Annotated in this window: 88 protein-coding genes and 3 tRNA genes (2 of these 91 only partly in view); 41 read left to right on the forward strand and 50 right to left on the reverse strand. The window is 62.1% G+C overall.

Going from position 1 to position 115,343, the window contains the following annotated elements:
* A protein-coding gene (locus M1P90_RS12710; RefSeq protein WP_483703026.1) for a cation-translocating P-type ATPase crosses the window boundary here: on the reverse strand, positions 1–1,128 show its start. The gene continues 1,716 nt to the left of window position 1, outside the view; the window shows 1,128 of its 2,844 coding nt (coding positions 1–1,128); its start codon is at positions 1,126–1,128; its stop codon lies beyond the left edge, outside the window.
* A 326-nt stretch (positions 1,129–1,454) separates the two neighbouring features.
* On the opposite strand from M1P90_RS12710, the gene M1P90_RS12715 reads away from it, so the two are divergent.
* Complete coding sequence (locus tag M1P90_RS12715) at positions 1,455–4,334, forward strand: ATP-binding protein (protein ID WP_483703027.1); 2,880 nt, start codon at positions 1,455–1,457, stop codon at positions 4,332–4,334.
* A gap of 241 nt (positions 4,335–4,575) precedes the next feature.
* On the opposite strand, the gene M1P90_RS12720 is transcribed toward M1P90_RS12715, so the two are convergent.
* From M1P90_RS12720 to M1P90_RS12740, 5 genes are all read right to left on the reverse strand, one after another.
* Entirely contained in the window at positions 4,576–5,535 is a 960-nt protein-coding gene (locus tag M1P90_RS12720) for a c-type cytochrome (RefSeq protein WP_483703028.1), read from the reverse strand.
* 156 nt (positions 5,536–5,691) lie between these two features.
* Positions 5,692–6,153, reverse strand: a complete 462-nt coding sequence (locus M1P90_RS12725) for a hypothetical protein (protein ID WP_483703029.1) — start codon at positions 6,151–6,153, stop codon at positions 5,692–5,694.
* A 162-nt stretch (positions 6,154–6,315) separates the two neighbouring features.
* Complete coding sequence (locus M1P90_RS12730; protein ID WP_483703030.1) at positions 6,316–7,650, reverse strand: hypothetical protein; 1,335 nt, start codon at positions 7,648–7,650, stop codon at positions 6,316–6,318.
* 177 nt (positions 7,651–7,827) lie between these two features.
* Positions 7,828–9,282, reverse strand: coding sequence for a hypothetical protein (locus M1P90_RS12735; RefSeq protein WP_483703031.1), 1,455 nt, complete (start codon positions 9,280–9,282; stop codon positions 7,828–7,830).
* Positions 9,283–9,376: 94 nt separating this feature from the next.
* On the reverse strand, positions 9,377–10,810 hold the full coding sequence (locus M1P90_RS12740) for a phytoene desaturase family protein (RefSeq protein ID WP_483703032.1): 1,434 nt from the start codon (positions 10,808–10,810) through the stop codon (positions 9,377–9,379).
* 96 nt (positions 10,811–10,906) lie between these two features.
* On the opposite strand from M1P90_RS12740, the gene M1P90_RS12745 reads away from it, so the two are divergent.
* The gene (locus M1P90_RS12745) at positions 10,907–11,422 is read left to right on the forward strand and encodes a transposase (RefSeq protein WP_483703033.1); all 516 of its coding nucleotides are present in this window, start codon (positions 10,907–10,909) and stop codon (positions 11,420–11,422) included.
* Positions 11,423–11,594: 172 nt separating this feature from the next.
* Here the strand turns inward: M1P90_RS12745 and M1P90_RS12750 are convergent, their stop codons facing one another.
* Genes M1P90_RS12750 through M1P90_RS12770 form a run of 5 tightly spaced genes read right to left on the reverse strand, consistent with a single transcriptional unit; the run spans position 11,595 to position 15,077 of the window.
* Positions 11,595–11,942: a hypothetical protein gene (locus M1P90_RS12750; RefSeq protein WP_483703034.1), complete on the reverse strand. Its 348-nt coding sequence runs from the start codon at positions 11,940–11,942 to the stop codon at positions 11,595–11,597.
* A gap of 6 nt (positions 11,943–11,948) precedes the next feature.
* Entirely contained in the window at positions 11,949–12,704 is a 756-nt protein-coding gene (locus M1P90_RS12755; RefSeq protein ID WP_483703035.1) for a DUF1990 family protein, read from the reverse strand.
* A gap of 36 nt (positions 12,705–12,740) precedes the next feature.
* The gene (locus M1P90_RS12760) at positions 12,741–13,100 is read right to left on the reverse strand and encodes an STAS domain-containing protein (protein ID WP_483703036.1); all 360 of its coding nucleotides are present in this window, start codon (positions 13,098–13,100) and stop codon (positions 12,741–12,743) included.
* A gap of 26 nt (positions 13,101–13,126) precedes the next feature.
* Complete coding sequence (locus M1P90_RS12765) at positions 13,127–13,483, reverse strand: STAS domain-containing protein (protein WP_483703037.1); 357 nt, start codon at positions 13,481–13,483, stop codon at positions 13,127–13,129.
* Entirely contained in the window at positions 13,464–15,077 is a 1,614-nt protein-coding gene (locus M1P90_RS12770) for an ATP-binding SpoIIE family protein phosphatase (protein WP_483703038.1), read from the reverse strand. Before M1P90_RS12770 ends, M1P90_RS12765 begins: the two co-directional genes overlap by 20 nt.
* A gap of 398 nt (positions 15,078–15,475) precedes the next feature.
* On the opposite strand from M1P90_RS12770, the gene M1P90_RS12775 reads away from it, so the two are divergent.
* Positions 15,476–17,032: an FAD-dependent oxidoreductase gene (locus M1P90_RS12775; RefSeq protein ID WP_483703039.1), complete on the forward strand. Its 1,557-nt coding sequence runs from the start codon at positions 15,476–15,478 to the stop codon at positions 17,030–17,032.
* Between the two features lie 379 nt (positions 17,033–17,411).
* Here M1P90_RS12775 and M1P90_RS12780 read toward each other — a convergent pair whose 3' ends face one another.
* The 7 genes from M1P90_RS12780 to M1P90_RS12810 all read right to left on the reverse strand — a co-directional run bounded on the left by M1P90_RS12780 (position 17,412) and on the right by M1P90_RS12810 (position 25,674).
* A complete protein-coding gene (locus M1P90_RS12780) occupies positions 17,412–17,975 on the reverse strand; it encodes an anthranilate synthase component II (protein ID WP_483703040.1) in 564 nt (187 codons plus the stop codon).
* Between the two features lie 10 nt (positions 17,976–17,985).
* Positions 17,986–19,107: an endo-1,4-beta-xylanase gene (locus M1P90_RS12785; protein ID WP_483703041.1), complete on the reverse strand. Its 1,122-nt coding sequence runs from the start codon at positions 19,105–19,107 to the stop codon at positions 17,986–17,988.
* Positions 19,108–19,189: 82 nt separating this feature from the next.
* Positions 19,190–19,666: a Cys-tRNA(Pro) deacylase gene (gene ybaK, locus M1P90_RS12790; protein WP_483703042.1), complete on the reverse strand. Its 477-nt coding sequence runs from the start codon at positions 19,664–19,666 to the stop codon at positions 19,190–19,192.
* 212 nt (positions 19,667–19,878) lie between these two features.
* Positions 19,879–21,978: a prolyl oligopeptidase family serine peptidase gene (locus M1P90_RS12795; RefSeq protein WP_483703043.1), complete on the reverse strand. Its 2,100-nt coding sequence runs from the start codon at positions 21,976–21,978 to the stop codon at positions 19,879–19,881.
* A gap of 114 nt (positions 21,979–22,092) precedes the next feature.
* Complete coding sequence (trpE, locus tag M1P90_RS12800; protein WP_483703044.1) at positions 22,093–23,586, reverse strand: anthranilate synthase component I; 1,494 nt, start codon at positions 23,584–23,586, stop codon at positions 22,093–22,095.
* 80 nt (positions 23,587–23,666) lie between these two features.
* Positions 23,667–24,674 carry a tryptophan--tRNA ligase gene (gene trpS, locus M1P90_RS12805; RefSeq protein ID WP_483703045.1) on the reverse strand — a complete coding sequence of 336 codons (1,008 nt, stop codon included), beginning with the start codon at positions 24,672–24,674 and terminating at the stop codon, positions 23,667–23,669.
* Positions 24,675–24,795: 121 nt separating this feature from the next.
* Complete coding sequence (locus tag M1P90_RS12810; RefSeq protein WP_483703046.1) at positions 24,796–25,674, reverse strand: nucleoside hydrolase; 879 nt, start codon at positions 25,672–25,674, stop codon at positions 24,796–24,798.
* Between the two features lie 201 nt (positions 25,675–25,875).
* Here M1P90_RS12810 and M1P90_RS12815 point away from each other — a divergent pair, with 201 nt between their 5' ends.
* Positions 25,876–27,090, forward strand: coding sequence for an IS701 family transposase (locus tag M1P90_RS12815; protein WP_483696970.1), 1,215 nt, complete (start codon positions 25,876–25,878; stop codon positions 27,088–27,090).
* Here M1P90_RS12815 and M1P90_RS12820 read toward each other — a convergent pair.
* A complete protein-coding gene (locus tag M1P90_RS12820) occupies positions 27,065–27,502 on the reverse strand; it encodes a tautomerase family protein (RefSeq protein ID WP_483703047.1) in 438 nt (145 codons plus the stop codon). The two genes, M1P90_RS12815 and M1P90_RS12820, sit on opposite strands and share 26 nt — an antisense overlap.
* A 107-nt stretch (positions 27,503–27,609) precedes the next feature.
* Complete coding sequence (locus M1P90_RS12825) at positions 27,610–28,968, reverse strand: TrpB-like pyridoxal phosphate-dependent enzyme (RefSeq protein ID WP_483703048.1); 1,359 nt, start codon at positions 28,966–28,968, stop codon at positions 27,610–27,612.
* Positions 28,969–29,784: 816 nt separating this feature from the next.
* On the opposite strand from M1P90_RS12825, the gene M1P90_RS12830 reads away from it, so the two are divergent.
* The 3 genes from M1P90_RS12830 to M1P90_RS12840 all read left to right on the forward strand — a co-directional run bounded on the left by M1P90_RS12830 (position 29,785) and on the right by M1P90_RS12840 (position 35,240).
* A complete protein-coding gene (locus tag M1P90_RS12830) occupies positions 29,785–32,556 on the forward strand; it encodes a beta propeller repeat protein (RefSeq protein WP_483703049.1) in 2,772 nt (923 codons plus the stop codon).
* A gap of 530 nt (positions 32,557–33,086) precedes the next feature.
* Entirely contained in the window at positions 33,087–34,037 is a 951-nt protein-coding gene (locus M1P90_RS12835; protein WP_483703050.1) for an alpha/beta hydrolase, read from the forward strand.
* A gap of 75 nt (positions 34,038–34,112) precedes the next feature.
* Entirely contained in the window at positions 34,113–35,240 is a 1,128-nt protein-coding gene (locus M1P90_RS12840) for a diaminopropionate ammonia-lyase (RefSeq protein ID WP_483703051.1), read from the forward strand.
* A gap of 235 nt (positions 35,241–35,475) precedes the next feature.
* Here M1P90_RS12840 and M1P90_RS12845 read toward each other — a convergent pair whose 3' ends face one another.
* Positions 35,476–37,707 carry a glycosyltransferase family 39 protein gene (locus tag M1P90_RS12845; protein WP_483703052.1) on the reverse strand — a complete coding sequence of 744 codons (2,232 nt, stop codon included), beginning with the start codon at positions 37,705–37,707 and terminating at the stop codon, positions 35,476–35,478.
* Between the two features lie 85 nt (positions 37,708–37,792).
* Here M1P90_RS12845 and treS point away from each other — a divergent pair, with 85 nt between their 5' ends.
* Together treS and M1P90_RS12855 are read left to right on the forward strand one after the other, a co-directional pair.
* On the forward strand, positions 37,793–39,436 hold the full coding sequence (gene treS / locus M1P90_RS12850; protein ID WP_483703053.1) for a maltose alpha-D-glucosyltransferase: 1,644 nt from the start codon (positions 37,793–37,795) through the stop codon (positions 39,434–39,436).
* 68 nt (positions 39,437–39,504) lie between these two features.
* Positions 39,505–40,554 carry a glycosyltransferase family 87 protein gene (locus tag M1P90_RS12855; RefSeq protein WP_483703054.1) on the forward strand — a complete coding sequence of 350 codons (1,050 nt, stop codon included), beginning with the start codon at positions 39,505–39,507 and terminating at the stop codon, positions 40,552–40,554.
* A gap of 143 nt (positions 40,555–40,697) precedes the next feature.
* Here the strand turns inward: M1P90_RS12855 and M1P90_RS12860 are convergent, their stop codons facing one another.
* The 9 genes from M1P90_RS12860 to M1P90_RS12900 form a co-directional block, all read right to left on the reverse strand.
* Positions 40,698–41,969 (reverse strand): glycosyltransferase family 87 protein, encoded by a 1,272-nt coding sequence (locus tag M1P90_RS12860; RefSeq protein ID WP_483703055.1) that lies wholly within the window; start codon positions 41,967–41,969, stop codon positions 40,698–40,700.
* 27 nt (positions 41,970–41,996) lie between these two features.
* On the reverse strand, positions 41,997–42,974 hold the full coding sequence (locus M1P90_RS12865) for a glycosyltransferase 87 family protein (RefSeq protein ID WP_483703056.1): 978 nt from the start codon (positions 42,972–42,974) through the stop codon (positions 41,997–41,999).
* Position 42,975: 1 nt separating this feature from the next.
* On the reverse strand, positions 42,976–44,280 hold the full coding sequence (locus tag M1P90_RS12870; RefSeq protein ID WP_483703057.1) for a glycosyltransferase family 87 protein: 1,305 nt from the start codon (positions 44,278–44,280) through the stop codon (positions 42,976–42,978).
* An 18-nt stretch (positions 44,281–44,298) separates the two neighbouring features.
* Positions 44,299–45,558, reverse strand: coding sequence for a glycosyltransferase family 39 protein (locus M1P90_RS12875; RefSeq protein ID WP_483703058.1), 1,260 nt, complete (start codon positions 45,556–45,558; stop codon positions 44,299–44,301).
* 62 nt (positions 45,559–45,620) lie between these two features.
* Positions 45,621–47,099 (reverse strand): glycosyltransferase family 39 protein, encoded by a 1,479-nt coding sequence (locus M1P90_RS12880; protein ID WP_483703059.1) that lies wholly within the window; start codon positions 47,097–47,099, stop codon positions 45,621–45,623.
* 46 nt (positions 47,100–47,145) lie between these two features.
* Complete coding sequence (locus M1P90_RS12885; RefSeq protein ID WP_483703060.1) at positions 47,146–48,672, reverse strand: ArnT family glycosyltransferase; 1,527 nt, start codon at positions 48,670–48,672, stop codon at positions 47,146–47,148.
* On the reverse strand, positions 48,665–49,651 hold the full coding sequence (locus M1P90_RS12890) for a lysylphosphatidylglycerol synthase transmembrane domain-containing protein (protein ID WP_483703061.1): 987 nt from the start codon (positions 49,649–49,651) through the stop codon (positions 48,665–48,667). The genes M1P90_RS12885 and M1P90_RS12890 overlap by 8 nt, the downstream gene beginning before the upstream one ends.
* A complete protein-coding gene (locus M1P90_RS12895; RefSeq protein WP_483703062.1) occupies positions 49,648–50,445 on the reverse strand; it encodes a class I SAM-dependent methyltransferase in 798 nt (265 codons plus the stop codon). The genes M1P90_RS12890 and M1P90_RS12895 overlap by 4 nt, the downstream gene beginning before the upstream one ends.
* Positions 50,446–50,466: 21 nt before the next feature.
* A complete protein-coding gene (locus M1P90_RS12900) occupies positions 50,467–51,177 on the reverse strand; it encodes a class I SAM-dependent methyltransferase (RefSeq protein ID WP_483703063.1) in 711 nt (236 codons plus the stop codon).
* A 110-nt stretch (positions 51,178–51,287) separates the two neighbouring features.
* Here M1P90_RS12900 and M1P90_RS12905 point away from each other — a divergent pair, with 110 nt between their 5' ends.
* On the forward strand, positions 51,288–52,502 hold the full coding sequence (locus M1P90_RS12905; protein WP_483696970.1) for an IS701 family transposase: 1,215 nt from the start codon (positions 51,288–51,290) through the stop codon (positions 52,500–52,502).
* Between the two features lie 59 nt (positions 52,503–52,561).
* Here the strand turns inward: M1P90_RS12905 and M1P90_RS12910 are convergent, their stop codons facing one another.
* The 4 genes from M1P90_RS12910 to M1P90_RS12925 form a co-directional block, all read right to left on the reverse strand.
* Entirely contained in the window at positions 52,562–53,719 is a 1,158-nt protein-coding gene (locus tag M1P90_RS12910; RefSeq protein ID WP_483703064.1) for a glycosyltransferase, read from the reverse strand.
* A gap of 15 nt (positions 53,720–53,734) precedes the next feature.
* Complete coding sequence (locus tag M1P90_RS12915) at positions 53,735–54,850, reverse strand: glycosyltransferase family 2 protein (protein ID WP_483703065.1); 1,116 nt, start codon at positions 54,848–54,850, stop codon at positions 53,735–53,737.
* A 297-nt stretch (positions 54,851–55,147) separates the two neighbouring features.
* A complete protein-coding gene (locus M1P90_RS12920) occupies positions 55,148–56,326 on the reverse strand; it encodes a glycosyltransferase family 4 protein (protein WP_483703066.1) in 1,179 nt (392 codons plus the stop codon).
* A 357-nt stretch (positions 56,327–56,683) separates the two neighbouring features.
* Entirely contained in the window at positions 56,684–58,120 is a 1,437-nt protein-coding gene (locus tag M1P90_RS12925; RefSeq protein ID WP_483703067.1) for a hypothetical protein, read from the reverse strand.
* A gap of 274 nt (positions 58,121–58,394) precedes the next feature.
* Here M1P90_RS12925 and M1P90_RS12930 point away from each other — a divergent pair, with 274 nt between their 5' ends.
* The 5 genes from M1P90_RS12930 (at position 58,395) to M1P90_RS12950 (ending at position 72,623) form a co-directional block, all read left to right on the forward strand.
* Complete coding sequence (locus M1P90_RS12930) at positions 58,395–59,042, forward strand: V4R domain-containing protein (RefSeq protein ID WP_483703068.1); 648 nt, start codon at positions 58,395–58,397, stop codon at positions 59,040–59,042.
* Between the two features lie 189 nt (positions 59,043–59,231).
* Positions 59,232–60,629, forward strand: a complete 1,398-nt coding sequence (locus tag M1P90_RS12935; protein ID WP_483703069.1) for a DapH/DapD/GlmU-related protein — start codon at positions 59,232–59,234, stop codon at positions 60,627–60,629.
* Positions 60,630–60,641: 12 nt separating this feature from the next.
* Complete coding sequence (locus M1P90_RS12940; protein ID WP_483703070.1) at positions 60,642–61,598, forward strand: response regulator; 957 nt, start codon at positions 60,642–60,644, stop codon at positions 61,596–61,598.
* A 176-nt stretch (positions 61,599–61,774) separates the two neighbouring features.
* On the forward strand, positions 61,775–71,779 hold the full coding sequence (locus M1P90_RS12945) for a GAF domain-containing protein (RefSeq protein WP_483703071.1): 10,005 nt from the start codon (positions 61,775–61,777) through the stop codon (positions 71,777–71,779).
* Positions 71,780–71,786: 7 nt separating this feature from the next.
* The gene (locus M1P90_RS12950; RefSeq protein WP_483703072.1) at positions 71,787–72,623 is read left to right on the forward strand and encodes an alpha/beta fold hydrolase; all 837 of its coding nucleotides are present in this window, start codon (positions 71,787–71,789) and stop codon (positions 72,621–72,623) included.
* 78 nt (positions 72,624–72,701) lie between these two features.
* Here the strand turns inward: M1P90_RS12950 and M1P90_RS12955 are convergent, their stop codons facing one another.
* The 3 genes from M1P90_RS12955 to M1P90_RS12965 all read right to left on the reverse strand — a co-directional run bounded on the left by M1P90_RS12955 (position 72,702) and on the right by M1P90_RS12965 (position 76,664).
* The gene (locus M1P90_RS12955) at positions 72,702–73,649 is read right to left on the reverse strand and encodes an ABC transporter permease (protein ID WP_483703073.1); all 948 of its coding nucleotides are present in this window, start codon (positions 73,647–73,649) and stop codon (positions 72,702–72,704) included.
* 11 nt (positions 73,650–73,660) lie between these two features.
* On the reverse strand, positions 73,661–74,740 hold the full coding sequence (locus M1P90_RS12960) for an ABC transporter permease (RefSeq protein WP_483703074.1): 1,080 nt from the start codon (positions 74,738–74,740) through the stop codon (positions 73,661–73,663).
* An 82-nt stretch (positions 74,741–74,822) separates the two neighbouring features.
* Entirely contained in the window at positions 74,823–76,664 is a 1,842-nt protein-coding gene (locus M1P90_RS12965) for an ABC transporter substrate-binding protein (protein WP_483703075.1), read from the reverse strand.
* 443 nt (positions 76,665–77,107) lie between these two features.
* Between M1P90_RS12965 and M1P90_RS12970 the strand changes: the two genes are divergently transcribed.
* From M1P90_RS12970 to M1P90_RS12990, 5 genes are all read left to right on the forward strand, one after another.
* Positions 77,108–78,088 (forward strand): zinc-dependent alcohol dehydrogenase family protein, encoded by a 981-nt coding sequence (locus tag M1P90_RS12970; RefSeq protein WP_483703076.1) that lies wholly within the window; start codon positions 77,108–77,110, stop codon positions 78,086–78,088.
* A 21-nt stretch (positions 78,089–78,109) separates the two neighbouring features.
* Positions 78,110–79,060: an ADP-ribosylglycohydrolase family protein gene (locus tag M1P90_RS12975; RefSeq protein WP_483703077.1), complete on the forward strand. Its 951-nt coding sequence runs from the start codon at positions 78,110–78,112 to the stop codon at positions 79,058–79,060.
* A 379-nt stretch (positions 79,061–79,439) separates the two neighbouring features.
* The gene (locus tag M1P90_RS12980; protein WP_483703078.1) at positions 79,440–80,117 is read left to right on the forward strand and encodes a hypothetical protein; all 678 of its coding nucleotides are present in this window, start codon (positions 79,440–79,442) and stop codon (positions 80,115–80,117) included.
* Between the two features lie 95 nt (positions 80,118–80,212).
* A complete protein-coding gene (locus tag M1P90_RS12985; protein WP_483703079.1) occupies positions 80,213–80,719 on the forward strand; it encodes a GNAT family N-acetyltransferase in 507 nt (168 codons plus the stop codon).
* A gap of 247 nt (positions 80,720–80,966) precedes the next feature.
* A complete protein-coding gene (locus M1P90_RS12990; protein ID WP_483703080.1) occupies positions 80,967–81,620 on the forward strand; it encodes a DUF4389 domain-containing protein in 654 nt (217 codons plus the stop codon).
* Between the two features lie 89 nt (positions 81,621–81,709).
* On the opposite strand, the gene M1P90_RS12995 is transcribed toward M1P90_RS12990, so the two are convergent.
* The 3 genes from M1P90_RS12995 to M1P90_RS13005 form a co-directional block, all read right to left on the reverse strand.
* Positions 81,710–81,783: transfer RNA gene (locus tag M1P90_RS12995), tRNA-Gln, on the reverse strand.
* Positions 81,784–81,822: 39 nt separating this feature from the next.
* Positions 81,823–81,909 (reverse strand) — tRNA-Leu (locus M1P90_RS13000).
* A 98-nt stretch (positions 81,910–82,007) separates the two neighbouring features.
* Positions 82,008–83,996: a hypothetical protein gene (locus M1P90_RS13005; RefSeq protein ID WP_483703081.1), complete on the reverse strand. Its 1,989-nt coding sequence runs from the start codon at positions 83,994–83,996 to the stop codon at positions 82,008–82,010.
* 528 nt (positions 83,997–84,524) lie between these two features.
* Here M1P90_RS13005 and M1P90_RS13010 point away from each other — a divergent pair.
* The 5 genes from M1P90_RS13010 to lon all read left to right on the forward strand — a co-directional run bounded on the left by M1P90_RS13010 (position 84,525) and on the right by lon (position 89,657).
* The gene (locus M1P90_RS13010; RefSeq protein ID WP_483703082.1) at positions 84,525–84,779 is read left to right on the forward strand and encodes a hypothetical protein; all 255 of its coding nucleotides are present in this window, start codon (positions 84,525–84,527) and stop codon (positions 84,777–84,779) included.
* A 223-nt stretch (positions 84,780–85,002) separates the two neighbouring features.
* On the forward strand, positions 85,003–85,371 hold the full coding sequence (locus M1P90_RS13015; protein ID WP_483703083.1) for a hypothetical protein: 369 nt from the start codon (positions 85,003–85,005) through the stop codon (positions 85,369–85,371).
* Positions 85,372–85,521: 150 nt separating this feature from the next.
* Positions 85,522–86,112: an RNA polymerase sigma factor gene (locus M1P90_RS13020; protein ID WP_483703084.1), complete on the forward strand. Its 591-nt coding sequence runs from the start codon at positions 85,522–85,524 to the stop codon at positions 86,110–86,112.
* Positions 86,113–86,219: 107 nt separating this feature from the next.
* Complete coding sequence (locus tag M1P90_RS13025) at positions 86,220–86,975, forward strand: anti-sigma factor (protein ID WP_483703085.1); 756 nt, start codon at positions 86,220–86,222, stop codon at positions 86,973–86,975.
* A gap of 150 nt (positions 86,976–87,125) precedes the next feature.
* On the forward strand, positions 87,126–89,657 hold the full coding sequence (lon, locus tag M1P90_RS13030; protein ID WP_483703086.1) for an endopeptidase La: 2,532 nt from the start codon (positions 87,126–87,128) through the stop codon (positions 89,655–89,657).
* A 124-nt stretch (positions 89,658–89,781) separates the two neighbouring features.
* On the opposite strand, the gene M1P90_RS13035 is transcribed toward lon, so the two are convergent.
* Positions 89,782–90,435, reverse strand: a complete 654-nt coding sequence (locus M1P90_RS13035; RefSeq protein WP_483703087.1) for an SH3 domain-containing protein — start codon at positions 90,433–90,435, stop codon at positions 89,782–89,784.
* 73 nt (positions 90,436–90,508) lie between these two features.
* A complete protein-coding gene (locus tag M1P90_RS13040) occupies positions 90,509–91,480 on the reverse strand; it encodes a GDP-mannose 4,6-dehydratase (protein WP_483703088.1) in 972 nt (323 codons plus the stop codon).
* A 224-nt stretch (positions 91,481–91,704) separates the two neighbouring features.
* Between M1P90_RS13040 and M1P90_RS13045 the strand changes: the two genes are divergently transcribed.
* The 6 genes from M1P90_RS13045 (at position 91,705) to M1P90_RS13070 (ending at position 97,380) form a co-directional block, all read left to right on the forward strand.
* The gene (locus M1P90_RS13045) at positions 91,705–93,687 is read left to right on the forward strand and encodes a beta-alanine-activating enzyme beta-propeller domain-containing protein (protein WP_483703089.1); all 1,983 of its coding nucleotides are present in this window, start codon (positions 91,705–91,707) and stop codon (positions 93,685–93,687) included.
* A gap of 170 nt (positions 93,688–93,857) precedes the next feature.
* Positions 93,858–95,054: a PP2C family protein-serine/threonine phosphatase gene (locus M1P90_RS13050; protein WP_483703090.1), complete on the forward strand. Its 1,197-nt coding sequence runs from the start codon at positions 93,858–93,860 to the stop codon at positions 95,052–95,054.
* 37 nt (positions 95,055–95,091) lie between these two features.
* Positions 95,092–96,369, forward strand: a complete 1,278-nt coding sequence (locus M1P90_RS13055; RefSeq protein WP_483703091.1) for a vWA domain-containing protein — start codon at positions 95,092–95,094, stop codon at positions 96,367–96,369.
* Between the two features lie 29 nt (positions 96,370–96,398).
* Positions 96,399–96,911, forward strand: coding sequence for an FHA domain-containing protein (locus M1P90_RS13060; protein ID WP_483703092.1), 513 nt, complete (start codon positions 96,399–96,401; stop codon positions 96,909–96,911).
* 30 nt (positions 96,912–96,941) lie between these two features.
* A complete protein-coding gene (locus M1P90_RS13065; RefSeq protein ID WP_483703093.1) occupies positions 96,942–97,187 on the forward strand; it encodes a hypothetical protein in 246 nt (81 codons plus the stop codon).
* Between the two features lie 99 nt (positions 97,188–97,286).
* Positions 97,287–97,380 (forward strand) — tRNA-Sec (locus M1P90_RS13070).
* 449 nt (positions 97,381–97,829) lie between these two features.
* Here the strand turns inward: M1P90_RS13070 and M1P90_RS13075 are convergent.
* Positions 97,830–98,000: a hypothetical protein gene (locus M1P90_RS13075; RefSeq protein WP_483703094.1), complete on the reverse strand. Its 171-nt coding sequence runs from the start codon at positions 97,998–98,000 to the stop codon at positions 97,830–97,832.
* Positions 98,001–98,052: 52 nt separating this feature from the next.
* Between M1P90_RS13075 and M1P90_RS13080 the strand changes: the two genes are divergently transcribed.
* The 9 genes from M1P90_RS13080 to M1P90_RS13120 all read left to right on the forward strand — a co-directional run bounded on the left by M1P90_RS13080 (position 98,053) and on the right by M1P90_RS13120 (position 103,679).
* On the forward strand, positions 98,053–98,895 hold the full coding sequence (locus tag M1P90_RS13080; RefSeq protein ID WP_483703095.1) for an alpha/beta hydrolase: 843 nt from the start codon (positions 98,053–98,055) through the stop codon (positions 98,893–98,895).
* Between the two features lie 176 nt (positions 98,896–99,071).
* On the forward strand, positions 99,072–99,851 hold the full coding sequence (locus M1P90_RS13085) for a hypothetical protein (protein ID WP_483703096.1): 780 nt from the start codon (positions 99,072–99,074) through the stop codon (positions 99,849–99,851).
* 262 nt (positions 99,852–100,113) lie between these two features.
* Entirely contained in the window at positions 100,114–100,629 is a 516-nt protein-coding gene (locus M1P90_RS13090; RefSeq protein WP_483703097.1) for a DinB family protein, read from the forward strand.
* Between the two features lie 405 nt (positions 100,630–101,034).
* A complete protein-coding gene (locus M1P90_RS13095; protein ID WP_483703098.1) occupies positions 101,035–101,358 on the forward strand; it encodes a hypothetical protein in 324 nt (107 codons plus the stop codon).
* A gap of 225 nt (positions 101,359–101,583) precedes the next feature.
* Positions 101,584–102,000 (forward strand): cupin domain-containing protein, encoded by a 417-nt coding sequence (locus M1P90_RS13100; protein WP_483703099.1) that lies wholly within the window; start codon positions 101,584–101,586, stop codon positions 101,998–102,000.
* 251 nt (positions 102,001–102,251) lie between these two features.
* On the forward strand, positions 102,252–102,743 hold the full coding sequence (locus M1P90_RS13105) for a P-loop nucleotide/nucleoside kinase family protein (RefSeq protein WP_483703100.1): 492 nt from the start codon (positions 102,252–102,254) through the stop codon (positions 102,741–102,743).
* A gap of 3 nt (positions 102,744–102,746) precedes the next feature.
* Positions 102,747–102,875 carry a hypothetical protein gene (locus M1P90_RS13110; RefSeq protein ID WP_483703101.1) on the forward strand — a complete coding sequence of 43 codons (129 nt, stop codon included), beginning with the start codon at positions 102,747–102,749 and terminating at the stop codon, positions 102,873–102,875.
* A 123-nt stretch (positions 102,876–102,998) separates the two neighbouring features.
* Positions 102,999–103,277 (forward strand): hypothetical protein, encoded by a 279-nt coding sequence (locus M1P90_RS13115; protein WP_483703102.1) that lies wholly within the window; start codon positions 102,999–103,001, stop codon positions 103,275–103,277.
* Between the two features lie 243 nt (positions 103,278–103,520).
* Positions 103,521–103,679 (forward strand): hypothetical protein, encoded by a 159-nt coding sequence (locus M1P90_RS13120; protein WP_483703103.1) that lies wholly within the window; start codon positions 103,521–103,523, stop codon positions 103,677–103,679.
* 146 nt (positions 103,680–103,825) lie between these two features.
* Here the strand turns inward: M1P90_RS13120 and M1P90_RS13125 are convergent, their stop codons facing one another.
* The 7 genes from M1P90_RS13125 to M1P90_RS13155 all read right to left on the reverse strand — a co-directional run bounded on the left by M1P90_RS13125 (position 103,826) and on the right by M1P90_RS13155 (position 113,547).
* Positions 103,826–104,692 (reverse strand): hypothetical protein, encoded by an 867-nt coding sequence (locus M1P90_RS13125; protein ID WP_483703104.1) that lies wholly within the window; start codon positions 104,690–104,692, stop codon positions 103,826–103,828.
* A 5-nt stretch (positions 104,693–104,697) separates the two neighbouring features.
* Positions 104,698–105,297: a DUF4386 domain-containing protein gene (locus tag M1P90_RS13130; protein WP_483703105.1), complete on the reverse strand. Its 600-nt coding sequence runs from the start codon at positions 105,295–105,297 to the stop codon at positions 104,698–104,700.
* A 51-nt stretch (positions 105,298–105,348) separates the two neighbouring features.
* The gene (locus M1P90_RS13135; protein ID WP_483703106.1) at positions 105,349–106,356 is read right to left on the reverse strand and encodes an alpha/beta hydrolase; all 1,008 of its coding nucleotides are present in this window, start codon (positions 106,354–106,356) and stop codon (positions 105,349–105,351) included.
* A 25-nt stretch (positions 106,357–106,381) separates the two neighbouring features.
* A complete protein-coding gene (locus M1P90_RS13140; RefSeq protein ID WP_483703107.1) occupies positions 106,382–107,095 on the reverse strand; it encodes a GNAT family N-acetyltransferase in 714 nt (237 codons plus the stop codon).
* Positions 107,096–107,338: 243 nt separating this feature from the next.
* Positions 107,339–108,751, reverse strand: coding sequence for a DJ-1/PfpI family protein (locus M1P90_RS13145; protein WP_483703108.1), 1,413 nt, complete (start codon positions 108,749–108,751; stop codon positions 107,339–107,341).
* Between the two features lie 290 nt (positions 108,752–109,041).
* Positions 109,042–112,188, reverse strand: a complete 3,147-nt coding sequence (locus M1P90_RS13150; protein WP_483703109.1) for a winged helix-turn-helix domain-containing protein — start codon at positions 112,186–112,188, stop codon at positions 109,042–109,044.
* Positions 112,189–112,686: 498 nt separating this feature from the next.
* A complete protein-coding gene (locus tag M1P90_RS13155) occupies positions 112,687–113,547 on the reverse strand; it encodes an aldo/keto reductase (protein WP_483703110.1) in 861 nt (286 codons plus the stop codon).
* 298 nt (positions 113,548–113,845) lie between these two features.
* Between M1P90_RS13155 and M1P90_RS13160 the strand changes: the two genes are divergently transcribed.
* Positions 113,846–115,343, forward strand: partial view of a PAS domain S-box protein gene (locus M1P90_RS13160; RefSeq protein ID WP_483703111.1) — the 5' portion only. 3,737 nt of this gene lie beyond the right edge of the window; the window shows 1,498 of its 5,235 coding nt (coding positions 1–1,498); it begins with the start codon at positions 113,846–113,848; the stop codon falls past the right edge of the window.

The following is a 115,343-nucleotide window of genomic DNA, read 5'->3' on the forward strand; positions in this document are numbered from 1 at the left end:
CGGGTCGTAGCCAATGCCGGTGAAATCGACCCGCCCGCCAGCGGTGGCAACCGTGCGCACCGTCATTTCATTTTTCGTCAGCGTGCCAGTTTTGTCCGAGCAGATCACGGTGGTCGAGCCAAGCGTTTCCACAGCAGCCAGCTTGCGCACGATCACATTGCGCCCGGCCATGCGCTGCATGCCCAGCGACAGCACAATTGTGGTGATGGTGGTCAGCCCTTCGGGAACCGCCGCCACCGCCAGCGACACCGCCAGCAGCAGAACATCGACCGCCTCGGAGAGGGTGCGCACTTCGTCTACCAGCAGGATGGTCGCGCTCATCACCACGGCGATGGCGATCACCACAATGCCCAGCAGCCGGCCGACGCGCGCCAGCTCGCGCTGCAAGGGTGTGCTTTCGTCCTCGGCCTGCTGGAGCGCGCCAGCAATTTTGCCCAGCTCGGTGGCCGCGCCGGTGGCCGTGACAATCGCGCGCCCACGCCCGGCCGCCACAGCGGTGCCGCTAAACAGCATGTCGGTCTGGTCGCCCAGGCCAGCTTCTTCTTCCAGCGCTTCGGTGTGCTTGGAAACGGCGCTGCTCTCGCCCGTCAGCGACGACTCGGCCACGCGCAGGGCAATCGCTTCCAGCACGCGCCCATCGGCGGCGATGGTGTCGCCTTCTTCGATCAGCAGCACATCGCCAGGAACGATCTCGGCGGTGGGCACCAGGCGCGGCTGGCCGTCGCGCAGTACGTGCGCGTTGGGCGCGGCCAGCGCCTGAAGCGCCGCAACCGCATGCTCGGCGCGCTGCTCCTGCACATAGCCCAGCACGCCATTCAGGATCACAATCGCCAGGATCGTGATCGACTCGTAGGGCAGGCTTTCGTCGCGCTCGATCAGCCACGCGACAAACGAGATCACGGTGGCGACCAGCAGCAAGATGGTCAGTGGATCTTGAAATTGCGCCAGAAAGCGCCGCCACGCCGGCACGGGCGGCACCGTCGGCAGCTCGTTGCGGCCCGAACGGGCCAGGCGCGCCTGCGCCTCGGCGGCGCTGAGCCCGCGCGCGGCATCGCCGCCCAGCGCAGCAACAACAGCGTCAGCCGGCTGGCGATAGGCTGGCGCGTCCCCAACAGGAATCTCCGGCATAGCTCCCCCTTCCACAGCCGCTCGGCAAGCCGGCACCACGGCCGGCGGGCAGCGCAAGCAGCGCCATATCCTACCACGCTCGGGAACACAGGGTTACGTCAAAGCCCAAGATCATCTACAGATTACACAGATTACGCAGATATGGAATCTCTAATCTGCGCAATCTGTGTAATCTGTGGATGGATTGCTGCGCTTCTGTGCTATGATCGCGCCACCCAGCAGCGTGCGTCCCTGGAATGGCGACTGGCGGATTTTCGTAACGTTTCGCGGACGATGGCGCGCTACACTTGCGAGCAGTGCCGTTTCAGTTGGCAAAGGGTGAGTCTGTGACCGACGTACAGCTCTTTCTGCTTGGCGCGCCCGGCATTGAGCGCAATGGCGCGCGCCCCGAACTCGACACCCGCAAGGCGCTGGCGCTGCTGGCCTACCTCGTGCTTGGCGGCCAGCCGCAGCGCCGCGACACATTGGCCGCGCTGCTGTGGCCCGACTACGATCAGGCGCGCGCGCGGGGTGCATTGCGGCGCACGCTTTCGGTGCTGAACAAGGCGCTGGGCGCAGCCGCGCTCGACGCCGACCGCGAAACGGTTGGCGGGCCGGCGCTCCAGGCGCTTTGGGCCGATGTAGTGGAGTTCGAGCGTCTGGCTGCCACACCCGCGCCCGCCACCACAGCCGCCTGCGGGGCCGCAATCGAAACGCTGACGCGCGCGGTCGGGCTGTATCGCGGCGACTTCATGGCCGGCTTCTCGCTGCGCGACAGCCCCGAGTTTGACGACTGGCAGGCATTTCAGGCCGAGCGCCTGCGCCGCGTGCTGGCCGCCGCGCTGGAGCGGCTGATGAGCTGCCACGCGCTGCTGGGCAATTTCGCGCCCGCGCTAGAATGTGCGCGCCAGTGGCTCGCGCTCGACCCGCTGCGCGAAGAAGCGCACCGCCAGCTCATGCGCCTGTGCGCCTGGTCGGGCCAGCGCGCCGCCGCCATCCAGCAGTACCGCGATTGCGTGCGCGTGCTCGATCAGGAGCTGGGCGTGCCGCCGCTGGCCGAAACCACCGAGCTGTACCAGGAAATTCGTGAGAACCGCCTGCCGCCCGCGCCAACTGCTGCGCCACCGCCGCCCGCCGCAAGCCCCGCGCAAGCGCCCGCGCCCATAGCCGCGCCAGCCGCACCATTGGTTGGGCGCGATGCTGAGTGGGCCGCGCTGCTCCGCGCCTATGCCGCTGCCCACGAGCGCGGCCAAATGATTGCGCTGGAAGGCGAGGCCGGCATTGGCAAAACGCGCCTGGCCGACGAACTATTGCGCCACGCACGCGAGCGCGGCGCGCAAACCCTGGCCGGGCGCTGCTACGAAGGCGAGGCCACGCTGGCGTATGGCCCGTTTGTCGACGCCATGCGCGCCGCGCTGCACAAGCCAGAAAGCACGGCGCGTCTTGCAGCGGTGCCAACACAGTGGCTGAGCGAGCTGGCGCACCTGCTGCCCGAGCTGGCTGCCATGCGCCCCGAACTGCCGCCGCCCGCCCCGCTCGACGCGGCCGGCGCGCAAAGCCGCCTGTTCGAAGCGGTTGGGCAGGTGCTGCTGGCGCTGTGCGGCGGGCCAGAGCCGGGCATCCTGTTGCTCGACGACCTGCAATGGGCCGATGCGGCCTCGCTCGACCTGCTGGCCTACCTGGCCCGCCGCCTGCGCGATCAGCCGCTGTGCCTGCTGCTGGCCTGGCGCAGCGACGAAACACCACCCGAGCATCGCGCGCGGGCGATTGCGGCCGAAAGCCACCGTGCCGGTGCGGCAACAACACTCCTGCTTCCGCGCCTGGGTTCGGATGCGGTTGACGCGCTGGTGCGACACGCCGGTCAGGGCCGGCTGAGCCATCAATTATTTCAGGAAACCGAAGGGCTGCCGTTTTTCGTGGTGGAATACCTGGCTGCGCTCGCCAACGCCGGGGATGCCGCGCCGGCCGACTGGGCCGTGCCGCGTGGCGTGCGCGACCTGCTGCATGCCCGGCTGGCTGCCATTAGCGAAACGGGCGTGCAGGTGCTGGCGACCGCAGCCGTGATCGGTCGCTCGTTCGACTACGACACCGTGCACGCGGCCAGCGGGCGCGATGAAGAAGAAACGATTGCCGCACTGGAGCACTTGCTGGCGCGCGGCCTGATCCACGAGCTGCCCGCCGAGCTGCCGAGCTACGATTTCTACCACGAAAAATTGCGCGCGCTGGTGTATGGCGAGATCACGCTGGCGCGCCGCCGCCTGCTGCACCGCCGCGTCGCCGCCGCGCTCGAAAGCCGCGCCCGCAGCGCCGCCGAGCGCGACGCGCTGGCCGGGCGGCTGGCCCAGCACTACCAGCTCGCCGGCCAGCATGCCGAAGCCGCCGAGCAATTTGCGCGTGCTGGCGAGCACGCCCGGCGTGTGTATGCCAACGCCGATGCGCTGGCGCATTTCGCGGCGGCGCTGGCGCTGGGCCACCCGCAGCCGGGCGCGCTGCACGAAGCCAGCGGCGACATGCACACCCTGCTGGGCGAGTATCGCGCGGCGCTGCGCAGCTACGAGGCCGCCGCCGCGCTCCACACACCTGCCGCGCCCGCCCGCATCGAGCGCAAGCTGGCCGATCTGTTTCATCGCCAGGGCGAGTGGGAGCAGGCCGAAAGCCACCTGCAGGCGGCACTGGCGGCGCTGCCCAATACGGGGGCCGATGGCGAGCGCGCGCGCCTGTATGCCGCGTGGAGCCTGAATGCCCACCGCAGCGGCGATTCCGCGCGCGCGGGCGAGCTGGCCGCCACTGCCCTACGCGAAGCCGAGCGCGCCGCCGAAGCCCGCGCCCTGATCGAGGCGCATAACATCCTGGGCATTCTGGCCAGCCACGCCGCCGATCTCGACGCGGCGCGCGCGCACCTGGGGCGCAGCCTGGCCCTGGCCGAGCAGCTTGGCGACGATGGCGGGCGCGCGGCGGCGCTCAACAACCTCGCCCTGGCCGAGCGTGCCGCCGGCGCGACCGAGCGCGCGCTGGCGCTGGCCGAACGCGCCACCGCGATCTACCAGGCCCAGGGCGACCGCCACCGCGAGGCGGCGCTGCGCAACACCCTGGCCGACCTGCTCTACGACGCCGGGCAATCCGACGCGGCGATGGCGCAGCTCAAACAGGCCGTGACGATCTTCGCCCAGATCGGCGCGAATGCCGGCGCGATGCAGCCCGAGATTTGGAAGCTGGTGGAGTGGTGAGAGCGGGGATGGGGGATAGAAGGGAAATTTTATTGCTTTGCATTACGCTCTAAACTAAAGCGTCGTGCGTAGTGCGTACGATTCAGCGAAGAATACTTCAGAGCGCCCAATCTCCTGACTCCTGCGAAGCCCACCCCTGTTCAAATAGCCACAAAGACTCGAAGGTCGCAGGGTTAGCTAATAGGTCTTTGCGCCTTCGAGTCTTTGTGGCAATTGTTCGGAACGTTTTATGTGAAGACGTTTACTTCGCCGGCAGCGTCTTCAGGTAAGCAAAAATCGCGCGCAGGTCGTCATCGCTGGCGAAGCCGCTGATTGCCTTCCAGGGCATGGCGTCGCTCAGCGGTACGTTATTCGGGCGGACGCCGGTGCGGATCGTGTTCATGAACTCGGCTTCGCTCCAGCGCTGCGCCACGCCGGTAATATCCGGGCCGGCGGGCGGGCCATTCGGGTTGGGAATGCCGCCGGCCAGGGTTGGGCCGTGGCAGTCGCGGCAGCCGCCAATGGTGTACACGAGGTATTTCCCATATTCCGCAGTTGGGCCGGCCGGCGGCGCGACAACCGGGCTAGTCACTGGTTCCTGCGCGCTCAGAAACGCGCCATTGCTCATGGTCACGAGCAGCGCGCCCATGAGGTTGATCTTGGTTGGCGGCGTGGCTGGCGCGGCCGGCTGCGAGCGCAGGTACGCCACCAGTGCCTGCACATCCTCGTCGCTCAGCCCACGAAACGTCATCGACGGCATAATCAGCAGCGAGCGGCCATCTTTATGAATGCCCTCGCGAATCGCACGAATGATCTCGCCGTCGCTCCAGTCCTTCAGCTCGCCGCCCGGTGTGAGATTAGCCGCGTAGAGCGTGCCCACGGGCGGGCCATCGGTGGCGAAATCCTGGCCGGCGAGCGGGAGCTGACCGCCTGTTGCATGGCAGTCTACGCAAATATTCGCCAGCTTCTCGCCGCGCGCAATCTGCTCGGGCGAACCGGCCACTTTCACATTCTGCACCGGGTTAGTGTGCGTACGATTCAGCATTGCAAAGCCATTCAGGGCCGCCCCTGTCACCACTGCCACCGCCAGCGTCAGCAGGCCGGCAACGATCGTCCCCACCCACTTCACAATGCCATTGCGGGCGCGCCATGCCCGCCAGGTGAGGAAGCCGAAGAGCAAGAGCAAGAGAATTAAAACCCCAACACCAACGAAATCAAACACGCTGCGCTCCTTTCCCAAAACGGGTGTGCTTTCTCCCAGCTTGTGCGAACTACGGGCGAACCAAATCGCTGCGCGCCTGCCTTCAAAAAACGGAGCAGCGCGTGAACTCGGCATACGATCAGACGAACAAAGCATTGGCAGGGTTACGAAAGCGTGCTAACTGCTGCGCAGGCGCTCGCTTACCGCGCCTAACACCGCGCCATAAAGCAGGTGCGCAAGGGCAAAGTGCAGGGTGGGAATTTCCGCCAGCGCCGTGCCACCAGCAGGCAGCACCACCAGCTTCGCCACGATCAGCAGCAGCATGCCATACAGCGCGCCAGCAAGCCAGCCAGGCACGGCCACGCGCCGCACACGCCCGAACGCCCACCACAGCGCGCCAAAGCCAATACCGTACACGGCTGCCACCGCCAGGTGCGTGAGCGTTCCGCCAAGCAGCGTTTCCTGCCCGCCTGGGCTGAACAGACGCAACACGCCGCCAGCACTTTGACCCACTGCAATGCCCCAAACCACCAAGTACACTGCCATCGCCGCGCCGCCGGCCAGGCCGCCAAACAGGCCATCCAGCACCAAATCCGAAAGTTTCCGCTCGCTGGCTGCCAGCAGTTTGCCTTCAAGCATTGCCGTCTCGCTTTCTATACGTCTGCCGGGCGCGCTGCCCGGGCTGCATTGCTTGTGAAAACAATAGCAGGCCAGCGTCCAGAAAGCGTTACGGAGGCTCGTGCGCGTCTACACATGTTGCGACTAATTGGGGAGCTTTGGAGATACATAGAGAAGCGGGCTTTACTGCTTTTCGGAGGGGGCTTTGCGCAGCCACACGCCCGCAAACTCGGGCTGCACCGTCGTGTCCACCACGCGCAGCAGCTCATCGGTCAGGCGCGCGAGGTCAGTCTCGTCGCGGGCGGTCAGGGCGAATTGCGCCAGCACCTGCTGGGCGTTATATTTCCGGCGGTAGAAGCGCCGGTCGATCAGGTTCTGAATGCGCCGCCGCAGTGGGAAGAACAGCGCCGCAATCACCAGCGTCGAGGCAACTGTCGCCACCTGCGACTGATCAGCCTGCGGGATGACGAGCGTAAGAAGTGCCTGGCCGAGCAGAATGCAGCCCACGTACACCAGGCCCAGCGTGATCGTCAGCACCGAATACACCAGCGTGCGCCGGATAATTACCTCGATATCGAACAATCGGTAGCGTGTGATCGCAATGCCCAGACAGACCGGCAGCGTGAACGTTCTCAGAATGTCAAGCGGCAGACTCAGCGCAATCGGGTGGTCGGCGATGATCGTGCTGAATTCCGGCACCGAATTTATCGCGATCCACCCAAGAATGTTAACGCTGAAGCCGGCCAGACCCAGGCCAAGCCATGCTGTCTGGGCGCGCACAACCGGGTCGCGCACGCGCAACACCGTATACACTGTAGCGACAATAAACGCAATTAACACCAGTGCCGCATACAAACCCAACTGGGCCAGGTAAATCAAGAAATTTCCAAACGCAAAAGACGCAAGTGTGGCGGCGAATGCCAGCCCAAAAACCAATATTGGGACAAGACGCGGCCAGCGCGACACCGGCCAGATCGGGCGAGGAAAGCTCAGCACCAGCAGCAGCAAAGGCGCAACCAGCAGCCAGCCGTAGAAGCTCCCAGGCAGATTACCGGGGAACCAAGCCAATGGAGAAGAAACAAAATTGTTGCCGCTCATTGTGCTTTCCACCGGCCAGAAGACCAGATCATGAATTGCAATCGACGCAAACGCCACAAGCAGCAATTGTGCGGCGCGGCTGCCCGGTCGCAGCCAGAAGATCACTGCGGTGCACAACAAAAGCACGAGATCGTTTGTGTAGTACTTTAGCTCGAACCAGAATGCTCGGGCAACCTGATCGACGCTCCAGTCGTGCAACGGCACAGCGAGATCCAGCGTTTGGCCGGCGCGCACGACACGGTACTGTACGACGCCGCCGTCGACCCAGCCGGCTGGAGGCAGCGTTTTGACCACCTGAGTTGGGTCGCCGACGGCTGATCGGCCCGCAAACTGTTCGATTGTGTCGCCAACGCGCAGTGGTGTATGCCAGTCGCCGACGCAGCCCTGAACCGTTGGAGTCGCGACGCTGGTTGTGTCCATCAAGCAGCCATCGTTTGGAATCGTGAGTTGTGCCGCTGTGCCGGCGAGACAGAGAATTAAAAACACTACAATGGTGCTGAGCGTAACCCAGCTTCCGCGATCAAAGCGACGTTCATTCTGTTGTTCGTTGGTCAAGACTGAAGGCTGCATGGATGTCTCTTTTTCTGTAAGTGAACGCTATCGCGTGTCGCGTTCCGGTTTGCGCAGCCACACGCTCACAAACTCAGGCTGCACGGTTTCGTTCACCACGCGCCCAAGTTCAGCCGTTAATGCCTGAAGGTCGGTTTCGTCGCGCGCGGCGAGGGCGAATTGAGCCAGTACCTGCTGGGCGTTGTATTTCCTGCGGTAGAAACGCCGGTCGATCAGGTTCTGAATGCGCCGGCGCAATGGGAAGAACAGCGCCGCAATCACCAGCGTCGAGGCAACTGTCGCCGGCTCGGAATTGCCCGTCAGACGGGTGGCGAGCGCCTGCCCGAGCAGAATGCAGCCGACGTAGATCAAGCCAAGCAGAAGCGTCAGAATTGAGTAGACCAGCGTGCGCCGGATGATGATGTCGATGTCGAACAGCCGGTAGCGCAGGATGGCAATCGACAGACAGACGATAAACACCGGGAATGAGAGGTTCGAAAGGAATGCTGTCAGATAAATCGCCCAGATAAACTGCGATTCTGGAGTCAGCACAACTGTCAGCAAGACGAATGGCACAAATAATAGGATCGCCCCGATCAGGCCGCCAAGCATCCAGCGCAGTTGTGTACGGCTTACAACATCACGTTGGGTGAACGCGGAGTGAATGGTGGAAAGCAGCGAGAGCAGAAAAAATCCGCCTGTCAGGCCATAGCCAATCTGTGGCAGCCAGCCAAATATCGCGACGAGTAACCAGAAAATTGTGTAGGGAAGCGCCAGGAGCCAGGGCGCGCGCCGCAGCACATTCTTTGGGCGCGGAAAGGTGAGCGATAGCGTAAAAAAAGTTGGTCCGATGAAGAAACCGAAGATCCAGTAGTTCAGCAAGGCAGTTAACCACCAGATCGAGCTTGTCTGCGTTGTTGGTCCATCCGGAATAAAGCCCAGGCTGATATTATTGGCAAGAAAGGCAGAACCAAGCAGCAAGAGCGCACGCGCTGCCAGCTCGTAGGGGCGTTTGAGCAGCACAAACAGGCCGATGCTAAACATGAGCAGCGCGCTCACGACGTTGCTGATGGCACTGAAATCGCGGAAGGTGTAGGCTACGATGCTTGCGAGTGTCCAATGCTTCAGCGGCACGGCAAGGTCGGCAGCCTGCCCATCACGCAGCACTGTGTAGCGAACAATCTGCCCGGCCTGCCAGCCATCTGATACCGCCGGCACGACCATGGTTTGCAGTTGGTCAATGTTCATGCCAGCAATATTGGTTAGCCGATCGCCCGCCTGAATTGGCGAGGGCGGGCCAAGCAGATTGGTGGTGAAAATCAGGACGTTAGCTTGGTAATCGTCGGTGGTCGTACCCTGGCTGTAGTTCCAGCCTTCGGTGGGCAGCAACACGCGATAGATCACCTGCGCAATATCCAGGCAGATCAGGGCCGCCACAAACAGCAGGATGAGCCACGCACCACGCGGCAGCTGGCGCTCGCTTATCGCCTCGGCGCTTCTCATTCCTGGCTCGCTTTCCATTCTCTTGGCCATATCTGGCAAACTCATTCTGCACTATTCATACACGGCAAGCGTCCGCCAATCGTTACGAAGCACGTTACGGGTCGTCGTGCAGCACGGTTTGCGCGGCATAGTATCCACACAGTCCGTGCACGCCCCCGCCCGGCGGCGTAGACGACGAGCAGATGTAGACGCCCTTCGCGGCGCTTCGGTAGGGTGTGAAACTCCATGTTGGGCGGGTGTAAAGCTGCCAGAAATCCTGCACACCGCCGTTGATGTCGCCGCCGATGTAGTTGGCGTTGTGCGCCTCCATTGCCGCCGGGTTCATCGTGCTGCGCGCCAGAATGCGGTCGCGAAAGCCCGGTGCGAAGCGCTCGATCTGCCGCTCGATCCGCTCGGTCATATCGCAGTTCGAGCCGTGCGGCACATGGCAGTAGGCCCAGGCGGTATGTTTGCCCGCCGGGGCGCGTGTGGCGTCGAACAGGCTTTGCTGTGCCAGAAGAACATATGGCCGCCCGGCGTGTCGACCCTGCCAGGCGCCTCGCTCCGACTCCGCAATTTCGGGCAGCGTCCCGCCGAGGTGTACCGTCGCGGCGCGGGAGCACTCGGGCGCGCGCCAGGGGATCGGCCCGTCCAGCGCCCAATCGAGCTTGAACACGCCGGGGCCATAGCGGTAGCGGCCCAGCGCGCGCCGATACGAGGCTGGCAGCCGTTCCCCCGCGATTCGCACAATCTGGCGCGGCGTCAGGTCGAACAGCACGGCGCGGCTTGGCGGGAGCTGCGCCAGCGTCTCGACGCGCTCGCCTGTCACGATCTCGCCGCCCAGCGCGCGCAGGTAGCCCGCCAGCGCGTCGGCAATGCGCTGCGAGCCGCCGCGTGGGATGGGCCAGCCAAATGTGTGGCCCAGGCTCGCCAGCACCAGCCCGGCGGCGGCGCTCGGTGCGCGCTCCAGCGGCAAAATCGAATGCGCGGCCATTCCCGCAAAAAGCGCCCGCGCCCGCTCGCCACGGAAGCACACCTCGGCCAGGGCGCGCGCCGGCCAGACCGCCCGCAGCCCAAAATGCGCCAGCGCCAGGGGGTGGCGTGGCAGCCGCAGCGGCGCGTGCGTCGTGGTCGCGATGCGCTCCCAGTTGCGTGCAACTGGCGCCATCAGCCGCCAATAAGCCTCGGCATCGGGCCCGAGCGTCGCGCCAGTCGCGCGCACTGAGCGTTCAAGACTAGCGGCGTTACCGTCATCGAACGGGTGTGCCAGCGGCGCGGGCGGGTGAATCCATTCGAGGCCGTGTTCGTGAAGTGGCAGGCTCTGAAAAAAAGGCGAGCCAACGCCCAGCGGGTGCACTGCCGAGCAAATGTCGTGGACGAAGCCGGGCAGCGTCAGCTCAGCCGAGCGCGTGCCGCCGCCGACACCTGGCTCGGCTTCCAGCACCAGCACCGAGCGGCCGGCCCGCGCCAGTGTAATTGCGGCGGCCAGACCGTTCGGCCCCGCCCCAACAACGACGGCATCGTAGTGAGTTTGCGAACGTGATGTCATTCGAGCCAGTCTATGTGCAACGGTATCGCCCTGCTCGCATCATTGTTTGCCCACCTGCGGTCAAGACCATACGAAGCCTGTTCAATTGGAGCCTGCATGCCCTACGATCCAAGCCGCCACCATCGGCGCTCCATCCGCCTGCCCGGCTACGACTACACGCAGGCCGGCGCATATTTTGTGACCATCTGCGTGCAACATCGCCAGCATTTGCTCGCCACCATCGGCGCGGACGGGCACACACTCTCGCCACTTGGGCAGATTGTGGCGCGCTGCTGGCTTGCGCTGCCGCGACATTTTCCCGCACTCACGCTCGACGCCTGGGTGATCATGCCCGACCATATGCACGGCATTCTCATCGTACACGATGCGCCCGCCGAGCGCGTACCTGTCCCCGCGAATGGCGATTGGCCGAATGGCACGCGGCGCGGCTCGCTGAACGCCATTATGCAGAACTTCAAATCCGTTTCCACACGCAAAGTCAACGCGGCACGGCACACCCCCGGCGCGTCGCTCTGGCAGCGCGATTACTACGAGCGCATCATCCGCGACGACCGCGCGTTCCAGCGCATCCAGCGGTACATCGAGGAAAACCCAGCGCGGTGGCGGTGGTAGCCCATCGGCGTGCATACCACGGTGACACGGATACGTCGTCGGCGAGACATCGCCGGGTCGTCGGCACACGTAGGGGCGAAGCATTTGCCCACATCGATCGAGGCCACTCCGATCAAGAACGATGTATCGTAAATCGGCGCTGCTCCGATCTTCGGGTGCAAATGCTTCGCCCTTACTTACACCACGTCGTGTCGCACACCATGTCGCCACGTCCCACACCACGTCGCCACGTCCCACACCACGCCGCCGCGCCCACACCACGCCGCCGCGCCACGCCACACCGCATCGCCACACCACGCCACACCACGCCGCCACGCCACACCACGTCGCCACGCCACACCACGTCGCCACGCCACACCACGCCGCCACGTCCACACCACGTCGCCACGTCCCACACCACGTCGCCCCGCCCACCCACGTCGCCACACCCGACCCCACGTCGCCGCGCCCACACCCCACGCCGCATCACCGCCCGACCGCGTTGCGCACCCAGCGCAGCGGCGCCGCCGCGCCACACCACGCCGCATCACCGCCCGACCGCGTTGCGCACCCAGCGCAGCGGTGCCGCCATGGTATAGAGCATCGAGCGCATGGCCGCGTTGTGCCAGATATTGCCGGCCTGCCGCCATTGCAGGGTCGTGTCGACACAGGTTTTGCTCAGGCTCACATCCTGCGCGCAGGCGAAGTGCGCCGCCAGCGATTGCAGCACGTGCGTCCAGATTTTTTCCTGCTCGCGCGAGCCAATCACGCGGAATGCCAGCTCGTACATGGGATCATTGGCGCGCGCCATGCTCTGCACCTGCGCGACGATTGTGTCGTCAGCCTCATCATCCTGAAAGGCGCTAAACGTCACCCAGCCCGACTCGGGGTGGCCCTGCGGCGTCATCAGCGTAAACGACTCGTCGTCGGCATACAGCACCATCACGCCCGTGCCGACAGGCAAACCTTGCAGTGAGGCGTTGATCAGCACCACTTCGCCCGGCGCAACGCCCGCCACCGAGGGGTAGAAGCGGTTCTGCGGCGGCTGAAACTCGGGAAAGCGCTCCTTCCACACGCGGACAACGTCGGTGGGTGTCAGCCCTTCGCCATGGAGCCGCACCTGGTAGGTTTTCTGCCAGAGCGCGCCAAAGCCCTGGAGCGGCCCAACCACGCGCCGCCCTTCGACATTCAGGTTCATCGCGCCAGCCGGCACCGTGCCGATAGTCAGCGTCTCAACGCGCCCGGCCCAGTTGGCGGCATCGCGCGGCTGGCTGGCCTGGGGTTCTTGTTCTTGCTCGGTCATATTCGCCTCGCTCTGTGCTACAGGTGGGGAAACAGTTTACAGTGCGCGCGCGGCCGTCAGCGCCGCCGCCTCGCCATCATACACGCCAATCGCCTCGTTCAGGCGCGTCAGCTCGAAAATATGCCGGTAGTGATCGCTCAGACCAAACACCATCAGTTTCTGGCCCTGTCGGTTCGCGCGGATCAGCGTGGTGACGAGCAGGCCGATGCCGCTACTGTTCATATATTCCAGCCCGCTGAAGTTCAGCAGCACCGCGCGCACGCCTGCGCCACTGGCCTGGTTGTATGCCTCATTCAGCACCTTCTCGGCAAAAGCCGTTACTTCGCCCTGAATGTCGATAATGCTCACGGTGCCGCCGGCCTTGCGAACGTTCATGGTGACATTGGCTTGTGGCATGATGATGCTCCTTGGTCGCTGTGTGGTTAGGCGGCTGTTGCACCCGCCAGGGCGGCCGTCTCATCGGAAAAAATTGCCATGAAATCCGCGAGGCGCGTGATCTGAAAAATCTCGACGTAGTGCTCGCTCAGCCCGCAGACCGTCAGGCGGCGGCGAGCCGCGCGCGCTTTCGCCAGCAAGCCGACGATCAGCGCAATGCCGGTGCTGTTGATATAGTCGACATCGGCGAAGTTCAGCAGCACCAGCGCGGGGTTGCTCGCTTCGGCCAGGGCATAGGCGTCGTTCAGCGCGGCGCTGCCGAATGCGTTGATCTCGCCATGCAGGTCGATCACGATCGCGCCCGGCACTGCGCGCACCTGCGCCTCAAGCGGTTTGTTTGGCATCGTCCTTTCCCTCCAGATGCAGTATGAGTTCAATAGCGTGGTGCTGCTCGTCGCTGCGCACATTCATTTCGTCAACCATGCTTTTGATCAGGAACAAGCCCCAGCCGCGCGGCGATTGATCGCCATCCAGCTTGGCGTAGATGTCGGGTGTTTCTGCCGCCGCAATTGGCGCGCCCCCGCCATTGTCAATAATATCGACCGCCAGGCGCGTGGCCGAAACGCGCGCGCAGAGATGCACCATCTGCGCGGGGTCGTTGTGGTTGCCGTGCTCGATCGCGTTCATGGTTGCCTCGGCCACGGCAGTTTTGAGCCGTTCGAGCCGCCGTGCGGGCAGGTTCAGCGCACTCACCGCGTCGCCAACCTGCTCCATCGCCAGGCGCTCGTTGCCCGGCTCGCTCGGCAGGTCCCACTCGGCCAGCGTGCGCCATTCGGTCGCGGTGGCGGGCTGCGCAGGCTGCATATCGCGCTCCAGCAGCACCATGGTTATGTCGTCTTCCTGCTCCCAGCCTGCGCCAGTGAATTGCGCCAACTCGTCGAGCAGCATCTCGACCAAGCCTTCGCTGCCGCGCGCGTTTCCAAGCAACTGCTGCAGCCGCCCAAAGCTGAACATATCGCGCGCGGGGTTGTGCGCCTCGACCAGGCCATCGCTGTAGAACAGCACGCCTTCGCCCGGCGCGAGGATCATTTCCTTTTCTTCGTAGTTCATTCCCGGCATCAGGCCCAGCGGCATGCCACGCGCGCGCAGCTCGTCCACACCCTGCGGGCCGTGGCGGTAGGGCAGGTCGTGGCCGGCGTTGGCAAAGCGCAGCAGCCCGCTCGCCGGGTCGAGAATGGCGTACAGGCAGGTGACAAACATGTTTGGCGGGATCTCGTCGCAGAGCACGTCATTCACGCGCTCCAGCACCGCGCCGGGCGATTCGAGCCGGCCCGCGGCGGCGCGCAGCATGCTGCGGGTGGTTGCCATCACCAGCGCCGCTGGCACGCCTTTGTCGGTCACATCGCCAATCACCAGGCCTAGTTGCCCGCTCGGCAGCTCAATAAAGTCGTAGAAATCGCCGCCAACCTCGCGGGCGGGCTGGTAGTAGCGTTCGAGGTGCCAGCCCTGAATCACCGGCACTTCTTTGGGCAGCAGCGTCTGCTGTACCAGCTGCGCCACGCGCAGTTCCTGGGCAATGCGCTCACGCTCGCGCGCTTCAAGCTGCTGCTGGCGCACCAGCTGCGCCACGCGCACGGCTGGCGCGGCCTGCACCGCCAGCGTATTCAGCAGCGCGCGGTCATCCGACGAATATTCCTGCTGGCTCAGGCGCGGCCCCAGGCTGATCAGGCCGATCAGCTCGCCTTGCCCAAGCAGCGGCACCACCACCTGCACGCCGGCTGCGCGCATCGCCTCCAGCGCCGGCGATTCTAGCCGCAGCCGCGCCAGCTCGGCAGCACCCGGCACGCTCAGGAAGTAGGCGATTAGCGGGTCGTTGGGCGCGATCTCAATTGCCGGCACCACCTTGAGTTGCACCGACACGGGCGCGGGTTCAACAGCCGTTTGTGGCTCGGCAACACGCCGCGTGGCGCGCCGGAAATACTGGAGCAGAGTGGTCATACGCTTCTCACAATCACTTCACGGCGGGAGTGTAACGCGCAATCGTCCGGGTATCGTTACGAAAAACGTTACGGGCGGCAAAAGCGAAAGAATTTGTTTACTGTTTGATGGTGCGGTGGGGGTAGTATAGCAAATTGGTGCAAGGTCGCGATTCGCTTTTGGCACGGCGTAGCCGTACCTTTCCAGAAGGATTTTCGTGAGCAATAGGTGGCGCTGAAACGACGCTGGGCCGGCAAATGTGTGAAATAATGGAGCGACGTGCAGAAGTATTTGGCCACAGAGAACACGGAACACACTGAGGTTGGAGATCTCTGCTCAGTGACCTCTGTGCGCTCTGTGGCGCGATCGTTTTGCTTTCAGCTCCAGGAAATCAAGGGCAGCAGGAGGAAAAAAGAGCCATGACCCTTTACTACTACCGGCCCGGCAGCGCGCCAGCCGCAACCCAAACGCTCGCCGCCGATCTGTGCGTGTATGGCGCGACGGCTGCGGGCGTTGCTGCCGCCGTGGCGGCTACGCGGCTGGGCCGCACGGCGGTGCTGATCGAGCACGGCGGGGCGGTGGGCGGCATAACGGCGGGCGGCCTGAGCATGACCGACATTGGCAACAAGCGCGCAATCGGCGGGCTGTCGCGCGAGTTCTACCGCCGCTGTGGCGCGCACTACGGCGAAGCCGAAGAATGGCGCTTCGAGCCGCACGTTGCCAGCGCCGTGCTGGCCGAATTGCTGGCCGAGGCGGGCGTGCCGGTGCGCACGCGCCAGCCGCTTGCCAGCGTCGCGATGGACGGCCAGCGCATCACGAGCATCACCACCGAGGGCGGGCTGACGGTGCAGGCGCGCATCTTCCTCGACACGAGCTACGAAGGCGACCTGCTGGCGCGCGCCGGGGTTTCCTACACCGTCGGGCGCGAATCGAACGCGCAGTATGGCGAAACGCTGAACGGTGTGCAAATTCACCCGACCCACCAGTTCGACCTGCCCATCGACCCCTACATCACGCCCGGCGACCCGAGCAGCGGCTTGCTGCCCGGCATCGAGGCCGCGCCCGCCGAGCCACCCGGCACCGGCGACCATCGCGTGCAGGCGTACAACTTCCGGCTGTGCCTCACGCGCGCGCCGGGTAATCGCATCCCCTTCGCGCAGCCCGCCGCCTACGACCGCCGCGAATACGAGCTGCTGGCGCGCTATTTTGCCGCCGGCTGGGGCGCAGAGGTGTTTCGCAAGTTCGACCCGATCCGAGGCGAGAAGGTGGATATGAACAACCACGGCGGCCTCTCGTCAGATTTCATTGGCCGCAACTACGCCTACCCGGAAGCTGGCTACGCCGAGCGCGAGCGCATCTTCCAGGCGCACGTGAGCTACCAGCAGGGCTATATGTGGTTCATGGCGAACGACCCGGCGGTGCCGCCCGCGATCCGCGAGCGCTGGGCCGAATGGGGGCTGGCGGCCGACGAATTCACCGCGACGGGCGGCTGGCCGCACCAGCTGTATGTGCGCGAGGCGCGGCGCATGCTTGGCGATTATGTTATGACCGAGCACGACTGCCGGGGCGCGACGGCGGCGGATGACGTGGTGGGGCTGGCGGCCTACACCATGGATTCGCACAACTGCCGGCGCTTTGTGCGCGACGGCCGCGTGTGGAACGAGGGCGATGTGCAGGTGGCCGGCTTCCCGCCCTACCCGATCAGCTACCGCGCGATTGTGCCACGGCGCGGCGAGTGCGAAAATCTGCTGGTGCCGGTGTGCCTTTCGTCCTCGCACATCGCCTACGGCTCGATCCGCATGGAGCCGGTCTTTATGATCCTCGGGCAATCGGCTGCGGCGGCGGCGAACCTCGCCATTGCCAAAGGCTGCGCCGTGCAGGATGTTCCCTACCGCCAGCTGCGCGAGCAATTGCAGCGCGACGGGCAGGTGCTGAGCTGGGATAATCTGGCGGGCGAGCTGGGCGAAGTGGTGTGAGTGTTTCGGACGACGGACAACGGACGACTGACCACGTCTAGGGTGGTGTGCATAAGACGCGCACCCTTCGATACGCGCTTCGCGCACTCAGGATGCGCATACACATTACATCTACGTCGTCAGTGGTTGTCGATGGTCGCCTTCGTCTAGGGCCATGTCGAAGTCCAAATTTCATCCACAGGTGACGCAGATTACGCAGATGAGAGACCACATATCTGTGTAATCTGCGCAATCTGTGGATCGATCACGTTCTCACTCCAACGTCGACTTGCCCCAGCGCCTTCATCGGCGGTCGGTCGGTGGGAATTAGGGAAGAACGTGACCATTGCAATCGCCAAGCCCTATTCCCTATCCCCCACCCCCTGCGCTGAAAGCGCAATTAGTTCGCCAGAAAGTTGCGCAGCAGCTGCTTGCCCGCGTCGGTCATGATCGATTCGGGGTGGAACTGCACGCCCTCGACCGGCAGGTCACGGTGGCGCAGGCCCATAATCAGCCCGTCGTCCGTCCAGGCGGTGATTTCCAGGCACTCGGGCAGGTCGTCGCGGCGCACAATCAGCGAGTGGTAGCGCGTGGCCTGAAAGGGCGCCGGCAGGTCGCGAAACACGCCCGCGCCCTCGTGATGGATCTGCGAGAGCTTGCCGTGCATCACCTGTGGGGCGCGCACCACCACGCCGCCGTAGGCCGCGCCAATCGACTGGTGGCCCAGGCACACGCCCAGGATCGGGAAGCGTTCGCCCAGCTCGCGGATGATCGGCACGCTGATGCCGGCTTCGTTGGGCGTGCACGGCCCCGGCGAAATAACGATCTTTTCGGGCGCAAGCGCGGCCACTTCGCGCACAGTCAGCTCGTCGTTGCGCTTTACCAGCACGTCCGCGCCCAGCTCGCTCAGGTACTGATACAGGTTATAGGTGAACGAGTCGTAGTTATCGAGCAGGAGGATCATTGGCGTTTCCTTACTTTGCTGCGGCCCGCAGCGTGTCTTTCAGCATGTCGTAGGCCGGCTTGGGCTTGTACTGGTCGTCGAACAGGAGCGCCGCGCCAAAGCCGGGGAAGAAATCGGGCACCCACGAGTGCTTGTCGGTGAAGCCCCAGGTGGTGAACTCGGTGCAGTTGGGCGCGGCCAGGCACACCTGCAGAATTTCGCGGTAGGCGCGGGCCTGGCGCTTGAGCGCGGCAGTATCGGGCGGGATGGGCTGGCGCACATCCATCTCGGAAATATGCACCAGCAGGCCCAGGTCGCCCAGGCGACGAATGTTCTCGGCAACTTGCTTGGCGTCGGGCGGGCCAGCCAGCGTAATATGCATCTGCAAGCCCACGCCATCGATCGGCACGCCGCGCTGCTTGAGGTCGCGCACCATATTGTAGATCGCGTCGGACTTGGCGTTCATTTCTTCGCCGTTGTAGTCGTTGTAGAACAGCTTGACGTCGGGATCGGCGGCGCGTGCCAGCCGAAACGCCTTTTCAATATAATCGGGGCCGACCAGCCGCCGCCACACGCTGTCGCGCGGGCGGGCGTTGTCGTCAATCGCCTCGTTCACCACATCCCACTCGGCAATGCGTCCCTTGTAGCGCCCAACCACGGCGGCGATATGCTCTGTCATGGCTTTTTCGGCGTCGGCGGGCGTGAGCTTGGGGTCTTCGATGAAGGGCGGCAACTGCTGGTGCCAGAGCAGCGTGTGGCCGTGCACGCGCATGCCGTGGTCTTCGGCGAACTTCACCAGCGCGTCGGCCGGCCCCCAGTCGTAGTAGCCGGGAATGGGGTGGATCAGGCCGAACTTCATGACGTTCTCGGGCGTGACCTGATTGAAGCTTGCGCCGAGCACGCGCGCATACTCGGGCTCGGCGGCCAGCGCGTCGGTGTTGACGGCCGCGCCGACATAGAACTTGCGCGCCGTCGCGATGTCGCGCAGCTCGGCATTGGGGCCGAGCGTAGGAACCGCTGTTGGCGGCACTGCCGTGGGCGGCGCGGCGGTGGGTGGCACTGCCGTAGGCACGGCGGCGGGCGCACCCGCGCAGGCGGCCAGTGCGATGAGCATCAGCAGGCTCCAGGCGATCAGGGCGGTGTGTCGTCTCATCGTGCTTTCTTTCAAGGCGTTTGCCGGCTATGCCACAAAGACTCGAAGACTCAAAGGTCGAAAAGAAATTTTCAACTGGGTGCTACCGTGCAATATTCGCCAGGGTCGCGCCGGTCACGCCGATCAGGTCGGCCGGGGCGAGCAGGATTTCCAGCCCGCGCTGCCCGCCGCTCACGCCAATGATCGGCCACAGCTCGGCGGTTTCGTCCAGAAACACCGGGAAGGGCTTCTTCAAGGCCAGCGGCGTGACTGCACCGCGCATGTAGCCGGTCAGGTCGAGCACTTCTTTCAGCGGCACCATTTCGACGCGCTTGTTGCCGGATGCCTCGCCCAGCGCGCGCAGATCGAGCTCGGTGCCGGCCGGCAGGCACGCAATCACTGGCCCGGTGCGGTCGCCCCGCGTGATCAGGGTTTTGAACACAGTTTCGGGCGCCATGCCCAGCTTGCCAGCCGCGCGCTCGGCGCTCAGGTCGCTTTCGTCAATGGAATATTCGCGCAGCTCGTAGGCGATGCCTGCCCGGTCGAGCGTGCGCACGGCGTTGGTTTTGATGTTGGGCATATGGTTGGGTGCGCTGCCGCGCTTTTTTATTTTCAAAACCAGGCAATTGCCTTTTAGCCTGCGGCAGCAAGGAATCGCCTTATTTTTTGTGTGCCAATTTTGGCGCTCCGCGCCAAAATTGGCACACCTCCATCGTAAAGTACCGTGCTGTCGCCTGCGCGCAGAAACTGCTCACACCAAAAGAATTGTGGAGCAAGCTGCGCTCGCGCTATTTACTGCGCCAGCGCGACCTCGGGGGCAACATAGGTCATGCCAAGCTGGTCGAACAGGAAGGTGTAGACGTCGGTTTCTTCGACGATCTGCTCGTTCAGGCTGGTGCCCATGCCGTGGCCGGCGTTCGCGCTGGTGCGCAGCAGAATGGGCCGCGCCGAGCTTGTGGCGGCTTGCAGGCGGGCGGTCATTTTGCGCGAGTGGGCCGGGTTGACGCGCCCGTCGTGGTCGCCGGTTGTGAACAGCACTGCCGGGTAGGCCGTGCCGTCGACAACGTGATGGTAGGGCGAGTAGGCATGGAGCGCCGCGAACTGCGCCGGGTCGGCCACTGTGCCGAACTCGGTGATATTGAACGCGCCGTTCGGGTCGAGCTCGACGCGCAGCATGTCGTGGATGCCGACCGCCGCGACAACTGCGCGAAACAGCTCGGGCCGCTGCGTGAGCGCCGCGCCCATCAGCAGGCCGCCGTTGCTGCCGCCCATGATCGCCAGCCGCTCGGGGTTGGTGTAGCCCGCCGTAACGAGGTGCTCAGCGCAGGCCAGGAAATCGTCGAAGACGGTTTGCTTGCGCGTGAGGTTGCCGGCCAGGTGCCAGGCGTCGCCGTACTCGCCGCCGCCGCGCAGGTTCGCCACCGCAAACACGCCCCCCTGCTCCAGCCACACGCTCAGCCCCTGGTCGAAGAAGGGCGCGAGGCAGACGCCATAGCCGCCGTAGGCGTACAGCAGCGCGGGGTTGCTGCCGTCGAGGGCGACGCCGGCGCGGTGCAGCACGTTGATCGGTATGCGCGTGCCGTCGCGCCCGGTGGCGAAAATGCGCGAAACCAGCGTATCGCTGAAGTCGGCGGGCGAGTGCGTGCGCAGCGCGGTTGGCGCGGGCTCTTCTTCTTGTGGGTCGAAGCGATACCAGGCCGGCGGCGCGACAAAAGTGTTGCTGCGGTAGAGAATCGTGTCGCCGTCGAGCGCCAGCACCTGCCCCACCGCCGAGATGGGCGCGAGCGGCAGCCGGCCCTGGTCGCCGCCGTTGCTGCCAATCACGCGCACCGCCGAAGGCCCGCCGGCCATCTCGGTCAGGTAGATGCGCGTGGCGGCCGGCGTCACGCCGACGATGGCGGTTTCGCTTTCGGGCACGAGCGTTTCGGCCTCGGCCAGCACCGGCGCGGCGAGTGGCACGCGCAGCAGTGCGCCGTTGGGTGTATCGCGGAACGCCAGCAGCAACAGCGAATCGGCGGCGAAATGCGCCTGCTTGACGCCGTCGGCGAACTGTGTCACCTGCGTCCACTCGCCTTCGGGGCCGCGCAGGAAGTGCGCAAACTCGCCGCCATCGCCGTTCGCCACCTGCACCAGCAGAAACTGGCCGTCGTCGCTGGTTTGCAGCTCGACCTCGGCGATGCGCGGGAAATCCGCCCCAATCACATACACATCGTCGGCGGTGGGCGTGCCAAGCTGGTGGAAGTAGACCTGCTGGTAGAAGTGCTGGTCTTCGGCGGGGCGCTCCCCGGGCTGCGGGTAGCGCGTGTAGTACAGGCCACTCGCGTCGGCGTTCCAGGCCACGCTGCCGCCGCCGGTCGGGTAGGTCACACGCGGGATGCGGTCGCCAAGCTCACGGCCCGTCGCGACCTCGTAGATGCCGAGCGTGCCGTCTTCGCTGCCGTTGAGGGAAAGCGACACCGCCACCAGCCGGCCGTCGAGCGAGGGCTGGTAGAAATCGATGGTGGTTGCGCCGCTCGGGTCGAGCACGTTCGGGTCGAGGACGACATGCTCGTTCTCGGGCGCGTCGGGCGAATCGAGCCGCACCAGCAGCGGCTGGGCCTTGGGCGGCTGGCGCTTCACGGCGAACAGCTTGCCGGCGCAGCTTTTCAGGCCGATATAATCGGGCGAGGCCTGCGTAAAAATCTGCTGCATGCGCCCGAGCAGCGGCTCGCGCGCCGGGCTCTGGTCGAGAATGCTGCGGGTCAGGCGGTTTTGCGCCGCCGTCCACGCCTGCACCGCCGGGTCGTCAAAGGTTTCTAGCCAGCGGTAGTCTTCGCTCACGACCACGCCGTGGTAGGTATCGCTCACCGGGCGCTGCGGCGCGTCGGGGTAGGCGGGGCGTTTCTCAGTCATCTCGACCTCCTCTGAAGTACGCTTTTCTTTTTACCACGAAGGCACGAAGACACGAAGGGATGTGCTGCTGGTCTTCGCTCCGTGGTGGCAAACGCTCGGCGCAGTTCTGCAAAGCTAGAGCGTTTCGGCCTCTTCAATTGCTCGCAAGAGCGCGGCGGCCTTATTATAGCTCTCATTGAACTCGGATGTCGGGTTGCTGTCCGCTACCACGCCGCCGCCGGCCTGCACATATGCCACGCCATCCTTCACAATCATCGTGCGCAAGGCGATGCAGGTGTCGAGGTCGCCATTAAAGCCCACGTGCCCAACCGCGCCAGCGTAGATGCCGCGCTGCTGGCCTTCCAGCTCGGCAATCACCTCCATCGCGCGGATCTTGGGCGCGCCGCTGACCGTGCCGGCCGGGAAGCATGCCCGCAGCGCGTCGAGCGCGCTCATGTCGGGGCGCAGCCGCCCGGTGACATGACTCACCAAATGCATCACGTGGCTGAACTTCTCGACGAACATAAAGTCCGGCACGCTCACCGTTCCCGGCTGCGACACGCGGCCAATGTCGTTGCGGCCCAGGTCGACCAGCATGAGGTGCTCGGCGCGCTCTTTCTCGTCGGCCAGCAGCTCCTCAGCCAGCGCGCGATCCTCGGCCTCGTCGGCGCCACGCCAGCGCGTGCCCGCAATCGGGTGCGTCGTCACCAGGCCATCTTCCACGCGCACCAGCAGCTCGGGCGACGCGCCAACCAGCTCGCAGTCGGGTGTGCGCAGGTAGAACATGTACGGCGAAGGGTTGATGGTGCGCAGTGCGCGATAAATCGTGAACGAGTCGGCGGTGACGGGGCGGCTGAAACGCTGCGACGGCACCACCTGAAAGATGTCGCCCGCCGCGATATATTCCTTGGCCGCCAGCACGCGCCGCTCGTACTCGGCCTGCGAGACGTTGGAGCGTGGGGAATGGGCGTCGGAGGAAGGAGCTGCCTGCGCGGCTGCGCCCTTACGAGCGCCATCGGCCGGCAGCGGCTTCGCCAATCGCTCGATTAGCGCCGCGATCTTGGCGCAGGCACGCGCGTACTCGGCTTCGAGGTCGTCGGCGTCGAGGTGCACGTGCGCGATCACCTTGATCTTGTGCTTGAGATGATCAAAGGCCAGCAGCGTATCGACAAACTGCCACATGCCTTCGGGGATGGTGTAGGCGCGCTCCTCGGGCACGGGCAGGCGCTCAAAGCGCGCCACAGTCTCGTAGCTCATGTAGCCGACCGCGCCGCCAACAAAGCGCGGCAGGTCGGGCAGGCGCACCGGGCGGTATTCGCGCAGGTGCGAACCCAGCACCACCAGCGGGTCGGTGTAGGGCAGCGTTTGCTTGTAGCCGCCCTGCACGGCCTGCGCCAGCCCATCGGCGAAACGCAGCGTCATATAGGGCTCGGCACCAATGAACGAGTAGCGCGCCACGTGCTGCCCGCCCTCAACCGACTCGAGCAGAAAGCTCCACGGCCCGCGCGCGACCTTCAGAAACGCCGACACCGGCGTCTCCAGATCGGCCAGAATTTCACCATAGATCGGGCACAAATTGCCCTGGTCGCGCAGCGCGCGCACCTCATCGAGCGATGGACGTATTTGCATAGCGATCTCCAATTTACGATTGACGATTGACGATTTACGAAGCCGAGCCTAATCGTAAATCGCTAATCGTAAATCCAAAATCAAATGAACTTCAGGCCCATCGCATCTTTGACCATGCGCAAGGTTTCGTCGGCTTCGTGGCGGGCGCGCTCGCTGCCGGCAGTCAGCACCTCTTCGACGATGCGCGGGTTCTGCTCAAGCTCGGCGCGGCGCTGGCGAATTGGCTCAAGGAAGTTGTTGATCGCCGTGGCCAGCTTGCGCTTCACTTCCACGTCGCCAACCTTGCCGAGCCGGTAGCGATCTTTCAGGTCGTTCACTTCCTCGACATTCGGGTTGAAGGCGTCGTGGTAGATGAATACCGGGTTGCCCTCGACGCGGCCAGGGATGTCGGCCCGCACGCGGTTCGGGTCGGTGAACATGCCGCGCACCTTCTGCTCGACGGTTTTGGCGTCGTCGCTCAGGTAGATCGCGTTGTCAAGGCTTTTCGACATCTTGGCCTGCCCGTCGATGCCCACCAGCGTCGGCACCTCACCGATCAGCGTGTCGGGCTCGGGCAGCGTGTCGCCGTACAGGCCGTTGAAGCGGCGGGCGATCTCGCGCGTCACCTCCAGGTGCGAGGCCTGATCCTTGCCCACTGGCACAAGGTTGGCGCGCACGCACAGAATGTCGGCGGCCTGCAGCACCGGGTAGGACAGCAGACCCATCGAGGGCTGCTCGATCTCCAGGTCGTGCATCACTTCTTTCAGCGTTGGCACGCGCTGCAGGCGCGGCACCGTCACCAGCATCGAGAAAATGAGCTGCAACTCGGCGATCTGCGGCACCAGCGACTGCAAGAGGTAGGTGCTGCGGTTCGGGTCGATGCCAACGCTCAGGTTGTCGAGCACGACGGCGCGAATGTTTTCGGCGGTGTGGCGCAGGCGCTCCAGCTCGGTGCGCGTGGTGAGCATGTGCAGGTCGGCTACGAGGAAAAAGCAGTCGTAGTTATCCTGCAGCTTCACGCGGTTCGCCAGTGTGCCGACGTAGTGGCCCAGGTGCAGCCGCCCGGTTGGGCGGTCGCCCGTCAGAATGCGTTTTTTATTGTTTGTCATTGGGGTTTTCTCCTGTATATTCGATTGTGTATATCTAGCCTGATACGCACTACGCGCTACGCTCTTGCGTTACGGTGCATGTTGCGTAGTTCGTAGAATCTTACCAATCCGTTCAAAAATCCTACTGAAACACGCCAAAAAAGTGCTTCAGAAAGCGCTCGCGGTCGACCGAAAGCGCGACCTGATGCGAGTGCGCGGTGCCGGCCCGCCAGTGCGTGCGCCCGCGCTGTGGCGCATCTTCCAGCTCAAGATCAACCTCGCCCGGCTCGAACGTGCAGATCTGATCGTCAAAAATCGTCGTTGCCGCCAGCGGGTCGTGGAAGGTCAGGATTTTCGCGTGCTGGAACCAGACCTCGGCGAAATCGAGCACGGGCAGCAGCAGCGGGTGCTGGAATGACTGCCGCACCTCGCCCGCGTCCATTGTCACCTGGCAGGTCACATCCAGCCCAATCGAGCGGTGGCCGTTCACAGCGGCGCGGTAGACAATCGCGGCGGCGTGTGGGTCGCACAGCGCGTTCCACTCCAGCGGGCCAACGTTCGGCAACTGCTCGGTGAACACGCCACACATCAGCACAAGCTGCTTGAGCAAGCTCGGAATCTCCGGGTCGCTGGCGAACAGCAGCGCAATATTCGTCAGCGGGCCAATCGCCAGCAGCGAAATTTCGCCCGGGTTTGCGCGAATGGTCTGCCGCAGAAACTCAATCGCCTGCCCACGCGGGAAGTCGGTTTCGTGCGGCCAGCGGCTCAGCGCGGCGGCCTGTGGCGCGCGCGGCTGGCGCGGCTCGATCAGCAGCGGCAGCTCCGCGCCGGGGTAAATCGGCACCTCGCGCCCGGCAACTTTGCACTGCGCGCTGGCCATGCTGGCCCGCAGATTGGCCTCGCCCGTCACCGTTGTGATGCCCAGCAGCTCACACTCGGGCTGGGCCAGCAGGTAGGCAAGACACACCGCGTCGTCAATATCGGAGCCAATATCAGTATCGAGTAAGATCTTCGCTGGCATCATCGCCTCCATCGCTTCGAGAACCGAGAAGGGCGTATGCAATACGCCCAAACGCACACGCACTGGCGTATCGCACACGCACTGGCGTATCGCATACGCCAAAATTCGATCACACTTCAACCTGGACTTTTGCAGATTTGCGGCAACAAGCTTCTGAGCATATGATCAGGCGAGCGTTGGTCTACCAGTTGGGAGGCACAGGTGCCAGCAATTGTCGCGATACCACAGGTGGTCGAGGAACTGCTGGTCCAGTTCGCCGACCTGTTTCCAAATGAGCCTTCACGCCGCCACTTTGCCGAATACCTGACCGGGCTGTTTGTAGCGGAGCACAAGACCGTGAGCGGTATCACGCGAGAGTTTGCCGCCCCACCCGACCAATCCACTCTCAATCGATGGTTGACTGAAGCGCCCTGGGATGTCCAGCGCATCAACGCGCACCGGCTCGAATGGCTTCAACAGGACGCTGCAACGCGCTATCGTCACGACGGCGTTATCGCGATCGATAACACTTTGATAGATCATGACGGCAAACTGATAGAGGATGTCGGCTATTTCTGGGACCATGCCGACAAACGCCACCTGATCGCCCACGATTACCTGTTTGCCAACTACGTCAACCCGAGTGGGAAGCATTATCCGCTCGATTTCCGGCGCTTCCGCAAGCGCGAGCAGTGCGACGACGAGCGCCCGTTCAAGAATCACACCGACCTCGCTAAGGAACTGATCGATTGGGTTGTCGCTGAGGACATACCGGGCGACTTCACCTTCGACAGTTACTTCACCAACGCGCCAATTATGAACACCCTCCACGCCAAAGGTCGCAGCTACATCGGTGATTTGAAAGCCAACCGAGTGATTGTAGTCAGCGGGAAGCAGACCAGCGTGACTGAGTGGGTCAAAACGCTCACGCCGCTTGTTCGCACCAAGTTTACGGTCGGCGGTCACACGCAATGGTACTTCACCAAGTCCGTTCGTCTGCCCAATGTCAACCACCCAGTGCGTATTCTGGTGTTGTGGTCAGAAGCAGAAGCTGCGACGCCACGCAAGATCCTGATCAGCAACCGAACCCAGTGGGAAGCTCATCGCATTTTGAAGGTCTACAAAAAGCGCTGGACAGGGACGGAGACCTTTCATCGGGACGGGAAGCAGCATTTGGGCATGGGCGAGTGTCAGCTCAGGGACGGGATGGGCCAGACCAGGCACATGCACCTCGTCGTCCTGGCGTACACGGCTCTGATGCGCCAATTGAAGCATGATCGTGCCTTCGAATGGGCTCACACACGCCTGATGACCATTGGCGAGTCCTGTCGCACCATCGCTCGCGAGACCTTGGGCAAAACGCTTGCTTGGGCCATCGAACAATCGCACCAAGGCATGACTCTGTCCGATATCAAGCTCCGTTTGGCTTTACCCTGAGCTTTCGCCTATTTCTGCAAAACCTTAGTTCAACCTTGTAGTTCAGCGCCATTTCGTCGCCAAGCTGGCCACGAATGCCCCAGTTGTGGCGCGGCGTTTCGAAAATTGTGATCTCAACATCATTTGGCGCGATCTGTAATTCCTGCTCGAATTTTGCAAAAATCAGGCGAATCAGTGTTTTCTTGGCTTCAACCGTGCGCCCTTCAAACATACTGATCTCAATAATCGTATACTGCTCGCTGCGGCCGGGCGGGTAGTAGAAATCGGACGGATCGAGCGCGATAAAGCGATGCGCGCGCTTGTCGGGCGGGTAGTGCAGCGCCTCGACCACACAGGCGTGAATTACGTCCGACATCCGCGCTTTCGTCGCGTCGAGATGCGTGCGCAGGCCGTATATCTTAATTTGCGCCATAAATCCTCATCTTTTCACCGCAGAGACGCAGAGGTCGCAGAGATATACAACATACTTCTACTTAAAACTTATCTCCGTGCTCTCCGCGCCTTTGCGGTGCGATCGTATTACCCAACGCTCGGCAGACCGGCCAGCGCCATGGCGATTTCTTCCTCAGGGTACTCGTAGTTTTGCAGCTTGCCCGCCATATAGTCGGTGTAGGCGCTCATGTCGAAGTGGCCGTGGCCGCACAGGTTGAACAGGATCGTCTTCGACTCGCCCGACTCTTTGCACGCCAGCGCCTCGGCAATTGCGCCCGCCACGGCGTGGTTGGCTTCGGGCGCGGGCAGAATGCCCTCGGCACGCGCGAACTGCACGCCGGCCGCAAAGGCGTCGAGCTGCTGCACCGCGCTGGCCTCGATCTGCCCGAGGTCGAGCAGGTGGCTCACCAGCGGGGCCATGCCGTGGTAGCGCAGGCCGCCCGCGTGAATACCCGGCGGGATGAACGTGCTGCCAAGCGTGTGCATCTTCACCAGCGGGGTCAGGTGCCCGGTGTCGCCAAAGTCGTAGGCATACTTGCCGCGCGTCAGGCTCGGGCAGGCGGCTGGCTCGACCGCCACCACGCGCACGTCGCGTTCGCCGCGCATTTTCGCGCCAATGAACGGGAAGGCAATGCCGCTGAAATTCGAGCCGCCGCCGGTGCAGCCCACAATAATGTCCGGGTAGTCGCCCGCCATCTCAAGCTGGGTCATCGCCTCCTGGCCGATCACGGTCTGGTGCAGCAGCACGTGGTTCAGCACACTGCCCAGCGCGTATTTCGTATCGGGGTCCATCGCGGCCACTTCCACCGCCTCGCTGATTGCGATGCCCAGGCTGCCGGTGCTGTCGGGGTGCTCGGCCAGGATCTGCCGGCCGGCGTTGGTCGTGTCGCTCGGGCTGGCGAGCACCTTCGCGCCAAACGTCTCCATCAGGGCGCGGCGGTAGGGCTTCTGGCCGTAGCTGACCTTCACCATATACACCACAACCTCGATCCCAAACAGCGCGCCGGCCAGCGCCAGCGACGAACCCCACTGCCCTGCGCCCGTTTCGGTTGCCAGGCGCTTCACGCCTTCCTGCTTGTTGTAGTAGGCCTGCGGAATGGCGGTGTTCGGCTTGTGCGATCCGGCCGGGCTGACGCCCTCGTACTTGTAATAGATCTTGGCGGGCGTGCCCAACTCCTGCTCAAGCCGCCGCGCGCGGTAGAGCGGCGTGGGCCGCCACTGGCGATACACCTTCTGCACTTCCTCGGGGATGTCGATCGTGCGCTCGGTGCTGACCTCCTGCTTGATCAGCTCCATCGGGAACAGCGGCGCCAGATCGGCCGGGCCGATTGGCTGGCCGGTGCCGGGGTGCAGCGGCGGCGGCAGCGGCACGGGCAGGTCGGCAGCGATGTTGTACCACGACGTTGGCATCTGGTCTTCCGAAAGGACGTACTTCACGGTGTCCATGCGAGCCTCCTCATCGAATAGCAGCGAGCAGTCGGCAACTGGCAGCTGGCAGTGATTGCCCCGAATGCGCTGATCGCAGCGATGCTGCAACCTGCATATTGGCTACTGCCCCAGAATCAAAAAACCCCTCATCCCAATCAGGGACGAGAGGCCAGAAAGCCTTCGCGGTGCCACCCCCGTTCGCCAAACCTCGCGGCCCAGCGCACTCAGCAGGTACGGGACAGTTCATGCTATCCGATACCCTGCGCCCAGATAACGGTGGCGTCGCCGGCGGCTACTACTGATATTTACGATTTACGATTGTTGATTTGCGATTTCGTGCCGAAGCCAAAATCGTAAATCGTAAATCCGAAATCGTAAATTGTTTCGCTCCGCAACTCCCAGGCCCATTCCGCGTATGCTTCCGCACCGGCTTCGCACCAGAGTGCCGGCTCTCTGAGCGGCGACAACACGCGTACTTTTCCTGATCGTCGTCGTTGGTGTGTGAATTGAGGCGAGTATAGCAGCAGGATTTGCGCTTGTCAACTCGGCCAAAAGGCGGGCAAATGCGCCGACCGCACCTGCCCCGCCAGATGGCAACATTATCGTCCAACCCACCAAAAAAAGGTATTTTTTCAGCAATCTGTGACTCTATGTATCATGAGCAAACATTTGTACAACATTCCTGCCAATTGCTTTCTGGTGGAAACCACGAGCCGGTTCTCGCAGCCCGTGCCCTGGTTTCACGCGCAGGCATTCGCCATTCCGCGCCACGGTTTGCCCACCGTGCTGCTGGCCCGGCAAGCGCCTGCATGAAATCGGAGGAGAGTTCCCAGCATGACCACACCTTCTCGGCGGTTCATTGTTCTGCGCGCAGTTATGGCAATTGTGGTCCTCACCGCATCGGCGATCGGTTTCTTTGGCGTGTTTGCCGCGCGCAACCCTGGCACGCTCGATCGCTTTTTTGGCCCGGAAGACCCGGCCACCATGATGCGAGAAAAATTGGAAGGCGGCGATGTTGAAATGTCGTCGCAGGGCACCGAGAATGGCGGCTCGGGCGGTGAGTCGGAAGAAATTTTGCGGGCAATGACGGAATTTGCCGAGGCGCGCACCGCGCCAGGCGGCATTGTCAACCCAGGCGCATACTCGGCGGCCTACAGCCAGCTCACTGGCCTGAGCACCGTCGGCGGCGCCTGGAAAGATGTCACTGCCGTGAAGTACGACGCCGACGACCCCGACTACCGCGACTACTATTCGAACTCCAGCGGCGGCGCGGGTTTGGTAACCGGCCGCATCACCGGCCTGGCCGCCGATAATGCCGGCAATGTCTACGCTGCCGGCGCAATGGGCGGCGTCTGGCGCTCGACGACGGGCGGCGGCAAATGGACACCAATTGCCGACGCGCTGCCCTCGCTTTCTTCGGGCGACCTGGAGCTTGGCGCTGACGGCGCGCTGTGGTTCGCCACCGGCGAGGCCAACACCGGCGGAACCAGCTATGTCGGCTCGGGCGTGTACCGGCTCGCCAACCCCACCAGCGGCAAGTTCGCCCCCTCAAATCGCGTGGGCGGCACCGAGCTGGAATCGACTACGATCAACTCGCTGCGCTTCACTCCGACGCGCGTCTACGCTGCCACCCTGCGCGGCGTGTGGTACCACGCCATCGGCACAGGCGCGAACCTGGCAAGCGCGTGGACGCTGGCCTACGCGCCCAACCCAGGCTACCTGCCGGCCGACCTTCAGCAGTACTCGACCACGCAGACCGGCTTTGGCACCATCACGACCGCGGGCAACACCAATGCCGCCTACAAAAACATCGTCAACGACATCGCCGTCGACCCGAAGAACAGCCAGCATATCATCGCGGCGATTGGCTGGCGCAGCGGCGACACCTACAACGGCTTCTACGAGTCGAACGACAATGGCGTAAGCTGGGCCAAGATCAATCCGCAGGGCGGGATCGACGCGACCGACATTGGCTATGTCAACTTCGCCTTCTCGAAAGATGGCGGCAAGCTGTATGTGATCAACCAGTCGCCGCGCTTGCTCAACAAGCTCACCGGCACGGTCAACAGCTACCTCGATGGCATCTACGTCTCGAACACCGGCAACCCAGCCGGCCCGTGGAGCAAGATCGCCGAGTCGACCAAGCTGGCGAACTCGGGTTCGGCGCTCAAGCAGTCTGTCGGCGGCAAGGGCTACGGCCCGGGCATCCAGGCCTGGTACAACCAGTTCATCATTGTCGACCCGAACGACGCGAACCACGTCTACGCCGGCCTTGAGGAAGTGTACGAAACCAAGGACGGCGGCGCGAACTGGTCGGCGGTTGGCCCCTACTGGAACTTCTACTTCGCGTGCTGGAACCAGAATGTGCTGTACCCGCCCAACGGCGCAAGCGGCGCAAATGGCTGCCCGCAGACCACCCACTCCGACCAGCATTCCGTTGCGATTGGCACCGTCAGCGGCAAGCAGTATGTGTTTGTTGGCAACGACGGTGGCCTCTACCGCCGCCCGCTGAACGGCGCGGTCAACGCCAACAGCAACGCCACCGACTGGGTGAGCCTGAACGACGGCACGATCGACGCGCTGCAGTACTACGCCGTCGGCATTGGCAAAACCACAACGGAATCGAACAAGCGCCCCGATCTCCAGAAGGGCGATGGCGTATTGGTCAGCGGCGGCCTGCAAGATAATGGCGGCTCGCTGGTGCGCCCGAATGGCGACAAAATGGTTTCGAACTTCGGCGGCGACGGCGGCGATGTGCTGGTCGACCCGAACAACGGCTGCAATATTGTGCAGGAATATGTCGCGCTCGCAATGCGCGTGACGCAAACCTGCGCGAACCCCGGGCCAGATCGCCCGAACGCCTTCGTCGACCTCTCGCAGTCGACTACCTACAGCATTGCCCCGCCCGACATCAACGCGCGCTTTATCGCCCCGTTCGGCGCAAACGGCACGAATATCAACGAATGGCTGGCCGGTGGCAACAGCCTGTGGGTGCAGAACAAGGGCTTCGCCATCCGCAGCGGCAGCCAGTGGACTAAGGCCTTCACACTTGGGAGCGCCGGCCAGACCTACACGGCCGTGGCCATGAAAGGCGACACGGCGGTGGGCGGCTGGTGTGGGCCGTGCAACAACGCCGGCTTCGCGCGCGGCATCACCATCGGCACGCGCAACGCCTCGTCGGCCTCGGGCTGGAATTTCGCGGCAGTTCCCACCACCGGCTTGCCTTTGCGCTATGTTGGTGGCGTGGCGGTTGGCCCAAATGGCGAAGTCTACGCCTCGATCAACGGCTTCTCGCGCCGCTTCACCGAAGGCGAAGGCGCGGGCGTTGGCCACGTCTTCCAGTACAACAGCGCGAGCCAGTCGTGGGCCGACATCTCCGCCAACTTCCCCGACGTGCCGGCAAACAGCATTCAGGCGCTCAGCAATGGCGCGCTGCTTGTTGCCACCGACCTGGCGGTGCTGTACCGCGCGCCGGGCGCAACTACCTGGCAGCGCCTGGGCACGGGCCTGCCGCTGACTGTGGCGCTGGACGTCGAGCTTGGGCCTGACGGCAACATCTACGCCGCCACCCACGGCCGCGGCATCTGGCGCATCGCAGCGCCATAGTAGCAGAGCCGCTTCCCTTTTTGCCACGAAGGCACAAAGGCTCGAAGGTAAGGAGATAAGTATTCTGGAAAATACGGTATTTCATACAACCGGCAAGCTTCCAGGAAGCCCATCTGGTTATCAGCTTGAAAGAAAACTGGCTTGAGCTTCCTGGAAGCTGAGTACTCTGGAAAGAAAGTTCTTTTCTACAACGGGCAAGCTTCCAGGAAGCCCATCTGGTTATCAGCTTGAAAGAAAACTGGCTTGAGCTTCCTGGAAGCTGAGTACAAGGGAATTTATTTTCCAGAGTAATAAAGCGTTTCGGAAATGATCACAGCAAGAACAGCCTCCATGCTGCGGGATGGGGGCTGTTGTGTATTCTGTGGGCTTTTGAGAGTTTTTTGAGACCGCGCTGCTACCATTGCGGCGTGTGCTGGAAGCGCATAGGGTGAGGATGATGAGGGGAAAGCAGCTTCCAGCGCACGTTTTTTGTGCCGGCCTCGCAATGCAGGCCAGCGAGCACAATCGCGCAGTGAACAAGCGGAGGCGGAATGGCACCCTGGTTGCTCTTCGGCGGCGCGCTGGCCGCGCTGGCCGCATATATTGGCGTCGCGGCGGCGGTGGCGCACCAGCTTACCACGCCGCGCCGCCGCTCGCCCGCCGCCGACCCGGCCGCGCTGGGCATGCGCTGCGAAGAAACATGGTTCCCGGCGCGCGGCGAGCGCGTGACGATCAGCGCCTGGCACCTGCCCGCGCCCGGCGCCGAGCGCGCCATTATTGTTGCGCACGGCGTTGGCGGGCGGCGCGGCAAGGAATTCACCATTCCCTCGCACGAGCTGCTGGGCTATCTGGTGGCGCAGGGCTTCACTGTGCTTGTGCTCGATCTGCGCGGCCACGGCGACAGCAGCCCGGCGCGTATGACCTATGGCGACAGCGAGCGGCGCGATATTCTTGGCGCGGCGGATTGGCTGCTGGGGCGCGGCTATGCGCCCGGCACGATTGGCGTGCTGGGGCTTTCCATGGGTGGCGTGGCCGGTATTGGCGCGGCCCGCGCCGAGCCAGCAATTGGCGCGCTGGTGGTCGATAGCTCGTGCGCCGACTTCGTGGCGATGCTGCGCGAGCACTTTCGCAGCTACAGCAAGCTGCCGCAGTTTTTTCTGCCCGGCGCGCTGCTGCTTGGCCGCCTGCTGACGGGCGTGCAGCTCGAACGCCTGCGCCCGGCGGAATTATTGCGCAGCAGCGCGCGCCGCCCGGTGCTGGTCATTCACGCGCGCGGCGATGCGCTGGTGCCAGCCGCGCATGCGCAGGCGCTGGCCGAAGCGGGGAATGGCGCGCTCTGGCTGACGGATGCGCCCGAACACCTCGGCTCGTTCGCGGCCGACCCGCAGGGCTATTGCGCGTGCGTTGGGCAGTTCTTCGATGCCGCGCTGGGCGAGGCGGATGTGCCAGCGCCGGGCGCCTACCTGAGCGTGGCTTTGCGCGTATGGGCGAAGCATCCCTGAAATGGGCATGATTCCGGGCTTCTGCGTGCGTGGTACAATCTGGTACGCCGCGCCCACAACGGAGTCACGCCTGATATGAATTCACGCTTTTTTCTCAACCCAAACGCCCAGAAGTATATCGCCGCCGCGCCGGGTGGCGGGCCGCTTGCGCTGCACCGGCTTCTGCCTGGCTACGCGCCCACACCGCTGGTGGCCGCGCCGCGTCTGGCGCAGCGCCTGGGCGTGGGCGAGGTGTTGGTGAAAGACGAATCGGAGCGCATGAGTCTGCCGGCCTTCAAAATCCTGGGCGCGTCATGGGCCACGGCGTGCGCGCTGGCGCGGCTGCTGGGGGTTGAGTCGCTCGAGGCCGCGAGCTTTGACGAGCTGGTAGCGCGGGTTGCGCCCTTGCGCCCGCTTGCGCTGGCCGCCGCCACCGATGGCAACCACGGCCGCGCGGTTGCGCGCATGGCGCGGCTGCTCGGGCTCGAAGCGCAGATTTTGGTGCCGGAAGGAACTGCGCAGGCGCGCATCGACGCGATTGCCGCCGAAGGCGCGCAGGTGCACGTGGTGGCGGGCAGCTACGACCAGGCGGTGGCCGAGTCGGCGGCGCTGGCCGGGCCGCGCTGTCTGGTGATTTCCGACACATCGTGGCCGGGCTACACAGCCACCCCGCGCGACGTGATCGCCGGCTACAGCACCATGTTCCACGAGATCGACGCCGCGCTCCCTGCCCCGCCCGACCTCGTGGCGGTGCAGGTGGGCGTGGGCGCGCTGGCTGCCGCCGCCGTGCGCCACTATCGCGCCGCGCCGGGCGGGCCGCGCCTGCTGGGCGTCGAGCCGACGCGCGCGGCCTGCGTGCTGGCCTCGCTGCAGGCCGGGGAGATCGTCAGCATTCCCGAGCCGCAGGATTCAATCATGGCTGGGCTGAACTGCGGCACGCCTTCGCTGGTGGCGTGGCCGGATGTGTCGGGCGGGCTCGACGCGCTGCTTGCCACCGACGACGCCTGGGCACGCGCGGCCATGCGCGCGCTGGCCGGGGATGGCGTGGTGGCGGGCGAAACTGGCGCGGCTGGCGCGGCTGGCCTGCTCGACATGCGCGAGTCGGGCGAGCTCGGCGCGCTGCGTGGCGCGCTTGGGCTGGGCGCGCACAGCCGCGTGCTGCTGATCTGCACCGAGGGCGCGACCGACCCGGAGGCGTACCGGCGTATCGTGGCGGGTGGGTAGGGTGAAGCAGAAACGAGTAATCCACAGATTACACAGATTACACAGATAGAGCTATCGCGAGCGAAACTCATCTGCGAAATTCGTGTGATCTATGGACAAAGTTACATTATGGCTATATAGGCGAATAATCCGCACACGATGTAGAGTAGCGACGAGTAATCTCCATATTACACAGATAGAGCTATCAAACAAATGGTAATCTGCGAAATCTGTGTAATCTGTGGATGATCATACGTTACGGCTGCGTGAAGGTCGCTACCTGCACCGCCGACGGGCCGTCCACCGCGTCGGGCAGCAAGGTGCCGCCCTGCACCGGCAGGCGCGCGCTCTCGCCGGGGCGGTACACGCCCATCACCACGCGGTATTCGCCGGGCGCGAGGGCGGCGGGCAGCGCAATCGGGATCGGGCCGTCGAACTGCTGGCCGGCCTGCCACTGCGGAAACAGCCCCTGATCGAGCGGAATATCGAGCTGGCCGACCTTCTGGCCGTCGGGCGCGAGCACATGCACAAACGTAAACGCGCCGCCCGCCTGGCTCGCCTCCACCCCCCACGACGGCGTCACGGTGAGGGTCGCGCCATCGCGGGCGAGCGTCACGCCGCGCAATCTCAGGCCATCGCCAAACACCGCATCGACTGGCAGCGCGAAGGGGCGCGGCAGCTGGTGCACCGTGGCGTAGGTAATGCCATATTTCTGGATCGTCAGCAGTGGCGGGAACTGGCGCACATACGCCTCGGCGGCAGCCGATTCCTTGCGCTGCACGCTGCGAACGTACAGCACGGCATAGTTCGCAAACACGCCCGGGCGCGGCGCCTGCAAATCATTCACCGGGATGTCGCTGGGCACGAACGGCTCCAGCACATACGGAATCCACGACTGGACCGGCCCACGCCGCAGATCGGGCCGCGCGCTGAGCCACGCGCCGGCTTCTTCCAGCCCCTCGCCCCAGCCCACCAGGATCATTCGCTGCGCCGTTGCGCCGCCGCCCAGCAGCGCGTTGTAGTAGCCCAGCTCATAGGGGTGGTACCACCACAGCTGGCCGATCTGCAGCGCCGCCACGCCCAGCAGCAGCGCCGCGCCCACCAGCCGCCGCGCCCGCCCGAGCAGTGCCGCCAGCGCGTCCCACAGGTACCACCAGCCAGCGGCAGCCAGCACCGCCAGCGCCGGCCAGATCGGCAGCAGGTAGCGGTCGAATTGCTTGGCCTCGATATCCATTGCCAGCGCAAACAGCAGCGCAAAGCCCAGCAGCGAAAGCAGCACGCGCGCCTCGCCGCTGAGCGTGCGGCGGCGCACCAGGGCAAACACGCCCGCGCCCAGCGCCAGCGCCAAGCCAATCAGGGTGACGGGGTCGGTGCGCAGCAGCACGGCGGCCGGGTAGAACCACAGCCCAGGCACCGGCACTGGCCGGCCCATGAAAAAATTGCCGGTGTCGGTTGGCTGGCCGCCGTTGGCAATAATCTCGTTCAGCACATCGCCGGCCGCCGCGCGCGGATCGACCCACATCGCTGGCCAGCCCGCAAATACCAGCGCCACCGCAATCGCCAGCCACACAAGGTAGCGCGGCACCGACCAGCGCAGCCGGCCCAGAAAACCAGGCTGCGGGCTCCACGCAAACATCAGCAGGCCAATGCTGGGCAGCAGCAAGAGCGACGGTGCTTTGGTGAGCAGGGCCAGCCCGCCAAAGAATGCCGCGAGCAGAAACATCGGGCGGGAGAAAGACGGCGCGCCCTTCGATACGCGCTGCGCGCTACTCAGGACGGGCCCTTGTGATTCCCGCTGCGCGCTGCTCAGGACGGGCCCTTGTGATACGCGCTGCGCGCTACTCAGGACGGGCCCTTGTGATACGCGCTGCGCGCTACTCAGGACGGGCCTTTCTGACACAGTGTTATGTTTCTGTTCAATATTCCCCGCAGCTGCACGGGCGCGGCCCGCGCCGAGCGCCACCAGCATGCTCAGCACGCACAGCGTCATAAACGAGGTCAGCAGCCCATCGAGGTGCAGCAGGCGGCTGTATGCCACCACAAACGGCGCAGTGGCCCACAGCAATGCCGCCAGGAGGGCCAGCCGCAGCCGCACGAGCCGGCGCAGCAGCAGAAAGCCAATCGCCACCGCCAGGCTGTTCACCACCGCGAGCGGCAGGCGCAGCGCGCCCAGGTAGGCCGCGCCATTGCCGATCCGCCCGTCGTCATAGATATTGCGCTGTTCGCCCAGCCAGCGCCCCAGCGAGCCAAGCCACATCGTCGTCACGCCGGGGTGGCCGGTCTGGTCGGTGCGAATCCACTGCTGCGTTTGCAGCGCCTGCGTAAAGCGGCGCACGCGGTCGGGCCAGTGGTACGCTTCGTCGATCGTATAAAAATCGGCCAGGCCCAGCGTGCGGGGAACCAGCGCCAGCAGCAGAATGAGCAGCGCCAGCAGCCAGGCGAGAGAAGCCGAGCGACGGGGCGCGGCGGAAACATCAGCAGTAGCCATCTGTTCAAGTCATCCATTCAAGCCACCAAGGCCTGTTATGATAAAATACGCCCCGATATTTGGCAATGCGAGACAAGGAGCGGGCATGACAGCCGACAATCAGTGGTACAAAGACGCCATTTTCTACGAACTGCAGGTCAAGTCGTTTTACGACAGCAATGCCGATGGCATTGGCGACTTTCGCGGCCTGATCGAAAAGCTCGACTACCTGAAGGAGCTGGGCGTCGACTGCATCTGGGTCACGCCCTTCTACCCTTCGCCGCTCAAGGACGACGGCTATGATATTGCCGATTACTACGGCGTGCATGCCGATTACGGCACCCTGCAAGACGCCAAGCTGTTCATCAAGGAGGCGCACCGCCGTGGCCTGAAGGTGATGTTCGACATGGTGATGAACCACACCTCCGACCAGCACGCCTGGTTTCAGGAAGCGCGCAGCGACCCCAAATCGCCGCGTCACAACTACTATGTGTGGAGCGACGACGACCAGAAGTATAACGACGCGCGCATCATTTTCATCGACACCGAGCGCTCGAACTGGACATGGGACGCAGCCGCGAAGAAATACTTCTGGCACCGCTTCTTCAGCCACCAGCCCGACCTGAACTTCGACAACCCGCGCGTGCGCCGCTCGATGTTCAAAATTATGCGCCACTGGCTCGACATGGGCGTGGATGGCTTCCGCGCCGACGCCATCCCCTACCTGTTCGAGCGCGAAGGCACCAACTGCGAAAACCTGCCCGAAACGCACGCCTACCTGAAAGAAGTGCGTGGCCTGATGGATCGCGAGTACCCCGGGCGCATCCTGCTGGCCGAAGCCAACCAGTGGCCGGCCGACGTGCGGCCCTACTTTGGCGACGGCGACGAATTCCACATGGCGTTCAACTTCCCGGTGATGCCACGCATCTTTATGGCGCTGCGCCGCGAAGACCGCACGCCAATTGAAGACATTATTTCGCAGCTGCCGGCCATCCCCGAGGAATGCCAGTGGTGCCTGTTCCTGCGCAACCACGACGAGCTGACGCTGGAAATGGTGACCGACGAAGAGCGCGACTATATGTACCACGAGTACGCCAAAGACGCGCGCATGAAACTCAACCTGGGCATTCGCCGCCGCCTGGCCCCGCTGGTCGATAATGGCCGCCGCCGCATCGAGCTGCTGAATAGCCTGCTCTTCTCGCTGCCCGGCAGCCCAATCATCTACTACGGCGACGAGATCGGCATGGGCGACAACATCTACCTGGGCGATCGCAACGGCGTGCGCACGCCAATGCAGTGGAATAACGACCGCAACGGCGGCTTTTCGCGCGCCGACACGGCCCGGCTCTACAGCCCACCAATCGTCGACCCGGTGTATGGCTTCCAGTCGATCAACGTCGAGGCGCAGCTGCGCGATCCTTCTTCGCTGCTGAACTGGATGAAACGCATGATCCGCCTGCGCAAGAACTACCCGGTGTTTGGGCGCGGCACTATCGAGTTTCAGCACCCCGAAAACCGCAAAGTGCTTTCGTACATTCGCAGCGGCGAAGGCCAGACCGTGCTGGTGGTGAACAACCTGTCGCGCTTCAGCCAGCCGGTCGAGCTTGATCTGCGGCACTACAACGGCTGGACGCCCGTGGAGATCTTTGGCGAAACACGCTTCCCGCGAATCGGCGAATTGCCTTATTTCCTGACGCCGGGGCCACACGGCTTCTACTGGTTCCGCCTGGAGCCGCCCACTGACGCGTAACACCCACCACGGCAAGGAGCGCCTGCGGCACCGTGGGCGCTCCTCTCACTATCGAAAGGCACGCGCCTATGCGACCCCGCCTGCTGGTTGGCGCGCTGACGCTGGTGGCGGCAATTCTGCTGCTGCCGCAGTTTCTGCCCGACTACGCCCAGGATTACGCCGCCGCGCGGGCGTGGTGGGAAGGGCGCGACCCCAACATCCGCACCGCCGACATCCTCCTCGAATGCTGCGCCGACATCGCGCCGGCCTATGGCGGCATGCACACCGCGCACCCGCCCTTTGCCACGCTGCTGGCACTGCCGTTTGGCTGGCTGCCCTGGCCGGCCCCGCGCTGGATCTGGCTGGCGATCTCGTGGCTGGCAATCGTTGTGGCGTGGGAGCTGGGCGACGTGAGCCTGGCGACATGTGCGGCCACTGCGCCATTCTGGATTCTCGCGCTGGGGCTCGGCACGCACGAGCCGCTGCTGTTTCTGCTGCTCACGCTCGCGCTGCGCGCTGAGGCAGCGCACCCCAATCGCGCGGGCGCGCTGGTTGGCGCCTGCGCGGCGCTCAAAATCTACCCGGCTGTGCTGATCGGCGGGATGCTGCTGGCACGCCGCACGCGCGCCGCGCTGGTGGCAATTGGCGTGGGCGCGGGCCTGCTGGTGCTGTGCGAGCTGGTGCTGGGGTTTGGGGTCACATCGGGGTGGCTGCGCTTCATGCCAGTAAACACGAACTTTTATGTCGACCAGATCGACAACGTTTCGCTGGTGCGGTTGGTGCGCGCCGTGCTGCCGGGGGTGTCGCCGCTGCTGGCCGGGCTGGCCGTTCTGGCGCTGCTCATTCTGCCGCTCATCCCACGCCTGCGCGGCGGCGACTGGCTGCGCCCCCTTGTGCCAGTAATGCTGCTCGGCTCGCCACTGAGCTGGCGACAATATATGGGCATGGTCGCGCTTGATCCGCTGGGGAAATTCGAGCAGCTTGCGCTGGCGCTGGCCGGCGCGCTGGCCCTGCTGATCGGCATGGGCGTCGTTCCTGCCGACAACATGGCCCCGCTGGTGCAGGGTCCACTATTGCTCGTGCTACTCTGGCGCTGGTATCGCGCAGCGCGCCCGGCCGCAACGCCTGCGAATGCATGAGTACTCTGGAAAATACGTTCTTTCATACAACGGGCAAGCTTCCAGGAAGCTCATCTGGCTACCGTGCTGAAGCAAAACTGGCTTTAGCTTCCTGGAAGCTGAGTACAGGAAAATTTATTTTCCAGAAAATTGAGTACCTGATCTCAATCCTTCGTGTCTTCGTGTCTTCGTGGTTCGTCAGCCTCACCAGGATTGTTTGCTAGGATAGTGCGCGCCAGCCAGGCGCACAGGCCGGTAGTCAGCAGCACGCCATAAAACGAGGGTGTGAGGAACAGCAAGCCCCAGCCAGTGTGCAGGCGGTTGTACAGCCACGGCTGCCAGTCGGTCCAGGCGGGCGGCCAGCACAGCAAGCATGCGCAAAGGCACAGCCACAGCAGCACGCGCCGCTCACTGGTCAGCTCGAACACGCGCAGCACGGCCAGCAGGGGCAGCAGCAGCACCACAAAGGTGTATGTGCCATTCGAGGGCGAAACGAGCATCATCGCGCCAAGCCACGCGCCAAAGCGCAACGGCTCGGCCAATTCGCTTTCGCGGCCCAGGCTCGCCCACACACACGCTGCCAGCACAAGCAGGCCACACGCGAGCACGAGCGTTCGCGCCAGCAGCGGGGCGTTCGCCAGCGCCACCCCATAGTCGTTGGGGGTAAAAATGCGCCCCCAGAAACCAAACAGCGAAACGTTATGTTCCCCAAAATACGGGTAATCGCGGCCAAAAACCACCTTCGCCAGATAGTTGGAATACGGTGCGGCGCCGTGCACCAGCAGCGAAACGCCGACAATCACAATTCCTGCCACCACGCCCCACAGCAAAGCCATGCGCCGCCGCAGCAGGAAATACAGCGAAAGTACTGCTGGAAACACTTTGATCAGGCAGCTCAATGCCAGCAGCAGACCGGAAAGATGGGCGCGGCGCTTCGCCAGCAGAAAACTCCCCAGCATCACCAGCGCCATCAGGATGCTCACCTGGCCAAGCTGCAAGCTCAGCCGCGTTGGCGGCGCAACCGCCACCAGCAGGGCCAGCACGCCCCAGTAGCGCCGCGCCAGCACCGAGCGGCTTGCGCGAATGCAGATGGCCAGCAAACCGGCGAGCATTGCCACATTCAGGCCAAACCACACGATCTGCCCGGCGCGCAGTGGCAGTAACCCTAAGGGCAGCATCAGGTAGGCAAAAAAGGGCGGGTAGATGTACATGTTTGGCTGCTGGCGCCCCTGGATCAAGAAATACGGATCGGCATAGTGCGCCACCGACCATGCGCCGCGCCAGTATGTTTGAAAATCGTCGGGGTCGGGCGCAAGCGTAAGGCCCACCAGCGCCACCCACAGCAGCGTCAGAAGCAGACACACGCGGTTCAGCAGGCGCGCGCGCCGCTCACGCGCCACCGAGGATGGCAGCGCAAGCGAACGGGAGTCCTGCATGCTTTTCAGGGGCTTTGCCATGCGGAGCTATCGGGCCTCGGCGGCCTGCGTTTGCGCGGGCGGTGGTGTCACAAGGGCGCGCTCGCGGCGCGTCCCGCCGGCGATCATCCATGCGGCCAGCAGGTGCCCGCACAAAATCCACGGCAAGAACACCAGCGAGGTGCCATTCGCAAGGTCGAGCTGCATTGGCCCTTGCAGCACGCCGGCCAGCGCCAGCCCGGCCAGCGTCCAGTTATTCGGGCGCGGTCGCAGCGCCGGCATCAGCGCAACCATGCCATAAAAGCTGGTTTGCGGGAACGCACCCGCCGCCAGCCACCACTGCCAGCCACCCCGCCGGCTGCGATACCAGAGCCATGCGGCCAGCGCAAACAGCACAACGCTTGGCCCCTGCCAGGCACCCATCTGCAAAATGCGCGCGCGGTATGCTGTGAGCGAGGCCAGCCAGTCGCTCCAGATGCCGGGGTTGATGATGGTGGGCGGCAGCGCCAGCAGCAGCGTGCCTAGCGCAATGCCGCCCCACAGGCGCGCGCGCTGCGGCGAGTTGCGGTCGGCCCACAGAAGCCAGAGCACCGGCACAATTGCCGCCTGCGGCTTGGTAAGCGCCCAGGCCAGCGCCAGGCCCCACAGCCAGCCGCGCCGCTCGGCACGCGTAGCGGCCCAGGCCACCAGGATCGCCATCAACGTGCTCTGGCCCTCAACCAGGTGCAAAATGAGCGGCGACCAGCAGATCAATAACAGTTGCGACGGGCGATCCTTGCGAATGATCCACCACCACAGCGCCAGCTCCAGCAAGGTCCACACATAGTAGCCAAGCCCGCCCAGCGGCACAAACAGCGCCAGCCAGGGCAGCGCCGTCGGTGGGTAAGCAAATGCGCCCGGCCCGAAATTCCCAAATGTGGGCGAGGCCAGGCGCGCATAGGGGCTCTGGCCGTGCATCCATGCCTGCGCCCCGGCCATGAAAATATCCCAGTCGATCTGAAAGATCGAGCGCAGTAGTTCGAACATGTTACCTCGGCTCACTTGCAGGCACCGGGCGCGGCCAGAGCGCGATCAGCGTCGCGGCGTAGCCACACAGCAGCACCCACACGCCCACCGCATGAAAATGCACCCACGGCGGCATCTGCTGGAGCAAAAACGCGCGCTTGAGGTTGGCAAACACCAGCTCGGCAGGGAAGAGCGACAGCGCCAGCGCCACCAGCACCAGCCCAATCGCCCAGCGCCGCCATGGCCCGGGCCGCGCCCGCGCCTGCTGCCAGATATACGCAAATGGCATCAGCAGGAAAATAAACGCGTGATCCCAGCTGAGTGGTGACAGCAGCGCAATTGCGCTGAGCGCCAGGCTGTATTCGCCCGTCAGGTCGGGCTGCTTGCGCCGCCACCACAGCACCAGGCCAAATAATGCTCCTGCCGTGCCATATAGCACCATGCGCAGAGGCAGCTCAAGCTGTGGCATGGCAAAGAATGGCCGCACCTCGTCGCTGCCCACAAACAAGCGCATGCTAATCGTCGCCAGCGAGGCATTGCGCGCATTCGGCATCCATGTCGCAGCATTTGCCGGCGCAACCTGGCCGAAATACTCGGCCCAGTGCTGCGGGTTCACCGCCATCTGCGCCGCCAGCAGCAGCAGCATGCACCCTGCCGCGCCGCCCAGCACGCGCCAGCGCCCGCGCAGCAGCGCATAGCCCAGCAGCAGCGCCGGGTAAATCTTCAGCATTGTTGCGGCGCCAAGAAGAACGCCCGCAAGCCACGGTCGCTGGTGGCGCTCGCACCACCACGCGCCAGCAATCATCGCCAGCAGCAGAATGGTAAACTGCCCGACATGGAGGTGCTGCCAGACCGGGTACCAGTTCAGCAACAGCAGCGGCACCAGCAGCCGCCACGGCCCGCGCAATGGCAGCTCAAGCTCGGCAACCAGCAGCCAGACGACGCCAAACAGCAGCGCCACTGAGCCAAGCGTCCAGAGCAGCGTTGCTGCCGGGAACGACAAGAACGTAAGCGGGGCAAACACGAGCGCGGTCAATGGCGGGTGAACGTTCAGCCGCATCCCCACGCCATATTCTTCATGCACGCCCAGCGCCGCCACCTCGGCTGGCGCGATTGGTGCGTACATATCTTCGCCTGCGCGCAAGCGTTGGGCGGCAATAAAATCCTGCTGAATATCCATGCCACTGGAAACAATCTCACTCCACGCCAGCCAGATTTGCAGGACGCCAAGCACACACAGCACCGCCACCATAATCCATAGTATACCTGGGCGAATCAATGGCTTTGTGCCAGCATTGGTGGTTGGTATTGCAAAATATCGCTTCATTGGCTATTTCTAAACAGGCTATGGCACAAAGGCCATACGCACATATGCCTCGCTAATATACACCCACAGAATTGTATTGATGACCAAAATAAGGGCAGTGATCCAGCGTGATTTCCCCCATAGCGCAAGCTGAATAAACAGCGGGAAAATAATCGTATATCGGCGAATAATCCCCATATACGGCCAGATCGGGTACACAATCGATAAATTCATGAGCAGCAGGAAACCACTGTAGATCGCATAGGAAGGGCGTATTCGCAGCATGGTATACAGCACCAGCACCGTACCAATTGCCATGATGCCTGTGTTTATCACAAGATAAAAATATGGTTTTGTCTGCATTTGCTCAAGCGCAAAGAATAAGTTCTCCCATGGCCAGCTAAAATATTCACCCCACACATCACGGTACGATGGCGTTACCAGCAGCGCATCGATCAGCGAAAGCGGGTTGGCAAGCGTAAACTGCACATCGCCCAGTGTCGCGCGATATACCAGAAAGGTTAGCAGGCCGAACGGCACCAGTCCAATCCCCGCCAGCGGCACGATCCACGTCCACCATCCGCTCGCGCGCAGTGTTTTGCGCTGCTGCCACAGTTCCCACAGCAGCGGCAGCATCACAATCACACCAGGCTGCTTGGTGAGCGCAGCGAACGCGCCCGCCACACCTGCCAGGATCCAGCGCCCGCGCCGCGCCGCGTAAAACGCCCCAACGATACAGAGCAGCAGCAGCGATTCGGTGTAGGGAATAAGAAATGCAAAGCCGAGCGGGCTGCCCAGCAGGAACAGCGTGGTGCGCTGAGCAACGCCCTCATCGTGATCGAGCAGCACCAGCTTGTACAGCACCACAAGCATCAGCACACAGCATACCTGCGCGATCAGCCAGGCCGCCAGAACGTAATCGCCGCCAAGCATGCGCCCTAGCCCGCCAATCAGCAACGGGTAGAGCGGATGAAAGGCAGTTCCTCCTTCGCGGAATTCATAGCCGTTTTCGGCAATGCCAATATACCAGTACACATCATAGCGCACGCTGGGCCAGATCAAAACGCGCTCGAGCCATGCGCCGAACGGCGCATTCCCTGGCCACAAGCCAATCGCGACCTCGGCCGGCGATTTGGGCAGCGCCGCCGAAATCCAGGCGCACCACGCGCTAAAAAGCACACGGTAGCCCAGATAAAGCTTGAGCGCCCACAGCCATGCCTGGTCGCGTTCACTAAGCCACACCCGCGCCTGGCCCACGAATGATTGCAATGGTGAATTTTGGGTGAGCGAGCGTCGCATCCCGTCTTCCTTTGTATACTGTTCTGCCAAATGTATAACGTTCTGCGAGCGTATTCTGGTGCTTAGCGAGCACGCTCATAGACGATATAACCGCCAAATGTCTGTATCGGCCGAAAATCGCCGCGCTGAATCACCAGATCGTACAAATGATTCTCACGAGCAAACTGACCAACGACTAAATAATCGGGATCTGCTGCTAATGGATTGTAGTCGATAAGAACATCTTCATGCAGCAAACTGCGATGATTGAGCTCAATATGCAGTTGATCGGGCGGATAATGGTATGGACGGTCGAGCAAAAAGTGCAAATCGCTTTCATATGTTTCTACCGTGCCCAGAAGTGGCGCATGTGCCAGCCACGCCGCTGTCTGCTGAGCAGAAGTATTTGTATTCGTCACATAGTAGCGATTCAGCGTGAAGAGGGTAATTGCGCACATCAGCGGCAGCACCAGCAGCGCCAGCCATGTACCCACAATTTGCCAACCCAGGCGGCCGCGCAGCAGCAACGACGCACGCTGCAGGCTTGCGCCGAGCGCAAACCCACCTGTTATATCATCGAGGAGCGCCGCTACAAACACACTGCCAAAAAACGTTGCTGGGTACAGATAGCGCGGCACGCCAACCGAAAGCACGGTGTACCACGCCAGCCAGCTTGCCGACAGGCCCAGCAACGCCAGGCGAACCAAATATTTCGCCTGCAGGGTTTCTTCCGGTTTCGCTTGCAGGGCGCGGCAGGCCGCGTAGCACAGCGCGGCAACCGTGGGCAAGGCCAGCAGCAACGTCATCCGCAAGGCCAGCAAACGATTGAACGAGGTCAGCACCAGGGCCGTGACGTCGTACAAGCCAATCAGCGGGCCGGCTGGCAGCGTGTGCCCAGCAAGCACGGCGTCTTTCAGCAGCAGCACAAGGCGCATGGCCACCAGCGCGCCGGCAGCACTGCCGCCTAAGCGCACAGCAAGCTGCCAGTTGCGCCGCCACAGCGCCACCCCCAGCGGCAGCGCCAGCGACACCAGCCAGAATGGCAGGGCCTGCGCTTTTGTCATCAGCCCCACGCCCCAGCAAAACGCCGCCAGCGCCAGCCACCAGCGCGAGCGTTGCAGGCCAAACAGCAGGCACAAATAGCCAAGGAGCAGATACGCAAACATCGGTGTTTCTGCCAACACCTGGCGTGCCATCAGCAACGGGTGCAGCTGTGGATGCATTGGGGTGAGGAAGAGCAGCGCCAGAGCAGCAATCGCAACGCGCCGATTGAATACCCGAACAGCCAGCAGATACAGCATGCTGAGTGCAAGCAGCAGGAAGACAATACCAACCAGCCGCCCCTGCCACAGCCCCACGCCAAACAGTTTGAAGCTTAGCGCAACCGGCCCTGTGACACTGATCGCCGCTTCCAGGCCCGGCGGCGCCAGCTGGCCATCCTGCACGCGCCCATAAAACCCGCGCTCAGCCCAGGTGCGCGCCACCGAGAGCGTCCACCCTTCATCCCACCACATCCCGGGGCCAGCCAGGTTCCACAGCCCTGCAGCCGCGATGGCGCCCAAACATACGCCAAGGAGGCTAAAACGCCCAAGCCCTACGTTTGCTTGCTTAGAAGGAATTGATACGTTCATAGATATCGTAGACACCAAAGCTGCGCACAAGCCGAAACCCTGGTGTTGCCGGCACAATGCCATACAACTCCCACATCCGGCTGAACGAGCCGACAACAATAACATCTGGCTTCCCCACCAGCGGATCATAGTGAACTGGTACGGTTTGTTTGAGCACCATCTGGCGATTCAGCGCGACATGCAACTGATCGGGTGGAAAATGATATGGGCGCTGCAAGAAAAAGAATAGTTCGCTTTCGTAGGTTTCGATTCGCGCGCTCGGCGGCGTGGAGCTGTTTAAAAACTCCGCAGTATCAATAGCATCTCGATTGACATCAATTGCATACGCCCGATACAACGATTGTACGCCCAGCGGCAAAGTCACCAGTAGAAGGAATAAAGCAAGTAAACTGCCCGCGCCAGCCCGGTTCAGTCGCCGTTGCTGAATATTCCTTCCCAGCTGCTGAAAGCTGGAGCGCAGCGCAAATCCCTGCGTCAGGTCGGCAAGCAGCGCCCCCACAAAAATGCTCGCCACAAAAGTAGCTGGGAACATGTAGCGCTCCCACCCAACCGACAGGCCAGCGAACCACAGCATCCAGCTTCCTGCAAAAGCCAGCACGCTGCACCGAACGACCGCCGCCGCACTGTCGAGCTGCAAATGCTCACGCCAGAGCAGGTGCCAGAGTGCATACACAAGCCCGATACACGCAATCAATCCATCGGAAAAAGTGGTTTGCAGGGCAAACATGCGCACATCAAGCGTTGGCACAAATGCAGTGACAGAAACAAGATCAGTCAGCGTTTCCGGCGGTGCTGTGCGGCCAGCCAGCAGCGCCTGCTGAAACCACGGCAGCAGCCACGCCCCCAGTAAGCTTCCGGCAATTGTGCCACCCAGTAGCCACGACGTTCGCCAGCGGCGCTGCCACAGGCAGAGAAGCAGCGGCACAAGCGCCGAAACCGCCCAGAATGGCACCGCCTGAAGTTTGGTGCGCACGCCAATCGCCCAGAACAGCGCCGTCGCAATTGCCCACCACGGCGAACGCTTCAGGCTCAGCAGCAGGCAGGCATAGCCGGCCAGCAAAAAGGCCAGCATCGGCATTTCGGCCATTACCTGCCGGCCAAGCAGCAGCGGGTTCAGCAGTGGGTGAACAGGGGTGAGGAGTGCAATGAACAGCGTGGCCCAGGCAACACGAGAATTGTAGAATTGGCAGGCCAGCCAGCACAGTAGTGCCATTGCCGCCACGGCACACATCGCGATTGGCAGACGCCCCTGCCATAGACCCACGCCAAAGGTGCGAAAGCTCAGTGCTACCAATCCAGTGGTTGGAAAAGCCGCCTCAAGGCCCGGCGGTGCCAGCTGGCCTTCGAGCAATCGCCCATAAAAGCCGCGCTCGACCCACGTTCGCGCAACCGTAAGCGTCCAGCCCTCGTCCCACCACGGGTTCGCGCCATCGAGCTTCCAGAATGCAGCGATTGCCAGCAGCAGTGCCGCAGCAAGCGGGAAGTAGCGGCGCGCGCTATTCAACCACCGCCTCCCGCTCCCTTGATCGCTTATCAAGCATCCAGACACCGCCGCTTAAGCTAATCAGCAGTGCGATCAAACGTATAATCAGCGCCACACCAAGCCCGGCACTTGGCGCAACGCCATAGCTCGATAGCACAAGCACATACACGCTTTCAACCAGGCCCATGCCATTCACCGTCACTGGGGCAAGCATCGACAGGCTGCTGATAATAACGAGCCATAGGGAAGCAGCCAGCGGCACGTCAATATGTAATGCCGCGAGCATTGCCCAGGTGGCACCCACAATACACAGGTGCGCGCCAACCGAGATGCCGTAGGCCACAGCAATGCGGCGAACCCACTCGCCCATATTCCACTGAGGGAGCTGCCACGCTGCCGTGCGCCGCGTCAGCCAGGTACGCATGTGTGGCGAACGCCAGACAAGCGCAGCGACAAGCGCAAGCAGGGCCAGGCTTGCGAGCAGCACCAGGCGCAATGACCCCTGCGCGGCCCATTCTTGCCACCGGCCATGAAACGATGCCGGCACTCCAGCCCACAACCCCGCCAGCACCACCGCGCTCACTGCAACCAGGCCAATCCCGCGGTCGGCCGCAACCGAAAACAGTGCCCGCCCAAGCGGCACATACCGGCGCAGCAAGGCCACGCGCACGCCGTCGCCACCAATACCAGTGGGCAGGAAATTATTCGCAAACAAGCCAATTGCATATAAAGGAAGCAAGTGGTTGAAACGGATGTCGGGGCGATCGAGCAGGTAGCGCCAGCGAGCAATATTGATCCAATGGCAGGCAAGCAAACTTATGAATGCCACTGCGACAAAAACGGGCTGAATGTTCCGTAGCAGCGCCCCAACGTTAACCCAGTTGGTTTGGCGCACAAGCCAGGCAATGAGGGCAAGCGTAACACCGATCTGAAGCACGCGAAAGATTCGCTGCCATAGCGACACAGGAACTGTGCTCGCTTGTTCAAGTGCGGTGCTCACGCCGGTTTCCGCGCAACAATAACATATGCATAACAGGTCAGCTCATCGCGCGAGTATTCTTTCAATACATTTCTCAGATCGGGCGTAAAAAGGTGCTCGCCTTCATGAAGAGCACAATAGTGCCGAGCAATCTCGAAATGGCGGCCAAATGCTTCAACATACTGCCCCATTCGCCATTCATTCAAAGGCACATGAAAGGGCAATCGCCGCTCGCGTAAGTGATCCCAGGGATCAATATGTTTAGGAATAGTGCGTAGTGGTATCTGGGCAAAACTCAGGTTATGCCCCCCAGAAAGCGATGTGAACAGGTGAATGCAAACCCAGACACATGCACCTGGACGCAACACCCGGTATAATTCGGCAACAACGCTTGGCACATCCAGAAAATGCTCGAATGCGGCAATAGACGTTACCAGATCGAAGCTTTCGCTCGGAAATGGCAGCAATCCGACATTTCCACATGTTAGTGTATTGTCAGACAACGCTTCTTGTGGCAGATCAAGCTTCCAGCGATAAATTTGCCGCGCCACGCTGTAAGCATAATTAATGCGCGTAGCCAGCGGCCGATTCGCCAGATCAATACCATACACCTGATGGCCAGCCGACTTCAGAATTGCTAATTGCGGCCGCAGCCGCCCATTTGCAACGTCAAGGATCTGCAGCGGGCGCTTTGCAGGAAGAAGCGGCTGTATATCACGCTCACGCAACTCCGCCAGTGAAAGTTCGTGCCTGGCCCGAAACCCGTTCAGCATTTGCCAGGCATAACGCAGGTAGTCCGTAGCATACTGGCTCATAATTCCATTCCATTAGCAGGTTTATTTACTGGCAAGCACAAAAATAACGTCACCCCGATCATGACGATTGAGCGCGAACAAAGCATACAGGGCCTGGCAAATCGTTCGTTTCATAACCCCATACGTGCCGTGGCTGGCGCTTTCAACAGCAACCATATCAAACATACTACGATATATGGGCGAAAAGAAAGGGAACCCCCATTCCACAACTTGCTCAATTTTAAAGCCAACTGAGCGCATCTTTGCAGGGAATTCCCCATAGTCGTAGCTGCGAATATGGCCAATTGATTTTTCAAAAGAGCGCATTCGGCCTTGTACTGTGGCAATAAGAGCATATTTGTTTGTTATTTTATATATATTGCGCAGCGCGGTTTCATCATCTACAATGTGTTCAATCACATCCGACGAAATAACAAAATCAAAAGACTTCTCGGGGTAATCATATTCAATATTTATCACTGCAAATTCAGCATCTAACAGACGCTTTGCCTGCTTTATAGCGTTAACCGAGACATCAAAGCCATATAAGTTTGCCTGTGGAAACTCTTGCTTCAAATAAAACAAATTCGATCCTTCGCCACAGCCAATATCAGCAACAGTACGAATTTGCTCATGGGGAATTTTGCGGAGCATGTCGCTAAAAATACGCCGGTGGTGGCGGTGTACCGGGCCATAACGCTGCATGTCACCCCATACATCGGTCCAAATTGATTCATAGTTCACTGCCGTCATTCGAGGTTTCAGCCTTTCTTTACCGCATAACTGGACTTTTGCAGATTTGCGGCAACAAGCTTCTGAGCATATGATCAGGCGAGCGTTGGTCTACCAGTTGGGAGGCACAGGTGCCAGCAATTGTCGCGATACCACAGGTGGTCGAGGAACTGCTGGTCCAGTTCGCCGACCTGTTTCCAAATGAGCCTTCACGCCGCCACTTTGCCGAATACCTGACCGGGCTGTTTGTAGCGGAGCACAAGACCGTGAGCGGTATCACGCGAGAGTTTGCCGCCCCACCCGACCAATCCACTCTCAATCGATGGTTGACTGAAGCGCCCTGGGATGTCCAGCGCATCAACGCGCACCGGCTCGAATGGCTTCAACAGGACGCTGCAACGCGCTATCGTCACGACGGCGTTATCGCGATCGATAACACTTTGATAGATCATGACGGCAAACTGATAGAGGATGTCGGCTATTTCTGGGACCATGCCGACAAACGCCACCTGATCGCCCACGATTACCTGTTTGCCAACTACGTCAACCCGAGTGGGAAGCATTATCCGCTCGATTTCCGGCGCTTCCGCAAGCGCGAGCAGTGCGACGACGAGCGCCCGTTCAAGAATCACACCGACCTCGCTAAGGAACTGATCGATTGGGTTGTCGCTGAGGACATACCGGGCGACTTCACCTTCGACAGTTACTTCACCAACGCGCCAATTATGAACACCCTCCACGCCAAAGGTCGCAGCTACATCGGTGATTTGAAAGCCAACCGAGTGATTGTAGTCAGCGGGAAGCAGACCAGCGTGACTGAGTGGGTCAAAACGCTCACGCCGCTTGTTCGCACCAAGTTTACGGTCGGCGGTCACACGCAATGGTACTTCACCAAGTCCGTTCGTCTGCCCAATGTCAACCACCCAGTGCGTATTCTGGTGTTGTGGTCAGAAGCAGAAGCTGCGACGCCACGCAAGATCCTGATCAGCAACCGAACCCAGTGGGAAGCTCATCGCATTTTGAAGGTCTACAAAAAGCGCTGGACAGGGACGGAGACCTTTCATCGGGACGGGAAGCAGCATTTGGGCATGGGCGAGTGTCAGCTCAGGGACGGGATGGGCCAGACCAGGCACATGCACCTCGTCGTCCTGGCGTACACGGCTCTGATGCGCCAATTGAAGCATGATCGTGCCTTCGAATGGGCTCACACACGCCTGATGACCATTGGCGAGTCCTGTCGCACCATCGCTCGCGAGACCTTGGGCAAAACGCTTGCTTGGGCCATCGAACAATCGCACCAAGGCATGACTCTGTCCGATATCAAGCTCCGTTTGGCTTTACCCTGAGCTTTCGCCTATTTCTGCAAAACCTTAGGCATAAGCAAGCCACGCTCGCCTGCAGCGTTTCACAAACTTCGTGAGGCTATGGCGTTGGCCGGCACTGTTTGTTCAAAAATCTCGCGGTACCGCGCCGCAATCGCATCCCACGAAAACTGTAGCGCTCGCTCGCGCGAGGCCACACCCATGCGCCGCACCAGCGCCCGGTCGCCTGCCAGGCGGCGCAGGTGGGCAGCAAGCGCGTCAACATCGGCCCAATCGAAGGTCAGGCCATTCACGTCTTCTTCCACAAGCTCTTCGGTGCCGCCAGTGCGCGTCAGCACAACCGGCAGGCCCGCTGCCATGGCTTCAAGCGCGGCAATCGCCATTCCCTCATTGTATGAAGCAAGCACAAACACATGCGCCTTTGCAAATTGTTGCGCGATCTGTTCACGCGGCACATAGCCAGCAAAATGCACCCGCTCGGCCACACCCAGGCGGCGCGCCAGCGCCTCGTTGGCCGGCTGCGCATCGCCAGTGCCTACCAGATCCAGCACCACATCCACACCGTCATCGGCCAGGCGCTTGATCGCTTCGATCAGGTGGTGCTGCCCTTTCCGCTCGATCAGGCGGGCCACGCAGGTAACGCGCAGTGGCCCACCAGCGGGGGCGGGCGAGCCAGGCTGGAAACGCGCCAGATCCACGCCGTTTGGCACATACGTCACTCTGGCGCGTGGATCGGCGGCGTGGATCATGTCGATTTCCTGGGCGCATTTTGCTACCAGCGGGGTTGCGCCACGCCAAATCTGGCGCAGCACCGGCAGCAGCAGCGGGTAGATCGCCTGGTAGCGCTGCTCGAAGCCAGGAATATCTGGCCCGCTGGCCCACACCATGTAGGGTAGCCTTGCCAGCCGGCGCAGCGCCAGCGCAACCCCACCCGCTGGCACGGCGCTCCAGGCAAAGCACAGGTCGTATGGGTGGGCGCGGTGCAATCGCAGCGCCACCGGCAGAGCTTGCGCAGCATAAAGGAGCAATTCACGATTCGTCGAGTGGTGAATATTTTTGTTCCACACCGGCACTTTGAACATGCGGATGCGCGCTGCAAATTGCTCGCTTTCCAGCCGATTTCCCAGCGCCGCAGTGATTAAGTCGATTTCGAGATCGGCGTCGTGGGCATAGCGCCGCAATAGTGCTTCGTTGGCCGTGCCCATGCCCCCACCTAACGGCGGGAACTCATTGTCGAGCATGAGAATACGCATGGATTATTGGCCACCGCTAGTGCGCCGCACGACATACAATGGCCGGCGCTTCACTTCTTCAAAAATACGGCCCACATATTCGCCAATCACGCCAATGGTGATGAGCTGCATGCCAGCCAGGAAAAAGATCGCCACCACCAGCGTTGCGAACCCGGGCGGGTTCAGGCCGACGGTGAGCTTCTTGATGGCATAAAACAGCGCCAGCACCAGCGAAACAAACGAGACTGCCAGGCCCAGCATGGTGATTACGCGCAGCGGCAGGAAAGAAAACGACACCAGTCCATCCAGCGCCAGGTAGACCAGGCGCGTGAAGGTGAATTTGGGCCGGCCGGCGTGGCGCGCATGGCGTTCGTATGCCAGACCCACCTGGTTGAGCCCCACCCAGCTGCGGATGCCGCGCACAAAGCGGTTGCGCTCGGGCATGCTCGTCAGCAGCTCGACCACGCGCCGATCCATGATGCAGAAATCGCCAGCGTCGAGCGGAATTTCGATGTTCGCAACACGTTGCAGCAGGCGGTAGAAGGCGGCGTAGGCAGCGCGCTTGAAGACATGCTCTTTGCGCTGCTCGCGGATGGCGTACACCACATCGTGGCCTTCGCGCCATTTCGCAATGAACTGTGGCAGCACTTCGGGCGGGTCTTGCAGGTCAGCATCCATCACAATGACGCCCTTGCCGCGCGCGTGGTCGAGGCCGGCGCTGATTGCGACCTGGTGGCCGAAATTGCGCGCCAGCTCAATCGCACGCACGCACGGGTCGGCGGCGGCCAGCTCGCGCAGCATGGCCAGGCTTGCGTCGCGGCTGCCATCATCAACAAAGACGATTTCGTAGCTGGCCTGAAGCGCGCCAAGCGTGTGCTTCAAGCGGCTGTACAAAAGGCTAAGGTTCGCTTCTTCATTGAACACAGGAATAACAACCGACAGTTCGGGCGCGATGGCGAGCTGTGCTGGCGCGTTGGTGCTGATAGTGCGAAACGAGCCCGCGAGCATGCCAGCCAGATGCTGGCAAAACGCCAGCGCGGCGGCCGAATCTTCCGTGGGAATAGCGAGATGCGCGGGCGGGGGTAGTACCGACGCAGGCAGTGTTGGTGCGCGGCGCTCTTCGCTTGTTACGAATTCCACCACAATGTTCACCCTTCTTTAACAAGCTGACGCTGGTAACCCCGATTGTAGTTTGTGTCCTGGGCAACGTCCATAGGACTTTTCTGCCAATTTGTGGCACTATTCTGGCAGGCTGCACAGCCGCGCAGGCGCACGCAAGCTCTTGCAGGGCAATTCATAAGGAATGTGAGTAAATGCGCAACGGCGGCACCGTTGATTGTCGGGGAAATACGTCAGCCCCCTGCTTCTGCGCCTGCCTATTGTTAGGCAAGATGGGCGAGGTTGGCATGCCGTTTTGGTAACGAAACGGTAACAGCTCTACTGTAGGCCAGCGCGCTGATATGCCTGCTCTGCTACCAGCGCCAGCCGCTCCCAGGAATATTCGTTCCAGGCGCGCCGCTGTGCGCGCAGGCCAAGATCGCGTGCAGCATCAGGGTGGCCAAGGAGCGCGAGCACCTCACGCGCCAAAGCGCCGGGATCGCCGGGTGGCACCAGCCGGCCGCACTCGCCGCCGTCCAGATATTCTTCCACCTGCCCAACACGCGCTGCTACAATCGGCAAACCCAGCGCCATCAGTTCCAGCAGCTTGGCCAGCCCGCGCGCCCGGTTGATCAGTGTGTCGTCCATTGGCACCAGCGCAACATCCGCCGAAGCCAGCAGTTCGGGCAATTGCGCGGGCTCAGTCCACCCGCGATAATCGATCGCAGCGCGCAGGCCGGCGCGCTCGGCCAGGCGCAGAAGCTCGCGTTCTTCGCCGCGCTCGCCTTTACCAACCACCAGCAGGCGCGCATCCGGCCGGCCAGCAACAATGCCCGCCAGCGCAGCCACGGCATCGCGCACAGCAAATTCCCAGAAGCGCGTGTAGAGAAGAATGGTGGGCGGCGCTGTGGCGGGGCGCGCGGCGCGCGCAGACGGCGCGTTTGCCATGCCATTGGGCAGGTAGAAGATGCGCTCAGGCAGCACCCCAAAGCCCTGCACCTGCGCTTCGAGCGTGCGGCTCACCACGGTCACGGCGGCGGCGCGGTGCGGCAGGTCGCGCTCTTGCCAGCTAAAGAGCTGTTTGGCCGCGCGCGGGTAGGGCAGCAGGTCGTTCCAGCCGCCCCAGCCTTCCCAGTCGTCGGTATCGACCACCAGCGGTGTTCGCGGCATCCAGGCGCGCAGCAGCAGCGCTGCCAGCCCGCTATAGCCTTTTGGCTTGAAGAGATGCACGGCATCCGGGCGTTCGGCGCGCGCGGCCTGGGCCAGCGCAAGCACCTGCTGCGCAACGTGCGCCGGCCCGGGCAACGATGGTAGTGCGATATGCGTGACGGGAACGCCAGAATAAACAACGCATGTGCCAGCGTCTGCGGGGTTTTGCACCGGCGGCGCGGCGATCGCCACGTTGTGGCCGCGCCGCACCAGCGCCTGCGCCAGCGGCAGCATGCGCGCCGAGAGCGTTCCTTTCGGCCGTATGCCGAACGGCGCAAGCATTGCAATCCGTAATGCCGAGCCAGCCATGCGTTCGTTCTCCCTCATCCCTATGGAATAAACACTTGCAGCTCTATAGCTGTTTGCAGTCGGCAGGATGCAGAAAGCACGCGTTTCTTGACGCTCCATGAGTACTTTGGAAAATAAATTTCCCTGTACTCAGCTTCCAGGAAGCTCAAGCCAGTTTTGCTTCAACCTGATAACCAGATGAGCTTCCTGGACGCTTGCCCATTGTATGAAATAGCGTATTTCCAGAGTAATGAGTGGTCAATTGTTCTGCAAATCGCTATAATTATCAAGAAAGCGGTGCGGAAACCAGAAAAGAATTTTCGCATTGGAATCACTAAATTCTATTCCCCATCCCACAACCCCTGCGCTGAAAGCGCACTAGCGCGCGCCAGCAGTTTGCATCACCGCCAGCCTGCCATCCGCAAACAAGGCTTGCCAGCCGTCGCGGCGCAGCGCCTGTGCCAGCGGGCCAGCCGCCGGAACGAGCGCGCAGCGCACATTGTAGCGCGCAAAAAGCTCTTCGTACGCACCCTGTTGCTCGGCCAGTGCCGCGCGAAACAGCAGATCAGCCGGGTAAGGATCTTGCCGATTGTCGACAAAGACTGGACGCTCGGGCACCTGCCAAATCAGCGGGCCGCCCGTGTCGTAGGTGTTGAACAGCGTGCCAGGGCAGCGGCGCACCACTGCTACGAGCGCATCACTCAGCGGCTGCGCTGGCATCGCCGCCCAGGCCCGGCCCACAATCAGCGCGCCGCCACACAACAGCGCGGCCAGCAAGCCACCGTTCGCCCAGCGGCGCGCGCCAGCCTGCTTCGCCAGCGGCTGCCATTCGCGAAATGGGCGACTGAGCAGCGGGGCAGCCACCACCGCAAAAAAAGCTGTGTGGCGCATCGAGCGAAAGCCGAGCCAGCCGAACAGCAGCGCCAGGGCCAGCAGCGTCCAGTCGCGCTGGCCACGCCAGCTTCGCCAGCACACCAGCACTGCCACCAGCGTCAGCGCCACTAGCCCAAAAAAAGGGTAGCTCGCCGGCCAGCGCAGGTTGGGCGGCTGCCATTCCGAAAGGTAGGTGCGCGTCGTGTCGGCAAACGAATCGAGCACATACCACCACAGCCCAAAGCCTAAAGGATTCAACGCCGTAGCCAGGCCGCTAAGCAGCGCGATCATCGCCCAACGCACACTCGCACTCGAGCGCCGCACAACGGCCCGCCAGCCGCCACGCGCATCGCCTGCGAAGGCCAACAGCGCCGCCACCAGCAGCACCACGCCGCCAAAGGCTACGCCGGCATGCAGGTTTGCCCACAGCAAAAACAGCGGCGGGTAGAGCCAGTGCAGGCGTGGCCGTACCAGAAGCAGCAGCGCCACGACCACAAGCAGCAGCGAGAACAGGTGCGGTCGCGCGCTCCAGATCACCGACTGCGCAGGCGTGGCCAGCAGCACGGCGGCTGCGCGCACGCGCCCCGACCCCTCGCTCAGCTGCACAATCCCCGCCCATGCCAGCACTACTAGCGCGGTGCAGCCGAACAAAAGCGCGGGCAGGCCGCCAATCGCGTAGAGGCCATAAAAGATCACCAGCGCCAGCCACTCGTGGTTGGGCCAGTATGCCCCCGGCACGGTCGAGCTGAAAATATCGCGGGTTGGGACGCTTCCCGTCACAAGGATCACCTGGCCGGTGCGCAGCTGCCACCACGTGTCGCTCTGCACGCCCATCAGCGCCGCGCCAAGCGCCACCACCAGCAGCGCGACCACGAGCAATGCAGCGTCGAATGAAGCGATTTTTTCAGCGGTCGCACTCCAGATTCTGCGCGCAATACTCACAACAGCCCTTTCGCCTGGCATCTTCGCAAGCGCCTACGATTGTACCAGCTTCTTCCACGGCTGAACAAATCAGCAACTGCAAAATCAGACAGGCCGAACGGCCGCGACGGCATATTTTCACCACACGAAATCGCTGCGAGTACTACCGATTCACCCCACCGAAGTCCTTCTGATGCGGTTGACTACCAACATCGCATCGTGTACAATGAACGGAGCTTTCTGGGCCGCACATTCAGCTTTTCCTTGCTGCAATAGACCCATAAGGAGCCGGGCAATGCCAGAGGACCGTGGCACCGCAACTGACCTTGAGCCGCGCTTTTACCCGAACCTGATCGGGCGCTTGTATTTGATCAGCCTTGAGGACGTGATGGGCCGCAACGGCGTCAACGCCTTGCTTAACCTGGCTGGCGCGCGCCACCTGGTCAACACCTACCCGCCCTCCAACCTCAAGCGCGAGTTTCCTTTTGCCGACCTGACCACCATCTCCAAATCGACCGAGACGATGTATGGCCCGCGCGGCGCACGCGGCATGGAGCTGCGCGCCGGTCGCTACGCTTTCAACCTCGGCCTGAAGGAGTTTGGCCCGCTGCTCGGCATGGCCGACCTGGCGCTCAAGCTCATGCCGATGACCATGAAAATGAAGATCGCGCTGAACGCGACCGCGCAGACCTTCGACCGTTTTTCGGATCAGCCGACGCGGGTGGAAGAGCGCAAGGGGCAGTTTCTCTACATCATCGAGAAGTGCCCGGTGTGCTGGGGCCGGCACAGCGACAAGCCATGCTGCCACCTGGCGCAGGGTATTCTGGAAGAAGCGCTGACGTGGGTGACTGGCGGGCATTCCTTCCACATGGAAGAGATCGAGTGCCGCGCGATGGGTGGCACCACCTGCACCTTCGCCATCGACAAAGACGCCATCGACTGAAAATGAGCGTGCGCTGCACTTCGCGAAGCTGACAAACTGCAAAGGTATCGTCGGGCGTGCGTAATGCGAATGTAATCTCATCGCCTTGAGATACAGTGACGCTATCTTGTATAGTAAAAGGGGTGAATCACCCCGGAGGAGGTCTTCAACTACTACGCCCTCCGGCCGACATCAAGGGGAACCTAGCATATGAAACGCATCGTTATCCGCGAGCGCACACCGATCCCCCCCTTCGGCGAGCCGGCCCGCGATCTCCGCATCCTGAATAAACCACTCTGGCTGCTCCAGCGCGATCTGCTGGCGCACCATTGCCGCGGCGCAGAAGAAGTGGACTCCCCGTCTGAAATTTCTAGCGATCGCGAAGAGCTACTCGTCTACCGGGACAACCTCTTCTTTAACGGCGAACTGATCGATACCTTCATTGAACAGGCCAAGGCCAGCGGCCACGCCTGCCAGATTGCCTTTGCACGCGATGACAAATCGATCACAACCCACGCCCTGCGCCTGCAAGACGGCATTACGCTTGATATCCAGCACAATGTCTACGTCGCCGACCTCTTTTACTACCCGTATGGCGTGGCGGAAGAAGCCCAGCCGCTGATCATCGACACCGAGCCCCGCGAGATGGGCTATTATCATATTCCGACCTACATGGCCCCAAATCAGGGCGACCTGATTTTCCAGGTGCCGCGCCGGGTGTTTCTGTCGATCGAAAGCTGGGTGCATGTGTTCCTGGCGAACTCGCCATTTGGCGTCTTTTCGCTGGGCCGTATCCACGAGCAGCGCGCTGAAGAAAGCTGGAAGGAAAAGCTCGCGGTGTCGTTCTCGACGCTGCTCGACCGCATTAACCCGCTTGCGCCGCGCTGGCGCAACCACTTTCTGGCAAGTTCGCGCCTGGTGAAAATCGGCAAAAACTGCTCGATCGATCCGACCGCAACCATCCACGGCCCAACGACCATCGGCGATAATTGCACGATCGGCGCGGGCGTGGTGATTACAAACAGCCTGATTGGCAAGAACGTCACGATTATGCAAGGCTCGCAGGTGATGCTCAGCGTCGTGAGCGACCGCTGCTACCTGCCGTGGAATGCCGCGCTGTTTATGACCACCCTGATGGAAAACTCGATGGTTGCGCAGCTGAGCTGTTTGCAGATGTGCGTGGTTGGCCGCAATACCTTTATTGGCGCAGGCAATATTTTCACCGATTTCGATCTGCGCAACCAGCCGCTGCACACCTACCACCTGCGCAAGGGCGCCACCCAGCCCGAGAAGGAAGAAATTGGCCTGCCCGTCATTGGCTCGGCGGTGGGGCACAATTGCAAAATCGGCAGCGGCTTTGTGGTCTACCCTGCCCGCATGATCGGCTCGAACACGACGCTGATCTACGCCGACCCCGAGGCCGTAGTGAGCCGCAATGTTCAGGCAATGCGGAATATTGATGATCTTGAAGTCGACGAGGCGGGCGAGCCATTGCGCACGGTGTATACCTGGCCGCGTGTGCTCGAACACCCCACGCCGCCGGCCAAGCCAGAATCAACCGAACCGTTTCAGATGTCGTGGCCAGAAGCAGCGCGACTGCGCCGCTAGGAGGATATTTCTGTGAGCAAAGATAAGATTCTTGTTGTCGAAGATGCACCCGACATTTCCAGCCTGCTCAAGATCTACTTTACCTCGCAGGGATACGAGGTGATGACGGCAATGCGCGGCCAGGTCGCGCTGGATATTTGCCGCAAAACACCGCCAAATCTTGCCTTGCTCGACGTCAACCTGCCCGACATGGAAGGCTATGATATTGGCCGTTCCCTGCGGCAAAGCGCGCGCACCCGCCACATCCCGATCATCTTCCTGACGGCGCGCGGCGAAAAGCAGGATCGTATTCGCGGCCTGGGCGAGGTGCAGGCAGAATATTACATCGTCAAGCCGTTCGATATCGAAGAAGTGCACACCATCGTCAAAGGCGCGCTCGACCGTGCCCGCCAGAAAAACCTGGCGCATCCCGTCACCAACCTGCCGACGGCCGAGCTCATCAACGAACAGTATCGCCAGTTGGTGGCAAGCACTGGTGGTTGGGCGCTGGCACAGGCCCATATCAATGGCTTTGAAACCTTCACCCAGGCCTATGGCGCGGTTGTTGGCGAAGATGTGCTGAAGTTCACGGCGCTGATGCTGAATGAAGTTATCAACGAGCTTGGCGGGCCAAACGACTTCATTGGCCAAATGGTAGTCGGCCCCGATTTCGTGATTACGTCATCGCCCGAGCACCTCAAGGCAATTTCAACGCGTATGTGCGAGCGTTTCGACGCCGAGATTGGTTTGCAGTACAACTATAAAGACCGACGAAATGGCTTTATTGTCGTGAATGACGATCAGGGCACGCCACGGCAGGTGCCGCTCATGTCGCTTTCAATCGGGGTGCTCACCAGCGCCGATGGCCCGTTCTACGATATTCGCGAGCTGAGCGAGACAGTTGAAGATGTGCGCCAGCACGCCCTGGCCGAAGCGCGTGAGCTTGGCCGCAAAAGCCATGTCAGTTTTGGCCGCGCAGCCGACGACTAACGCGCCTGAGCACGATACGGCCTTGTTTGCGGCAAAAGCGATGCGCCAAGAAACAGGCCGTGTTGCGGGCGGCAACTCATCCGGCTGTTAAGAAGAGCTCCTACACAATCACGTCACTATACCCATCCAGCAGCGGTTTCTTACTGTTATGCTGGAAGGAGCACAAACCCCTGGATATGGACACCACAACTCTCGCCTCGCCCCAAGTACGCGCTTGGGAACTGCTCGCCGATCTGGCCAGCTGTGGGCATGATATTGCGGCGCTCCCAAGTGCTGCGGATCTTGCACAGCGCATCGTTGAGCTTGTTCACAACCGCCTGCCCTGCCCCTGGGGTTTATTCCTACTACAAGGCACAGGAAACGCGCCAACCATGGCGCGCTGGGGTATCAAGGCAAAAGAGCAGGCACTTTTGCTGGCAAACCCGCAGTCAATCCCGGGCCGCCAGATCGTGCTGCCGCTGGCTTACAACAATGATTCGGCGGGCTTGTTGCTGCTTGGCCTGAACGACGAAGCCGAGGCGGTGCTGCCCGCGAGCCTGGTGCATGCCCTGCGCGTCCAGCTTGAGCTGCTGATTACGCTCTTTCAGCGCAATAGCGAGCGGCGGCGCGAGCAGGCCATGATCGAGGCTACGGCAGCCCTGCGCTTCGATCTGACGGGGCATCTCGATTTCGAAAGCGTGCTGCGCGCACTGATTGAGCGCGCCGTGGGCCTGAGTGGCACGGCAGTGGGCACAATGTACACGCTTGCCGAAGATGGCAGCCTGCAATTGATGGGCGGCTATGGCATGCGCGGCTCCTACCCAGATCTGCGCCTGCAACGCGGCGAGGGCATGGTTGGTCAGGCATTGCTGCAAGGCACGCCCGTTATCACCGAGGATTACCAGCGTTACCCGCACCGTCTGCCGATCTTTCAACACGAGGGCCTGCGCGCCGCCATTGCCATCCCGCTCATTGTTCAGGATGCGCGAATCGGCGTGTTGCTGCTGGCGCATACAATCCCCACCGCGCACTTTACCGAGCACGACCAGCAGGTGATCGAAACGTTCGCGAAGCAGGCCGCGCTGGTATTGCGTAACGCCCAGCTTGTCACACAGCAGCAGCAGCGCGCGCGTGAGCTTTTCGTGCTCTACGAAAACGGCCAGATGCTCGGCTCAACCTTGCGTATCGAGCCAATGCTGGTGCGCGTGGCGGAAAATATTGTTCTGGTGATGGGCGCCAGGCGCTGCCAAATCTTTTTGATCGACCCTGACGACGCAACGCTGCTTTATGAGGCAGCCGCTTATACTCTGGAAGAACCTGGCGATCAGATTGATCGACAAACCCCGGTTCAGCTTGCTGGCCCGCTCGAAGAACTGCTGCACAGCAACGAGCCATTCCTGATCGAAGCCGGCAACAATGCTACTTCGCCGATTTTCGTCAACCTTTTGCACCTTGCACCAGCAGAGCAAGTACTCGTCTTTGGCCTCTCAATCAAGGAGCGCGCAGTTGGCCTGATGAGTATTGGCTTTGCGCAGCGCCCCCAGCCGATCACCCGTGCCGAAATCAATCTTGCGCAAACGCTGGCCGGGCAAATTGCAACAGCGATTGTCAATACGCAGCTCTACTTGGCAGAACAGCGGCGTGCCAGCGAGCTTGAGCAGCTTCAGAATATTGGCAAGCACCTCGAAGCCGATCTTTCGCTTGACGAGCTGCTTGAAGCCGCATTAGTGGGTGTTCAGTCGCTCATGCCTTTTACCGGCAGTGAAATCAGCATATTCGATGCTGGCACACAGTCACTGCAGGTCGTGATGACACGCGGCACCCGCCCAGAATCGCAGCCGAATACGCAACTGTTGCGCGGCGCGCTGTCGGGCTGGCTTGCCCACCACCGCCGTTCGCTGCGGCTGGATGATTTCCAGCAGGCGCCTGTGCGCCCGCTTTTCACCACGCTGGCCGATGGCTCGACGATCCGCAGCTACCTCGGCGTGCCGCTGAACAGTGGCGACCAGCTGCTTGGCACGCTGGAACTGTTCAGCAACAAACCCAACAGCTTCTCGGCCGACGACGAGCGCCTGCTGACGATTGTCGCCGCGCAGGTAACGCAGGGCATCAACAATGTGCGCCGCTACGAGGCGGCCGACGACTATTTGCGCAGCCGGGTGCAGCAGGTGACTGCCCTTCAGCGCATCAGCCGCCAGCTTACCTCGAATATGTCGCTCGGGCACATTCTCGGCTTTACGCTCGAAGAAGCGCTGCGTGCCACCGGGGCGCACAACGGCTATATTGCGCTGCGCAAAGGATTCGCATTTGAAGAAGCAATGCGCGCGTTTTCGCTCGAAGAAGGCGGTCGCATTATCATCGGTAATGGGCAGGACGCCGGCACTGTGCGGGTTATTGCTGCGAACGGCTTCGACGCCAATCTTGTCAATCAGCTGATCGATCAGCCAATCGATGGCAGCGGCACAATTGCCGACGCCGCACTGGCAAGCGGCGAGCCGATGCTGGTCGATGAGATCGAAACCGATGATCGACTGGCCGGCCTTGGCCCCGACGCGCGCTCAGTTCTGGCCATGCCGATCTACTACGAAGCACAGGTCGTTGGCATTGTGAACCTGCACAGCGCCCATGCCCACGCCTTCTCGCACGACGCGCTGGAGTTTATGCGCGCCCTGGCCGACCAGGCGGCGCTGGCGATTGGCAACACGCAGCGCTACAACGAGCAGGTGCGCCAGCGCGAGCAACTCCAGCAGCGCGCCAGCCTGCTCAAAGAAGTGCTCGACATCGGCCAGGCTATGCGCGCCGATCGCTCGATCGACGAAATGCTCGAGCAGATTGCTTTTAGCATCGCCGACACAACCGCCTTCCGCGAGGTTGTGATCAACATCGTCGACCGCGACCGGCCCGATGTGATGCGCGTGGCCAGCGCAGCAGGCATTCCCCTGGAAGAAATCGAACGTTTGAAACAAGGCCGCCTGCCGCTTGAGGTTGTGCTGCGCTTCCTCGATCCGCGCTTTCGCGTCGGGCGGAGCTTCTTTCTGCCACACGACGAGCTGAACGAGCTGATTGCGGATGTCGATATCAGCGATGTTTCGCTGACGACGATTACCGAAATGCGCTCGGAAGGTGAATGGCAGCCCGGCGATGAATTGTTTATTCCGCTGTACAGCACGCGCGGCAATCTGCTCGGCTTGATTTCGGTCGACAACCCCTACGACCGGCAGCGCCCAAATCGTCGCACCGTCGAGGCGCTCGAAATTTATGCCCAGCAAGCCGCCAACGCGCTCGAAAACCTCGAACTGCTGAACGAGGCCCGCAGCCAGGCCGCCCAGATGACGGCGCTCGCGCGTGCCAGCGCCGCTGCTGTATCGACGCTCGACCTTGACGCGCTGCTGCAGCGCGTGTATGAGGAAGTGACCGCCTACCTGGGCGTGCTGCCCTTCTTCATTGTGCTTTCGTACGACAGCCAGCACAAAACCATGCGCTACGAGCTGTTTAATGAAGAAGGCAGGATCGTTCCCGCCTACCACCACACCACGGTAGCACGCAGTGGCCTCACCGGCTGGATCATCGAATCGGGCCAGATGCTGTATGTACGCGATCTGCCCGCCGAACGCGCGACTTTGCCAACGCAGCCAATTCGCCTGGGTTCTTCTGAAGTGCGTTCGTGGCTCGGCATGCCGCTGCGCAACCAGGATCAGATTATTGGCGTGATGTGCGCGCAGAGCCTCAAGCCCAATGCGTTCAGCGAGCGTGATGTTCAATTCCTCACCACCCTGGCGAACCAACTGGCGGTGTCGCTTGAAAAGGTGCGCCTGTTCGAAGAGCGCGAACAACGCCTGGCCGAACTGGCGATCATCAACCGGATTGGAAATATCGTCAGCGCAACCCTCAATATCGAGGATATGCTGAATGGCGTGTACGATTGCCTGACCGATTTTCTGTCGCTGGACGCCTTTTTTGCAATGACCTACCGCAGCAGCGCTAACCTGCTGCAGGAAGGCCTGATGATCGACGTTGGCAGCCGCGAATTTCAAGTGCATAATCTGCCGCCAACTGAAAACGGCCTGGTCGAGGGGATTATCAAGCACCGCGCGCCGCTCCTTTTCACCGACTTGCGCACCGAGCGCCCAAAAAATGGTGTCCCAACATTTTTTGGCAATACGCAGCAGCATTCTGCCTCGTGGCTCGGCGTGCCACTGCTCGTGGGTGATGGCGATATTGTTGGCGTACTGTCGGTGCAAAGCTACGAACCCAACCGCTATGGCGAACGCGAAATGGCCTTTCTCAGCACGGTCGCCAGCCAGCTGGCGCTGGGCGTACAGAATATCCGCCTGTTCACCGACCGCGAACGGCGCATTGCCGAGCTTGACGCAATCAGCCAGATTGGGCGCGTTACCAGTTCATCGCTTGATCTGCGGCCCATGGTCAGCGGCTTGCACACGGTTCTGCGCAACACCATCGGTGCCGATAGTACCAGTATTACATTGCTCGACCACGACCGCGGTGTCGCGCGCGCGCTGGTGTTCGATCGCGATGCTGAGCTGCTCGACAAGGAAGAAGATATTGCAGTGATCAGCACTGGCACCTTGGCCGGCTGGATCATTCGCCATAATCAGCCACTCCACCTCGACAATATTGAAGAAGCGGCCGCCCGGCAAAGCGAGCTGAACCCACGCTTTCTCGGCCCGATCGACGACCGGGTGCAGTCGTATCTGGGCATTCCGATTGTTGCCTACGACGGTACGCCAATCGGCGCATTCGGGATCAGCAGCCGCATGCTCCAGGCCTTTGGCCGGCGCGAGCACGATTTCCTGGTGAGCGTGGGGGCGCAGGTATCGCTTGGCGTGCAGAATGCGCAGCTCTTTGCGCAAGCGCAAGACCAGGTGCAGCATCTTGGCCTGCTTAATCACGTTTCGACGGTTGCGTCCTCAACATTCAAAGCCGAAGCGATTTACCAGGCTGCCACCGAAGCACTGGTTCGCGCCACTGGCGCCAGCCAGGTGCGAATTGTGCTTTACGATTATGAGCAAGGGGCCGCGACCATCGCCGCCGAATATGTGCCTACACCCCCCGATCAGGCCAAGAGCATCTATATTCCGCTGCAAAATAACCCGTCGGTGCGCTGGCTCGAACAGCACCGCCAGCCGCTGATTATTTACGATGCGCTGAACGATCCGATTCTGCATCTCACCCACGAGATGTTCCGCATCCTCGATATTCGCTCGGTGGCGCTGCTGCCCCTGATTGTGAACGACCGCCTGATTGGCGCGGCTGGCATCGACTTCGTCGGCCAGCAGCACCAGTTCAGCGAGCAGGAAATCGAGCTGTGCCAGACCATCGCCAACCAGATGGTGACGGCGATTGAAAATGCGCGCTTGTTTGGCGCGGCGCAGGAAAGCGCTACCGCGCTGCAGCACAAGGTCAGCGAGCTCGAAACGCTGCTGGAAGCCGCGCGCCTGCTAAGCTCGACCCTCAACCCGCAGCAGGTGCTCGACAACCTGATGGAGCTGGTGGGCCGCCACCTGGCCGTCAATACCGTGGCGCTGTGGACGATCTCTGACGCCGATCTGCTTGAGCCGGCCGCCATGCTGGGCATTTCGCCCGAGGTCTCGCAGAAGCTGCGCCCGCCAGTTGGGCAGGGCCTTACTGGCCGCGTGGCTGCCAGCGGTGAAGCCCTGGTGGTAGCCGATGTCGAGCGCGAAGGCGGGTCGCTCTACCCCGATTTCAATCGCGCCAACAGCTACACTTCGTTCATGGGTGTGCCAGTGAACTATCGCGGCGCAACAATCGGCGTGCTGAGCGTGATGACGATCAAACGCCGCATTTTCACGCGCGACGAGGAGCAACTGCTCGCCGGTATGGCCGACCAGGCGGCGATTGCCTTGCAGAATGCGCGCTTGTTCGCCGAACGCGAGCGCCGTATCACCGAGCTGATGACGCTCAACAGCATCAGCGAGTCGATCAACGCGACCCTGGAGCAGGGCGAACTGCTGGAAGCCCTGCACCGCGGCATGAGTGATGTACTTGATACCAGCAATTCCGCGATTGCACTGTTCGACGACTTCGCCCGGCACATCAGCTTCCCGATCTGGTGGACGAATAATCGCCAGATTAGTGACGTGCCCGATGCCGATCTTGAAAGCCCTTCGGCAGCACTCGAGCGGCATGTGCTTATGCAGCAAAAGCCTGTTCTGCTGCGCACGGCTGCCGAAGTTAGCGCGCTGCAGCCCGAGCAGGCCAACCTTGCTTCCTGGCTGGGGGTGCCGATAATTCAAGGCGAACAGGTGCTGGGCATTATTAGTGTGCGCAGCGCCGAGCCAAATGCGTTCGACCAAGACGATGCGCGCTTTCTTAGCACAGTGGCAAGCCAAGCCGCCACCGCCTTAGCAAAAACGCATTTGTTTGCCGAGCGCGGGCGCCGCCTGCGCGAAGCCAACGCCATGCGCGATATCGGCAATGCCGTTACTTCCACCCTTGATCTGCAAGATGTGCTCGAACGCCTGCACACCGAGCTTGGGCAGGTTATCGATGTCAACACCTCGTATGTTGCGCTCTACGACGCAGCGCAGGGCATTTTATCCTACCCAATTGTCTACGACAGTGGCGTACCAGTATCGTTCGAGCCCGATTATGTCGGGAGCGGCGGCATTGGCACGAATGCCTGGGTGATTACGCACAAGCAACCGATTCTGGTTGGCACAGTCGAAGAATTCGGCCAGTTCAAAACCAGTGAAGAAGAAATGCGCATCGGGCGTGCCGACAGAGAAGAAGAATCGTACCTGATCGCGCCAATTCTGCTGGGCGACGAGGTGCTTGGCGTCATCAACATCCAGAGCTACGAGCAGCATGCCTTTGGCCAGGACGACCTGCGCTTTGTCTCGACAGTTGCCAACCAGGCAGCGATTGCCATCAATAATGCGCGCCTGTTCCAGGAGCGTGGCCGCCGTATCAACGAGCTGGCGACATTCAACGAGATCGGCCAGTCGCTCAGCGCAGTGTCGAAGCACGACGATCTGATCGAAATGATCTACCGCCAGACCAGCCGCCTGCTTGACACCCTGCACTTCTATATTGCGCTTTACGATGAGCGGCGTCGCTCGATTGAATTTCCGCTGGTGTATGCATTTGGCGAGCGTCTCAACGGCGAGCCAAGCCGGCAGCAGATTATTCTGACCGACGATGTCATCCGCACTCGCGAGCCATTGCTGCTCGACGAGCCAGCCCTCCACGCCCAACTCGCCCAGCACGGCATCGTTCAGCCGGAACCGCTGGCGAAATCGTGGCTGGGCGTGCCAATGATCGCGGCGGATCATATTATTGGCGTGATTGGCATCGAGCACTACTCGAACGCGCAGGCGTTTAGCGCCGAAGATGTGCGCCTGCTCTCGACGATTGCATCGTGGGGCGCAACTGCGCTGGAAAACGCGCGCCTGCTTGGCGAATCGCGCCAGAGTGTGCAGGAACTGACCGCGCTCTACGATATCAGCCAGGCGCTGGCCGGCAATTTCGATCAGCAGGAGGTCGTTTATGCGATTGCATGCAGCACGCTCGACCTGCTGCAGGGAAGCGTGTGCGGCGTGCTGGTGTTCGATGAGCGGCTGAAGCCTACGCACCAGATTCTGGTCGACAGCGATCACCCCGAGACGGTTGACCGCGAGTTTGCCGCCGACGCCGAGCCTTTGGTTGCGCGCTTGCTACAAAGCGACCGCCCGCTGATGCTGAATAGCGTGCGCAGCGTTGTGCCGCCCACGTCGATGCTGCTTGAGCTTGGGCTGCGCAGTTCGCTCTGTGCCCTGATTGGCCCGCGCGAGCAGCCGCTTGGCGTGGTGATACTTGGCACACGCAGCGCGCGTAACTGGAACGACCGTGAAAGTTCGCTGATGTCGCTGCTGGCGACACAGTCGGCGCTGGCGCTCGAAAGCGCGCGCCTGTTCCAGAGCGAACAATCGCGCCGCCGCGCCGCCGACACGCTGCGCGAAGTGGCGCAAACGCTCACCAGCGTGCTCGCGCTCGACGACATTACCCACCTCATCCTCGAGCAGTTGCGCCGCGTGGTTCCCTACGACACCGCTTCGCTGATGCTGCGCGAAGGCGAAACACTGGTAATTCAGGCCACGCGTGGCTTCGACGAAACACACCGCCGGGAAGTCGAGCAGCTCACGATCGAGCTAGCCACCGACAGAACCATGGCGCATATTATCGAAACGCGCCAGCCGCTGGTGGTAGAAGACGCGCAAATCAACCCGTATTTTGTGCCGGTCGAAGGTTCCGAGCATATTCACGGCTGGATTGGCGCGCCGCTGCTGATCGATGATGAAGTGATTGGCCTGCTGACTGTCGATAGCAGTGATGTTGGCGCCTACAACGAAGAAGACGCGCAGCTTGCGTTTGCGCTCGCCAGCCTGGCCGCCCAGGCCATCCGCAATGGTCGCCTCTTCTCAGAAGTACGCCAGCTCGCCGCCGCGCTCGAGCAGCGCGTGGAAGAACGCACCGCCGCGCTCGCCGAAGCGAATGCTCTGCTGTCGGACGAAAAAGAGCGCCTGCAAGCGGTGCACTCGATTACCCTGGAACTCTCGCAAACGCTCGACCTGGAAGCGACGCTGACCGAATCGCTTGGTCTGACCTCCAGGGCAATTGGCGTCAAGCGCGGCTCGATCATGCTGCGCGACCCGCAATCGAAATCGCTGATCTGCCGGGCCGTGCTCACCAGCGACGGCAGCGTGCGCTCGACCTATATTCCCATTAGCTTTGCGCAGGGCGGCGGCCTGGCCGACTGGGCCATGGAGCAGGAAAATACCATCAGCGTGCCCGATGTGCGAAAAGACCCGCGCTGGGTGCGCGAACAGGGCCGCGCCGATGAAGTGCGCTCGGCGGTTGCCATCCCCCTGCGCACCAAGGACGAAACGCTTGGCGTGCTGATGCTGACCAGCCCGAAAGTCAACTACTTCGACCCCGCGCAAATTCAGCTGATCACCACGATTGCGAACGAGATCGCAATCGTGATCCACAACGCCGAGCTGTATTCGTTTATCACCGAGCAGGGCTTGCGCATGTCGGAGCTGTTTGCGCAGCAGCGCGAAGAAACCAGCAAGAGCCAGGCGATCCTGCAAAGCGTGACCGAAGGCGTGATTGTGCTCGACGAGCAAGAGCGCGTGGTGTTGTTCAACCCAGCCGCCGAAGAAGTGCTGCACATTCCAGCCGCCTATGCGCTGCAGCAGCCGCTCGACGCGATCAAAGTATTCAGCGACCCAAATGTCTCGCCCGCGCGCGCCGAGCGCATTTTTGCCAGCCTGAACGACGGCTTGCAGGTTCTCGATGAAACTGGCAGCTATTCAAGCCGTATGATCGATCTGGCTGCGCCGCCGCAAACAATTATGATGAACTTCGCGCCGGTAACGCGGCCCGATGGCATTCGCTACGGCAGCGTGGCGGTGCTGCGCGATGTCACGCGCGAGGTCGAGGCCGACCGCGCCAAGCGCGACTTTATTTCGAGCGTGTCGCACGAGCTGCGCACGCCGCTCACGTCGATCAAGGGCTATGTGGATTTGCTGCTGCTTGGCGCGGCGGGGCCACTCGCCGAAGGCCAGCAATCGTTCCTGAGCGTGGTGAAGAACAACGCCAATCGGCTCATGGACTTGATCAACGACATTCTGGAAATTGGCCGCATCGACGCCAACAAGATCCAGCTCAACTTCGAGAATGTGGACATGGGCGCAGTGCTTCAGGATGCCCAGCAAACGCTGCGCGCCGAGATCGAGCGCAAGCAGACCGACGTTTCTGTCGATATCGAGCCCGACCTGCCGCTGATTGTGGCCGATTTGCGGCGTGTGACACAGGTCGTACTCAACCTGGTGTCGAATGCGGTAAAATATACCTATCCCGGTGCCACGGTGCACCTGCGCGCATTCCAGAATCCGGCCGGGCTGTTGCAGATTGATGTGGAAGATACCGGCGTGGGCCTTTCGCCAGAGCAGCAGCAACACCTGTTCCGGCGCTTCTACCGCGCAGATAATCCCCTCCGCGACGAAGTAGGCGGCACAGGCCTGGGTCTTTCGATCGCGAAGTCGTTTATTGAGCTGCATGGCGGCGAGATCTGGGTGCAAAGCGAACTTGGCCAGGGAAGTACGTTTAGTTTCATGCTGCCGCTGACGCAGCCCGAAACCACCGACGGCGACACGCAAGCGCGGCTCGCCGACGAATGAGTAAACCGTGAGCGCGATCCATCTCAACAATCGACTCGTCCATTATGAAATGGTTGGCCGGCGCGGCCCGCCGATTGTGTTTCTGCACAGTTGGCTGGGTTCGTGGCGCTACTGGCTGCCCACGATGGATCATATCTCCGAGCGTAATCGCGCCTACGCAATTGATTTCTGGGGCTTCGGCGAATCCGATCGACACGAGAGCGACTATTCACTGAGCGAATATACCGCGATGCTGCTGGGCTTCATGGATAATATGGGCCTGATGCGCGTGAACCTGGCCGGGCACGGCCTGGGCGGGATGATCGCCATCCGCGCGGCGAACGAAAACCCCGAACGCTTTGGCAAGATCATGACGGTGAACACGCCCATTCACGGGGCGCAGGCGATCTCGGTGCGGCCGGGCGCGTTGCTGTCGCGCCTGTTTGGGCGCAGCAACCCCACCAACATCTGGTCGAAGATGATGCGCCAGATCGACGTCGACGACCCGCAGATCAAGGAAGAGATTATCGAGGACACCGACAGCCTTTCCGAGCAGGTGGTCGAGCGCGTGGTGGCGGCAATTTTGAAGACCGACCTGCGGCCCGACCTGGCGCGGATCGAGTCGCCAGTGCTGGCAGTGTACAGCGAGAACGACAGCATTGTCAGCCGCGATCAGGCCGATTTACTGCGCGACGAGTATCGTTCGCTGCAAGTGCTGAAAATGCGGCGCTCGAATCACTTTCCTTTCCTCGACCAGCCGAATGTGTTTAACCGCCTGCTGCTCGATTTTCTGGCCAGCGAAGGCACGCCGGTAGAGATCAAGGCCGAGTGGCGGCGGCGCGTCAGTCAGTTCGATTATATGTAGCGTACCGGTCCACCAACACAACAGCGGCGCTTCCTGAGCTTGAGGAAGCGCCGCATTTGATTTTCCAGCCAGCCTCTGCTATCGCCGCAGGCGTGGATCGAGCGCGTCGCGCAGGCCATCGCCAAGCAGGTTGAAGCCCAGCACATTCACCATAATCGCCAGGCCGGGGAAGAAAACCAGGTGTGGCGCACTGAAGAGCTGGTTGCGCTCGGCGCTGAGCATCGAGCCCCATTCGGGCGTTGGCGGCTGCGCGCCCAGGCCCAGGAACGACAGCGCGGCGGTTTCCAGAATCGCGGTGCCAATGCCGAGCGTGCCCTGCACAATCAGCGGCGAAATCGCGTTGGGCAGCACGTGCTGGAACAGAATCGCAATCGGGCCGGCACCGACGACGCGGGCAGCCTGCACAAACTCTTCCTGTTTTACCGAAAGCACGCTGGCGCGCATCACGCGGGCGTAGGCCGGGATCGACACAATCGCAATCGCCAGCATGGCGTTGATCAGGCCCGGGCCAAGCACGCTCACGATTGCAATGGCGAGCAGCAGCGCGGGGAAGGCCAGCAAAACGTCGAGAATGCGCATCACCAGGTTGTCGAACCAGCCGCCAATATAGCCGGCCAGCGCGCCCAGCAGCACGCCCACGATGATCGCAAAGCCCACGGTGATCAGGCCCACATACAGCGAGATCCGCGCGCCGTAGATGATGCGGCTCAGCTCGTCGCGATTGTTGCCATCGGTGCCCATGATGTGCTGCGGCTGCGCGGCCGGGCAGCCAAAGGCGTGGATACAGGGTGCCGAGCGCTTCTGCACATCTTCCACACCAATCAGCACCTGCTCGGGATTATAGGGCGCGAGCAGCGGCGCGAGGATCGAAATCAGCACCAGCAGAACGATAATTGTCAGGCCGATCACTGCCGAGCGCTGGCGAAAAAACGCGCGCGCAGCCTGACGCCACAAGCTTTCGGGCTGGCGGGTGGGCAGAAGCGCCGCTGGCGCGACCGCGGCTGTGGTGGGGGTGGTTGTCGCCATAGCGCGTCTACTCACTCCAGTCGGATGCGCGGGTCGAAGAACGCATACGAAAGATCGACCAATAAGTTCACCGCGACATAGCCAAACGCAATGACGAGCGTGAAGCCCTGGATCACCGGGTAATCGCGCGCGGTGATGCCTTCGTAGAGCATGCGGCCAACGCCCGCCAGCCCGAAGATTGTTTCCGTCAGCACAGCGCCGCTGAACACGCCGCCAAGCTGCAGGCCGATGATCGTCACGATTGGCAGCAGCGCATTCTTAAAGGCGTGCGCCATGATTACCTTGATGTTTGCCAGGCCCTTGGCGCGCGCAGTGCGCACATAGTCGCGGCCAAGCACGTCGAGCATGCTGGCGCGTGTCATGCGGGCGATGATCGACATGGGGATGGTGGCCAGCGCCACCGAAGGCAGCAGCAAGTGCTTCAGCGCATCGCCCAGCACCGCCCACTGGCCGGTAATGATCGAATTAAAGACGTAGAAGTTTGCAATAAACTGCAGCAGGCTGAGCCGGAACGAGCCTTTTGGTGCCGACCAGCCAAGCACCTCGAAAAAGGGCGTGGATGTGACGCCGGCCGAAAGCCGGCCCGAAGGTGGCAGCTGGAAGGGCGTGCCTTTCAGCACGATGGCGAAGACATAGGCCAGCATCAGCCCCAGCCAGAACACCGGCATGGAAACGCCAATATTCGCGCCAACCATCGTGCCAACATCGATGGCCGAGTTGCGGCGGATGGCCGAGATAATGCCGGCTGGGACGCCAATCAGCGTGGCGATCAGCAACGCAACCATGCCCAGTTCCATCGTGAGCGGCAGGCGCTCGACGATGATTTGCGTGACGGCGCGGTTGAAGCGGATCGAGGTGCCGAGATCGCCGGTGACGACGTCGCGCACGTACACGGCAAGCTGCACGGGTATGGGGCGATCAAAGCCTTTTTCGGCATTGAAACGCGCGCAGGTTTCGGGGCGCGCCTTTTCGCCAAGCATTGCCACGCACGGCCCGCCGGGGATCATGCGCGCCATGGCAAAGGTGACGAGCATGACGCCAATAAGCACGGGGATAGCGGTAAGCACGCGCCGGCTGAGGTATTGAAACATGGCAGCATCCCATTGATTGGGGAATGCGGCCAGGGCAGCCCTGTGCCCCGGCCGCATTCGGCAGGTCGCGACGCGCAGAGGCCTAGGTGGCCGGCTTCGCGTTCATGAAGCCACCCCACAGCGCCGAGAAGTAATCGAAGCTGCCGGTGCGGCCCTTGTGCATGGGGCTCGCGGCGTCCCACTGGATGTAGTAGGTCATCACGACGTCGTTGGCGTCGAAATCCGAGCCGTCGTGGAACTTCACGCCCTCGCGGAGCTTGCAGGTCCACTCGGTCAGGTCGGCATTGGCTTCGCAGCCGGTGGCCAGCGCGGGAACAGCCTTGGTGCCGCCCTTCTCGTAGGCCAGCAGACCCTCGGTGACCATGTTGCAGGCGCGCAGCGACTCGCCGTCGGTTTCGTCGCCACAGTAGACGCTACCCGGCTCGGCGTTCTGCATCCACACAAAGGTGTCGCGGCCGCCCGGATCCATCTGCGCGAAGATCTCGTTGCCCAGCGGGCTGGTGTGCGCGCCCTTGACATCGGCCTTGAAGGCCACAGCCGATCCGCCGTGCGCAACCGGCACCATCGGGACGTCCGTCTTGATCAGGGCGTTGGCCTGCTCGTAGAGCGGCTTGCGCTTGTCGTCGGTCGCCTGTGAGGCGGCGTCTTTCAGCACTTTGGTCAGGTCGTCGAACTTCTTGCCGAACGAGTCGCTCGCGCCAGCGCCGAAGTGATAGTCGAGGAAGTTGGTCTGGTCGGGGTAGTCGGCGCCCCAGCCCAGCATGAACAGGCCCTTGAGCTGGCCCGCGCTCGCCGCGTCGAGGAAGGCGGTCGACTCCATCTTGTTGATCTTGACGGTGATGTTCAGGTTTTCCTTCAGCTGGGCCTGGATGTCTTCAGCAACCTGGTTTGGCTGGGGCAGGTAGCCGCGAACCACGTCGCGGTAGGCCAGCTCGGTCTCGAAGCCATCGGGGAAGCCAGCGTCGGCCAGCATCTTCTTGGCGGCAGCGGCGTCGAACTTATACCACTCTTCGCCGGCGCAGCCGTTCGGGATGGCGCAGGGCGTGAAGAAGCCCGCAACTTCCGAGCCAGCCGGGTAGAAGTTCTTGACGATGCGGTCGCGGTCGATGCCCATGGCGATCGCCTGGCGCACCTTCTCGTTGTCGAACGGCGCGGCGGTGTTGTTCATGCCAACGTACATGACGTTCAGCGCCGGGCGCTCGATCAGCTGCAGGTTCGTGTCGTTCTTGACGGTGTCGAAATCATCGGGGGCGACATTGTCGATGCCGTCGACCGTGCCCGACTGCAGCTCAAGCAGGCGCTGCGCGGCTTCGGTGCTCCAGCGGAAGATCAGGGTTGCGGCGCTGGCCTTGGTGCCCCAGTATTCCTCGTTGCGCTTGAAGGTGATGCTGTCGCCCTTGGTCCAGGTGTCGAGCGCATACGGGCCGGTGCCAATCGGCTTCTCCAGCAGATCGCCGGTGCCGCCGGTCTTCTCCAGGTACTCGCTCGGCTCAATCGCGAACGACGAGAAGGCGACCTTCGAGGGGAAGGCGGGGTCGGGCGCGCACATGGTGAACTTCACCGTGTTCTTGTCGACCGCAGCGATCTCCTTGATCAGGCCGGCATACTTCTGGCCGGCGTACTCGGCGTCGCAGGCCTTCACGCTGGCGACCATCAGGTCGTTGGTGGTCGTCAGGCCGCCGATCGGGTCGCCAGCCGGCTCAGCCATAGCGGTGGGCTCGGCCATTGCCGCCGTTGGTTCAGCCATGGCGGTGGGCTCGGCCATTGCCGCCGTTGGCTCGGGGGCCGCAGTGGCGGCTGCAGGCGCAGCGGTGGGCTGCTCGGTCGCGGTCGGCGCGCCGCCGCCACAGGCCGCAAGAATCGGGAGGATCAGCGCAAACAAGAGCACTGATACCAGGCTTCGTTTACCAGAAACGAGTCGCATGGGCCTTCCTTTCGCAATTGGAAAATCTGTATCTGCGGAACATCGGGATGGGATACGCCGGGCTTCGTCGATCACCTCCCCCCAGGTATTGTGGGGGCAAGCCAGCGCGAACACCCGGCCCATTTCCAGCCCGCCCCACACAAAAGAATGGAGTGTGTGCCTGCTGCCCTGCTGAGCGTTGATGCGCAGGCGCAGTTCACAAGAAAATCGCGCTCGCGGCGATAGCTCAGGCAACGTCGGGTGCCGCTCGCAGTGCCGGTGCGAGCTACCAAAGGAATTTTGCGTGTGGCGATTATAGCAAAAAGGAGTATCGGCGTCAAAGCTCTATCCCTGGTGCTGAACAATGCGCGAAAACGCTTTACACATTTTACAATCGCCGGCGGGCTGCACCAGGCCACGCCCGAACATGCTATGATGGCGCATTATTCGAGAAGGAGAAGGCAATGCGCGCAATTGAATACGCCGCCAATGGCGAGCCTGCCGAAGTGCTTCGCCTGGTCGAGAAGCCCGTTCCCGAGCCGGGGCCGGGGCAGGTGCTGGTGCGCTTGCAGGCCCGCCCGATCAACCCGTCTGATCTGTTTCAGATTCGCGGGCAGTATGGCGTGCAGCCGCGCCTGCCGGCAGTGGCAGGTATGGAAGGCGCGGGCACAGTTGCGGCGCTTGGCGCGGGCGTTGACCAATTCGCGCCCGGGCAGCAGGTTGTGTCGCTGGCGCCGGTGGGCACCTGGCAGGAATACGCCATCGCCGACGCCGACGCGCTGATGGCGGTGCCGGGCACGCTCGCGCCGCGCGACGCCGCCATGCTGGTGGCAAACCCCACCACTGCCTGGCTGCTGCTTCAGGAAGAGCTGAAAGTCGAGCCGGGCGCGTGGGTGCTGCAAAACGCCGCGAACTCGGCGGTGGGCTATTTCGTCATTCAGCTGTGCCGCAAGCTGGGCTACCGCTCGATCAATGTTGTGCGCCGCCGCGATGTGGTTGACGATCTGCGCGCGGCTGGCGCGGATGAAGTGATCTGCGAAGCCGACGAAGATGTGGTCGAGCGTGTGCGGGCGATCACGGGCGGCAAGGGCGTGCGCTACGCAATCGACTCGGTGGCGGGCGCAAGCGGGGCGCGGCTGGTGGCTTCGCTGGGGCGCGGCGGCACGCTGGTGGTGTTTGGCGCAATGAGCGGCAAGCCGCTGATGATCGACCCAGGCACGCTCTTGTTTCGCGGGCAAACCGTGCGCGGCTGGTGGCTGGTGCAGTGGCTGCGCAGCGCCAGCCCGGCTGCGCGCGCGGCGCTGTTTGCCGCCATCCTGCCGCTGATTGCCGACGGCACCCTGCGCGCGCCTGTCGCGGCCGAGTTCGATCTGGCGCAGTTCGCCGAGGCGGTGGCGCTGGCAGAAAGTGGCACGCGCCACGGCAAAGTTCTGCTGATTGGATAAGCCTTGTTCACCGAGGAGCACATGACCACAACACCCGACCTGAACAACCGCTTCCGCGGCGCGATGCTGGGCCTGGCGGCTGGCGACGCGGTTGGCACTACGCTTGAGTTCAAATTGCCCGGCAGCTTCGCGCCAATTGCCGACATGGTCGGCGGCGGGCCGTTTGGCTTGCAGCCCGGCCAGTGGACCGACGACACCTCAATGGCGCTGTGTCTGGCGGCCAGCCTGATCGAATGCGGCGGCTTCGACGCCCGCGACCAGATCAGCCGCTACGTGCGCTGGATGCGCGATGGCTACATGTCGAGCACGGGCAGCTGTTTCGATATTGGCATCACTGTGCGCGGAGCGTTGCAGCGTTTCACCGCCGATGGCAATCCTTTCGCCGGCTCGGACGACCCGCGCGCGGCTGGCAATGGCTCGATCATGCGGCTGGCCCCGGCCGTGCTGGCCTTCGCGCACGACCCGGCCACGGCCATCGCGCGCGCCGCCGACAGCTCGCGCACCACGCACGCCACGGCGGCGGCGGTGGATGGCTGCCGCTACATGGCTGGCCTGCTGCTTGGCGCGCTGCGCGGCGAAGCCAAGGCCACGCTGCTTGCGACGCGCTACAGCCCGCTTGGCGATGGCTGGGCCGCGCAGCCGCTCGCCCCGGCAATCGACGCGGTGGCGGCTGGCTCGTTCTGGCGCAAGCAGCCGCCCGAAATTCGCGGCACGGGCTATGTCGTCGCCTCGCTGGAAGCGGCACTATGGGCATTCGCGCACAGCGATACCTTCCGCGACGGCTGCCTGATGGCGGCAAACCTGGGCGACGACGCCGACACCACTGCCGCAGTGTATGGCCAGATTGCGGGCGCATATTACGGCGCAGCAGGCATCCCGGCGGAATGGCGCGCGCGGCTGGCGCAGGGCGACATGATCACCAGGATGGCCGACGATCTGCTGGCGCTGAGTGCGGGCGGCAGTCGGCAGTAGGCAGCAGGCAGCAGGCAGCAGGCAGTCGGCAGCAGGCAGCAGGCAGCAGGCAGCAGGCAGCAGGCAGCAGGCAGCAGGCAGCAGGCAGCAGGCAGCAGGCAGCAGGCAGCAGGCAGCAGGCAGCAGGCAGCAGGCAGTCGGCAGCAGGCAGCAGGCAGCAGGCAGCAGGCAGCAGGCAGCAGGCAGCAATACCAAATCTCTGTGTCTCTGTGTCTCTGTGGTGAGCTTTCCTGCCGCCATTCATCGGCGCGCCCTCATCCTGCCACAGCGCGTCTTACAACCGCACGCAAAGCCAGTGGCACGCTGTTTGCATTCCTCTCTTCAAAAGAGACATGCTCCGTTCGCAGCGCGGCAGAGTTCGGGAAAGTGGGGGAGTATTATGCGTGCGGTTGTCTTTGTTCGCCGCAGTGGCGCGCGCGGCCTGGGCCACGCCGGCTGGGCATTCGATTGCGGTGACGGCTCGTTCTGTGCCGGATCGGTTGAAAACCCGCTTCACCATTTGCGCACCCCGCCACGCGACGATGGCTTCTGGGCGCTGCGCACGCGCAACCCGGTTGAGCCCATGCGCCAGCGGCGCTACACCGACTTCAAAGTTATTTCGCTCGAAAGCGCGAACATTGCGCGGGCGTGGCGCACGGTCGCCTGGCTGAGCAGCCGGCCATACGATGTCTTCGGCCACAACTGCATGGACGCAACCTATGATGTGCTGCGCGCTTACGGCATTGCCGGCCTGCCCGTTCCCGCACACCACTGGGAACCCAACCACTGGTTTGATCGCGTCCATGCGCCGCGCTACCATATTGACGACGCCAGTGTGATGTTCGAGCCGAGCGGCACAGGCTTGCCCGGCATTCCCCTGCCCGACCTCGAGAGCCTGATCACCGCCGCGCCAACCGGCATTGCACCCGAAACACCCAGCTGGCGCGCGCCGCAGCATCCCGACTGGCAACAGTTTCAGAAAGAGCTTCACGCCGCACAATGCGCGACGGCCCACAAGCAGCGCGGCCTTGCAACACGGCTAGCGCGCTTTCTTACACGCCATCATTTTAATTTGTAGCAAGGCACATCAGGAGTAGCTCTCATCAGGTCTGACCAAATTCGAGTATCATAGGGAAGCACCCAAGCCGCAGCCAACACTGGAGCAAAGCCGCCATGCCTTCTGAGCTTCCTGATGGGCCCGAAAGCGACATCGCGATTGCGCGCGAGCGCCCCGACACTCCCGAAGCACTGGCCTTGATCGGTGAGCTCGACGCGGTGCTGGAGCCGCTCTACCCCAGCGAGAGCCGCCACGGCTTTAGCGTTGCCAGGCTGCTGGCCGACGAAGTTGCGTTCTTTGTGCTGCGGGTGGGCGGGCAGGCGGCCGGCTGCGGTGGCGTGAAGCTGGTTGGCAGCGAGTATGGCGAGCTAAAGCGCATGTACGTCCGCCCGCACTTCCGGGGCCGCCACCTGGGCGAGGCCTTGCTCGAACATCTGGCCGCATACACCCGCCAGAATGGCATCGCGCTGCTGCGCCTGGAAACCGGCATCCACCAGCACGCCGCCCTTCGCCTCTATGAAGGGGCTGGCTTCCGGCGCATCCCGCCCTTCGGCCCCTACACCGCTGACCCGCTGAGCCTGTGCTATGAGAAAGAGCTTGGGCAGGCAGGCGCGACAGCGTGATTCAGCTTCTCGCATTCAGTGTCATAGTGCTGGAAGCTGCCCGCGCATAAACAGCGTGTGAAGAAATCTTTCCCCCAACGATCGCATTCTTCCCTGCATGAATGGCTGCGCGGATATAGACTGAAAGCCACGGCCAGGTAATTCACTGGCCTGCAACCCCACAATGCGCCTGTTCCCCACACGGCTATCTTCGCCACAGTACGCTCCTCATTCCGCGCGCAAGAGCAGGCGACAAGGAGTGTTTCCCATGCTTGCTTCTCCCAACTATGCTGCGCGCCTGGATATCGACTACCCCGAGCAGCTCGACCGGGTGACGACATTCTTTCGCATCCTGTGGGTCATCCCGATCGCGATTATTCTGGGGCTGCTTTCCGGGGCAGGCCAAACAACGACGGTGGTGCTGAACGAAGCCGGCGAGGTGGTGCGAAGAACGCGCGAGGCAGCTGGTGGCCTTGCTGGCGGGCTGGCTGTTGCCACGGCCCTGATGATTATCGTGCGCCAGCGCTACCCGCGCTGGTGGTTCAATTTTGCGCGCGAGCTCACCCGCTTTGAGTATCGCGTTGGCGCGTATCTGGTGCTGCTCACCGATCGCTACCCCTCAACAGTTGAAGAGCAGGCCGTGCATCTGGAGATCGACTACCCCGACGTGCCACGCGACCTCAACCGCTGGATGCCGCTGGTCAAGTGGGTGCTGGCAATTCCGCATTTCATCGCCCTGGCGTTGCTTTCGGTCGCCGCATTCTTTGCGGTGCTGATTGCCTGGGTAATGATTCTGTTCACCGGGCACTACCCGCATCAGCTGTTCGATTTTGTGGTTGGCGTAGGCCGCTGGGGGCTGCGCGTGAACGCCTACGCATTCTTGCTGGTCACTGACCGCTACCCGCCATTCAGCCTGCGCTAGCGCTCGGCGCTGGCGCGCGCCGCATCACATCGCCAAACACAAAAACGACCGCCCGTTGAGAAAGCTCAGCGGGCGGTCGTTTTTGTGTTTGGCTGGGGAACAGGGACTCGAACCCCAACTACCTGATCCAGAGTCAGGCGTTCTACCGTTAAACTATTCCCCAAAGTCAGGGTGGTTCGCTGTGTAAGCGAACCACCCTTGCTGGTGCCGAAGGGGAGATTTGAACTCCCACGAGGTCACCCTCACTACGCCCTGAACGTAGCGCGTCTGCCAGTTCCGCCACTTCGGCTTGCGGTGATTCCCTGACGCCACGTATAATACCGCAGCTCCCTGCTTTTGTCAAACGCGCGCCGGAACCCCCGCCACAGCAAGCAAGGTGTGTTCGCGTTACTGCTTTGTGACGCTGTATGAATAGCGCGCCGGCTCGGTGGTGAACGGCGTTGTGCCCATCACCGCCAGCGTGCCGCGCTCGCCATTTGCCAGCTGCACCGTCGCCCGCCCCTGCTCGTCCACTGCTACCGGCTCGACAGACGGCGTGCCGCCATTTGTGCGGATCAGGCGCAGCGCCCATGTTTGCGCAAGCTCGCCGCTGGTGCGCACAAAGCCCTCGGCCTGCCAGCCACCATCACCATCTTCCGCGCCATCGGCGTAGTTCAGCTCGGGGATACGAATATTGTCGAGGGCCATGCCTTGTGCGTTATAGGCAGCATCGTTGACCATCCAGAAGCGCAGCAGCACCTTCTGGCCCGCGTAGGGCGAAAGATCGACCTTTTCGTCGATCCATGCGCCGCGCACGCCCTTGTCGGTTTCGGTGCCGGGCGAGCCGCTTACCCCCGTGAAGCCGTTGCCGAAGTTGGCGTCTTGCGGGTTGCTGGTGGTGGTCGTCGTCGATTCCAGGGTTGTCCAGTTCTTGCCACCATCGGTTGAAACCGTCACAAAGCCATAATCCCAATCAAGCTCAATCTCATACCACGCCGCGAATTGCAGCGTTGCCGACTTCACGCTGCTCAGGTCAACCTCCCGCGTCAGGGTTTGCACGCCATCGTCGCCGCGATTGCTCCACCACATGGCCTTGCCTTCGCGCGGCTGTGTGCCAATCAGACCCACGGTGTCCGAACCATCGAAGCTCAGCGTCATTGGCCCAGTCAGGCCATCGTAGTAATCCACGCCAAACTGGTTCACAAGCGCCGCGCCCTGGTCGCCTTGCAGCTGCGTTGTTGCGGCCGGCCCGGGCAGCAGCTGGTAGGCGTAGCGCCCGCCGTCTACCCTGCGGTCGTTGAGCACATTCGCCACCGCCCAGTCGGCATAGACATCGGCGAACTGCTTGATCTCGGGGCGCTTGCGTGCAGCCACCTGCGCGAATACATCCAGATTATTGCCAGCATCTTCTTTGATCAGCTCGGCAATGCCGGCATCGCTGCCATACTGCTGGAAGAAATAGCGCAAAAACAGCTGTGAAGCGCCGTAGTGGTTGCCCGTCGTCGCCGCATCAGTCGACCAAGTTGTGAGCTGGAGATCGGGGTCTTCCAGGTAGCGGCGCGGCGTGCCATTGTCGATAAAGCCGTTCAGGTCTTCCGCCAGGGTCGACATGCCTTCGTTGAACCAGCTCGGGCTGCGCCGCGCCACGTTCCACTCGATCATGTGCTGAAATTCGTGCGCCAGCGTCGAGCCATACGAAGGGTCGCCAATCGGGTAGGAGTTGATGCCAATCACGAACATCTCGCGCTCGTTGCTGAAGCGATTCACCGCCTTGACCACGCCGTCGGCCGAGGAGAAATAGCCGCCCGCACCATTCAATGGCGTGTTCAGCACCGTCAGGCGCACGTCGCCATCGATGCCGGGCGACAGTTCGTGCCCAAACAGCTCGCGGTCGCGCTGGTAGATGCTGTCCTCAAACTCTTTGGCCGACTTCTCAATATAGGGCTGCGCCACGTCCACCGTGGTATCGACATACATCAGCAGCACCGGCCCGGCGTAGCGCAATTGCGCCTTGACCTGGTAGTTCGTGTTGTTGGCCAGGTCGGAAACCCAGAAAGTCTCGACATCACCAACTTTCACATCCAGCGGCGTGGTGCGCGCCACGGTTGGAATATCGCCAATGCCCTTAAATGCTTCAGCCAGCGCAACCTGGTCGCGCTCGGCGGGTTTGGCCGCCGCAATTGTTTCGGGCGAGTCGATGGGCAGATCATTCGCGGCCTCGGCGGGCGTGGGCGATGCATCGAAGCGCATCGCGGTGGGCGCGGGGGTCGCAATCATGCGGGTTGGCAGCGCCGCCGCAGTTGGGGCATTGGCGTCTCCACCGGGCTGGGGGCCAAAAGGCAGCGCGCATGCGCCAAGCAGAAACGCGCTGAGAAACACAAGCAATGGTCGCCGCATATGAATCCTTTTCCGGCGCGTGCGCGCCTGCATTGCGGGTAGAAATGCACCTGCCAGCATTGTCGGGCTAAAACCACAGGTATTGTAGCCAAAATAGCACGGCGGCACAAACCTTTAGCGTGTAGTTTCTTGACGAAAACGGCTGTGCCTGGCCCGGCAACGCTTGCGCAGCGGCAACCTGCAAGGCACCAAAAAGCCAAAAACCCAGCCTCATTAACACATATTCATGGCACGCAATATGCACAAGGTTCCGGCAGAACGCACGCCAACAGCAGCACCCGGCAGCCACAAATTTTGCAAAATTGTCACCCGCGCGCGCATCCAATCTATCGACGTTCAGCGTTCTATTGTATAGATATATGCAGGGCGTACCAGTCGGGCATAGTACTCAAACACGGCGGCAACAGGAACTATGACTGATTGCAAGCCACGGCATCTGGCCCAATACTAAAGACACGCAGCGCTGTTGCGTATGCACGACCAACGTAGATCTACTGCATTCTGTGAATTGCTGAGCGGAGGATTGTTATGGTGGGATTTGTTGTGCAGGTTGCCATTATCGCCATCTGGGCGGCCATGCTTGTGATCCACACGCGCCGGCTGCTGCGGCTCGCCAATATTGAGCTGAAGAACCGCATTGCCAAGCCGATCCGCCCGCAGCTGCATCGCGTGTGGTGGTGGCTTGGCCGCGAGGAATACTGGCGCGCGGTGCAGGTCGACGTGCTGCGCGGCATGCAGATGACCTTTATGATGTTCCTGCTGGTTTGGGGTATTTACGCCTGAGCGCCTAGCGCGGCAGGCTAAATGGGCAACGGGCAATGGCGCCCGCTCCACGCCCACCTTGTGCGCTCGGGCGCGGTACCATCGCCGCACCCGATTTTTTATGCCTTCCGCCGGCTGCCACCGCACCAGCTATCCTATGGTACTATTAGCGCATTGCCCACGAGCCGTTGAGGTGAGCTACGGGCCAGCGCAGGCGGTTACACCCCCGCCCAATGGAGCCACTATGAATGTTCGCTGGATGGCGGTGTTTACAGGCTACCTGGTCGATTTCTTTATCAGCTTGCTGATTGTCTCGTTTGCCGGCCAATCGTTCGCCGCCGAACCCGATCTCACCCAAGCCTCGCACGTCATTATTATTGCGCTGCTCACGCTTTCCACCGGGGTGGGCGGCTATGTTGCCGGGCGCATGGCGCGCAGCGATCGCGTGATGAATGGCTTCCTGGTTGCGATTGTGGGCATTCTGCTGAACCAGCTTGGCGGCTCGCTGCCGCGCGTGCTGGTGCTGGCAAGCGTGGCGGCCTGTGGTCTGGCAGCGTTAGGCGGCTACCTGAGCCGCTTCCCCGCCGAACGCGATCAACCATCCGTGCGGTAGCCCGCCCTTGCGCCTGTCGCGCCCCTCGTCGTCGTCTCCCATCCTGGCGCTGGGTCGTGTATAATGTCGCCGGTTCGCCCGCTCTTCACGCCTTGAAAAGGGCGTACGCCAAAAGTCAGGTGCTTGCCACCCTTATAACGATGATTCATCGTGAGCCAAACCACTACAAACGACCTCGTTGCTCTGCGTGATGACGAGTTGCTGACGCTTGTGCAGCAGCGTCATGAGCCTGCTCTTGGCGCAATTTACGATCGCTATGGTCGCGTGATTTATACCATCGCGCTTCGTATTACGGGCAGCCGCGAAACCGCCGAAGAAGTGGTGCAGGATGTCTTCCAGAACATCTGGCAGGCCGCTGGCACCTTTCAGCCAGGGATTGCGCAGGCATCGTCCTGGATCTTCGGTATTGCGCGGCACCGCGCCATCGACGCAACCCGCAGCAAACGCGAGCGCGCCCGCACACGCGAGCAAAATCTCGACGATACTGCGCCGTTCGTTGCGCCTTCCGATCCCGAGCGCGATGTCGGCCAGCTGCTGCTGCGCGATGCCGTGCGCGAAGCCCTGGCTGAACTTCCCATCAACCAGCGCCAGGCCGTCGAGCTGGCCTACTATGGCGACCTGACGCGCGCCGAGATCGCCGACCGGCTGGGCGAGCCGCTTGGCACCGTGAAAACGCGCCTGCGGCTGGGCCTGGCGAAACTGCGCGACCTGCTGCGCGCATTTGAGGACGAAAACAGCTAACAAATAGTTTATGATCCTAAGGAAAGACATCCAAACGGGCATGATTCATCGCACTGCTGAATGAGCTCACATCATTACTCGCCCGTTATCCCATCACTGGTAAAACAATGACAACGCCGCCTGATGACATCCTAGACTTGCTGACTGCGTATGCCCTCGGCACCATCGAACCCGATGAGCTCGCACAGGTAAGCCAATTACTTGCTCAAAGCCCTGAGCTGCGCGCGCTGCTGGCCGAGCTGCGCCAGGCTGCCAATGCCTTGCCATACGCCCTGCCCGAAGCAACGCCGCCCGCCGATCTGCGCCAGCGCACGCTCGATTTCGCCACGGGCCGCGCCAGCCGCGCGCCAGCCAGCCGTGGCGGTATCGCCACACGGATGCGCGTGTGGGTTGCGTCGCTGGGCACGCTGGCCGCTGTGGCAATTGTGGCTGCCGTGATCGGCTGGGGCCAGTTCTTTGGCGCTACCAGCCAATCGGCGCAGATGGCGCAGCAGGTAGCAACCGCCCAAACACAGCTGAACGAGCTGCAAGCCCAGATCAGCGAAGCTACGAAAGTGCTGGCCTCGCTGCAAGGGGAAGCTGGCCAGGCTGCCCTGCTGCAAACCAATACGGGCCGAACGGTCTTTGTTGCCAAGCTGCCGCGGCTCCAGCCCGGCCGTGTCTACCAGCTCTGGCGCATTCAGGGCAAGAACGCGCCAGCCAGCGCCGGGCTTTTCACCGTCAACCAGGCTGGCTTCGGCCAGGCCAGCATAGCGGATGGTGAGCCGGCAGCCGGCGAGGTGATAGCCGTGACGAACGAACCCGAAGGCGGCAGCCCCGGGCCAACCAGCAACCCGCTGATCGCGTCGACGGTAAACGCCTGATCGAAAACGTAAACGTGCAACCCCAGCAGACGAGCGCAATGCGCTCGTCTGTTTGCTTGCCCGGCACGCCATGGGGCAAGGCAGGCGGCTGTGCTATAATGGCCGGCATTCACGCATAAGCGTTAGGTCGCGCCCTGCCGAGGAGCTTCCATGCCGGACGATCTGCCAATTTTGTTCGACTTCCCCAACAGCCCCGAAGCGCACCTTGGCGAAGGCCAGAGCGCCGAGCGCGAGCTGCCGATCGTCCCGCTGATCAACACCGTCCTCTTCCCGCACATGCTCACGCCTTTGTTCGTTGGGCGCGAGCGCTCGGTGGCAGCGGTGGAAGACGCGATGGAGCACGACCGCACCATCCTGGCAATTGCCCAGCGCGAGCAAGACACTGAAGATGTTGGCTCCAGCGACCTGTTCACCATCGGCGTCGAAGCGCACATCCAGCGCGTGCTGAAAATGCCCGACGGCTCGACATCGATTGTGGTGCAGGGCCGCCGCCGCATGCGCGTGCGCGACTTCACCGCCGAGCGGCCCATGCTGCGCGCCACTGCCACGCCAATCTATGGCGAGGAAGATAAATCGATTGCCGTCGAGGCCATGATGCGCGCGGTGCTGTCGCTCTTCGAAAAGGTCGTGAAGCTTTCGCGCACCCTGCCCGACGACTCGTACATTATGGCAATGAATGTCGACGAGCCGGGCTGGCTGGCCGACCTGATCGCCTCGACCCTGCCGTTGGATGTGCCGCGCCGCCAGGAAATCCTCGAAACGATCGACCCGGAAGAACGCCTGCGCCGCCTTTCGATTATGCTCACGCAAGAGCTCGATGTGCTTGAGCTGGAAACGCGCATTCATACGCAGGTGCAGAAAGAGGTCGACAAATCGCAGCGCGAGTTCTTCCTGCGCGAGCAGATGAAGGCCATCCAGCGCGAGCTTGGCCAGGAAGACCCTTTGCAGCGCGAGCTGATCGAGCTGCGCGAGCGCATCCTGCACGCCGGCATGCCCGAAAAAGTGCAGCTGAAAGCCTTCGACGAGCTTGAGCGCATGGAAGCCATGTCGCCGGCCGCTCCCGAGTATAGCGTGCTGCGCACCTACCTCGACTGGCTGCTCGACCTGCCGTGGGCACAGCAAACCGACGACACCGACAGCCTGATCGACGCGGCGCACACGCTGGATGCCAACCACTATGGCCTGCCCAGGATCAAAGAGCGCATGCTTGAGTTCATGGCCGTGCGCCAGCTTGCCGGCCCGCGCCTGAAATCGCCAATTCTGTGCTTTGTCGGGCCACCCGGCGTGGGCAAAACTAGCCTGGGCCGCTCAATCGCCGAAGCACTGGGCCGCCATTTCGTGCGCATCTCGCTCGGCGGCATCCACGACGAAGCCGAAATTCGCGGGCATCGCCGCACCTATATTGGCGCGCTGCCCGGCCGCATTGTCAAGGCAATGAAAGACGCCGGCACGATCAACCCGGTGTTTATGCTCGACGAGATCGACAAGCTCGGCAGCGATTTCCGCGGCGACCCGTCATCTGCGCTACTCGAAGTGCTCGACCCCGAGCAGAATAACGCCTTTACCGACCACTATCTCGATGTTCCCTACGACCTCTCGCGGGTGATGTTTGTCACCACCGCCAACCTGCTCGACCCCATCCCGCCGCCGCTGCGCGACCGCATGGAGGTCATTCAGCTGCCCGGCTACACCGAAGAAGAAAAATTGCAGATCGCCCGTCAGTTTCTGGTTCCCAAGCAGCTCGAAGCCAACGGCCTCGCGCCCGAGCTGCTCGACACGCTCGACGAGCACAGCAATGGCGTTGACACGCAGCCCGAGCATTACAATGTGCAGTTTGGCGAAAAAGCGCTGCGCCACCTGATTCGCCACTATACGTACGAGGCCGGCGTGCGCAACCTGGAGCGCGAAATCGGCTCGATCTGCCGTAAGATCGCGCGGCGCGTTGCCGAAGGCCGCGCCTTCCCACACGTCGTCACACCGGCCGTGATTGAAAAATACCTCGGCCCGCCCATTCGCACCCACGGCGCCGCCGAAGCACGCGACGAAATTGGCGTGGCGACTGGCCTGAGCTGGACGGCCAATGGCGGCGATACCATGGCGATTGAAGTGTCGGTGATGGAAGGGCGCGGCGCGCTGACCCTGACCGGCCAGCTTGGCGATGTCATGCGCGAATCGGCGCAGGCCGCGCTTTCGTTTGCGCGAGCCAATGCGCGCCGGCTGGGCATCGACGACCGGCGCTTCGACAAAACCGACATTCACATCCACGTGCCCGAAGGCGCGGTGCCGAAAGATGGCCCTTCCGCCGGCATTACGCTCGCCACCGCGCTGATCTCGGCGCTGACTGGCCGCGCCGTCAAGCGCGACGTGGCGATGACGGGCGAAATTACGCTGCGCGGGCGCGTGCTGCCGGTGGGCGGCGTGAAAGAAAAGATCCTGGGCGCGCACCGCGCCGGCATTGGCACGATCATCCTGCCGCGCAAAAACGAGCGCGACCTGGCCGAAGTGCCGGGGCATGTCAAACGGCGCCTGAGCTTCATCCATGTCGAGCACATGGACGAAGTGCTGGCGCAGGCGATCTGCGAAGCGCCGCTGCACGAGCCGCACGCCCGCCGCAACGGCAAAAAAGCCAAAGAAAAACGCTCGAATGGGCTTTTAGCGCAGGGCCTGGCGGATGGGGAGTAGGAGTTGGCGACTGCAATGCCAGCGTTCGTTTTCACTTCCGCATCGCCTTCCTGATACTGCACCAACAAACAGAACGGCCTCGGGTTAGCACCCGAGGCCGTTCTGCGATCTCTGTCCAAATGGGCTACTGCACCGCCTGGAGATAATCGGATGCCACCCAGCCTTCTGAGCCTTCCGCATCACGTATATTCTTCCATACCCGGTCGGGAGCGATATAATCCTGGCCAATGATCGTCACCACCGCGCCTTCGGGTAACGTCTTCACCGGCGGGCCGTCGGTGCTGTGGTCGGGGCGCAGGAATAAGCCCTCCGCGCCGGTATTGATCACGCGGAACTGCGCGCCGCCAGTGTTCGCGTTCACTGCGGGCGCGAGCGTCGGGCTGATGCTGGCCGTTGCGCTTGGCAGGGCCGACAAGCCCGACCCACCCACGCCGCTGCCCGCGCTGGCCGCCACTTCCGTTGGGGTTGCGCTGGGCACCTGGCGCGGCGAGCGCGAGACATAGATCATCAGCACGAGCAGCACCACCAGCGCCGCCGCCGCCGCGACAATGCGCCAGCCGCCATACTGAAGCCACAAAGCAAATTCTTGCCGCGAAGAAGGAATTCCCTGGCTGCGGCGGTTGCGGCGCGTCACCCGCGAGCCGCGCCAGTCGGCGTTCAGCGGGTCGGCGGCTGGGTCGCGCTCACTCCCGCCAAGACGATCGGTCGGCTCGGTATCTCCGCGATGTGGCGCGCGAGTCGCTCGCGTTTCGTAGGGATCGCGATCTTCCCGTGCCATCGGCCACTCCTTTCACCTGGAAGCTCTGCGTCGCGTGCATGATAGCACAAGTTTGCCAGCGCACGAGCGAATATTATTCGGCAACGCCAAACATTTCACGCCAGTAGGCCAGCAGTTCATCGACAATCTGCGGCATGCCGATCTGCGGCGCCCAGCCCGTGTCGGCGCGCAGACGCGAGTTGTCGCCCTGCAAAATTGGCTCGTCGGACGGGCGCAGCCGTGCCGGGTCGACATGCACATCCACAGGCACGCGGCCACGCGCGCGCACCAGCTCGACAATATCGCCAATGCGCGTGGCCGTGCCCGAGCAAAGGTTGTAGGCTGTGCCGGGCGTGCCGCGGTCGAGCAGCAGCCACAGCGCGCGCGCCACATCCGTCACGTGCGTGAAGTCGCGGCGCGGCTCGAGGTTGCCCACGCGCAGCACCGGCGGCTGGCGCTCGGCTTCGATCAGCGCCATCTGCTGGCAGAATGTCTGAATCGAGCAGCGGTCGCCCTGGCGCGGGCCAACATGGTTGAACGAGCGCGTCACAATCACATGCAGGCCGTAGCTATCGTGGTATTGCAGGCCCAGCAGTTCCTGCGCCACCTTGCTGACGCCATAGGGCGAGGCTGGCCGCAGACCGCGCGTTTCAGGAATGGGTACTTCGTCGGCGCGCACCCAGCCATACTCGGCGCTTGAGCCGGCAATATGCACGCGTGCCTGCGGCGCATGGGCGCGCACTGCTTCCAGCACATTAATCGTCCCCTCGCCATTTGTGCGCATGGTCGTGATGGGCGCATCCCACGAGGCCGAAGGGTAGCTCTGCGCCGCCAGATGATACACTCGGTCGGGCGCGGCCGCACGCACCGCCGCCGCAACCGCAAATGGGTCTTCGATATCGCCTTCGTGGAAAGTCACGCGACCCTGGAGCTGCTGGATGGGGCGCGGATCGCTGCGCCAGCGCTTAAACGCGTGTACCTCAACATCGGGCAGGGTCAGCAAATAATCGGCAAGAAAGCTGCCGACCGGGCCAGTAATTCCAGTGATCAGCACGCGAGTTGGCATGGCGCGAGTATCCTTTTCCCCTTGTCGAGCGTTTTGACAACAAAGCTTTTTGTCTGGCGAGTATACCGCAACTATCGGAAATCGCAATCTACCTTGCCGAATTGTTGCGCATTCCTTTCCACGGGGCAGTTGCTTCGTGCCGATGAAACATCTATAATAGGCCAATGCTCTCGACCGATTAAAATGGCATTACCTACCTACTTTATGCGGCGCGGAGGATCAGCATGCCCTTGATCAAAAAAGCGGGAACGACGAAAGGCATCGGCGCAGCGGCGCAGCCCACGCCATACGACGAGGGCGACACCAACCTGCTGGGGAATGCTGCTGCCGAAAGCCGTTCAGCGCCTGCGCCAACCATGCAGCCGGGGGTTGTGCTCCAGGGTCGTTACGCGATCGAAGGCACGCTCGGCGTTGGCGGCATGAGCGTGGTGTATCGCGGGCGCGACCTGCGCTTCAAAGACGTGGTGCGCCCCTGCGCGATCAAAGAAATGTTCCAGAGCGCGCCCGACTCAAACACGCGCCTGCTGAACCTGAAAAACTTCGAGCGCGAGTCGGGCTTGCTCGCCACCCTGCAGCATCCCGCCATCCCAAAAGTGTACGACTTCTTCGAGGAAAATGGCCGCTTCTACCTGATTTTGGAGCTGGTGCCCGGGCATGATCTCGAAACGGTGCTCGACGAAGCACACGGCCCGCTGAGCGAAGAGCGCGTGGCGCGCTGGGCCGTGCAGATCTGCGACGTGCTGGCCTACCTGCACAACCGCAGCCCCGAGCCGGTGGTGTTCCGCGATCTCAAGCCCTCGAACGTGATGGTAACGCCCGAAGAACGGGTTGTGCTGATCGACTTCGGTATTGCGCGCAACCTCAACCGCGGAGACCGCAAAGGCACCATGATCGGCACCGAAGGCTACTCGCCGCCCGAGCAGTATCGCGGCCTGGCCGAGCCGCGTGGCGACCTGTACGCGCTTGGCGCGACCATGCACCACCTGCTCACCGCCAGCGACCCGCGCCTGGAAACGCCCTTCACCTTCCACGAGCGCCCGCTGCGCCAGCTCAACCCGGCGATTTCGCCCGAGCTCGACGCAGTGGTGGCGCGCGCGCTTGAGTACGATGTTTCGGCGCGCTGGAACTCGGCCGATGAAATGAAGGCCGCGCTGCTGCAACTGCCCAGCCTGGGTGGCGCGGTTGCCAGCATTGGCGGCATTCCGGTGCGCCCGAGCGCCACTTCCCCGGCGCGGCCACGCACCGCTAACACCGAACTGCTGTGGAGCTTCAAGTGCGAAGATGAAGTGCGCTCGTCGCCGTGCGTGAGCAATGGCATGCTGTATGTGGGCTGCTACGACACCAACCTCTACGCCATCGACAGCGAGCGAGGCGAATTTCGCTGGAAATACCCCACCGAAGGCGGCATCTCATCGTCGCCAACCGTATGGCAGGATCTGGTGATCGTCGGCTCGGAAGACGGCGCGGTGTATGCGCTCGACACCCGGCGCGGCGCGCTGCGCTGGACATTCCGCACCACCAAGCCGGTGCGCTCGTCGCCGCGCGTCGACGATCGCGTGGTCTTTATCGGCTCCGACGATCAGCACTTCTACGCGCTCGACGGCCTGCGCGGAACGATGATCTGGAAGCACCGCAGCTGGATGCCCATCCGCTCGTCGGCCTGCGTGGCGAATGGCGCGGTATTTGTGGGCGGCAGCGATGGGCACGTCTACAGCTTCGACATTCGCAACGGCGGCCTGCGCTGGAAGCAGAAAACCCAGCAGCCGGTTATTTCCTCGCCGGCCTTTGGCGAAGGGCTGGTGTTTGCCGGCTCGATGGACGGCAACATCTACGCGCTCGACAGCGAAGGCGGCTGGCCAGCCTGGCGCTACCGCACTAACCATTATGTCAATTCTTCACCCTGTGTTGTAGGAACGCGTGTCTTTATTGGCGGCGTGGATGGCATCATGTACGCGCTTGAAGCCAAGACGGGCCGGCTTTCGTGGAAATTCGACACCAGCAGCCAGATCACATCGTCGCCGCGCTCCGACGGCGGCAAGATCTTCTTTGGCGCAGCCGATGGCACTGTCTACGCGCTCGACGCCGGCACAGGCAGCCAGCTTTGGAAGTTCCAGACTAACGGCCCGGTTGTGTCGTCGCCCGCCGTGCAGGAAGGCGTGGTGTATGTCGGCTCGATGGATCACCAGGTCTATGCTCTGCGTGCCTAGTACGCGAGAACGCGCAGGGTTCGGGGGTTAGGGGTTGGGGATTGCAATGGGCAACGGAGCTTTTCACTGCCCGAAAACCTCATTTGGAATTGCACAGGCTGTTTGAGTTCTCAGTTTGAATGTGCCTGGTTAAGCTCGCCGCTCATCGCGGAGAACTCACGGAGTGATTGATGTCGTTCATCAGCAAGCTGTTCCGCAAAACCGAAAGCGACCCCGAAACGGCAACCGGGCAGGCGCAGATCGAAGACGCGCCCGAGGCGCAAGCTCAGGCTGCCGAGAACGATGCGGGCGCCGCCGAAACGCTGCCACCTGCGAATGAAACAAGCGGCACGCCCGAAGCGGAATGGTGGGAAAGCTCTGCGCCGATTGATGAAACCAGCCCGGCGCTGGCCCCAGCCATTGCAGACGATTCTGCGCCAGCGCAGCAGGGCGAACCAGCCGAGGAAAAGCCGGCTGGCATGGGCACACAGCCGCTCGAAGCAGGCACAAACGCCGTCCCCAGCCAAACACCCCCACCGGCCAATGAAACCACCACCCGCCAGCTCGACAAAGATAAGGTGCCAACGCTCGCCGCGCTCCACTCGCAGCGCGGGCTGGCCTTTGCCGCGCTCCGCGACATTGGGCGCGTGCGCAGCATCAACCAGGATAGCATTTTCGGCATGCTGAGCACACTGCCGCGCGAAAGCAACGACCTGCCCTTTGGCGTGTTTGTGGTAGCCGACGGCATGGGCGGGCATCAGGGCGGCGAAGTTGCCAGCCGCCTGGCAATCAGCACAGTGGTGCAGCACATCCTGGCCGAGCTGGTGGTGCCGACGCTTGCTGACAGCAGCACCGAAGCCCTTCAGCCACTGCTGATCGAAGCAGTGCAAACCGCTAATCGCGTGATCTGGGAACAGGCGCAAACGCTTGGATCGGACATGGGCACGACCTGCACGGTTGCGCTGATGCTCGGCCACGCGCTTTACCTCGGCCACGTCGGCGACTCGCGTGCCTACCTCGCAACTCCCACGGGCCTGCGCCTGCTCACCAACGACCACTCGACCGTTGGGCGGCTCATTCAGGTCGGCCAGCTCGACGCCTCCGAGGCGCGCGAACATCCACTGCGCTCGCAGCTGTATCGTACCGTTGGCCAGCAGCCCGAAGTACTGGTAGACTTCAGCTACCAGCAACTTGGCGACGCCACGCACCTGCTGCTGGCCAGCGACGGGCTGTGGGGAATGATCGACGACGACATTCTGCTGGATGTGCTGCAACACCACCCCTGGCCGCAGGATGCTTGTAACGAGCTGATTGCACGCGCCAACCTCGCCGGCGGCGACGACAATATTTCAGCAATTGTGGTTTCTTTACCTTCAAACACAGCCTAGGCAAACCGCACACCGGCCCATGGCAGAGGAACAACGTATGGCACCAGGTATTCGGCTTCAGCGCACAATCAGCCGCCCCGTCGTCAGCGAAAGCGCCGAGCCACAGCTTCTCTACATTCTGCTCGAAGCAACGCCGGAGGGCCTGGCTGCCGAACTGCCCAAATTACCGCTGAACGTCTGCCTGGTTGTCGATCGCAGCTCGTCCATGCGCGGCGAGCGGCTCAACCAGGTCAAAGACGCGGCCAGCCGGATTATCGACCAGCTCAGCCAGGATGATTTTTTCTCGCTGGTGGTATTTAACGACCGCGCCGACACCCTGGTGCCGGCCCAGCGCGTCACAAACAAAGCCGACCTGAAGCAGGCGATTGGGCGGATCGAAGCAGCTGGCGGCACCGAAATGGCCAACGGCATGGCGCTGGCGCTGCAAGAAATCCAGCGGCCCTTGCTGTCGCGCGGCATCAGCCGCATGCTGCTGCTAACCGATGGGCGCACCTATGGCGACGAAAGCCGCTGCGTCGAGATTGCGCGGCGCGCCCAGCAGCGCAATATTGGCCTGACGGCGCTGGGCGTGGGCGATGAATGGAATGAAGACCTGCTGGAAACCATGACGGCGCGCGAAAACAGCCGGGCGCACTATATCGCCAGCGCGCAGGATATCACCGCAGTTTTTGCCGAAGAGCTCAAGCGCCTGCACTCAATCTTCGCTCAGCAGGTGCGCATCAAGCTGGCGGTGCGCCCCGGTGGGCAGGTGCGCTCGATCGACCGCGTGCGGCCATTTATTGGCCAGATTGCGATGAGCGAGGAAACCGACCTGCACTGGAGCGGCAACCTGGGCGACTGGCCCGGCAGCGATGTGCATGCCTTTCTGATCGAAGTTGTTGCGCCACCCATGTCCGCTGGCGACCATCCGCTGCTGAAAATAACCGTTCAATACGACCTGCCTGGCGCAAATCAGCGCGACCGCGTGGCAGAAGACATTGTGCGCGTGCGCGTGCAGCCCGGCACCGAGGCAGGCTACCAGGTCGATTCGACGGTGAAATACTGGCTCGAGCGGCTGGTGGCGTACCGGCTGCAATCGAGTGCCTGGCAGGATGTTGAAGCCGGGCGGCTGGACGAAGCGACCCGGCGGCTGCAAATGGCCGGCACGCGGCTGTTCGAGGCTGGCGAAGTGGCACTTGCCCAAACCGTGCAGGAAGAAGCGACCCGGCTGCTGCGCAGCGGCAATACCAGCGATGAAGGCCGCAAGCGGATCAAGTTTGGCACGCGCGGCCTCATGGGGCAGGGGCCTGGCGCAGAGCGAAGCAAGGGCAGCTAGCGCGGCCAGCGCCAAGAAAGAGCGAACGCATGCAAGTGTGCTCAAACTGCGCATCCAAGCAATTCGACGGCACGATTTTTTGCACGGAGTGCGGCGCAAACCTGCTCACCACCAACCGCCGCGAAACAACCGTGTCGCTTGGGCAGCAAGGCGCCAGCGGCACTGTGCCCGAAGCCGCGCCGCCAGCGTCGCCCACTATTGCGCAAGAAGAGCCACGCGTGACCCTGGTGGTAATGAACAGTGGCCGGCGTATCAACCTGAATATCAGCGACGACCTGCTGATTGGGCGCAAAGACAACGCGCGCGGCATTTTCCCCGATGTCGACTTAGGCCTCGACGGGGGCTACGACTCGGGCGTGTCGCGGCGGCACGCCATTCTGGCGCGGAAAAACAATCGCTACGTTTTGGAAGACCTTGGCAGCGCCAACGGCACATTCATTAATGGCCGGCAGCTTGCGCCTTCGCAGCCCACCCGCCTGGCCAGCGGCGACGAAATCCGCTGCGGAACGCTTTTGCTCCGTATCGAATTCGAAGAACGCTAACACGCAGCCACCACTGAAAGGACCAACCTGATGGCAAAGACGGTGATTTTGCATATTGTCGGCGAAGATCCGATCGTCGCCGACCTCGACCAGGAGCCACAGCCAACCGACGCGTACGTCAAAGTTTCGAACCTGCGCAAGCGCGATGGCAAGGATGTAGCGTACCTCACAGCCGGTGTGCAGAGCGTGATCTACCCGTGGCACCGCATCACCTTCCTTGAGATTATGGTCAGCGAGGAAGAGCGCGGCTCGGTTATCGACTTCTTCCGCAGCTAGGCGCTCGTATTCTTCACAACAAACCCCTCGCGCCAGCATATTGGCGCGAGGGGTTTGTGCGTATTGACACAAAGAAGTGCGGCGGGTAGAATGCGCCGCGAGAGCGGATGTGGCCCGGTGGTTGCCCTCGTCTTCAAAACGAGTGGGCGGGGTGACGAGCTTCGCCGGTGGGTTCGACTCCCACGCGCTCTCGTATTGCCCATTCTCACGACCGAGTGCCAGTGCCTCCTTGAGTGCGTCGACTTCAAGCATCCGCTCGGCAAGCAGCCGCTTCAGCCACCCATCTCTTTTTCTAACTCTTTGAGGTGCTGTGCTTCAGCGACACGCATCCCACCATGCGTTTTGCGCCAGCAGAGCTAGCCGTGTCGCTTCGGGTGGAAACACGCCCATACGCCGTGGTTTGTCTGCCTTGACAGGCCACTTTCACTCCCCGTTGCAGAGCTTAATTCACTTCAGCAGCAATTATGGATTGAGAATCTGCCCGAAACAGCCATCTTTCGACTTATTCAAGTCAGTATCATTGTCAGTACGAGCGTTGCGGCGAAACAAAATAATGGCATTGAGCGTTGTTTGTATTGCCAGCTTATTCACTTGCGTCGGTAGTAGCATTACTGCACTACTGATTACCGACAGCGTTTGGGATTAGGTCATATCCATCAAATAAAAGCCTCGCCACTCACTGCCACCGAACACGCGCTTGCAGCGAACGCCGCTTCGCGCGAGATCGTGCCTTTTTTTGGCGTTTTCTGATGCGGCGCGCTTGCGGCTGATGCGCAAGACGTTCGGTGCTTCACCAGTGACAGCCCCTGTCACATCTGCCTGCTACACTCTCCGCATTCACTTCCTGCGCATAAAGGAGCTTCTCATGCAGACTTGCGAAGAATTAGTCTATACCCAAAGCGAAGATGGCTTACTACTCGCTGGCGTCTGTATCACTCCTCCTCAGCCATCCTCATTCCCTCCGATCACACTCCTCTGGATCCACGGCAACACCGGCACATTTTATGATTGGCCATACATCACTATTGGTCGCGCACTCGTCAGACAGGGATTTGCATTCCTGAGCTGCAACACGCGTGGTCATGATATTTCTGCCACGCTCTATCGCCTTCCTGATGACATCCCTTATGCCGGCGGCAGCGCCTGGGAACGCATCGAAGACGCACCAGCCGACCTCGCTGCCTGGGTGAACGTTGCCGCGGAACGCGGAAGCCAGAAGATCATTTTGATCGGTCATAGCCACGGAGCAACCAAAACGCTCTTCTATCAAGCCCAACGCGCTGATCCTCGGGTGCGTGCAATCATTCTGGCTTCGCCTGAAGTACATGGACACTGGACCGACAGCTTGCCCACGGCACAAGAGTTGGTCGCTGCAGGGCAACCCACAACGCTTCTCACACTGTTTGCCGACGAGCCTTGGTATCAGCTTTCCGCGCGCACGCTCGTCAGTCGCGCACAGGCGCTTGAGCAAGCGTATAGCAACACACGCGGTCCATCCTATCTCAGCACAATCACTACCCCTATCCTCGCGTTTTACGGAACCGGTGGCGATGTTGGCGGAGAAACAGAGCTTGCGTTTCTCCGCCAGACAGCACACGAATCACAGCACATCGATGTGAAACTTATCGATGGCGCGGATCATGTGTATACCGGATATGAAGCACAGCTTGCCAGCCTGATTGCACGCTGGGTTGCGGATATCGCTTAGGACAGTTTAGGACTTTCCAGGTCTGTATAAGGCCAGCAACCCAACACGCGCTTGCGGCGGACGCCGCTTCGCGTCGAGCGAGATCGAACTTATGTTCCGCGCTCGTATCTGCTACAATAGCGCGCCCTGTTCGGCGCTGACCTCGATCCGAGTAGCGTACCATTTTCAAATTCGCTATGAATGAGCCACAAAACATCAAAACGACCGCCGCTGGCGTTGATGTGCTCCAAATTGATTTCCAAATCACGGTCGCGGAAGCTGTCGTTCCCTGCGTCGTCTGGAAACCCATCAATTTGGCGAAGCCGCGTACACTTGTGGCGCTCGGACACGGCGGATCGCAACACAAGAAGGCTGATACCATTCGTGACCGCGCGATCCACTATGCCTCACGTTTCGGCTGGTGCAGCCTTGCGATTGATGCCCCCAATCATGGTGAACGGACCACACCCGAACAGGCTGATGCAGAACGTCGCAGCACAGAGCGGCGTCTCGCTGGTGAGGCGAACGCGCCATCACTCAGCCCATCGGAAAAGATCGCGTTTCTCGATGCCCTGGCAGCACAAGCGGTACCCGAGTGGCAAGCAGCCCTTGATGTCACGCTCGCCGCTCTGATGCCAACAGTTGTTTCGATTGGCTATTGGGGTGTCTCACAAGGGACGTGGATTGGAGTGCCGCTTCTGGCGCAAGAGAAGCGGTTTCGGTGTGCAGTCCTGGGCTTGGCCCACCTGCATCCCGAGCATCACGCGTTTCGGCATGCCGCAGAGCAGATTCGGATACCACTGCGTTTCGCATTTCAATGGGACGACCCAATTCGCAGCCGAGACTACGGGATTGCCTTATTCAACGCATTTGGCAGTTCAAAAAAGTCGATGCATATCAATCCTGGTGGGCACACGGAAATACCAGCGGCAGAAGTAGCCTCCTGGGATCTCTTTTTCGAGCATCACTTGCAGTAGCAGCGTGGTCGTCGCACGCGCCGAACACACGCGTGCAGCGCGCGCCGCTGCGCGTGCAAGATCAGTGGTTTTGAGGAAATTTGTTCAGCGCTCGCGGCAACTGAATGCCTTGGCGTTGGACCAACCTTAAATCCATCTCACTTGCTTCTTCGCTGGTTTGCCAACGAAACATCCGTGCTATACTCTCACCATCTCTCGCGCACCACTCGTCGAGATGGTGGCTGTTTGTCGATCACCCGTTTCGCTGGAAAGGCAGCAGACTATGGCACACCCGCTTGTTATTCAATTACGCTTTACTCGGAGTGAATTTGCGCGCGCCTGGAAAGGTGTTTCTGAGGAAGATGCACAGCGCCGCTTTATGCCAATGAATTGTATTAGCTGGATGATTGGTCATCTTGCCTGGCAGGAACAATACTACTTTTTGCACTACGGCCAAGGGCGTGTGCTGCTGCCCGACATCAATCGTGATTTTGCCAATGGTGCACCAGAAAGCACACCTGCGCTCGACCTCGTCAGCAGCGCCTGGCATACTATTACTGAAACGACGAATGTGTGGCTTGATACGCTGACAACCGAGCAGTTGCAGCAGCACGGCCTGAGTCAAGGAAAGCCGATAGCATATATTTACGGCAACCTCGTACAACGGGTCATTTATCACTACTGGTATCATACCGGCGAGATAATGGCGATACGGCAGTTACTCGGTCACAATCGCCTGCCGCAGTTTGTCGGCTCACTGGATAAAAAAGCATCGTACCTCCCAGAGGGAGCAATGTAAGCCTGTACGATCAGCCCACCACGCGCGTGCAGCGGGCGCCACTTCGCGTCGAGCAAGAACGCGCCCATTTAGCGCTACGCTCTGCTACAATGTGGGTGCCATGTACCCGCAGCGGCGCCTAAATATAAGCAGCCGGTCGATTTCGCATTGCCGCACAAATGCAGAGTACAACCATGATCGAAAATACTCTCGATCAGCTCCAACACATTCGTCCTCATGTGTTGACCACGGTCGTACAACAAGACCAGCGGCGATCTTCTCTGATCATTACCGATTGGAAGGCCCAGCCGTTCAGTGATAGCGGGAGCCACGGGGCAGCGTAGCGTTGTCCTCCTCGACTGGGCCGATTGCGGTATCGCGCCGCTTGGCGCGGAACTGAACGCGTTCATATGCACCAGCAGTCTTGTGTTCGGCTGGCCGCCTGCCCAAGTTCGGGAACTCGATCAACGTGTTTTTCCGAGCTATCTCGACGGACTTGCTGCATCAGGCTGGGCTGGCGATGCGCGGCAGGTGCGGCTTGGCTATGTGGGCTGGGTAGCACTGTATTATGGCCGTATATTTCCGGGGTTTCTGCGATACTGGTGTCGGCCAGACAATCGGTCGTTTGCAATGCAGCAGTTCGGCATGGCAGAAGAAGAGCTGTATGTCCAGTGGTTGCCTTTCGTAGAGTATGTTTTTGCATGTGCTGATGAGACGCAAGCGCTGATTGCCACAGCCACCCTATTGTAGAACACAGCACGAGCATCCCCAGAGCGTGACAGGTGCGGACGCCGCTTCGCGCGCGAAATCGCACTTTTTAGGAAGTTTGCGTAGCGCTCGCGGCAACAGAATGGCAAGCTGTCGGGCCACTTCAATCGCATCTACATCTTACCCTCGTGCTATGTTCCGAGCACATATCACACGACCATTTACCAGTCGCTTGCCACCAAGCCGCTCAGAAAAGGAGAGTTCCGGATGCCTGAACCGATCATTGTTGCTGAACGCGCCTCGCGCCCAAGCGAGCAGCAGGCCATCGCAGCCGTAGGACACTCCTTTGATCTTTATGAATGGACTGGCGGTGGCCCTGGCTACTTGCACGTCCATTATGCGGACGATGAAGCGTGGCATATTCTTGAAGGAACGCTCACGTTTCGCTTTGCCGACCGTGACGTTGAAGCAGCAGCAGGAACAAGCGTTTTTGTACCAGCAGGCGTGCCACATGACTACGTTGAGGCGGCAGGGCCGACACGCTATCTGATTGTGCTCACGCCACGGCTGCGTGCGCTTATCAGCGCGCTCCACGCAGCTCCCTTGCACCAGCACGCGACGATTATGCGTCAATTCGAGTCGGCCATAGTTGACGACCCGGTGAGAATGTCAGATCGACAGTAACCCGGTGTCACATGCGCTCATATCTGCTACACTGTGCTCGGCATCAATCGGCAGCGCCGCTAAAGTGCAAGCCCCATTTTCCAGCGCCTTGATTCTTTTCTTGCAGCCGCGTTATTCTTTCTTGAACGAATCAACTTCGGCGTCATACGCCATCGGGCGAGGTGGTCCATTCAGGTCGGCTGCTCCGATATACTGTGCGTAGCTTGTCTTTGATCTTCGGCAAGAAACACGCATGTGCTGGAGGCTTCATTGTGACTCGGCCCAAGCTCTCTGTCATTTGTGGTTTACCCGGTGCTGGCAAGACCACACGAGCAATCAAAATCGCCACGGCCACGGGCGCGGTGCGCTTGTGCCCAGACGAATGGCTGGTAGCCATGGGTATCAGCCTCGTGGACTACACCATTCGCTTTCGACTCCAGGACCATATGGTTCACCATGCCGAAACGCTCCTCCGCGCAGGCGTATCGGTTATCGTCGAGTTCGGGTCGTGGTCTCGTGCCGAACGCGAAACCATCCGGCAGATTGCCGTGCGTACGGATGCGACCACAGAACTGCACTTCGTCGACGCGCCACTGCCAGAGCTGGCACGTCGAGTGCAAGAACGCGGTGGGCCGGATGCGAAGAGCCTGCTGGAGGACGTACTCCTGAAGTTTCCAGAAAAGTTCGAACAGCCAAGCGCAGATGAGACGAGACTGTATGACGTCTATTTTGGTCCCAACGACTGCGTATTCGAGAAATCGTGAAAAGTGATCGATTGGCGAAAAGGGCCGGCATCTGCGCATCAAGGCGCGCTGCTGCTGGCCGGCACGCTGGCGCACGCGGGCACGGCGGCGGTGTTCGGGCAGGGCAAGAACGAGCCGGGTGAGGTGCGCTAGTGTGCTTTCACCACACGGGATGGGGGAGGGGAAATGGGCTTTGCTCGTTGCGATGCAGAAATTCTTTCCTGATTTCTGCATCGCCTTCTTGATTACGCGTTAAGGGTCGATCATAAGAAGCTTATGGTCGATCATAAGAAGCTTACGGTCGATCATAAGAAGCTTACGGTCGATCATAAGAAGCTTATGGTCGATCATAAGAAGCTTACGGTCGATCATAAGAAGCTTATGGTCGATCATAAGAAGCTTACGGTCGATCATAAGAAGCTTATGGTCGATCATAAGAAGCTTACGGTCGATCAATTGAGGTTACTAATTGCTCTGGAAAATACGTTATTTCATACAACGGGCAAGCTTCCAGGAAGCTCATCTGGTTATCAGGTTGAAGCAAAACTGGCTTGAGCTTCCTGGAAGCTGAGTACAGGGAAATGTATTTTCCAGAGTACTCATTGCTTTTTCTCGGGGCGCTTCGCCCCCGTGCCCCCGATTGAGGTTACTCATTGCTTTTTCTCGGGGCGCTTCGCCACGTGCCCCCGATTAGGGAAACCCTCGCCAGTTTCCCTAAAACCCTTCCGGCAAAGGGTGCTGGTGCCGATTGCCAGGCTCGTTGCTGTGCCATGCGGTGGCTGAAGGCTTGATGCTGGGGTGTACTACTATTTTCTGCCAAACGTGTGGGGCAAAGGCGAGCGCGTCGGCAAGGAATTCGTGTTTGCCGACAGCGCGGCAGACGTCTGGCCCGACCGGATTGTGCCGCTCAAGGGCGCCGACCTCGACCCGAGGAGGACGGGCGCATGGAGCGCGTGACCGAATGCTCCTGCGCACCAGCCCGCGCCGATTTCGACGCGCTGGGCACGCTGCTCTGGCAGGTATAACTCACACGCCAGCCGGTAAGCACAAGAAAACCGGCACCCCACACAGCGGCGCTTCGATTTGTTCGTCAGAGATTCAGATTATCGTTCTGTGATCGCCTGCCGGTTCGCCGCCCAGGCGCGCCGCACCACCGCTTCGAGCTCGCGTGGGTAGTCGAATGCATGGCGCTCGGCCAGTTCTGGCCCAACGCGCATCATCTCGGCGCGAATGGCCTCGATGGCAGCAACAGTTTCTTCGGGTGTTCGCGAGGGCAGGCCCGTAATGCGCTGCTGTTCGGCAGTGAGCCGCCCCCCCAGGCCTTTGTGAAGAATACCAATCATATGAAGCGTTGGGCGCGCGTCGATATCTTTGCCCGTAAGCAGCATATACCACGCCCGCAGCAGCGCCATCCGCTCGATGAAGAGGCCACCAAATGCGGTGTAGTCGTATTTTCTCGCCAGCGCCTTCATCTGCTTGTGGGTTGCGATCCAGTAGTCGACCAGGAACTGCCGCACCACAGCAGCATCAATCTCCCGAACCAGCGCGGCGGCGGGCTGCGCGAAGCCTTCCAGCAGCGCCCGAAACGCGGCGTTGCGGCAGGCGAGAATCACGAGGTTTGGCTCGTGGTTGGACTGGCTGGTGTCCTGAACATAGAAATCAATGATCGTTTCGTCTTCCAGCACCATATGATGCAGCAGCGCCTGCTCGCCAAAACGCAGCAGCAGGCCGCCGCACGGCCGCAGTGGCAGGTAGCGCTGCCAATCGGGGCTGGCCCATTCGCCAACCTGCCCGGGCTCGACCGCGATGCGCAGATCGATATCGCTGTACGCGTCGCCAGTGCCGCTTGCAAGGCTGCCGCCAACCCACACCGCCTGAATGCCTGGATCGGCGGCACAGCGCGTGCCGATCGCACGGATGAGCTGGGCATGCGGGCCGCGCTCAAGCAGCCCGAGATTCACGTCGTCCATAGTTGTCATCGTCCTTTTGCAAGCGCGCGAACAGAAGGCGATGCGATCATAGCACAGATCGACCTGGGCCTGATCCTTGTTCCGAACATCCAGCGCAGCAGCCACGCGCCAAAGACGATTTGCGCGGCCAGGAAGCCATAGCGATGTATGCCGAACAAGAGCAGCACAAGCTCGTTCGCCAATGCAGCGTTGAACGCGACCACGCAGAAGCCACATGTTGCAACCAGCACGGCAGCTGCCTGCACAAGCTGGTTCAGGCCCATGGTGGCGGTTGCAAGCGCGGCAAGCACCAGCACAGCGCGGGATGCGTTCCTGTTTGCCTGCCTGAACACAACATCACGGCTGAACGCAAGCACGGCAAATGCAGCCATCTGGAGCAGATTGGCAACTGCGCCAATGCCAACCAGCCCCGCGCCCGCCCGAACACGCCCAGCTGTAGCCATCGCGTCGCCAGGCACATACAGCCTGCCAGTGATATATGCGCTGGCGCAGCCGCCCACGATCCCAGCGAGCAGAAACAGGTACCCCGCAATGCGCGCGCCGCGCTCGGCTGAAGCGGCCGCTGTTTCTGTTTGGCAGTTCCATGCCTCGTGCGGCTCATTCATCGCCATGCTCCCTGTGCGAAAAGCCACCCACCAGCATTGGGAAGCCTGCTCTCACGGCTGGCGAAGCTGCGCAAGCATCGCCTCGATCGCGTCAACGGCGGCCTCGGGCTGCTCAAGCTGAATGCTGTGCCTGCTCTTTTCTGCAAATATCTGCTGGCTGTGCGCCGACAATTGCAGCAGCTCGGCCTGCATGGCCTGCCACTCCGGGTCGGCACCGATTCCACGCGAAAGCACGATCAGCGGCATAGTGCCAAGGGTCTTTATGGCTTCGGCCTGCCGTAAACTTTCCGTCATGCCCGCGCCTTCGTCCAGCGTTGCCTGGAAGGAGCGCGGGGTCACGGAAAAGGCGGTGTAGGCTGGCTGAAACTCCGGGGATAATCCTGTTGTCAGCCCAAGCGGCCCGGCCAGCACGCGCAGCAGCCCAACCCGCGCCGGAAGCGTGAGGATGGCAGAACCGCTGGCATGTGTGCCCGCCGCTGGCGCCACGGATGGCCTGGCCTGGCGCGGGTTCATCGATTCGATCAGCACCACCCCGGCAACATCCGCCGCATAATCGTGCGCAAATACCCGCGCCGTTAAGCCGCCCATCGAGTGCCCAACCAGCACATATGGCCCCAGCTCGCCCGCGCTGTGCAGCGCGCTGTGCAGCTCGTTCGCGAATTGCCGGGCCGTGCGGGGCAGCGGTCCCGCTTCGCTCCAGCCCATTCCGGCGCGATCATAGGTGCAGATGCGCGTGGTCTTTGCAACTTCTGGCTGCACCCAGCTCGCCCACAACGCCGACCAATCGCCCCACCCGGCATCGATAAGCACAGTTGGGCTGCCAGCGCCAGCGCAGTTGAGGTGCAAACGGTAGCCGCCCAGATCAATCATCTGGCCGGGGGGCGGGTAGGCCCGCGCGTCCGCCGCCTCCGCTGCCGTTTCGTACACGGCCCCAAGCACCCCCAGGGCAAGAATGAGTGCGACCAGCACTGCAAGGGCGCGGCCAATGCCGCGAAGCACGCGCCGGGCGATGTGCGGAGCGCGGGCTTGTGTGTTCTGAGTATTCGTGAGTGTCGCCATGGTGTTTCCTCGCATAATCCTACAATCACGCTCCATGACCCGATGCGGCGTATGGTTTGGCCGGCTTGAGCTCGATGGCGCAGGTGCAGCGCGGCGCTGCGGGAGCGAGCGGGGGCCAGCAACTCGCGGCGTCGGCCGCCGTGCCGCGCGAGTGGGTTGTGCCGCCGCAGTGCCAGCAGGGTGCCAAAACGTTTTCAATCAGCGGGATGCCAAGCAGCGCGGCACCCGCATGCGCGCGTTCAGGTGCCTCGAACGGCGACAGGCCAACCGCGCCATCGCTGCCAAACGAAAGCTGGCCAACCGGTAGCAGGCCGGCTTTGCTCATTCCCGCGCCCGACGGGCTGTTTTCCGGCGCATAAATAATCCACACACGCTCGACTGCGGGCGCGAGCTGCCGCACGATGTGTTGCAACAGGCGCGGGTAGATGCCATAGCCCTGCCATTCGGGCAGCGTGGCGAAATCCCACAGGTAGCGTTCCGTCGCCGGCAGGGCAAAGCGCAAGTTCAGCTCGCCGATCGATGCTTCCTCGGTTGCCACCCAGCCATAGCCAACCGGCGTCTGCTCAACAAACGCGATATATGGCTGATGCGCGGCATCCATTCGCTGACGCACTTCTTCCAGAACGAGCCGATTAATATGGGCGATCAGTGCTTCATCGCGTGACGCTTCGACGCGAAAGCCCGCGAGCAACGGAAGGGGTGGCAGGGCGTCGCCGCGCCACCAGGTTGCGAGTGCCATAATGCCTCCTTCTTGCGCCTTCAGCGCAGGGTTTAGGGTTTGGGGAATAGGGATTGTCGATTGCAATGCTGATTATTTCTGTACATACAGGCAAGCTTCCAAGAGGCTAATCTGAGTATCAGGTTGATGGAAAACTGGCTTGAGCTTCCTGAAAGCTGAGCGCAAAGAAAATTATTTCCAGAGCACTGAACGATGGAAAATAGACGCCATCTGGTGCGGTTCTATTTCGTATTAGTGCCGGCACTAGCTCCCGGCGGCGCGCGGTTCCGGGCGGCGGGGTGCGTTCGCCGGCCTGGGGCCGCGCGTGCTCCTGATCGCCCGGCGGAGAAGCCAGGCCGCGCCGCCAAACGCTGCCGCGCCAGCAAGGCCAGCCAGCAGCGGGATGGCAAGCAGATGGAGCGGCCACTGCGTTCCAGTCAGCTGCAAGGGGCCGCGCACTTCCAGGCGTTTGGCGGCAAAGGTCGCGCTCGGCAGATCGTGGCTGGCGGCAAGGTCGCGCAGGGCCGTGGTGAAAACATAGGCGGGCGCGTGATCGTTCTGGAGGCGCGTGATCGGAACGCCGCCAAGCTCAGGCGGCAGGCTTGCCGCTGCTTGTTCGGCGCCATTGCCGCCGGGGAGCAGCAGCTGATCCATGGCCGGCAGGGTGTGCGCGTGCCAGCGCGGCACAATCTGCAGGCCGTGCTGCGAAATGACCGACTCGCCAGCGGCGACGGTGGCAGTTTGGTAGGCCGACGACATCTGGTACACATCGTCTATCGCGCCAAGATCGGCTTCGCTGACGCCATTGTAGAGCCAGACGCCCGCCTGAGGCTTCGGCCAGTTGAAGGCCAGATTCAGCAGCAGAATGCCGTCCGCCGCCTCGGTTGCATATTGCGCCATGTGCGTGCTGGCCGCAAACGGCGACGCGGGGTAGCGCAATGCCCGCGCAACTTTGCCGGCAACGGCTGGCCCGTTTCGGCGCGCAATGACATGCAGGGTGGCATCAACGCCCGAGGTAATTCCGCCCGTTGTGATCAGCATCCCCGCGTCGATGTAGCGTTCGCCGCGCTGCCAGCGCGCGGCAGGGTAGGTGCGCTCCAGGCGGTCAATATCGCCCCAGTGCGTTGTGACGGTTTTGCCGTCGATCAGCCCGCTTGCGGCCAGCACCTCGGCGCCCGTGCACCACGAAAAGACCACCGTCTGCCCCTGCCCATGCTGGCGCAGCCAGCCACGCACGGGCGCATTCTGCGGTTTTTCCGTGTCGCGGATAGCCGGGACGACGATCATGTCGGGGCTGCGCCCGAGCAAGGCCGCAAGCTCCGCGAACGAATAGTGCGGCAGCACATCCACGCCGCCAGTAAGCGTGCGCAATTCCCGCGTTTCGGCCACGGCATAGACGTTGTACGCGCCCGACTCGGCGAACATGGCATAGGGAAGAAGAAAATCCGAGCTGACGGTGCGTGTGTTGCCCAGCACGATTGCGACTGTTGGCTTGCGCGGGTCGAAGCTGGGCGCGGGCGCATGGGTCAGCGTGGCGCCTAACCCTGCTGGCGGGCCAGAGATCAGCAACTCCGCCCCATTGACGAAGCCAACTGTCGCGGCCAGCGCAATCGCGGCCAGGGCCGAAAGGGTGTAGCCAATTGCCCAGAACGTTTGCCGCAGTGGTTTGTTCATCATAGTTCCTCTGTGTGCATCATTACTTTGGAAAATAAATTTCCTGTACTCAGCTTTCAGGGAGCTCAAGCCAGTTTTCCTTCAATCTGGTAGCCAGATGAGCTTCCTGGAAGCTTGCCCGTTGTATGAAATAACTTATTTTCCAGAGTAATCATGCGCTTTCAGCGCAGGGATTAGGGGAACAGGGATTGGTAAATGCAGTGCTAATGGGCATAGCATAGCCGGGCAAGGGGTGGAACTGCACGCAACCAAAGGTGGGGAAATGGGTGGATTCTTCGTGCTGGGTGGGGAAATTAGAGCAGATGCAGGTCGCGCGCCAGCGCAATCGCCTCCGTGCGGCTGCGCACCCGCAGCTTGCTGAAAATGCTGTTGGTATGGGTTTTGACGGTACTGACGGCGATCACCAGCAGGCGCGCTACTTCGGCGTTGGATTTGCCGCTGGCGATCAGGCGCAGCACCTCCAGCTCGCGCGCGCTGAGTGGCTCGATCAGCGCCTCGGGGGAAGGGAGATTGCGCGGCTGCGGGGCGGGAGAAAGGTTGGTCGCTTGCTTCGCGCTTTGTTCTTCTGGCTCGGGGAAAGCCGCCAGCAGCCGCGCCACGTAGTCGGGCGCAACCCCGCGTGCCTGCGCGGCCCCGAGCAGCGCCGCCATTGCCGGCCCTTCATCCACAAAGCGGCGCACAACACCTTCGGGCGCGGCCAGCGCGAGGGCGCGCTCAAGTGTTTGCAGCGCCTGATCACGCATTTCCTGCGCCCATTCTGCCAGCGCGCCCACGAGCAGTATGTCCAGTACACTGCCCCAGCGCGCCTTTGCTTCGGCATCGGCCAGCAGCCGACCGAGCAGTTCGGCCGCCTGCGGCAGCCACGCGCCGCCCTGCGCGACCCAGACCCGCGCCAGAATGAGGTTTTCCGCTTCGCGCGAGAAGCTGAGCGCGCCCGTTGCCCAAAGGCCGCTCGCGTTTGCCCAGGCGGCAGCCGCGCCGAGGTTGCCGCGTGCCAGCGCGAGCTGGGCCTGCGCCGCAATGCCACGCGCAATCAGGTGGGGGGCAAAGCCGCGCTGGCGGGCCAGATTGGTGCAGCGTTCCAGCGTGCGCTGCGCGGCGGCATGCTGCCCCTGCGCCTGCTGGATGCGCGCCAGCGTCAGGGAAGCAAGCGCCACATCTTCGGCGTCCACCGCCAGCCGGCCAGCCAGCTGCTCGATCGCCTGGGCGATGTGCTGTTCCGCCGCAGCCAGGTCATTCCACTCGTACAACACCGCGCCCAGGCCGGCGTAATAGGCCGGGCCTTCGAGCAGCAGCGGCTCGTCGGGCTGGGATGCGATTGTTGCCATTTCACGGTAGGTTGCCGCAGCGGCGTGGAGGCGGCCCTGCAGCACCTGCAGCCGCGCCAGGTTGGTGATCGCCGCCAGCCGCCCCAGCAAGTTATTGGCGGCCCCGAACGGCGCGATCACCGCGATTGCGCGCTGTTCCGCTTCCTCGCGCACGTCGCCGCTGATGCGGAAAGCCCGCGCCATATGCAGTGTGGCAATCGTGCGCGCAATCGTTTCGGTTTCGGGCAGCACGCGCAACACCTCGTGGGCAAACGCCACACAGCCGGCCAGGTCGCCAGTGTAGCGGGCGATATTCGCCCGAATCGCCGCCGCCCGGCCCTCGATAAGCTGTTTCTGCTCGGCGGGCGATTCGGGCTGAATGCTGCGCTCGGCGTCTTGCAGGCGCGCCTCGGCGGCGGCCAGCTGATTCGTGAACAGCAGCGCCAGCGCGTGGACGGTGCAGAGCAGCGGGCGAGCGCAGATCAGCGCATCGGGCAGAGCATTCAGCCAGCCCAGCACCGCCCCCACCTGCCCGCCGACAATTGCGCGCAGGCCGTGCTGCTCCACCAGGTCGGCCACGGACGCGGTATCTGCCGCGCTGAGCGCGTGCTGCACCGCTTCGGCAAGCAGGCCCTGCCGCGCATACCACGCGCTGGCGCTACGATGCAGCCGTGCCACCGTTTCCGCCGATGCGCCGCTCGTCAGGCGGTGCCGCAGCGCATCGGCGAACAGATGGTGGTAGCGATACCACTGGCGCTGCTCGTCGAGCGGAACCACAAATAAGTTGCCCTGCTCAAGCTGATCCAGAATGATCTGGCTGTATGACTGGGGATGCGGGGATAAGGGTTGGGGGTTGGGCGAGCGAATGCCATCCCAGCCCTTTACATCGCTGCCCCCAAGCCCCAGGATCGCATCACAGAGCGGGCCGCACATCCGATCAAGGATCGCGGTATGCAGCAGAAAGGTCTGGATATGGGCCGGCTGGCGCGCAAACACCTCGGCGGCAAGGTACTCGCCAACATAGCGATTGCTACCAGTAAAGGCGCGAATAAATCCGCTGCGATCGTGGCTGCCGCGCATGGCCAGCGCCGCAAGCTGCAGCCCGGCCACCCAGCCCTCGGCGCGCGCTGCCAGCGCCGCAAGGTCGTCAGCATCGAGCGCCAGGCCCATCACTTCATTCAGAAAGGCCGCGCCCTCGTCGGCAGTGAAGCGCAAATCGCTGGCACGGAGCTCGGTTACTGCGCCGCGGGCGCGCAACTGCGCAAGGGGCAGCGCGGGAACGCTGCGCGTGAGGATCACGAGGTGCAGGCGCGGCGGCAGATACTCGATCAGCCATGCCAGCGTGTCGTGAATTGCAGGCGCTGTGATCGCATGGTAATCGTCGATCACCAGCGCCACGTCGCAGTCGGGCAGGGCGCTGGCGGCGAAGGCGTTGAGCACGCCCGTGAGGATGCGCTGGAGTGGCGGCGGCTGCGGCGACTGGAGCAGGGCCAGCGCGGTTGCGCCAGCGCCAGGCGCAAGCGTCTCAAGCGCGGCGATCAGGTAGCTCCAGAATTGCAGCGGGTCGTTATCCGCCCGGTCGAGCGAGAGCCAGGCAAGCGGCAGCGCGCTGCCAGCGGCGCTCGCGCGCCAGGCGCTGAGCAGCGTGGTTTTGCCGAAACCGGCTGGCGCGGCTACCACGGTTAGTTTTTCGCGCAGGCCCGCCGCCAGGCGGTCGAGCAGGCGCGGGCGGGCGACGAGGTTGGCGCGGGCGGGTGGCACAAACAGCTTGGTGGCGAGCAGGCTGGCGGGCAGGGCGGCAGCGGGTTCGGGTTCGGCTGTGGAAGGAGGTGCTCCGGCTGCCGCCAGCGTGGCAGCGGCGCGGTTCAGCCGATCGAGGGTGAGATCGGGCGCTTTGCCGAGATACACCCGATGAAGCGATCCGTGGGCGGTGCGGTAGGCCTTCCAGTAGCCGCTGCCACGCGCCTGCCGCTCCTTGCGGGCCGTGAAATGCCCGAATGAGCTCCTGAACGCGAACGTGGTCGCTTCTTCCAGCCAGGCAAACCAGGCCGGCGTATCCACCATGATCGGGCTGGAATCGCGCTCGGCAAGAAGCAAAGTGGCGCCATCTACCTGGGCGGCCGTGCGCGCCATTCTGGTGCCCTCCGCTATAGGGTGCGCTGTGTTAGGGATGTTATGGTAGGAGTATACGGTGTGTTGGGGATGTGTGCAAGCAGCGCGATAGCCAGGGGTGTGGCGGAACTTTCTGCACAATGCTTGTTTCGCGCCCTGCCCGGCCCTAAACGACCGGGCTGATCGTACAAAGCCTCTGCGAGGCTGACGAGCAGCAGCCCTGCAAGGGCCTGGTAGTTTCAGCCCGACCGTTCACGGTCGGGTGAGCGGGTGCATGAGGCGTGGCGGCTCTTTCCAGCGGGTACCGCTCGGCAGCGCGTTACAGAAAGATCCATCGCACCCTACAGCCAGGCAGGGTCATGTCAACGTTGGAATGGGCAGCGATCTCGCTCCACCGATGACGCAGATACCAGGTCTTTTCGCTCGTCTGTGTCATCTGCGCCATCGGTGGATGGGGTTTTGGGATTGTACCGTGGCTCCAGCGGGCAGAACCAAACGCTTGCTACAGGCCACGCCGCCCTACACGAACAGCGGCTCGAAGTTCAGCCGCGCAACCTGATCGGCCAGATCGGCCTGCGACGTGCTGGCGTCGAAGCGGCTGGCCGCGTCGAGCACGCGCGGCAGCAGGGTGATGTCGCCAACGGTGTTAAGGAAGATTCCCGGCCGCGCCAGCACCCACCACACCGCCGCGTCGATCTCGTCCTGCTGCTCCAATGGCCGATACCATGTGGAGTGAGTGTGCTCCTGGCCCATCCAGGGTCGGTAGGCAATCGACTTGATCGTTTGCACGGCGACGTTGCGCTCGGCACAGGTTGCCAGCAGCGCGTCGAAATTCTCGGCGTAGTATGGGCTTTGCGCGGTGATGTAGTTATAGGGCAGCAGCACCGAGTCGAAATCGAAGCGCTGCAGGCTGCGCCGGTGCGTAGCCGCGATCTGAAGACCATGCCCAGTGACGCCAATCGCGCCGATCAGGCCCTGCTGTTTCGCTTCCACCGCCGCCTCGATCGCCCCGCCCGGGCTGAGCGCCACGTCCCAGTCGATCGGGTCGGCGAGGCTGTGCAGCTGCCACAGATCGATGTGATCGATGCCCATGCGATCCAGCGAGCGGTGCAACTGCTCTTTCGCGCCGGCAGCACGGCGCTCGCCGGTTTTGGTGGCAACGAAGAACTGGCTGCGATGGTGCTTGAGCCAGGGCGCAATGCGCAGCTCGGCGTCGCCATAGCCGGCCGCGACATCGATATGATTGACGCCATACTGCATCAGCACGTCGAGCGTCCGGTCGGCATCTTCCTGCGACACCCGGCTCAGTGCGGCGGCCCCGAAGAGCGTGCGGGTGCTCTGGTGGCCAAGCCGGCCAAATGGAAGGGTTGGAATTGCCATGATCATTCTCCTCGTTCCAGGCGAAAATTTCGTGCAATGCACCCATGATACAGCATGATATCGGATGCAGGGGAAGTGCTCGTATGCAACGGGCAAGCTTCCAGGAAGCCAGAGCAGTTTGCAGTCGGCAGGATGCAGAGGGCAGTTGCATTTTCTGCTAGAAACCAGCACTTTTGTGTGCGATTGTTCGCGCGGCGCGAATAGCGCACATGCCGCAGCCTATGCTGCTGTGTATTGCAGCGTTTGGTATAATTTTCGTGCCTGTTTCCGGCACTTGAATACTGCAAAGGTGCTGATTATGAACACACTTCTCGCCCCTACGCACATTGTTGGCATCGGCGCATCTGCGGGCGGGCTGGCATCGCTTGAAGAACTCTTCAAAGCCATGCCCACCGACAGCAGCATGGCCTTTGTGCTGGTGCAGCACCTTTCGCCCGATTTCAAAAGCCTCATGGACGACCTGCTGGCCCGCCACACCAAAATGAACATTCACCGGGTGGAAAACGCGCAGGAGCTCGAAGCCAATGCGATCTACCTCATTCCGCCGCGCCAGGTGATGACGATTGCCGATGGGCGGCTGTATTTGCAGGAGCGGGTTGGCCAGCACCTGATCCTGCCGATCGACATTTTCTTCGAGTCGCTTGCCAGCGCCGCTGGAAACAAGGCGGTTGGCATCATCCTCTCGGGCACGGGCTCCGACGGCTCGCGCGGTATTCAGGCCATCCACGAAGCTGGCGGGTTAGTGATCGCGCAATCGCTGGAGTCTGCGCAGTTCGATGGCATGCCCCGCGCGGCTATTCACACCGGCGTTTGCGATTATGTCACCACACCCAGCGAAATGCCCGCACTGCTGACCGAATACGCCCAGCACCCCGATGGCATGAACACCAACGGGAATGCTCTGCATATTGTGTGGGACGAAGGCGAGTATGCCGAGATCTTTGCGCACCTGCGGCGCGGCTACAACCTGGATTTTTCGAAATACAAACCAACCACGGTGGAGCGGCGCATCGCCCGCCGCCTGAGCTTTCACCACATGCAAAAGCTCAGCGAGTATATTCAGCTGCTGGCCGACGACCCGCAGGAGCTGGATTCGCTGTACCGCGATTTGCTGATTGGTGTGACCGAATTTTTCCGCGACTCGGCGGCATTTGCCTACCTCGAGCGCGAAATCATACCCGCCCTGTTTCGCGATGCAGCGGCCGACGGGCTGCGCGTGTGGGTGGCGGCCTGCGCCACCGGCGAAGAAGCTTACTCGCTGGCCATTCTGCTGCACCAGTATGCCGAAAAATTTCATTATCTCGGCAAGATCTCGATCTTCGCCACCGACGTTCACCGCAAATCGCTCGATATCGCCTCGCAGGGTGTGTACACCGAGCATCAGCTGCACAACGTTTCGGCCGAGCACCTGGCGCACTACTTCATGCCCGAAGGCGCGGGCAAATTCAAAGTCATCCCCGAGCTGCGCCGGCTGGTGATCTTTGCGCCGCAAAACCTGATCAGCGACCCGCCATTCACCAAGATCGACCTGGTGTGCTGCCGCAACCTGCTGATCTATTTCCTGCCCGAAACGCAGGAAAAGGCGATTGCTGGCTTCAACTACTCGCTGCGCATGGATGGCGTGCTGTTTCTGGGCATCAGCGAAGGGGTGGGGAAGTTTTCCGAAGAATTTGCCACGATCCAGTCGGCCTATAAAATCTACCGCAAAAAACACGAAGTGCGCCTGAACCTGAGCGTCAGCGATGTGCGTGGCAAGCCAACAATTCTCACGCCCTTCGACCGGCAGCGCAACTCCA

This window comes from Kouleothrix sp. 19917 (assembly GCF_057073505.1).

Bases quoted from the DNA above. Each gene is read 5' to 3' on its own strand.
- M1P90_RS12725 (WP_483703029.1), bottom strand. From the start codon at position 6,153: ATGCTTGAAGGCAAACTGCTGGCAGCCAGCGAGCGGAAACTTTCGGAT.
- M1P90_RS12730 (WP_483703030.1), bottom strand. From the start codon at position 7,650: ATGGACACAACCAGCGTCGCGACTCCAACGGTTCAGGGCTGCGTCGGC.
- M1P90_RS12735 (WP_483703031.1), bottom strand. From the start codon at position 9,282: ATGAGAAGCGCCGAGGCGATAAGCGAGCGCCAGCTGCCGCGTGGTGCG.
- M1P90_RS12740 (WP_483703032.1), bottom strand. From the start codon at position 10,810: ATGACATCACGTTCGCAAACTCACTACGATGCCGTCGTTGTTGGGGCG.
- M1P90_RS12745 (WP_483703033.1), top strand. From the start codon at position 10,907: ATGCCCTACGATCCAAGCCGCCACCATCGGCGCTCCATCCGCCTGCCC.
- M1P90_RS12755 (WP_483703035.1), bottom strand. From the start codon at position 12,704: ATGACCGAGCAAGAACAAGAACCCCAGGCCAGCCAGCCGCGCGATGCC.
- M1P90_RS12760 (WP_483703036.1), bottom strand. From the start codon at position 13,100: ATGCCACAAGCCAATGTCACCATGAACGTTCGCAAGGCCGGCGGCACC.
- M1P90_RS12765 (WP_483703037.1), bottom strand. From the start codon at position 13,483: ATGCCAAACAAACCGCTTGAGGCGCAGGTGCGCGCAGTGCCGGGCGCG.
- M1P90_RS12770 (WP_483703038.1), bottom strand. From the start codon at position 15,077: ATGACCACTCTGCTCCAGTATTTCCGGCGCGCCACGCGGCGTGTTGCC.
- M1P90_RS12775 (WP_483703039.1), top strand. From the start codon at position 15,476: ATGACCCTTTACTACTACCGGCCCGGCAGCGCGCCAGCCGCAACCCAA.
- M1P90_RS12780 (WP_483703040.1), bottom strand. From the start codon at position 17,975: ATGATCCTCCTGCTCGATAACTACGACTCGTTCACCTATAACCTGTAT.
- M1P90_RS12785 (WP_483703041.1), bottom strand. From the start codon at position 19,107: ATGAGACGACACACCGCCCTGATCGCCTGGAGCCTGCTGATGCTCATC.
- ybaK (WP_483703042.1), bottom strand. From the start codon at position 19,666: ATGCCCAACATCAAAACCAACGCCGTGCGCACGCTCGACCGGGCAGGC.
- M1P90_RS12795 (WP_483703043.1), bottom strand. From the start codon at position 21,978: ATGACTGAGAAACGCCCCGCCTACCCCGACGCGCCGCAGCGCCCGGTG.
- trpE (WP_483703044.1), bottom strand. From the start codon at position 23,586: ATGCAAATACGTCCATCGCTCGATGAGGTGCGCGCGCTGCGCGACCAG.
- trpS (WP_483703045.1), bottom strand. From the start codon at position 24,674: ATGACAAACAATAAAAAACGCATTCTGACGGGCGACCGCCCAACCGGG.
- M1P90_RS12810 (WP_483703046.1), bottom strand. From the start codon at position 25,674: ATGCCAGCGAAGATCTTACTCGATACTGATATTGGCTCCGATATTGAC.
- M1P90_RS12820 (WP_483703047.1), bottom strand. From the start codon at position 27,502: ATGGCGCAAATTAAGATATACGGCCTGCGCACGCATCTCGACGCGACG.
- M1P90_RS12825 (WP_483703048.1), bottom strand. From the start codon at position 28,968: ATGGACACCGTGAAGTACGTCCTTTCGGAAGACCAGATGCCAACGTCG.
- M1P90_RS12830 (WP_483703049.1), top strand. From the start codon at position 29,785: ATGACCACACCTTCTCGGCGGTTCATTGTTCTGCGCGCAGTTATGGCA.
- M1P90_RS12835 (WP_483703050.1), top strand. From the start codon at position 33,087: ATGGCACCCTGGTTGCTCTTCGGCGGCGCGCTGGCCGCGCTGGCCGCA.
- M1P90_RS12840 (WP_483703051.1), top strand. From the start codon at position 34,113: ATGAATTCACGCTTTTTTCTCAACCCAAACGCCCAGAAGTATATCGCC.
- M1P90_RS12845 (WP_483703052.1), bottom strand. From the start codon at position 37,707: ATGGCTACTGCTGATGTTTCCGCCGCGCCCCGTCGCTCGGCTTCTCTC.
- treS (WP_483703053.1), top strand. From the start codon at position 37,793: ATGACAGCCGACAATCAGTGGTACAAAGACGCCATTTTCTACGAACTG.
- M1P90_RS12855 (WP_483703054.1), top strand. From the start codon at position 39,505: ATGCGACCCCGCCTGCTGGTTGGCGCGCTGACGCTGGTGGCGGCAATT.
- M1P90_RS12860 (WP_483703055.1), bottom strand. From the start codon at position 41,969: ATGCAGGACTCCCGTTCGCTTGCGCTGCCATCCTCGGTGGCGCGTGAG.
- M1P90_RS12865 (WP_483703056.1), bottom strand. From the start codon at position 42,974: ATGTTCGAACTACTGCGCTCGATCTTTCAGATCGACTGGGATATTTTC.
- M1P90_RS12870 (WP_483703057.1), bottom strand. From the start codon at position 44,280: ATGAAGCGATATTTTGCAATACCAACCACCAATGCTGGCACAAAGCCA.
- M1P90_RS12875 (WP_483703058.1), bottom strand. From the start codon at position 45,558: ATGCGACGCTCGCTCACCCAAAATTCACCATTGCAATCATTCGTGGGC.
- M1P90_RS12895 (WP_483703062.1), bottom strand. From the start codon at position 50,445: ATGAGCCAGTATGCTACGGACTACCTGCGTTATGCCTGGCAAATGCTG.
- M1P90_RS12900 (WP_483703063.1), bottom strand. From the start codon at position 51,177: ATGACGGCAGTGAACTATGAATCAATTTGGACCGATGTATGGGGTGAC.
- M1P90_RS12910 (WP_483703064.1), bottom strand. From the start codon at position 53,719: ATGCTCGACAATGAGTTCCCGCCGTTAGGTGGGGGCATGGGCACGGCC.
- M1P90_RS12920 (WP_483703066.1), bottom strand. From the start codon at position 56,326: ATGGCTGGCTCGGCATTACGGATTGCAATGCTTGCGCCGTTCGGCATA.
- M1P90_RS12930 (WP_483703068.1), top strand. From the start codon at position 58,395: ATGCCAGAGGACCGTGGCACCGCAACTGACCTTGAGCCGCGCTTTTAC.
- M1P90_RS12935 (WP_483703069.1), top strand. From the start codon at position 59,232: ATGAAACGCATCGTTATCCGCGAGCGCACACCGATCCCCCCCTTCGGC.
- M1P90_RS12945 (WP_483703071.1), top strand. From the start codon at position 61,775: ATGGACACCACAACTCTCGCCTCGCCCCAAGTACGCGCTTGGGAACTG.
- M1P90_RS12955 (WP_483703073.1), bottom strand. From the start codon at position 73,649: ATGGCGACAACCACCCCCACCACAGCCGCGGTCGCGCCAGCGGCGCTT.
- M1P90_RS12960 (WP_483703074.1), bottom strand. From the start codon at position 74,740: ATGTTTCAATACCTCAGCCGGCGCGTGCTTACCGCTATCCCCGTGCTT.
- M1P90_RS12965 (WP_483703075.1), bottom strand. From the start codon at position 76,664: ATGCGACTCGTTTCTGGTAAACGAAGCCTGGTATCAGTGCTCTTGTTT.
- M1P90_RS12970 (WP_483703076.1), top strand. From the start codon at position 77,108: ATGCGCGCAATTGAATACGCCGCCAATGGCGAGCCTGCCGAAGTGCTT.
- M1P90_RS12975 (WP_483703077.1), top strand. From the start codon at position 78,110: ATGACCACAACACCCGACCTGAACAACCGCTTCCGCGGCGCGATGCTG.
- M1P90_RS12980 (WP_483703078.1), top strand. From the start codon at position 79,440: ATGCGTGCGGTTGTCTTTGTTCGCCGCAGTGGCGCGCGCGGCCTGGGC.
- M1P90_RS12985 (WP_483703079.1), top strand. From the start codon at position 80,213: ATGCCTTCTGAGCTTCCTGATGGGCCCGAAAGCGACATCGCGATTGCG.
- M1P90_RS12990 (WP_483703080.1), top strand. From the start codon at position 80,967: ATGCTTGCTTCTCCCAACTATGCTGCGCGCCTGGATATCGACTACCCC.
- M1P90_RS13005 (WP_483703081.1), bottom strand. From the start codon at position 83,996: ATGCGGCGACCATTGCTTGTGTTTCTCAGCGCGTTTCTGCTTGGCGCA.
- M1P90_RS13010 (WP_483703082.1), top strand. From the start codon at position 84,525: ATGGTGGGATTTGTTGTGCAGGTTGCCATTATCGCCATCTGGGCGGCC.
- M1P90_RS13015 (WP_483703083.1), top strand. From the start codon at position 85,003: ATGAATGTTCGCTGGATGGCGGTGTTTACAGGCTACCTGGTCGATTTC.
- M1P90_RS13025 (WP_483703085.1), top strand. From the start codon at position 86,220: ATGACAACGCCGCCTGATGACATCCTAGACTTGCTGACTGCGTATGCC.
- lon (WP_483703086.1), top strand. From the start codon at position 87,126: ATGCCGGACGATCTGCCAATTTTGTTCGACTTCCCCAACAGCCCCGAA.
- M1P90_RS13035 (WP_483703087.1), bottom strand. From the start codon at position 90,435: ATGGCACGGGAAGATCGCGATCCCTACGAAACGCGAGCGACTCGCGCG.
- M1P90_RS13040 (WP_483703088.1), bottom strand. From the start codon at position 91,480: ATGCCAACTCGCGTGCTGATCACTGGAATTACTGGCCCGGTCGGCAGC.
- M1P90_RS13045 (WP_483703089.1), top strand. From the start codon at position 91,705: ATGCCCTTGATCAAAAAAGCGGGAACGACGAAAGGCATCGGCGCAGCG.
- M1P90_RS13050 (WP_483703090.1), top strand. From the start codon at position 93,858: ATGTCGTTCATCAGCAAGCTGTTCCGCAAAACCGAAAGCGACCCCGAA.
- M1P90_RS13055 (WP_483703091.1), top strand. From the start codon at position 95,092: ATGGCACCAGGTATTCGGCTTCAGCGCACAATCAGCCGCCCCGTCGTC.
- M1P90_RS13060 (WP_483703092.1), top strand. From the start codon at position 96,399: ATGCAAGTGTGCTCAAACTGCGCATCCAAGCAATTCGACGGCACGATT.
- M1P90_RS13065 (WP_483703093.1), top strand. From the start codon at position 96,942: ATGGCAAAGACGGTGATTTTGCATATTGTCGGCGAAGATCCGATCGTC.
- M1P90_RS13080 (WP_483703095.1), top strand. From the start codon at position 98,053: ATGCAGACTTGCGAAGAATTAGTCTATACCCAAAGCGAAGATGGCTTA.
- M1P90_RS13085 (WP_483703096.1), top strand. From the start codon at position 99,072: ATGAATGAGCCACAAAACATCAAAACGACCGCCGCTGGCGTTGATGTG.
- M1P90_RS13090 (WP_483703097.1), top strand. From the start codon at position 100,114: ATGGCACACCCGCTTGTTATTCAATTACGCTTTACTCGGAGTGAATTT.
- M1P90_RS13100 (WP_483703099.1), top strand. From the start codon at position 101,584: ATGCCTGAACCGATCATTGTTGCTGAACGCGCCTCGCGCCCAAGCGAG.
- M1P90_RS13115 (WP_483703102.1), top strand. From the start codon at position 102,999: ATGGTCGATCATAAGAAGCTTACGGTCGATCATAAGAAGCTTACGGTC.
- M1P90_RS13125 (WP_483703104.1), bottom strand. From the start codon at position 104,692: ATGGACGACGTGAATCTCGGGCTGCTTGAGCGCGGCCCGCATGCCCAG.
- M1P90_RS13130 (WP_483703105.1), bottom strand. From the start codon at position 105,297: ATGAATGAGCCGCACGAGGCATGGAACTGCCAAACAGAAACAGCGGCC.
- M1P90_RS13135 (WP_483703106.1), bottom strand. From the start codon at position 106,356: ATGGCGACACTCACGAATACTCAGAACACACAAGCCCGCGCTCCGCAC.
- M1P90_RS13140 (WP_483703107.1), bottom strand. From the start codon at position 107,095: ATGGCACTCGCAACCTGGTGGCGCGGCGACGCCCTGCCACCCCTTCCG.
- M1P90_RS13145 (WP_483703108.1), bottom strand. From the start codon at position 108,751: ATGATGAACAAACCACTGCGGCAAACGTTCTGGGCAATTGGCTACACC.
- M1P90_RS13150 (WP_483703109.1), bottom strand. From the start codon at position 112,188: ATGGCGCGCACGGCCGCCCAGGTAGATGGCGCCACTTTGCTTCTTGCC.
- M1P90_RS13155 (WP_483703110.1), bottom strand. From the start codon at position 113,547: ATGGCAATTCCAACCCTTCCATTTGGCCGGCTTGGCCACCAGAGCACC.